This is a genomic window from Phenylobacterium koreense, assembly GCF_040545335.1.
In the GTDB taxonomy this organism is placed as follows: Bacteria; Pseudomonadota; Alphaproteobacteria; order Caulobacterales; family Caulobacteraceae; genus Phenylobacterium; species Phenylobacterium koreense.
In genome coordinates this window covers 1-110,732 of the sequence record NZ_JBEPLU010000002.1, presented here as the reverse complement: position 1 = coordinate 110,732, position 110,732 = coordinate 1, and the positions used below count along the sequence as shown (strand labels likewise).

Annotated in this window: 113 protein-coding genes, 1 tRNA gene and 1 pseudogene; 45 read left to right on the top strand and 70 right to left on the bottom strand. The window is 67.6% G+C overall.

All coding sequences use genetic code 11. The features are described from left to right. Window positions 1-106 precede the first annotated feature (106 nt). The 5 genes from mltG to fabD all read right to left on the bottom strand — a co-directional run bounded on the left by mltG (window position 107) and on the right by fabD (window position 4,635). Entirely contained in the window at window positions 107-1,132 is a 1,026-nt protein-coding gene (mltG, locus tag ABID41_RS12265; protein WP_354297788.1) for an endolytic transglycosylase MltG, read from the bottom strand. Between the two features lie 68 nt (window positions 1,133-1,200). Beyond that, window positions 1,201-2,484, bottom strand: coding sequence for a beta-ketoacyl-ACP synthase II (gene fabF, locus ABID41_RS12260; RefSeq protein WP_331931942.1), 1,284 nt, complete (start codon window positions 2,482-2,484; stop codon window positions 1,201-1,203). 83 nt (window positions 2,485-2,567) lie between these two features. Beyond that, a complete protein-coding gene (locus ABID41_RS12255; RefSeq protein WP_056019455.1) occupies window positions 2,568-2,807 on the bottom strand; it encodes an acyl carrier protein in 240 nt (79 codons plus the stop codon). A 141-nt stretch (window positions 2,808-2,948) separates the two neighbouring features. Further along, window positions 2,949-3,689 (bottom strand): 3-oxoacyl-[acyl-carrier-protein] reductase, encoded by a 741-nt coding sequence (gene fabG, locus ABID41_RS12250; RefSeq protein WP_331931941.1) that lies wholly within the window; start codon window positions 3,687-3,689, stop codon window positions 2,949-2,951. A 1-nt stretch (window position 3,690) separates the two neighbouring features. Next, window positions 3,691-4,635, bottom strand: a complete 945-nt coding sequence (gene fabD, locus ABID41_RS12245; protein WP_331931940.1) for an ACP S-malonyltransferase — start codon at window positions 4,633-4,635, stop codon at window positions 3,691-3,693. 91 nt (window positions 4,636-4,726) lie between these two features. Between fabD and ABID41_RS12240 the strand changes: the two genes are divergently transcribed. Next, window positions 4,727-5,803 carry a zinc-binding dehydrogenase gene (locus tag ABID41_RS12240; RefSeq protein WP_331931939.1) on the top strand — a complete coding sequence of 359 codons (1,077 nt, stop codon included), beginning with the start codon at window positions 4,727-4,729 and terminating at the stop codon, window positions 5,801-5,803. Here ABID41_RS12240 and ABID41_RS12235 read toward each other — a convergent pair. Genes ABID41_RS12235 through ABID41_RS12210 form a run of 6 tightly spaced genes read right to left on the bottom strand, consistent with a single transcriptional unit; the run spans window position 5,800 to window position 11,849 of the window. Beyond that, window positions 5,800-6,870, bottom strand: a complete 1,071-nt coding sequence (locus tag ABID41_RS12235) for a lipocalin-like domain-containing protein (protein WP_331931938.1) — start codon at window positions 6,868-6,870, stop codon at window positions 5,800-5,802. The two genes, ABID41_RS12240 and ABID41_RS12235, sit on opposite strands and share 4 nt — an antisense overlap. Next, window positions 6,870-9,416, bottom strand: a complete 2,547-nt coding sequence (locus ABID41_RS12230; RefSeq protein WP_354297787.1) for an FtsX-like permease family protein — start codon at window positions 9,414-9,416, stop codon at window positions 6,870-6,872. The genes ABID41_RS12235 and ABID41_RS12230 overlap by 1 nt, the downstream gene beginning before the upstream one ends. Beyond that, window positions 9,409-10,086, bottom strand: coding sequence for an ABC transporter ATP-binding protein (locus tag ABID41_RS12225; RefSeq protein ID WP_354297786.1), 678 nt, complete (start codon window positions 10,084-10,086; stop codon window positions 9,409-9,411). The genes ABID41_RS12230 and ABID41_RS12225 overlap by 8 nt, the downstream gene beginning before the upstream one ends. A 37-nt stretch (window positions 10,087-10,123) precedes the next feature. Beyond that, complete coding sequence (locus ABID41_RS12220) at window positions 10,124-10,915, bottom strand: thioesterase family protein (RefSeq protein ID WP_331932278.1); 792 nt, start codon at window positions 10,913-10,915, stop codon at window positions 10,124-10,126. A gap of 34 nt (window positions 10,916-10,949) precedes the next feature. Continuing rightward, window positions 10,950-11,357 (bottom strand): globin, encoded by a 408-nt coding sequence (locus ABID41_RS12215; protein WP_331932279.1) that lies wholly within the window; start codon window positions 11,355-11,357, stop codon window positions 10,950-10,952. Window positions 11,358-11,405: 48 nt separating this feature from the next. Further along, entirely contained in the window at window positions 11,406-11,849 is a 444-nt protein-coding gene (locus ABID41_RS12210; protein ID WP_331932280.1) for a winged helix-turn-helix transcriptional regulator, read from the bottom strand. 80 nt (window positions 11,850-11,929) lie between these two features. Here ABID41_RS12210 and ABID41_RS12205 point away from each other — a divergent pair, with 80 nt between their 5' ends. Together ABID41_RS12205 and ABID41_RS12200 are read left to right on the top strand one after the other, a co-directional pair. Next, window positions 11,930-12,655, top strand: a complete 726-nt coding sequence (locus ABID41_RS12205; RefSeq protein WP_331932281.1) for an SDR family NAD(P)-dependent oxidoreductase — start codon at window positions 11,930-11,932, stop codon at window positions 12,653-12,655. A gap of 9 nt (window positions 12,656-12,664) precedes the next feature. Further along, a complete protein-coding gene (locus tag ABID41_RS12200; RefSeq protein WP_331932282.1) occupies window positions 12,665-13,267 on the top strand; it encodes a 2-hydroxychromene-2-carboxylate isomerase in 603 nt (200 codons plus the stop codon). A gap of 4 nt (window positions 13,268-13,271) precedes the next feature. Here ABID41_RS12200 and ABID41_RS12195 read toward each other — a convergent pair whose 3' ends face one another. Beyond that, a complete protein-coding gene (locus tag ABID41_RS12195) occupies window positions 13,272-14,246 on the bottom strand; it encodes a phosphoribosylaminoimidazolesuccinocarboxamide synthase (RefSeq protein ID WP_331932283.1) in 975 nt (324 codons plus the stop codon). A gap of 102 nt (window positions 14,247-14,348) precedes the next feature. Between ABID41_RS12195 and ABID41_RS12190 the strand changes: the two genes are divergently transcribed. The 12 genes from ABID41_RS12190 to ABID41_RS12135 all read left to right on the top strand — a co-directional run bounded on the left by ABID41_RS12190 (window position 14,349) and on the right by ABID41_RS12135 (window position 27,216). Continuing rightward, a complete protein-coding gene (locus ABID41_RS12190) occupies window positions 14,349-14,894 on the top strand; it encodes a peroxiredoxin (RefSeq protein WP_331932284.1) in 546 nt (181 codons plus the stop codon). A gap of 398 nt (window positions 14,895-15,292) precedes the next feature. After that, window positions 15,293-15,655, top strand: coding sequence for a 30S ribosomal protein S6 (gene rpsF / locus ABID41_RS12185; protein ID WP_331932285.1), 363 nt, complete (start codon window positions 15,293-15,295; stop codon window positions 15,653-15,655). 17 nt (window positions 15,656-15,672) lie between these two features. Beyond that, window positions 15,673-15,936, top strand: a complete 264-nt coding sequence (gene rpsR / locus ABID41_RS12180; RefSeq protein ID WP_331932286.1) for a 30S ribosomal protein S18 — start codon at window positions 15,673-15,675, stop codon at window positions 15,934-15,936. A gap of 13 nt (window positions 15,937-15,949) precedes the next feature. Further along, on the top strand, window positions 15,950-16,534 hold the full coding sequence (gene rplI, locus ABID41_RS12175) for a 50S ribosomal protein L9 (RefSeq protein WP_331932287.1): 585 nt from the start codon (window positions 15,950-15,952) through the stop codon (window positions 16,532-16,534). A gap of 194 nt (window positions 16,535-16,728) precedes the next feature. Further along, window positions 16,729-19,134: a TonB-dependent receptor plug domain-containing protein gene (locus tag ABID41_RS12170; protein ID WP_331932288.1), complete on the top strand. Its 2,406-nt coding sequence runs from the start codon at window positions 16,729-16,731 to the stop codon at window positions 19,132-19,134. A gap of 151 nt (window positions 19,135-19,285) precedes the next feature. After that, complete coding sequence (locus tag ABID41_RS12165; protein WP_331932289.1) at window positions 19,286-20,773, top strand: replicative DNA helicase; 1,488 nt, start codon at window positions 19,286-19,288, stop codon at window positions 20,771-20,773. An 88-nt stretch (window positions 20,774-20,861) separates the two neighbouring features. Beyond that, entirely contained in the window at window positions 20,862-21,959 is a 1,098-nt protein-coding gene (gene alr / locus ABID41_RS12160; RefSeq protein ID WP_331932290.1) for an alanine racemase, read from the top strand. 36 nt (window positions 21,960-21,995) lie between these two features. Next, window positions 21,996-23,360, top strand: a complete 1,365-nt coding sequence (gene radA, locus ABID41_RS12155; protein WP_331932291.1) for a DNA repair protein RadA — start codon at window positions 21,996-21,998, stop codon at window positions 23,358-23,360. Window positions 23,361-23,365: 5 nt separating this feature from the next. After that, complete coding sequence (locus tag ABID41_RS12150; protein WP_354297785.1) at window positions 23,366-23,986, top strand: CvpA family protein; 621 nt, start codon at window positions 23,366-23,368, stop codon at window positions 23,984-23,986. Then, window positions 23,983-25,476, top strand: coding sequence for an amidophosphoribosyltransferase (gene purF / locus ABID41_RS12145; protein ID WP_331932293.1), 1,494 nt, complete (start codon window positions 23,983-23,985; stop codon window positions 25,474-25,476). Before ABID41_RS12150 ends, purF begins: the two co-directional genes overlap by 4 nt. Next, a complete protein-coding gene (locus ABID41_RS12140; protein ID WP_354297784.1) occupies window positions 25,473-26,474 on the top strand; it encodes a bile acid:sodium symporter family protein in 1,002 nt (333 codons plus the stop codon). Before purF ends, ABID41_RS12140 begins: the two co-directional genes overlap by 4 nt. Then, window positions 26,467-27,216, top strand: a complete 750-nt coding sequence (locus tag ABID41_RS12135) for an SDR family NAD(P)-dependent oxidoreductase (RefSeq protein WP_331932295.1) — start codon at window positions 26,467-26,469, stop codon at window positions 27,214-27,216. The genes ABID41_RS12140 and ABID41_RS12135 overlap by 8 nt, the downstream gene beginning before the upstream one ends. Here ABID41_RS12135 and der read toward each other — a convergent pair. From der to ABID41_RS12085, 10 genes are all read right to left on the bottom strand, one after another. After that, on the bottom strand, window positions 27,164-28,795 hold the full coding sequence (der, locus tag ABID41_RS12130) for a ribosome biogenesis GTPase Der (RefSeq protein ID WP_331932296.1): 1,632 nt from the start codon (window positions 28,793-28,795) through the stop codon (window positions 27,164-27,166). The genes ABID41_RS12135 and der overlap by 53 nt on opposite strands. 23 nt (window positions 28,796-28,818) lie before the next feature. Beyond that, window positions 28,819-30,210, bottom strand: a complete 1,392-nt coding sequence (locus tag ABID41_RS12125; protein ID WP_331932297.1) for a PQQ-like beta-propeller repeat protein — start codon at window positions 30,208-30,210, stop codon at window positions 28,819-28,821. After that, window positions 30,207-30,977, bottom strand: a complete 771-nt coding sequence (locus ABID41_RS12120) for a tetratricopeptide repeat protein (protein ID WP_354297783.1) — start codon at window positions 30,975-30,977, stop codon at window positions 30,207-30,209. The genes ABID41_RS12125 and ABID41_RS12120 overlap by 4 nt, the downstream gene beginning before the upstream one ends. Window positions 30,978-31,065: 88 nt before the next feature. After that, window positions 31,066-31,743, bottom strand: a complete 678-nt coding sequence (locus tag ABID41_RS12115) for a TetR/AcrR family transcriptional regulator (protein ID WP_331932299.1) — start codon at window positions 31,741-31,743, stop codon at window positions 31,066-31,068. Further along, a complete protein-coding gene (locus ABID41_RS12110; RefSeq protein WP_331932300.1) occupies window positions 31,740-33,002 on the bottom strand; it encodes a dicarboxylate/amino acid:cation symporter in 1,263 nt (420 codons plus the stop codon). Before ABID41_RS12110 ends, ABID41_RS12115 begins: the two co-directional genes overlap by 4 nt. Window positions 33,003-33,194: 192 nt before the next feature. After that, the gene (locus ABID41_RS12105) at window positions 33,195-33,557 is read right to left on the bottom strand and encodes a glycine zipper 2TM domain-containing protein (RefSeq protein ID WP_331932301.1); all 363 of its coding nucleotides are present in this window, start codon (window positions 33,555-33,557) and stop codon (window positions 33,195-33,197) included. 125 nt (window positions 33,558-33,682) lie between these two features. After that, complete coding sequence (gene panB / locus ABID41_RS12100) at window positions 33,683-34,510, bottom strand: 3-methyl-2-oxobutanoate hydroxymethyltransferase (RefSeq protein WP_331932302.1); 828 nt, start codon at window positions 34,508-34,510, stop codon at window positions 33,683-33,685. 2 nt (window positions 34,511-34,512) lie between these two features. Then, the gene (locus tag ABID41_RS12095; RefSeq protein ID WP_331932303.1) at window positions 34,513-34,893 is read right to left on the bottom strand and encodes a hypothetical protein; all 381 of its coding nucleotides are present in this window, start codon (window positions 34,891-34,893) and stop codon (window positions 34,513-34,515) included. Beyond that, complete coding sequence (locus ABID41_RS12090; protein ID WP_331932304.1) at window positions 34,886-35,467, bottom strand: RNA polymerase sigma factor; 582 nt, start codon at window positions 35,465-35,467, stop codon at window positions 34,886-34,888. The genes ABID41_RS12095 and ABID41_RS12090 overlap by 8 nt, the downstream gene beginning before the upstream one ends. A 27-nt stretch (window positions 35,468-35,494) precedes the next feature. Continuing rightward, window positions 35,495-35,869: a DUF6249 domain-containing protein gene (locus tag ABID41_RS12085; protein ID WP_331932305.1), complete on the bottom strand. Its 375-nt coding sequence runs from the start codon at window positions 35,867-35,869 to the stop codon at window positions 35,495-35,497. Between the two features lie 187 nt (window positions 35,870-36,056). On the opposite strand from ABID41_RS12085, the gene ABID41_RS12080 reads away from it, so the two are divergent. Continuing rightward, entirely contained in the window at window positions 36,057-38,042 is a 1,986-nt protein-coding gene (locus ABID41_RS12080; protein WP_331932306.1) for a protein-L-isoaspartate(D-aspartate) O-methyltransferase, read from the top strand. Window positions 38,043-38,101: 59 nt separating this feature from the next. On the opposite strand, the gene ABID41_RS12075 is transcribed toward ABID41_RS12080, so the two are convergent. From ABID41_RS12075 to ABID41_RS12060, 4 genes are all read right to left on the bottom strand, one after another. After that, window positions 38,102-38,446, bottom strand: a complete 345-nt coding sequence (locus ABID41_RS12075) for an ArsC family reductase (RefSeq protein WP_331932307.1) — start codon at window positions 38,444-38,446, stop codon at window positions 38,102-38,104. A 33-nt stretch (window positions 38,447-38,479) separates the two neighbouring features. Continuing rightward, window positions 38,480-39,082: a 2'-5' RNA ligase family protein gene (locus ABID41_RS12070; protein WP_331932308.1), complete on the bottom strand. Its 603-nt coding sequence runs from the start codon at window positions 39,080-39,082 to the stop codon at window positions 38,480-38,482. Between the two features lie 75 nt (window positions 39,083-39,157). Then, window positions 39,158-41,305 carry a malate synthase G gene (locus ABID41_RS12065; protein WP_354297782.1) on the bottom strand — a complete coding sequence of 716 codons (2,148 nt, stop codon included), beginning with the start codon at window positions 41,303-41,305 and terminating at the stop codon, window positions 39,158-39,160. 124 nt (window positions 41,306-41,429) lie between these two features. Then, a complete protein-coding gene (locus ABID41_RS12060) occupies window positions 41,430-42,848 on the bottom strand; it encodes a helix-turn-helix domain-containing protein (protein ID WP_331932310.1) in 1,419 nt (472 codons plus the stop codon). A 166-nt stretch (window positions 42,849-43,014) separates the two neighbouring features. Between ABID41_RS12060 and ABID41_RS12055 the strand changes: the two genes are divergently transcribed. Then, a complete protein-coding gene (locus ABID41_RS12055; protein ID WP_331932311.1) occupies window positions 43,015-44,607 on the top strand; it encodes an isocitrate lyase in 1,593 nt (530 codons plus the stop codon). Between the two features lie 407 nt (window positions 44,608-45,014). On the opposite strand, the gene guaA is transcribed toward ABID41_RS12055, so the two are convergent. From guaA to ABID41_RS12035, 4 genes are all read right to left on the bottom strand, one after another. Beyond that, window positions 45,015-46,574: a glutamine-hydrolyzing GMP synthase gene (gene guaA / locus ABID41_RS12050; RefSeq protein WP_331931874.1), complete on the bottom strand. Its 1,560-nt coding sequence runs from the start codon at window positions 46,572-46,574 to the stop codon at window positions 45,015-45,017. 11 nt (window positions 46,575-46,585) lie between these two features. After that, window positions 46,586-47,863 carry an RsmB/NOP family class I SAM-dependent RNA methyltransferase gene (locus ABID41_RS12045; protein WP_354297781.1) on the bottom strand — a complete coding sequence of 426 codons (1,278 nt, stop codon included), beginning with the start codon at window positions 47,861-47,863 and terminating at the stop codon, window positions 46,586-46,588. A 166-nt stretch (window positions 47,864-48,029) separates the two neighbouring features. Next, the gene (guaB, locus tag ABID41_RS12040) at window positions 48,030-49,490 is read right to left on the bottom strand and encodes an IMP dehydrogenase (RefSeq protein ID WP_331931872.1); all 1,461 of its coding nucleotides are present in this window, start codon (window positions 49,488-49,490) and stop codon (window positions 48,030-48,032) included. Window positions 49,491-49,561: 71 nt separating this feature from the next. Next, window positions 49,562-50,755, bottom strand: coding sequence for an MFS transporter (locus ABID41_RS12035; RefSeq protein WP_331931871.1), 1,194 nt, complete (start codon window positions 50,753-50,755; stop codon window positions 49,562-49,564). A gap of 75 nt (window positions 50,756-50,830) precedes the next feature. Between ABID41_RS12035 and ABID41_RS12030 the strand changes: the two genes are divergently transcribed. Continuing rightward, the gene (locus ABID41_RS12030) at window positions 50,831-51,697 is read left to right on the top strand and encodes a LysR family transcriptional regulator (RefSeq protein ID WP_331931870.1); all 867 of its coding nucleotides are present in this window, start codon (window positions 50,831-50,833) and stop codon (window positions 51,695-51,697) included. Between the two features lie 6 nt (window positions 51,698-51,703). Here ABID41_RS12030 and ABID41_RS12025 read toward each other — a convergent pair whose 3' ends face one another. Beyond that, on the bottom strand, window positions 51,704-52,405 hold the full coding sequence (locus ABID41_RS12025; protein ID WP_331931869.1) for an RlmE family RNA methyltransferase: 702 nt from the start codon (window positions 52,403-52,405) through the stop codon (window positions 51,704-51,706). Next, on the bottom strand, window positions 52,402-53,529 hold the full coding sequence (locus ABID41_RS12020) for a Ppx/GppA phosphatase family protein (RefSeq protein ID WP_414695979.1): 1,128 nt from the start codon (window positions 53,527-53,529) through the stop codon (window positions 52,402-52,404). Before ABID41_RS12020 ends, ABID41_RS12025 begins: the two co-directional genes overlap by 4 nt. A gap of 291 nt (window positions 53,530-53,820) precedes the next feature. Between ABID41_RS12020 and hspQ the strand changes: the two genes are divergently transcribed. Further along, window positions 53,821-54,153: a heat shock protein HspQ gene (gene hspQ / locus ABID41_RS12015; RefSeq protein ID WP_331931885.1), complete on the top strand. Its 333-nt coding sequence runs from the start codon at window positions 53,821-53,823 to the stop codon at window positions 54,151-54,153. Here the strand turns inward: hspQ and ABID41_RS12010 are convergent. The 3 genes from ABID41_RS12010 to ABID41_RS12000 are packed head-to-tail and all read right to left on the bottom strand — an operon-like array spanning window position 54,150 to window position 60,488. Further along, window positions 54,150-54,509, bottom strand: coding sequence for a DDRGK domain-containing protein (locus tag ABID41_RS12010; protein ID WP_331931868.1), 360 nt, complete (start codon window positions 54,507-54,509; stop codon window positions 54,150-54,152). The genes hspQ and ABID41_RS12010 overlap by 4 nt on opposite strands. A gap of 22 nt (window positions 54,510-54,531) precedes the next feature. Next, a complete protein-coding gene (locus ABID41_RS12005; protein ID WP_354297780.1) occupies window positions 54,532-58,668 on the bottom strand; it encodes a translocation/assembly module TamB domain-containing protein in 4,137 nt (1,378 codons plus the stop codon). Window positions 58,669-58,715: 47 nt separating this feature from the next. Next, the gene (locus ABID41_RS12000; RefSeq protein ID WP_331929617.1) at window positions 58,716-60,488 is read right to left on the bottom strand and encodes an autotransporter assembly complex protein TamA; all 1,773 of its coding nucleotides are present in this window, start codon (window positions 60,486-60,488) and stop codon (window positions 58,716-58,718) included. A gap of 279 nt (window positions 60,489-60,767) precedes the next feature. Between ABID41_RS12000 and ABID41_RS11995 the strand changes: the two genes are divergently transcribed. Genes ABID41_RS11995 through ABID41_RS11985 form a run of 3 tightly spaced genes read left to right on the top strand, consistent with a single transcriptional unit; the run spans window position 60,768 to window position 64,085 of the window. Beyond that, on the top strand, window positions 60,768-62,180 hold the full coding sequence (locus tag ABID41_RS11995) for a circularly permuted type 2 ATP-grasp protein (protein ID WP_331929619.1): 1,413 nt from the start codon (window positions 60,768-60,770) through the stop codon (window positions 62,178-62,180). Beyond that, window positions 62,177-63,109: an alpha-E domain-containing protein gene (locus tag ABID41_RS11990; protein WP_331929615.1), complete on the top strand. Its 933-nt coding sequence runs from the start codon at window positions 62,177-62,179 to the stop codon at window positions 63,107-63,109. Before ABID41_RS11995 ends, ABID41_RS11990 begins: the two co-directional genes overlap by 4 nt. A 10-nt stretch (window positions 63,110-63,119) precedes the next feature. Then, window positions 63,120-64,085, top strand: coding sequence for a transglutaminase family protein (locus ABID41_RS11985; RefSeq protein WP_331929613.1), 966 nt, complete (start codon window positions 63,120-63,122; stop codon window positions 64,083-64,085). A 3-nt stretch (window positions 64,086-64,088) separates the two neighbouring features. Here the strand turns inward: ABID41_RS11985 and ABID41_RS11980 are convergent, their stop codons facing one another. The 3 genes from ABID41_RS11980 to cysT are packed head-to-tail and all read right to left on the bottom strand — an operon-like array spanning window position 64,089 to window position 66,836. Next, on the bottom strand, window positions 64,089-65,117 hold the full coding sequence (locus ABID41_RS11980; protein WP_331929612.1) for a sulfate/molybdate ABC transporter ATP-binding protein: 1,029 nt from the start codon (window positions 65,115-65,117) through the stop codon (window positions 64,089-64,091). A gap of 16 nt (window positions 65,118-65,133) precedes the next feature. Next, window positions 65,134-65,976, bottom strand: coding sequence for a sulfate ABC transporter permease subunit CysW (gene cysW, locus ABID41_RS11975; RefSeq protein WP_331929610.1), 843 nt, complete (start codon window positions 65,974-65,976; stop codon window positions 65,134-65,136). Continuing rightward, complete coding sequence (gene cysT / locus ABID41_RS11970) at window positions 65,973-66,836, bottom strand: sulfate ABC transporter permease subunit CysT (RefSeq protein WP_331929608.1); 864 nt, start codon at window positions 66,834-66,836, stop codon at window positions 65,973-65,975. Before cysT ends, cysW begins: the two co-directional genes overlap by 4 nt. Window positions 66,837-67,059: 223 nt before the next feature. Here cysT and ABID41_RS11965 point away from each other — a divergent pair, with 223 nt between their 5' ends. The 4 genes from ABID41_RS11965 (at window position 67,060) to ABID41_RS11950 (ending at window position 68,505) form a co-directional block, all read left to right on the top strand. Continuing rightward, complete coding sequence (locus ABID41_RS11965; protein ID WP_331929606.1) at window positions 67,060-67,209, top strand: hypothetical protein; 150 nt, start codon at window positions 67,060-67,062, stop codon at window positions 67,207-67,209. A 219-nt stretch (window positions 67,210-67,428) separates the two neighbouring features. Then, window positions 67,429-67,503, top strand: a tRNA-Lys gene (locus ABID41_RS11960). A 431-nt stretch (window positions 67,504-67,934) separates the two neighbouring features. Beyond that, window positions 67,935-68,138, top strand: coding sequence for a hypothetical protein (locus ABID41_RS11955; RefSeq protein ID WP_354297779.1), 204 nt, complete (start codon window positions 67,935-67,937; stop codon window positions 68,136-68,138). A gap of 61 nt (window positions 68,139-68,199) precedes the next feature. Then, a complete protein-coding gene (locus ABID41_RS11950) occupies window positions 68,200-68,505 on the top strand; it encodes a hypothetical protein (protein WP_354297778.1) in 306 nt (101 codons plus the stop codon). Between the two features lie 235 nt (window positions 68,506-68,740). Here the strand turns inward: ABID41_RS11950 and ABID41_RS11945 are convergent, their stop codons facing one another. The 6 genes from ABID41_RS11945 to ABID41_RS11920 form a co-directional block, all read right to left on the bottom strand. After that, entirely contained in the window at window positions 68,741-68,977 is a 237-nt protein-coding gene (locus ABID41_RS11945) for a hypothetical protein (protein WP_354297777.1), read from the bottom strand. Window positions 68,978-69,136: 159 nt separating this feature from the next. Further along, window positions 69,137-69,421, bottom strand: a complete 285-nt coding sequence (locus ABID41_RS11940) for a hypothetical protein (RefSeq protein WP_354297776.1) — start codon at window positions 69,419-69,421, stop codon at window positions 69,137-69,139. Continuing rightward, entirely contained in the window at window positions 69,387-69,797 is a 411-nt protein-coding gene (locus tag ABID41_RS11935; protein WP_354297775.1) for a hypothetical protein, read from the bottom strand. The genes ABID41_RS11940 and ABID41_RS11935 overlap by 35 nt, the downstream gene beginning before the upstream one ends. Then, complete coding sequence (locus ABID41_RS11930; RefSeq protein ID WP_354297774.1) at window positions 69,794-70,474, bottom strand: hypothetical protein; 681 nt, start codon at window positions 70,472-70,474, stop codon at window positions 69,794-69,796. Before ABID41_RS11930 ends, ABID41_RS11935 begins: the two co-directional genes overlap by 4 nt. A gap of 143 nt (window positions 70,475-70,617) precedes the next feature. Continuing rightward, window positions 70,618-71,034 (bottom strand): hypothetical protein, encoded by a 417-nt coding sequence (locus tag ABID41_RS11925; protein WP_354297773.1) that lies wholly within the window; start codon window positions 71,032-71,034, stop codon window positions 70,618-70,620. After that, window positions 71,024-71,401, bottom strand: a complete 378-nt coding sequence (locus ABID41_RS11920; protein ID WP_354297772.1) for a hypothetical protein — start codon at window positions 71,399-71,401, stop codon at window positions 71,024-71,026. Before ABID41_RS11920 ends, ABID41_RS11925 begins: the two co-directional genes overlap by 11 nt. A 229-nt stretch (window positions 71,402-71,630) precedes the next feature. On the opposite strand from ABID41_RS11920, the gene ABID41_RS11915 reads away from it, so the two are divergent. Then, window positions 71,631-72,218, top strand: a complete 588-nt coding sequence (locus ABID41_RS11915; RefSeq protein ID WP_354297771.1) for a PEPxxWA-CTERM sorting domain-containing protein — start codon at window positions 71,631-71,633, stop codon at window positions 72,216-72,218. Here ABID41_RS11915 and ABID41_RS11910 read toward each other — a convergent pair. The 10 genes from ABID41_RS11910 to ABID41_RS11865 all read right to left on the bottom strand — a co-directional run bounded on the left by ABID41_RS11910 (window position 72,215) and on the right by ABID41_RS11865 (window position 83,060). Beyond that, on the bottom strand, window positions 72,215-75,001 hold the full coding sequence (locus tag ABID41_RS11910) for a SwmB domain-containing protein (RefSeq protein ID WP_354297770.1): 2,787 nt from the start codon (window positions 74,999-75,001) through the stop codon (window positions 72,215-72,217). The genes ABID41_RS11915 and ABID41_RS11910 overlap by 4 nt on opposite strands. Continuing rightward, entirely contained in the window at window positions 74,998-75,798 is an 801-nt protein-coding gene (locus ABID41_RS11905; protein ID WP_354297769.1) for a hypothetical protein, read from the bottom strand. The genes ABID41_RS11910 and ABID41_RS11905 overlap by 4 nt, the downstream gene beginning before the upstream one ends. A gap of 20 nt (window positions 75,799-75,818) precedes the next feature. Then, window positions 75,819-76,367 (bottom strand): hypothetical protein, encoded by a 549-nt coding sequence (locus ABID41_RS11900; RefSeq protein ID WP_354297768.1) that lies wholly within the window; start codon window positions 76,365-76,367, stop codon window positions 75,819-75,821. 74 nt (window positions 76,368-76,441) lie between these two features. Further along, window positions 76,442-76,819: a hypothetical protein gene (locus ABID41_RS11895; RefSeq protein ID WP_354297767.1), complete on the bottom strand. Its 378-nt coding sequence runs from the start codon at window positions 76,817-76,819 to the stop codon at window positions 76,442-76,444. Beyond that, a complete protein-coding gene (locus ABID41_RS11890) occupies window positions 76,816-77,478 on the bottom strand; it encodes a hypothetical protein (protein WP_354297766.1) in 663 nt (220 codons plus the stop codon). Before ABID41_RS11890 ends, ABID41_RS11895 begins: the two co-directional genes overlap by 4 nt. A gap of 1 nt (window position 77,479) precedes the next feature. Then, window positions 77,480-78,103 (bottom strand): hypothetical protein, encoded by a 624-nt coding sequence (locus tag ABID41_RS11885; RefSeq protein ID WP_354297765.1) that lies wholly within the window; start codon window positions 78,101-78,103, stop codon window positions 77,480-77,482. Next, entirely contained in the window at window positions 78,100-79,053 is a 954-nt protein-coding gene (locus ABID41_RS11880) for a hypothetical protein (protein ID WP_354297764.1), read from the bottom strand. The genes ABID41_RS11885 and ABID41_RS11880 overlap by 4 nt, the downstream gene beginning before the upstream one ends. After that, entirely contained in the window at window positions 79,054-79,980 is a 927-nt protein-coding gene (locus ABID41_RS11875) for a hypothetical protein (RefSeq protein ID WP_354297763.1), read from the bottom strand. It abuts the gene before it with no gap. A 3-nt stretch (window positions 79,981-79,983) separates the two neighbouring features. Then, window positions 79,984-81,513: a hypothetical protein gene (locus ABID41_RS11870; RefSeq protein WP_354297762.1), complete on the bottom strand. Its 1,530-nt coding sequence runs from the start codon at window positions 81,511-81,513 to the stop codon at window positions 79,984-79,986. Then, on the bottom strand, window positions 81,510-83,060 hold the full coding sequence (locus ABID41_RS11865; protein WP_354297761.1) for a hypothetical protein: 1,551 nt from the start codon (window positions 83,058-83,060) through the stop codon (window positions 81,510-81,512). The genes ABID41_RS11870 and ABID41_RS11865 overlap by 4 nt, the downstream gene beginning before the upstream one ends. Between ABID41_RS11865 and ABID41_RS11860 the strand changes: the two genes are divergently transcribed. The 15 genes from ABID41_RS11860 (at window position 83,043) to ABID41_RS11790 (ending at window position 92,400) form a co-directional block, all read left to right on the top strand. Then, window positions 83,043-83,222 carry a hypothetical protein gene (locus ABID41_RS11860; protein WP_354297760.1) on the top strand — a complete coding sequence of 60 codons (180 nt, stop codon included), beginning with the start codon at window positions 83,043-83,045 and terminating at the stop codon, window positions 83,220-83,222. The two genes, ABID41_RS11865 and ABID41_RS11860, sit on opposite strands and share 18 nt — an antisense overlap. After that, on the top strand, window positions 83,222-83,611 hold the full coding sequence (locus ABID41_RS11855; protein WP_354297759.1) for a hypothetical protein: 390 nt from the start codon (window positions 83,222-83,224) through the stop codon (window positions 83,609-83,611). The genes ABID41_RS11860 and ABID41_RS11855 overlap by 1 nt, the downstream gene beginning before the upstream one ends. 168 nt (window positions 83,612-83,779) lie before the next feature. Then, window positions 83,780-83,917 carry a hypothetical protein gene (locus ABID41_RS11850; protein ID WP_354297758.1) on the top strand — a complete coding sequence of 46 codons (138 nt, stop codon included), beginning with the start codon at window positions 83,780-83,782 and terminating at the stop codon, window positions 83,915-83,917. A 212-nt stretch (window positions 83,918-84,129) separates the two neighbouring features. Then, a complete protein-coding gene (locus ABID41_RS11845) occupies window positions 84,130-84,330 on the top strand; it encodes a KGG domain-containing protein (RefSeq protein WP_354298071.1) in 201 nt (66 codons plus the stop codon). Continuing rightward, on the top strand, window positions 84,330-84,614 hold the full coding sequence (locus ABID41_RS11840) for a hypothetical protein (RefSeq protein ID WP_354297757.1): 285 nt from the start codon (window positions 84,330-84,332) through the stop codon (window positions 84,612-84,614). Before ABID41_RS11845 ends, ABID41_RS11840 begins: the two co-directional genes overlap by 1 nt. Next, on the top strand, window positions 84,611-84,808 hold the full coding sequence (locus ABID41_RS11835; protein WP_354297756.1) for a hypothetical protein: 198 nt from the start codon (window positions 84,611-84,613) through the stop codon (window positions 84,806-84,808). Before ABID41_RS11840 ends, ABID41_RS11835 begins: the two co-directional genes overlap by 4 nt. Further along, the gene (locus ABID41_RS11830) at window positions 84,805-85,347 is read left to right on the top strand and encodes a hypothetical protein (RefSeq protein WP_354297755.1); all 543 of its coding nucleotides are present in this window, start codon (window positions 84,805-84,807) and stop codon (window positions 85,345-85,347) included. The genes ABID41_RS11835 and ABID41_RS11830 overlap by 4 nt, the downstream gene beginning before the upstream one ends. A 297-nt stretch (window positions 85,348-85,644) precedes the next feature. After that, window positions 85,645-86,616, top strand: coding sequence for a PD-(D/E)XK nuclease-like domain-containing protein (locus tag ABID41_RS11825; protein ID WP_354297754.1), 972 nt, complete (start codon window positions 85,645-85,647; stop codon window positions 86,614-86,616). Next, complete coding sequence (locus tag ABID41_RS11820; RefSeq protein ID WP_354297753.1) at window positions 86,613-87,623, top strand: hypothetical protein; 1,011 nt, start codon at window positions 86,613-86,615, stop codon at window positions 87,621-87,623. Before ABID41_RS11825 ends, ABID41_RS11820 begins: the two co-directional genes overlap by 4 nt. Beyond that, window positions 87,620-88,282: an NUMOD4 domain-containing protein gene (locus ABID41_RS11815; RefSeq protein WP_354297752.1), complete on the top strand. Its 663-nt coding sequence runs from the start codon at window positions 87,620-87,622 to the stop codon at window positions 88,280-88,282. The genes ABID41_RS11820 and ABID41_RS11815 overlap by 4 nt, the downstream gene beginning before the upstream one ends. Further along, window positions 88,279-88,725, top strand: a complete 447-nt coding sequence (locus ABID41_RS11810) for an HNH endonuclease signature motif containing protein (RefSeq protein ID WP_354297751.1) — start codon at window positions 88,279-88,281, stop codon at window positions 88,723-88,725. The genes ABID41_RS11815 and ABID41_RS11810 overlap by 4 nt, the downstream gene beginning before the upstream one ends. Window positions 88,726-88,830: 105 nt before the next feature. Next, window positions 88,831-89,133, top strand: a complete 303-nt coding sequence (locus ABID41_RS11805; protein ID WP_354297750.1) for a hypothetical protein — start codon at window positions 88,831-88,833, stop codon at window positions 89,131-89,133. Beyond that, window positions 89,130-89,420: a hypothetical protein gene (locus ABID41_RS11800; RefSeq protein ID WP_354297749.1), complete on the top strand. Its 291-nt coding sequence runs from the start codon at window positions 89,130-89,132 to the stop codon at window positions 89,418-89,420. Before ABID41_RS11805 ends, ABID41_RS11800 begins: the two co-directional genes overlap by 4 nt. Window positions 89,421-90,492: 1,072 nt before the next feature. Next, window positions 90,493-91,635, top strand: coding sequence for a tyrosine-type recombinase/integrase (locus ABID41_RS11795; RefSeq protein ID WP_354297748.1), 1,143 nt, complete (start codon window positions 90,493-90,495; stop codon window positions 91,633-91,635). Between the two features lie 180 nt (window positions 91,636-91,815). Continuing rightward, window positions 91,816-92,400 (top strand): hypothetical protein, encoded by a 585-nt coding sequence (locus tag ABID41_RS11790; RefSeq protein ID WP_331929604.1) that lies wholly within the window; start codon window positions 91,816-91,818, stop codon window positions 92,398-92,400. On the opposite strand, the gene tgt is transcribed toward ABID41_RS11790, so the two are convergent. Together tgt and queA are read right to left on the bottom strand one after the other, a co-directional pair. Continuing rightward, on the bottom strand, window positions 92,385-93,500 hold the full coding sequence (tgt, locus tag ABID41_RS11785; protein ID WP_331929602.1) for a tRNA guanosine(34) transglycosylase Tgt: 1,116 nt from the start codon (window positions 93,498-93,500) through the stop codon (window positions 92,385-92,387). The two genes, ABID41_RS11790 and tgt, sit on opposite strands and share 16 nt — an antisense overlap. Beyond that, window positions 93,500-94,576: a tRNA preQ1(34) S-adenosylmethionine ribosyltransferase-isomerase QueA gene (queA, locus tag ABID41_RS11780; RefSeq protein ID WP_331929600.1), complete on the bottom strand. Its 1,077-nt coding sequence runs from the start codon at window positions 94,574-94,576 to the stop codon at window positions 93,500-93,502. The genes tgt and queA overlap by 1 nt, the downstream gene beginning before the upstream one ends. A 21-nt stretch (window positions 94,577-94,597) precedes the next feature. Between queA and ABID41_RS11775 the strand changes: the two genes are divergently transcribed. Further along, window positions 94,598-95,575, top strand: coding sequence for an endonuclease/exonuclease/phosphatase family protein (locus ABID41_RS11775; protein ID WP_331929598.1), 978 nt, complete (start codon window positions 94,598-94,600; stop codon window positions 95,573-95,575). Between the two features lie 4 nt (window positions 95,576-95,579). Further along, on the top strand, window positions 95,580-96,536 hold the full coding sequence (locus ABID41_RS11770) for an endonuclease/exonuclease/phosphatase family protein (RefSeq protein WP_331929596.1): 957 nt from the start codon (window positions 95,580-95,582) through the stop codon (window positions 96,534-96,536). Here ABID41_RS11770 and ABID41_RS11765 read toward each other — a convergent pair. The 6 genes from ABID41_RS11765 to gyrA form a co-directional block, all read right to left on the bottom strand. Then, window positions 96,525-97,019 (bottom strand): hypothetical protein, encoded by a 495-nt coding sequence (locus ABID41_RS11765; protein ID WP_331929594.1) that lies wholly within the window; start codon window positions 97,017-97,019, stop codon window positions 96,525-96,527. The two genes, ABID41_RS11770 and ABID41_RS11765, sit on opposite strands and share 12 nt — an antisense overlap. 12 nt (window positions 97,020-97,031) lie before the next feature. Continuing rightward, the gene (locus ABID41_RS11760; RefSeq protein ID WP_331929592.1) at window positions 97,032-97,592 is read right to left on the bottom strand and encodes an HD domain-containing protein; all 561 of its coding nucleotides are present in this window, start codon (window positions 97,590-97,592) and stop codon (window positions 97,032-97,034) included. Next, the gene (locus ABID41_RS11755; RefSeq protein ID WP_331929590.1) at window positions 97,589-98,053 is read right to left on the bottom strand and encodes a peptidylprolyl isomerase; all 465 of its coding nucleotides are present in this window, start codon (window positions 98,051-98,053) and stop codon (window positions 97,589-97,591) included. Before ABID41_RS11755 ends, ABID41_RS11760 begins: the two co-directional genes overlap by 4 nt. Continuing rightward, a complete protein-coding gene (locus ABID41_RS11750) occupies window positions 98,053-98,910 on the bottom strand; it encodes a peptidylprolyl isomerase (RefSeq protein ID WP_331929588.1) in 858 nt (285 codons plus the stop codon). Before ABID41_RS11750 ends, ABID41_RS11755 begins: the two co-directional genes overlap by 1 nt. 117 nt (window positions 98,911-99,027) lie before the next feature. Continuing rightward, window positions 99,028-99,522, bottom strand: a complete 495-nt coding sequence (coaD, locus tag ABID41_RS11745) for a pantetheine-phosphate adenylyltransferase (RefSeq protein WP_331929586.1) — start codon at window positions 99,520-99,522, stop codon at window positions 99,028-99,030. A 125-nt stretch (window positions 99,523-99,647) separates the two neighbouring features. Then, complete coding sequence (gyrA, locus tag ABID41_RS11740) at window positions 99,648-102,287, bottom strand: DNA gyrase subunit A (RefSeq protein ID WP_414695920.1); 2,640 nt, start codon at window positions 102,285-102,287, stop codon at window positions 99,648-99,650. Window positions 102,288-102,497: 210 nt separating this feature from the next. On the opposite strand from gyrA, the gene ABID41_RS11735 reads away from it, so the two are divergent. Continuing rightward, on the top strand, window positions 102,498-103,025 hold the full coding sequence (locus ABID41_RS11735; RefSeq protein ID WP_354297747.1) for a superoxide dismutase family protein: 528 nt from the start codon (window positions 102,498-102,500) through the stop codon (window positions 103,023-103,025). A gap of 9 nt (window positions 103,026-103,034) precedes the next feature. Here ABID41_RS11735 and ABID41_RS11730 read toward each other — a convergent pair whose 3' ends face one another. The 8 genes and pseudogenes from ABID41_RS11730 to ABID41_RS11695 all read right to left on the bottom strand — a co-directional run. Then, window positions 103,035-104,354 (bottom strand): ATP-binding protein, encoded by a 1,320-nt coding sequence (locus ABID41_RS11730; protein WP_331932893.1) that lies wholly within the window; start codon window positions 104,352-104,354, stop codon window positions 103,035-103,037. Between the two features lie 154 nt (window positions 104,355-104,508). Beyond that, window positions 104,509-105,009 carry a single-stranded DNA-binding protein gene (locus ABID41_RS11725; protein WP_331932894.1) on the bottom strand — a complete coding sequence of 167 codons (501 nt, stop codon included), beginning with the start codon at window positions 105,007-105,009 and terminating at the stop codon, window positions 104,509-104,511. 138 nt (window positions 105,010-105,147) lie between these two features. Continuing rightward, window positions 105,148-105,543, bottom strand: a complete 396-nt coding sequence (locus ABID41_RS11720; RefSeq protein WP_331932895.1) for a hypothetical protein — start codon at window positions 105,541-105,543, stop codon at window positions 105,148-105,150. A 44-nt stretch (window positions 105,544-105,587) separates the two neighbouring features. Continuing rightward, on the bottom strand, window positions 105,588-106,274 hold the full coding sequence (locus ABID41_RS11715; RefSeq protein ID WP_354297746.1) for a hypothetical protein: 687 nt from the start codon (window positions 106,272-106,274) through the stop codon (window positions 105,588-105,590). A gap of 46 nt (window positions 106,275-106,320) precedes the next feature. Beyond that, entirely contained in the window at window positions 106,321-109,170 is a 2,850-nt protein-coding gene (locus tag ABID41_RS11710) for an NHL repeat-containing protein (RefSeq protein ID WP_331928097.1), read from the bottom strand. Between the two features lie 111 nt (window positions 109,171-109,281). Then, the gene (locus ABID41_RS11705; protein ID WP_331928095.1) at window positions 109,282-110,118 is read right to left on the bottom strand and encodes a flagellin; all 837 of its coding nucleotides are present in this window, start codon (window positions 110,116-110,118) and stop codon (window positions 109,282-109,284) included. 134 nt (window positions 110,119-110,252) lie between these two features. Continuing rightward, window positions 110,253-110,531 carry a hypothetical protein gene (locus ABID41_RS11700; protein WP_331928093.1) on the bottom strand — a complete coding sequence of 93 codons (279 nt, stop codon included), beginning with the start codon at window positions 110,529-110,531 and terminating at the stop codon, window positions 110,253-110,255. Window positions 110,532-110,645: 114 nt separating this feature from the next. Continuing rightward, window positions 110,646-110,732 (bottom strand): annotated as a pseudogene (locus ABID41_RS11695) (flagellin); the annotation flags it as partial.

Genomic DNA, 110,732 nt, shown 5'->3' with positions numbered 1-110,732 from the left:
ACGGCGTTCAACGCGTACCGCATCCCGTTCCTCCCCAGGCAGTCGCATATCGATGATACGCGACCCATGGAGATGTCAAGCTCGCCAGGCCAGGGCGGCGCCTCGCCTACTGCGCTTTCAGCTCCGCCGCCCTCTCCTGCAGGGCCGCAGCGGCCCGCTGGCGTTCCACGGCGCGCCATTTGGCGACATTCTTCAGGTGCTCCTCGTAGGTCGAGGCGAAGACATGTCCGCCGCCGCCGTCGGCGACGAAGAACAGGTAATCGGTCTTGGGCGGATCGAGCACGGCGGCCAGCGCTGCGCGCCCTGGATTTGCGATCGCGGTCGGGGGCAGGCCCGGAATCTGGTAGGTGTTGTAGGGGTTCGAGGCGGCCATTTCCGAAGCTTTCAGGCCCCGGCCGAGCGGCTTGCCGCCGTTCAGGCCGTAGATGATGGTCGGATCGCTCTCCAGCCGCATGTTCTGGCGCAGCCGATTGACGAAGACCGCCGCCACCTGCGGACGCTCGCTGGCGATACCGGTTTCCTTCTCGACGATCGAGGCCAGGATGACCGCTTCGTCCGGCGTCTTGAACGGCAGGCCCGGCTGGCGGTTGGCCCACAGCAGGGCCAGCAGCTCGTCGCGCGCATCCATCATCCGCTTCAGCACAGCGGCGCGGTCCTCGTTCCGCTCGTACTGGTAGGTCTCGGGAAGGATGGAGCCTTCGGGCGGGGCCGGGACGACGCCGGTCAGGTCGGGCCTGGCCGCCAGCAACGCCACCGCGACCTCGGAGGTCATCCCTTCGGGGATGGTGATCTGGCGGATGACGATCTTCCCGTCGCGGATGTCGCGCAGGATCGAGGCCATGGAGGCCCGGCTCTTGAACTCGTATTCGCCGGCCTTCAGCGACTTGGCCGCGCCGGTAATCTGGGCGGCCGCGGCGAAGAGCGACTTGGACCGAATCGCGCCGGACCGCTCGAGCGTGGAGGCTATCTCGGTCAGGCCCGCGCCCTTGCGCAGCAGGACGACGCGGGTCGCGCCGCCGTCAGTGGCCGGCCCCGGCCCCTGATAGGCCCACAGCCCCGCAGCCAGCGCCAGCGCCAGCACGACGCCCAAGGTCGCCGCGGCGCTGCCGAGGATGATGCGGAGGCGGCGCATGGGGGTCAGGCCGCCGCCGTTGCGCCGGCGGCCCTTTCGCTTCGCAGAGGTTTTGCGCGGTCGGCGGCTCACGAGACCTTCTTGAAGATCACCGAGGCGTTGGTGCCGCCGAATCCGAAGCTGTTGGAAAGAGCCACGTCGATCTTCATCGGCTTGGCCTTATGCGGAACCAGGTCGATCTCGGTCTGCACCGAGGGATTGTCCAGGTTGATGGTCGGCGGCGCGATCTGGTCGCGAATGGCCAGGACCGTGAAGGCCGATTCGATCGCGCCGGCGGCGCCCAGCAGGTGTCCCGTCGCCGACTTGGTCGAGGACATGGTCACGCCCTTGGCCGCATCGCCCAGCAGACGGGTGACCGCGTTCAGTTCGATCTCGTCGCCCAGCGGGGTCGAGGTGCCGTGCGCGTTCACATAGTCGATCTCGGCCGGGGTGACGCCCGCGTCCTTGATCGCCGCCTTCATGGCGCGGAACCCGCCGTCGCCGTCCTCGGCCGGAGCGGTGATGTGATAGGCGTCGCCGGCCAGGCCATAGCCCGCCACCTCGGCGTAGATCTTCGCGCCCCGCGCCTTGGCGTGCTCGTACTCTTCCAGCACCAGGACGCCCGCGCCCTCGCCCATCACAAAGCCGTCGCGGTCCTTGTCATACGGCCGGCTGGCCTTTTCCGGGGCGTCGTTGAAGTCGGTGGACATGGCGCGGCAGGCGATGAAGCCGGCGATGCCGACCGGGCAGATGGCCGCCTCGGCGCCGCCTGCGACCATCACGTCGGCGTCGCCGTACTTGATCAGCCGGGCCGCGTCGCCGATCGCATGGGCGCCGGTCGCGCAGGCCGTGACCACCGAGTGGTTCGGGCCCTTGAAACCATGGCGGATCGAGACCTGGCCCGAAGCCAGGTTGATCAGAGCCGAGGGGATGAAGAACGGGCTGACGCGGCGCGGACCCTTCTCGAACAGCTCGACGCTGGTCTTTTCGATGGTCGCCAGGCCGCCGATGCCGGAGCCGATGATGACCCCCGTGCGGTCCTTGTCTTCCTCGGTCTGCGGGACCCAGCCCGAATCCTTGACGGCCTCGTCGGCCGCGACGATCGCATAGAGGATGAAGTCGTCGACCCGGCGCTGTTCCTTCGGCGGCAGGGTGTCGTCCGGATTGAACGAGCCTGCGACGTCCGGGCCGCCGCCGCCGCGGCCGTCCACGCGCGGCACTTCGCACGCGACCTGGCAGGCATAGTCGGTCGGATCGAAGGTGGTGATCCGGCCGGCGCCGGACTTGCCTTCGAGCAGGGCTTTCCAGGTGACCTCGGTCCCTTGACCGAGCGGGGTGATCAGACCGATGCCGGTGACGACGACGCGACGCATGAGCGGGCCTCCAAACGCAGACCGCCGCGGGCTCCGGAGAGCTTCGCGGCGGTCAAATAGTCAATGAATTCCGTAGGTTCGCCTTAGGCGCCCAGGCGCTCACCGATGAACTTCACCGCATCGCCGACGGTCTGGATGTGCTCGGCGGCGTCGTCCGGAATCTCGATGTCGAACTCTTCCTCGAAGGCCATGACCAGTTCGACGTTGTCGAGGCTGTCGGCGCCCAGGTCGTCGATGAAGCTGGCCTTCTCGGTGACCTTCTCCGGATCGGCGTCCAGGTGTTCGATGACGATCTTGCGCACGCGCTCGAGGATGTCGGACATTCGCTTAAGTCCCTTGTGTTTCGCTAAATCCATCCGCGACGGCCGACTGGATGTCAACCGTTGCGGATATACGGGTAGAGACCTTCGCCTCGCCGGTTCGGGCGGCGACGTAGCATGTTCGCCACAGCCGCGCCAGCGGGCTCAGATCATGGCCATGCCGCCATTCACATGCAGCGTTTGGCCGGTCACGTAGGCAGCTTCCTCGCTCGCCAGATAGACGCAGGCGGCGGCCACTTCCGCGCCCGTGCCGAGCCGTGCGGCGGGGATTGTGCCCATGATCTGGGCCTTTTGCTGCTCGTTGAGGGCGTCGGTCATCGGGCTTTCGATGAAGCCGGGCGCCACGCAGTTCACGGTGATGCCGCGGGTCGCCACTTCCTGGGCCAAGGCCTTGGAAAAGCCGATCATGCCGGCCTTGGAGGCGGCGTAGTTCGCCTGGCCCGGATTACCCATAACCCCGACCACCGAGGTGATGCCGATGATTCGGCCCCAGCGGCGCTTCATCATGCCGCGCATGGCTGCGCGGCTCAGTCGGAAGTAGCTCTCGAGATTGACCTTGAGGACCGCTTCCCAGTCCTCGTCCTTCATCCGCATCAGCAGGCCGTCGCGGGTGATGCCGGCGTTGGCGACCAGGATGTCGATGGGCTTTCCAGCAACCTCTTCCGCACGGCCGATCAGGCTGTCGACCGACTCGGGGTCGGAGAGGTTGGCGGGCGCCGCCGAGGTCCGCTCGCCGAGGGTCTGGGCAAGGTCCTGCAACACCGCCTCGCGGGTGCCCGACAGCACAACGTGGGCGCCGGCCGCGTGCAGCGCCTTGGCGATCTCCCCGCCAATGCCGCCGGTCGCGCCGGTGACCAGGGCGGTCTTTCCCGTCAGGTCGAACATTTCAGAGTCCCTTCGCGAAGCCTTCGAGGTCCGCCGGCGTATTCAGCGGCGTCGCCTCGGCGTCGGGGGCGATGCGCTTGGCCATACCCGACAGCACCTTGCCGGCGCCGGCCTCGGCGAATCGGGTCGCCCCGCCCTCGCCGGCCAGCCAGATCATGCTCTCGCGCCAGCGAACCCGGCCGGTGACCTGCTCGACCAGCAGGCGGCGGATCTCTTCCGGATCGAGGGTCGGACGGGCGGTGACGTTGGCGACCACCGGCGCGCGCGGCGCGATGATCGTAGCGTCGGCCAGCGCCTGGGCCATCTCGTCGGCGGCCGGCTGCATCAGAGGGCAGTGGAAAGGCGCCGAGACGTTGAGCGGGATCGCCCGCGCGCCCAACTCCTTGGCCTTCTCGATGGCGAGGTCGACCGCGGCCTTGTCGCCGGAGATCACCACGTTGCCGTTGTTGTTGTCGTTGGCCACGACGCAGACGCCCACGGCCGAGCCGGCCAGGGCCGCAGCTTCCGCCAGCGCCACGTCGGTCTTGGGGCCGATCAGCGAGGCCATGGCGCCGGCGCCCACCGGCACCGCGCGCTGCATCGCCTGCCCGCGCAGCTTCAGGAGCCGGGCGGTGTCGGCAAGGCTGATCGCGCCCGCCGCCGCCAGGGCCGAGTATTCGCCGAGCGAGTGACCCGCCACGAAGGCCGCCTTCTCGATCCCGACGCCGAACTCCTTCTCCAGGGTCCGGGTCACGGCCAGGGACACGGCCATCAGCGCCGGCTGGGCGTTCTCGGTCAGGGTGAGGTCGCCCTCGGGCCCTTCGCGCATCAGCGCCGAGAGCTTCTGCCCCAGCGCGTCATCGACTTCCTGGAACACTTCACGCGCCGAGCCGAAGGCTTCGGCAAGGTCGGCGCCCATGCCGACGGCCTGGCTGCCCTGGCCAGGAAAGATGAAGGCGAGGCTCATTGGCGCGTCTCCGCACTTACGATTCAGAGGCGGGAGGGTTAGGGGATATGCCAAGCCCCGGCAAGGCGGCGATAAAAATGGGAGGAAGCCGATGCGCGCCGTCATCCGGCGAAACAGGCAGCTCGTCTGCGACCAGATCGAAGCTCTGAAGCCCGACACAGGCCAGGTGCTGGTCCGCACCCTGGCCTGCGGAATCTGCGGCTCGGACCTGCACGCGCTCCACCACATGGAGCACATGATCGACCTGACCCGCCGTGCCGGCGGCCTCACGGGCGACTTCGATCCCACCGCCGACACGGTGTTCGGCCACGAGTTCTGCGCCGAGATACTCGATCATGGCGCCGGCACAAGCGGCCAGCTCAAGGCCGGCGCGCGGGTGGTATCGATCCCCGCGACCATGACCCCGGCCGGCGGCGTCGAGATGCTCGGTTTCTCCAACCGCCTGCCCGGCGGCTTCGCCGAGCAGATGATCCTCTCCGAAGCCCTGCTGCTGCCGGTCCCCAATGGTTTGCCGACCGACAAGGCGGCGCTGACCGAGCCCTTCGCCGTCGGCGCCCACACCGTCGCCAAAGCGCGCCTCGATCCGGACAGCGTGGCCTTGGTGATCGGTTGCGGCCCCGTCGGTCTGGCGGTGATCGCCGGCCTCAAGGCCAGGGGCCATGGCCCCGTCATCGCCGCCGACTACTCGCCCAGGCGCCGCAAGGCCGCTGAGGCGCTGGGCGCCGATGCTGTGATCGATCCGGCGGTCGAAAGTCCGCACGCCCGCTGGGAAGGCTTCGGCGTCCCCACCGCCCGCGCCGCCCAGAACATGGCGCGCATGATGGGAAGGAACTTCGGGCGGCCGGTGGTGTTCGAATGCGTCGGATCGCCGGGGGTCCTCCAGAGCCTGATCGAGGCCTCTCCCGCCGGGGCGCAGATCGTGGTGGCGGGCGTCTGCATGGAGACCGACCGGATCGAGCCCGCGATCGCCATCACCAAGGAAATCGAGCTGACCTTCGTCTTCGGCTACACGCCCGAGGAGTTCGCTGCGACCCTGCACGACATCGCCGAAGGTCGTATCGACGTAGAGGGCGTCGTCACCGGCACGGTAGGCCTCGACGGCGTCGCCCAGGCCTTCAAGGACCTCGGCGATCCTGAGGCGCACGTGAAGATCTTGGTTACGCCCTAAAGCTTCATGGGCGTGGCATAGCCCGTCAGTTCCAGATAGCCGCGCCCGCCCGCCGTGGTCACCGCGCCCTCCCAGTAGATCGGGCCGCCGGAGGCGCGGCTGTCCAGTTCCTGGTCGTCGAACAGGGGCTTGAGCCGCCAGACGCGCTGGCCGGCGGGCAGCCGAACCGCCAGGTTCCGCTCGACCGGATAGGTCGCCCCGGTCCTGGGGGACTTCCAGCGACGCTCGGTCGAGAAGCGCACGTCACCCGGCTTGAAGGCCGTAAGCGCGCCGTCGGGGCCGCGATAGGAGCCGCCGGCCCAAAGCGCCCTCCCCGCCCCGTCACGCACCTGGAAAGCCATTAGCGCCGCCCCGTCGTCGAGGTTCAGCCCGACCCAGTCCCAGCCCACCGCGCGCGGATCGAGCAGGGTCGAGGACCACTCCCGATCCAGCCAGGCCGAGCCGGTGACCTTGCTCCGCTTGCCGCCGCGGACGATCTGGCCCGACACCTTCAGGTGCGGGACGCTGTAATAATAGCTCGCCTGCCCGGCCGCCGGTCCCTTGCGGCTATAGCCGCCCGCCCCCTGCAGGATCGCCGGCTGGGTCGGTTGGAAGCCGAGATCCAGCGCAAAGCCCTCGCCACGCACGGCGGTCACCATGCGCCCGTCAGGCCGTCGCCGAAGCGTCCAGTCGTCGATGACCAGGTCCATGTCCTTGGTCGAGGCTTCCGCTAGCCCGAATCCCTGGCGCGCAATCCTCTGGCCGTGGAGCAATTTTCCGTTGCGGGGGTCCGACAGCGCCGCGTGCGCGAACAGTATCTGCCGGGGTGCGAAGGCGCTCGGGTTGTCCTCGCCTGCGCCAGGTCGCGAACGGAAGAACGTCACCTGGAAGCCAAGCTGCTCGCCGCCGTCGGTGGTTAGCCAACCGGTGACGTACCACCACTCGGTCCGGAAATCGGGATGCGCGCCATGATCGCCTGGAAGCCGGATGGCCGCCCCGGGAACCACCGCGCGATAGGTCGGCGCCTGGGCTGTCGCCGGCGACAGAGCCGCAAGCCCGAGGATGAGCGCGAGCAAGGCCCGGAGCATCACCAGTCCTCTCTCACCGCCCGAACGGCGTCGGCGGAGACCGCCCTGCGCCCGGCCAGCAACGCCGTCCCCGCCGCCGAGGCGATCAGCGCCAGGATCACCCCGCTCAGCAAGGCGACAGGCAGGCGCGTCTCCATGGTCCAGTGGAAGGACTGCGGGTTCACTACATGGATCAGCACCTGGCCCATCACCAGGCCCAGGGTCAGGCCGGCGATGCCCCCGATGACGCCCAGCAACAGCCCCTCCACCGCCAGCATCGACAGGATCTGGCCCCGGGTCACGCCGAGGTGCCGAAGCATGCCGAACTCCTTGGTCCGGGCCAGGGTCTGGGCCGACACAGTGGCGGCGACGCCGGCCAGCCCGACGATGATGGCGATGGCCTCCAGGCCATAGGTGACCGCAAAGCTGCGATCGAAGATGCGCAGCGCCATTTCCCGCAACGCCCGTGGCTGGGCGATCGTCAGGTGCGCGCGAAGTTCCGGCCGCAGCGCCTCTCGGATCGTCGCCTCCGCCGCGTCGACGCTGACCCCCTGATCGAGCAGGACAGACGCCTCGCCGCGGGCTTGATCGCCGGTGAGCCGGCTGTAGTCGCGACTGTCCAGGGTCACCGCACCGTGCTGACGGGCATAGTCGCGCCAGACGCCGACGACGAAGAATCGTGGCGACGCCCCGGCCTCGCCGAGCGGCAGTTCGATGCTCTGGCCGACCCGCCAGCCGTAGAGCCAACTCGCAGGCTCGGAGACATAGACCGGTACTGCGCCCGCCGGCGCCGGCGCCACCCGCCCGATCATCGGCGGAGCTCCGGGCCCCAGCCCGCCCTCTGGCCGGGCGATCAGGGCGACGGGCGGCTGGTCCGCCGAGACCCGCAACGGGACGGTCCGCATGAAATAGATTCCCCGCACGCCGGGCGCCTGCGCCAGACGCTTCTGGTCGTCAGGGTCGAAGCCGCCGCCCAGGCCGGTCCCCTCGGTGCGAAGATAGAGGTCCGCTGGCAGGACCTGATCCAGCCACGCCTCGACCGAGCCGCGGAAGCTCCAGACCATCACCGCCATGGCGACCATCAAGCTCGTGCTGGCGACCACGCCGCATAGCGCCACCGCGGCCTGGGACGGCGCGCCCCATAGGCGCTTGATCGCCAAGTCCACTCCGACCACGCCGCTGGCGTGTCGTCGCGCCGGGGCAAGCAGCGTCCGCGCCAGCCAGGGTGTGGCGACAATACCGCCGGCGAGCAACAGCGCCATCGACAGGTATCCGAAGAGCGGTATCCCGCCGATCGCTGGCGCCAGGGCCGACACTCCGCCGGCCACGACCAGGGCGACCGCGGGCCATATCGGCGGCGTGCGCCGCGGGTCGATGGCGTCACCAAGGTTCTTGAGCGCGACCGCCGGCTGGGCCGAAGCCGCTTCCCTGGCCGGTACAAAGCTGCCGGCGACCGCCGTCACGATCCCCAGCAACAGGAAGAACGAGGCTGCTCCCAGCGAGACGACCAGTTCTGGCCGGCTGTCGCCGAAATAGCCGCCGCCGAGATCGCCGCCCATCACGCGCAGCGCCGCCGCCGCCAGCCCCACGCCAAGCAGCACCCCGGCGAACCCGCCGACCAGTCCGACGCAGAGGCCCTCGGCCAGCACCTGGCGCAACAGGCCCCGGCGGCGCACGCCCAGGACCCGCAGCAGCGCGAACTGCGGCCGCCGCCGCGCCACCGACAGGGACTGCGCCGAATAGACGAGGAAGCCGCCGGTCAGCAGCGCCATCATCGCCAGCATGTTCAGGTTGACCCGATAGGCCCGACTCAGGGCGTCGCTGCGGCGGGCCTCGGCCTCGGCGCTCACTACCTGGGCGTCGGCCGGAAGCTCTTTCGCCAGCCTCTCGGCGATCTGCTGGACGTCGGCTCCGGGCGCGGCCCGCAGGTCGAGGCGTTGCAGGCGCCCCAGTTGGCCGAGCCGCCATTGGGCCGCGGCGATGTCCAGCACCGCCACCCGCTTCCCCTCCGCGACGCCCGGCAGCACGCCGGCGATCCGGAACGAAGCGCGGCGCGGGCCGACCGCCAGTTCGATGCGCTCGCCGACCTTGCGCCCTGCCAGCGCCGCCGACGACAGGAAGACCGCATCCTCGTCGAAGACGGCGTCGGGCGTCGGTCCGCCCCGTGCGTCGGCCAGCGGCCGCCCGACCAGCGCCGGCGTCACCCGCGCCGCGCGCAGGACGTCCAGGCCCAGCACCGTGAGGCCTTCGTCGGGACGGTCGGTGACCGCGTCCAACTCGACCACGGGGCTGGCCATCGCAACGCCCTCGGCGCGCGCCGCGACCGGATAAAGGTTCTCTGCGAAGCCGAAGGGCGTGGTGGCCCGGATCTGCAGTTGCGCCTCGCCATTGACCGCGCTGACGGCCTTGGAAAACTCGCTAAGCGCCGAGGCGTTGACCAAGTGCACCGCCAGCCCCAGCGCGACGCCGATGGCGATCGCGATCGCTGCGGTCACCACGCGGCCCGGATGGGCGCGCCATTCGCCGAGCACCATCCAGCGTGCGGCCAGCGTGCTTTGCCTAGCCATGACGCGCGACCAGCCCGCCCCGTCCGAGGATGAAGGTCCGGTCCGCGGCCGAGGCGGCGATTTCCGAGTGGGTGACCAGGACAACGGCTGCGCCGGCCTCCCTGGCCTTGCCCGCGAACACCTCCAGCACCCGCGCGGCGGTGTCGGGATCGAGGTTGCCGGTCGGCTCGTCGGCGAGCAGCAGGGTCGGACGATGGATCAGCGCCCTGGCGATCGCCACGCGCTGCATCTCTCCGCCTGAGAGTTCCTTGGGATAGGCCTGGGCGCGCCCTTCGAGCCCGACCTCGGCCAGCAGGGCGGCGGCGCGCTCCAGAGCCTCCCCTTCACGCGCGCCCTGCAAGGCCAGCGGCAGAGCCACGTTCTGCGCCAGGTCCAGATGCGGAAGAATGTGGAAGGCCTGGAAGACGAAGCCGACCTTGTCGCGCCGCAGGCGCGTGCGGGCGTCCTCGTCCAGGCGAGCGATGTCGACGCCATCGATCGCCACCTGTCCCCGGTCGGGGGCGTCCAGCCCCGCGATGAGGTTCAGGAGCGTCGACTTCCCGACCCCCGATTCGCCCATGATCGCGATGAATTCGCCAGGGGCCAGTTCGAGGTTCAACCTCTCGAACAGCACCCGCCCACCGGGGACCGACTTGGCGAGATCTGAAAGCGAAAGCGCAGGGGGCGGCATGGCCGGAACCTAGCCCGTGACGCCCCCTGCGCGCACTCTATTTGGCCGGTTCTTTCGGCGGCATCTTGCGCTGGGCCAGGGCGGTGCAGGCCGCGACGCCCAGGGGACCATCTTCCCCATAGATGCGGCAGTCCCCAACGGCCACGCCGTCGTCGGCTCCGTGGTAGGCGGTTTCGAAGCCGATCCATTCGGTGGTCGGCAGGCGGTGCAGGTAGAGCGTCACGTCGGAGTTGATGTAGCCCAGCCCCTTGTCGCCCGCATGGGTCAGGGGACTGACGAAGTCGCAGGCGACCGCGACGCGCTGGAACGGGGTGAGAGCCTCGCCCTCGACGATCTCGCGGACCTCGCTCATCCAGGTGCGGCGTTGCTCGGCCGTGCCGAAGCCGCCGCTCAGCGAGCGCATCGCCCACATGCCGCCCATGCCGCGGCCATCGGCCGGCGGCTCGATCTCCGCGGGCAGCGGGACCTTCCAGGGCTCCGGCTTCCAGACCACGCCGTCGGCGTTCTCCGTGCGGCGGAGAAACTGGCACGAGGCGCGCGCCATGGAGACGCCGCCGGAGATGAACTCGGCGTCCACCACGCGGATGCGACCGCCTTCGCGCACGACCGTCGTCTTCACCTCGATAGGGTCGAAGCCGGGCAGCCGGTACATGTCGACGGTGAGCCGGGCCGGAAGGAATTCCGGATCTCCGTGCTTCTGCTCAAGAACAAAGCCGAGAAGGCCGATAATGACCCGTCCATGGAGCGATTGAGGATTCCAGGGACCACGGCTGGCGGGAGTCGGGACGTAATATTGACCGTCCCTTTTGAAAAAGGGTTCGTTTGCCATCGGGCGCGACCATGACGGATTCCCGGTTGCCGGCCTAGACCTTTGAGCGAACCTTCACCAGAGCGTCGAGTTCTCCCAGCAGCCTGTCCCACGCAGCCTGGGTTTCGGCCGTCCACGCATCCCCCAGCTTGTCGCGCACGGTCTCCATCACGACTGGAAAGAAGCTCGCGAACACCTTGGGCGGAACGCCGATGTTCTCGTGGTTCACCACCTCGGCGCGGATCATGTTCGGTGCGTAGTGGCCCGTGCTCTCCAGATCGAGCAAGGTCTCGAACACCACCGCCAGCATCTCGCCGCGGGCCGCGCCCCTGACGTCGTTGATGAACAGCGCCTCCATCTCCGGCGAGCGCGCGAAAAGGCGCTGATAGACGGTCGAGGTCGGATCGCCTTCACGCTCGGCCAATTCGGCGAGACTGGCGGCTACTGGGCGCGTTTCAATCATTTCTCGGGTTCCTCCCCCAGGGACGAACCTTACGCCTGACGCGGCGCGTTAAAAGCCCGGTCGTGCCTCGACCGCGCGCGCATGGACCGGCTCGCCGCACTCGGAGCAGGTCTGCACCGCATGAAAGTCGCATCCGCAGGCCTTGTGCCGCAGCAGCATGGGCGGCCCCTCCGCGCCCGCATAGTGCTGGTCGCCCCAATGGACGATGGCCAGGATCACCGGATAGAGGGCCAGCCCCTTCTCCGTCAGCCGATACTCGTGGCGCGGCGGCCGTTCCTGGTACTGCGAACGATAGAGGACGCCCTCGTCGGTCAGCAGCTTCAGCCGATCGGCGATGATCGTCCGCGAGATTCCCAGCCGCTCCTGAAAGCCCTCGAACCGGCGAACCCCCAGGAAGCAGTCACGCAGGATCATCAGCGTCCAGCGGTCGCCGATCACCGCCACCGACCGCGCCACCGAGCAGCGCTCGCCTGCCAGGTCGTCCCATTTCATCGGCCGGCCCTTTCGCCATTGACCAGGTCCAGTTTCGATACCATGGTCAATCCAGAAAATAAACTCACTGGAGAAACGCCATGGCGGCATGCCTGGTTGTCGGCGCTGGAGACGGTGTCGGCGGTGCTATCGCGCGCGCCTTCGCCGCCGAAGGGCTGGAGGTCTGCGTCACGCGCCGCGCGCGCAACATGGACCAGCTCGAAGAGCTTGCGGCCACCATCCGCGCCAAAGGCGGAAAGGCCCACCCCTACGGCGTCGACGCCCGCTCCGAAGAGGAAATGATCGCCCTCTTCGATCGCATCGAGGCCGAGGTCGGCCCCCTGGAGGTCGTGGTCTTCAACATCGGCGCGAACGTCCGCTTCGACCTGACCGAAACCACCTCACGGGTGTTCCACAAGGTCTGGGAGATGGCCTGCTTCGCCGGCTTCCTGACGGCCCGGGAGGCGGCGCGGGTCATGACGCCCCGCGGCAAGGGGACGATTCTTTTCACCGGCGCGACCGCATCGGTCCGCGGCCGCCAGGGCTATTCGGCCTTCGCTGCGGCCAAGCACGGCCTGCGCGCCGTCGCCCAGTCCGCCGCCCGCGAACTCGGGCCCCAGGGCGTCCACGTGGCGCACGTGGTGGTCGACGGGGCCATCGACGGTGTCTTCGCCCGCACCAACATCGCCGACCGCGAAGAGCGCCTCGCCCGCGACGCGATCCTCAAGCCCGAAGACATCGCCACCAACTACGTGTGGCTGCACAAGCAACAACGCTCGGCCTGGACGCATGAACTCGATCTGCGCCCCTGGTCGGAGGCCTGGTAAGGAGAGCCTATGCCCAAGACCGTCGAGTTCATCTTCGATTTCGGCAGCCCCAACGCCTATCTGGCCAGTCGCGTCCTGCCGGACATCGCTGCGCGCACAGGCGCCGAACTGCTCGTCACGCCCTGTCTGCTGGGCGGGATCTTCAAGATCACCGGCAACCAGTCGCCCGTCACCGCCTTCGCCGAAGTCCATGGCAAGCTGGCTTACGAAGCGCTGGAAACCCGGCGCTTCATCGAGAAGCACGGCCTGGCCGAATACCGCGCCAATCCGTACTTCCCGGTCAACACCCTGCTGATCATGCGCGGCCTGATCGCGGCCGGCCGGATGGGGGTGAAGGACGCCTATCTGGAGGCGGTCCTGTCGGGCATGTGGGAGCGCGGCCTGAAGATGGACGATCCCCAGGTCGTCGCACAGGCGCTCACCGAGGCCGGGCTGGACGCCAAGGCGATCCTCGAAGCCACCCAGGACCCCGAGGTGAAGGCCGAGCTGCTGGCCAACACCGAGCGCGCCGCAGCCCGCGGCGTCTTCGGCGTCCCGACCTTCTTCGTCGACGACGAGATGTTCTTCGGCAAGGAGCGCCTGGGCCAGGTCGAGGCCGAACTGGCCGCCTGATCGCTTAGGAGAAGAAAGGGCTCAGGTTGCGGCGGATCCGTTCCAGCACGGGTTCGTCGCTGTCCTCGATCTCGAAGACCTGACCGGTGATGGTCTCGAAGGCCTGGATGTAGACCGCCGCGGTCTCCACCAGCATCGCCTCCGGGATCTCCGGGATCGGGTCATTGTAGGGATCGCAGCGCTCGGCGACCCAGGCGCGCACGAAGTCCTTGTCGAAGCTCTCGGGGCGCAGGCCCTGCTCGAACCGTTCGCGATAGCTCTCGGCGAACCAGTAGCGGCTGGAGTCCGGCGTATGAATCTCGTCGGCCAGCACGATCTGGCCGTCGGCGTCGGTCCCGAACTCGTACTTGGTGTCGACCAGGATCAGCCCACGCTGCGCCGCGATCTCCTGGCCGCGCGTGAACAGCGCCAGCGCGTAGTTCGACAGCGTGTCCCACTGTTCCTGGGTCAGCAGCCCCTGTTCGACGATCTGCGCCGGGGTCAGCGGCTCGTCGTGCCCGCCGTCGAAGGCCTTGGAGGTCGGGGTGATGATCGGGTGCGGCAGCTTCTGATTGTCGCGCATCCCGTCCGGCAGGCGATGGCCGTACATCTCGCGCTCGCCCTTCTTGTAGAGCGTCAGGATCGAGGTGCCCGTCGTGCCGGCCAGGTAGTCCCGGACCACGATCTCCACCGGCAGGATGTCCAGTCGCCGCCCGACGACGACGTTGGGGTCCGGATAGGCCAGGACGTGGTTGGGACAGATGTCGCCGGTCCGTTCGAACCAGAAACGCGCCGTCTGGGTCAGCACCTGCCCCTTGAATGGAATCGCCGCCAGGATGCGGTCGAAGGCGCTGATCCGGTCGCTGGCGATGATGATCCGCCGCCCGTCCGGCAGGTCGTAGTTGTCCCGCACCTTGCCGAAATAGGGGTTCGGCAGTTCGGGGATGTGAGCCTCGCGCAGGACGCGATGGGCGTTGCGGGCCAGGGCCGCCTTGTCCATGGGATGATCCGTTCCGGAAGTCGTAGCGGCTTCTAGCCCGCAAGCGCGCGGAAGACAAAGGCCAGCGGCGCTCCTATAGTCGCGGCGCTCCGGAGGATCCCCATGCGTCGTCTCGCACTCGCCGCCGCCGTCGCGGCCCTCGCCGCCACCCCCGCGTTCGCCGCGCTGAAGGAAGGCGTCAAGGCCCCCGACTTCACCGCCCCGGGCTTCCAGGCCGGCAAGCCGATCAACTTCTCCCTGGCCCAGGCCCGTAAGGCCGGCCCGGTGGTGCTCTACTTCTTCCCGGCAGCCGAAACCGCCGGCTGCAATCTGGAAGCCCGCCTGTTCGCCGAATCCATCGACCAGTTCAAAGCCCAGGGCGCGACGGTGATCGGCGTCACCGCCGGCAACCTCGACAAGCTGGCCGCCTTCTCGGCCGATACCGAGAAGTGCTCCGGCAAGTTCCCGGTCGCCGCCGACCCCAGCGCCAAGATCGCCGCCCAGTACGACGCGACCCTGGCCGTGAAGCCGGGCTGGTCGAACCGCACCTCCTACGTCATCGCCCCGACCGGCGAGGTGATCCACGCCTATTCGGACCTGAAGGCCAACGACCACGTCGCCGAAACCCTCGGCGCGGTGAAGGCCTGGCGCGCCAGCCACCCGAAGTAAGCCCTTCCCCGCTGGCGAGGCTATTACTCGGTGTCATCCCGGTTTCGGTCGCAAGACCGAAGACCGGGACCCATGAACACCAGATCATGCAGGGCTTGGCGTCGATCTCCGCCAAGCTTTCCATCCTCGGCGCGTACGGGTCCCGGCCTTCCGCTTCGCTCCAGCCGGGATGACACTGAACGATGCGCCTCGGCCTTCCCGTGACAGGGCGGCCGTCCCCGCCCAAAAAACCTTGCCCTGAACTCGGTTTTCCCGTACTAGCCCGCCTCTTCACGGAAGGCGGTCTTGGGCCGGAACGCAATAGGATCGGGAAACTCCCGATCGCCGCGCCGCAAGAGCCATCGTTTCCGACGCGACCCGGCGTCGGACGCGCCGCCCTCCACAAGGGAAAAGGAACCATGGCGCTCTACGAGCACGTTGTTATTTCGCGGCAGGACATCTCGCCGCAACAGGCCGAAGCCCTCAACGACCAAATCAAGGCTCTGATCGAAGAAGGCGGCGGCTCCGTCGCCAAGATCGAGTACTGGGGTCTTCGCAACCTCACCTACCGCATCAAGAAGAACCGCAAGGGGCATTACTCCCTGCTCGCCATCGACGCCCCTCCGGCGGCGGTGAAGGAGATGGAGCGCCAACTGTCGCTGAACGAAGACGTTCTGCGCACCCTGACGGTCCGCGTCGATGAACTCGACCTGGAGCTCTCCCCCATCCTGGCTCGCCGCGATCGTGATCGCGAACCGCGCCGTGAAGAATTCCAGTCCTAAGAAAGGGAGGGTTCAATATGACTGATGAAACCTCCGCCGCCCCGGCGGCCGCGGCTCCCCGCCGTCCGTTCTTCCGTCGCCGCAAGGTTTGCCCGTTCTCGGGCGCCAACGCGCCGAAGATCGACTACAAGGACGTGAAGCTGCTGCAGCGCTACGTCTCCGAGCGCGGCAAGATCGTGCCCTCGCGTATCACCGCGGTGTCGGCCAAGAAGCAACGCGAACTGGCCAAGGCCATCAAGCGCGCCCGCTTCCTCGCCCTCCTGCCCTACGTCGTGAAGTAAGGGAGGACAGCACATGAAAGTTGTTCTGCTCGAACGCGTCGAAGGCCGTGGCGGCCTGGGCGATGTGGTCACCGTCAAGGACGGCTTCGCCCGCAACTACCTCCTGCCCCGTCAGAAGGCCCTGCGCGCCACCGCCGCCAACCTGAAGGTCTTCGAGGCGCAACGCGCCGAGATCGAAGCCCGCAACCAAAAGGCCAAGGAATCCGCCGGCAAGGCCGGGGAAGCCCTGGACGGCGCCTCGTACGTCATGATCCGTCAGGCGGGCGAGACCGGCCAACTCTACGGTTCGGTCACCGGCCGTGACGTGGCTGACGTCGTCAACGCCGAAGGCGGCAAGATCGACCGCTCGATGGTCGTCCTGGACAAGCCGCTGAAGACCCTCGGCCTGCATCCCGTGAAGGTTCGCCTGCACGCGGAAGTGGCGGTGACGATCAACGTCAACATCGCCCGCAGTCAGGACGAAGCCGACCGTCAAGCCCGCGGTGAGAACGTGATCGCCTCGCAATTCGAGGAAGACCGTCTCGCCGACGAGCAAGCCGCCCAGGACATGCTGGAAGGCGGCGCTGGTCAGCAAGAAGGCGACTTCGGCGAGCAATAAGCCCGTCGAAAGCTTCTGCAAGCGTTCAAGCGGCGCGGATCCTCTAAGGTCCGCGCCGCTTTTATTTTGCCTTCAAGCTGCGCTTTGAAGAACGGCGTTGCATTTATGTCATTTCGCTGACGCGCCCTAATTCCTACTGTCCCCGTAGGGCCAAAAACAACCTTCCCGATTCACGGGCACAACTGGGGAAATCAATGAAGTATCGCGCGTACCTGCTCGCCGCAGCGTCGGCGGCGAGCCTTGTCTCGGCCGAAGCATTCGCTCAAACCGCCACGAACAACGTCGAGGAACTGGTCGTCACCGGCACCCGCACGGTCGGCCGCTCCCGCCTCGAAACCCTGGCGCCGGTCGACGTCGTTTCCGCCCAGGCCCTCCAGCAACGCGGCACGACCGAACTGGCGACGGCGCTTGCGACCGCCGTTCCCTCCATCACCTTCCCGCGCCCGTCGAACACCGACGGCACCGACTCCATCCGCCCGGCCACCCTGCGTGGCCAGGGCCCGGACCAGACCCTCGTCCTGGTCAACGGCACGCGCCGGCACGCCACCGCCCTGGTGAACACCAACGGCTCGGTGGGCCGCGGTTCGGCCGCCGTCGACCTGAACGCGATCCCGTCCACCGCCATCGACCGCATTGAGGTTCTGCGCGACGGCGCCTCGGCCCAGTACGGCTCCGACGCCATCGCCGGCGTCGTCAACATGCGCCTGCGCGAAGCGGCCAGCGGCGGCGGGCTCTCCGTCACCTACGGCGCCTATGTCACCAGCTTCGACGGCTACTATGGCCGCGACGACGACATCACCGACGGCCGCACCACCACGGTCTCGGGCTGGCAGGGTCTCAGCCTCTTCGGCGACGGGTTCCTCACCGTGTCGGCCGAGTATCGCAGCCGCGAGCCGACCAACCGCAGCGATATCGACGTCCGGGTGACGCCGAACCGCATCACCTCCCGCTTCGGCGACGGCGAGACGGACGACCTCTCGCTCTACCTGAACGCCGGCAAGCCGCTGAACGACGTCTGGGAGCTCTACGGCTGGTACGGCTATCAGCATCGCGACGCCTCCGGCGCCGCCACCTTCCGCCTGCCCACCGACACCCAGCAGAACGTGCTGTCGGTCTATCCGAACGGCTACCTGCCCTATCTGACCACCGACACCGAGGACAATAGCGCGGGCCTGGGCATTCGCGGCGAGATCGCCGGCTTCAAGACCGACATCAACGTCGTCTACGGCAAGAACGACATCGATTTCGGCGTCCAGAACACGATCAACCCGTCCTTCGGCGCGGCGTCTCCGACCTCGTTCCAGGCCGGTGGCCTCACCTATGACCAGATCGTCGTCGGCGCCGACTTCAGCCGCGCCTTCGACGTCGGCTTCGCCGGTCCGCTGAACGTCGCCTTCGGCCTCGAGGCGCGCAAGGAGACCTACAAGATCAACCAGGGCGAGGAAGCCTCCTACGCCCGCGGCCCGATCGGCGGCGTGAGCTTCGGCTCCCGCGGCTTCACCGGCTTCACCCCGTCCAACGAGGTGGACGTCGATCGCGACAATGTCGGGGTCTATCTGGACCTGGAAGGCGAGGTCATCGACAACCTGACCCTGTCGGCCGCCGTCCGCTACGAGGACTATTCGGACTTCGGCGACACCACGACCGGCAAGTTCGCGGCGCGCTATGACTTCACGCCGGAATTCGCCATCCGCGGCGCGATCTCCAGCGGCTTCCGGGCGCCCGCCCTGCAGCAGCAGTACTTCACCTCGACCTCGATCCTCTACATCGACAACGTTCCCTACGAGACCGGCACCTATCCGGCGACCAGCCCGGTCGCCCGGGCTCTGGGGGCCGAGCCGCTGAAGGCCGAGACTTCGGACAACTACGCCCTCGGCTTCGTCTTCCGGCGTGGCGCCTTCGAACTCACCGTCGACGGCTACAAGATCGACGTGCAGGACCGGATCGTCCTCTCCGAAACCCTGACCGGCAGCCCGACCGCCGTGCCGGGCTCCAACGGCCGGGTGATCTACGACCTGCTCTCGCCGCTCGGCGCCACGGCCGCGCGCTTCTTCATCAACGGTGTGGACACCGAAACGGTCGGCGTCGACGTGGTCGCGCGCTACCGCATCGTGGACGATCAGGCCGGGACCTTCGACTTGACCGCGGCAGGCAACTACAACGACGTGGACGTGACCAAGACCCCGGTCACCAAGGAGAGCATTCTCCCCACGCCGACTTCGCTGTTCGCCCGCCAGGCTGTCCTGCGCTTCGAAGACGGCACGCCCAAGCACAAGCTGACCCTGCAGGGCGACTGGAACCGCGAAGCCTGGGGCGCGACCGTGCGGACCACCTTCTACGGCGACGTGCTCTCGCCGGGCGTTGCGGCTGACGGCAGCGCCGACAACAACACCGGCACGCGTGGCCTGGTGGACATCGAAGGCCGCTACACCTTCCCGATCGGGGTGACCGTCTCGCTGGGGGCGGACAACCTGTTCGACGTCTATCCCCGCCAGATCATCCCGTCGCAGAACACCACCTCCGCGGCGCCGTTCTCGTCGTTCTCGCCGTTCGGCTTCAACGGACGGTTCGTCTACGGACGTCTCGCCTACCGCTGGTAAGCCGGGCCACGACCGAAACTGACGCGGCGCGGGGGACAATCTCCCGCGCCGTTTTCGTTTTCCACGCTGTCCACAGCCCACCTCAAAGCTGTGAGCGGCTTGGCGGCGGCGGCAGACCGACCCTCGGTGGTTTCGCTATGATCATTCCCCCATGGCTATCGTCCCAGCCCTCGACCTCCGCCCGCCCCAGAACGACGCCGCGATCCCGCACGCGCCGGCCAATATCGAGGCCGAACAGGCGCTGCTCGGCGCCCTGCTCTACGACAATGCCGCCTTCGAGCGGATCGGCGACTACCTGCAGGCCCGGCACTTCTACGAGCCGTTCCACCAGCGGCTGTTCACCGCCATCGAGTCCGCGGTGCGCAAGGGCCAACTCGCCGAGCCGATCCTCCTGGCCGAGCAGTTCAGCCGCGATCCGGCCTTCGAGGAATTGGGCGGCATCCGCTATCTGGCAGATCTCGTCGACCGCGCCCCGCCCGCGGCCAACGCCGCGGACTACACGCGGGCGGTCTATGACCTCGCCCTGCGCCGCGACCTGATCCGCATCGGCGGTGAAATCGCCCTCCAGGCCCAGCAGGGCGACGCCGAGCGCTCGGCCCGCGACCAGATCGAGGCGGCCGAGGCGCAGCTCTTCACCCTCGCCGAGGCGGGCGGGAACAATCAGGGCTTCGTGACCTTCTCCGAAGCGGTCCACGGCGCCGTCACCCTGGCCGCCGAAGCCCACGCTCGCGACGGCGGTCTGGCCGGGATCTCCACCGGCCTCCTCGACCTCGACCGCAAGATCGGCGGCCTGCATCCGTCCGACCTTCTGATCCTCGCCGCGCGCCCCTCGATGGGTAAGACCTCGCTGGCCTGTAACATCGCCTTCGACGTCGCCCGCAACTACGCCTGGGAGCCGCAGCCGGACGGCACGAAGAAGACTGTCGCCGGCGGCGTGGTGGCGTTCTTCTCGCTCGAAATGTCCGCCGACCAGCTCGCCATGCGCCTGCTCGCCGAAGTGTCGGGCGTCTCCGGCGACCGGCTGCGCAAGGGCGAGATCGACGCGGTGGAGTTCGGTCGCATCCGCGACGCGGCATTGGAAATCCAGGACGCCCCGCTGTTCATCGACGCCACCGGCGGCATCACCATCGCCAAGCTGGCCGCCCGGGCGCGACGCCTGAAGCGGACTCACGGCCTCGACCTCATCGTCATCGACTACCTGCAGCTCGTCACCGGCGGCGATGGCCGCAACGACAACCGGGTGCAGGAAGTCTCGATGATCACCCAGTCCATGAAGGCCCTGGCCAAGGAACTTGCGGTTCCGGTCATCGCCCTCTCACAGCTCTCCCGCCAGGTGGAAAATCGCGAGGACAAGCGGCCGCAGCTCTCCGACCTGCGGGAATCCGGCTCGATCGAGCAGGACGCGGACATGGTCATGTTCATCTACCGCGAGAGCTACTATCTCGGCCGCTCCGAGCCGCGCGAAGGCACGCCCGAGCACCTGACCTGGCAGGAGGAGATGGACAAGGTCCGCGGCACCGCCGACGTGATCATCGCCAAGCAGCGTCACGGCCCCATCGGCACGGTGAAGCTCTCCTTCAACGAAGACATCACCAAGTTCGGCAACCTCGCCCGCGACGGCTACTACGACCCGCACTGAGTTGGGGTGATCGCCCCAGGTCGACGTCATGCAGAATGGAATAGGCCTGGGGGTCGCGTAGCCGGCCATGCTCGGCTATGGAGCGCCGATGCCGTTCCCCACCGCCGCCCGTCTCACCATCGACCTCGATGCGCTGGCCCGCAATCTCGCGGTCCTGCGGATCGCCGCCGGGGGCGCGCAGGCCGCGCCGGTGATCAAGGCCGACGGTTACGGCCTCGGCGCTGGCCCGATCGGCAGGCGACTGTGGGCCGAAGGCTGCAAGGCCTTCTTCGTCGCCCGCCTGTCGGAGGGCGAGAGCCTGCGGGCCGAGCTTGGCCCGAACCGGCCGGCGACCATCTACGTCCTCGATGGATTCATTCCGGGCGCTGGCTCTCGGCTGATCGCCGCCGACCTGACCCCGGTGCTGGCCAGCCTGCCGCAGATCGACGCGGCCTCGGCCTTCGCGGCCGCACAAGGGCGAGCCCTGCCCGTGGCCCTGCAGGTCGACACCGGCATGAACCGCCAAGGGCTCGCTCTCGATGAGGCCAAGGCCCTGGCCGCCTCGCCCGACCGCCTGCGCCATCTCGATGTACGCCTGCTGATGAGCCATCTCGGCTCGGCGACCGATCCGGCCGACGCCCGCAACGCGCTTCAACGCTCGCGCTTCGACGCCATCCGCCCGCTATTCCCGAAGGCCCAGGCCAGCTTCGCGGCTTCCGCCGGCATCATGCTCGGCCCCGACTATCGCGCCGAGCTGATCCGGCCGGGCATCAGCCTCTATGGCGGCGGCCCGGAAGAACGCCCGGACGACCGACTGGAAGCCGTCGCCACCTTCGAAGCGCCCATCCTCTACATTCGCAGCGTCGCTCCCGGCGAGATCATCGGCTACGGCTCTTCGGTCGTCGCCACGCGTCCCATGCGGCTCGCGATCATCGCCGCCGGTTATGCGGACGGCATCATCCGGTCGAGCGGCAAGGGCGGCGGTTACGCCTGGTTCGCCGGCGCGCGCCGGCCGCTGGTCATCGTCACCATGGACCTGATCGCCATCGACATCGGCGATGATCCGGCCGCCATCGGCCAGTATGTGGAGCTATTGGGAGAAAACGTGCCGATAGACGAGGCCGCCGAGGCCGCCGGCACGGTCGCCCACGAGTGTCTGGTCCGCCTCGGCGGCCGCGCCGAACGGGTCTATGTCGGCGCGGTCTGAGCTAGACTGACCGCTTCTTCGAATCACGGAGCGACCATGGCCCGCGACGGCGCCGTCTATGTCTGCCAGTCCTGCGGCGCGGTGCAGAGCAAGTGGGCTGGCCAATGCCCGGCCTGCAACGCCTGGAACACCCTGGTCGAGGAGGTCCAGAGCCGCCCACCGGGCGCGCTGGCCCCCAGCAAGGCCTCGCGCGCCAGAGGTTTGAGTTTTCAAGGACTTGAGGACGCCGTCGAGGCGCCGCCACGCCTCTCGACCGGGGTCGAAGAGTTCGACCGTGTGTGCGGCGGCGGCGTGGTTCCCGGCTCGGCCATCCTGTTGGGCGGCGACCCCGGCGTCGGCAAGTCCACCCTGCTGCTGCAGGTCGCGGCCAACGCGGCCCGCCGAGGCGTCCGCTGCGCCTACATCTCGGGCGAAGAGGCCATCGAGCAGGTGCGCGGTCGCGCCCAGCGCATGGGCCTGGGCGACGCCCCGGTGCGCCTGGCGGCCGAAACCTCCCTGCGCGAGGTCCTCGACGGCCTGAAGCGCGAGAAGTTCGATCTGGTGGTGATTGACTCGATCCAGACCATGTGGAGCGACGCCCACGAGGCCGCGCCCGGCTCGGTCACCCAGGTCCGCGCTGCGGCAGGCGAACTCGTGCGAATGGCGAAGAAGCAGTCCGTCGCCATGATCCTGGTCGGCCACGTCACCAAGGACGGCGCCATCGCCGGCCCGCGGGTCGTGGAGCACATGGTAGACGCCGTCCTGACCTTCGAGGGCGAGCGCGGCTATCCGTTCCGCATCCTGCGAGGCGCCAAGAACCGCTTCGGCGCGACCGACGAGATCGGGGTCTTCGAGATGGGCGACGCCGGCCTCGGCGAGGTCAGGAACCCGTCGGCTCTTTTTCTCGACACCTCGGGCGAGCGCGCCGCGGGCGCGGCGGTGTTCGCCGGGATCGAGGGCTCGCGGCCGGTTCTGGTGGAGTTCCAGGCCCTGGTCGCACCGTCCGCCTACGGCACGCCCCGGCGCGCCGTGGTGGGCTGGGATTCCGGACGCCTGGCCATGGTCCTGGCCGTGCTGGAAGCTCGCTGCGGGCTCTCCCTGGGCGACCGCGACGTCTATCTGAACGTAGCCGGCGGCCTGCGCGTCACCGAGCCGGCGGCCGACCTAGCCGCTGCCGCCGCCCTCGCCTCCTCGGCCCTGGACGAGGCCCTGCCTCAGGACTGCGTGGTCTTCGGCGAGATCAGCCTCTCGGGCGATATCCGCCCCGTCAGCCGGATGGACTCCCGCATGCGCGAGGCCGCCAAGCTCGGCTTCAAGCACGTGCTCGGCCCCCAGGACCTGGATGCGAACGGCATGAAAGTCACCGGCGTGACGCGCCTCGGAGACGCCATCCGCCGCATCGGCGACAACCAGTGGGAGTGAGCCCCTTGCCCTGGTTCGACATCGTCGTCCTTTCGATCCTCCTGGCCTCGGCGGCGCTGGGCTTCTTCAGCGGCGCGACCCGCGAGATGGTCCGCGCCCTCTCCTTCGTGCTGGCGGCCGTCATCGCGATCTACGGGCTACGCTGGACCGCCCCGCTGGCGAGGGAAAGCATCGATCCGGATTGGCTCGCCTCCGTGGTGGCCGGCCTCGTGGTCTTTGTCGTCGTGTATGCGACATTGCGTATCACCGGGGGCGCCATGGTGCGCGGGGTGCACAACACCCATGTGCTGGGCGTGCTGGACCGCACGATCGGCCTGGGATTTGGGGTTCTGCGCGCGCTTGTCGTGCTCGGCGCTCTCCACCTGGCCTTCGAAGCGGCCACACCGCCGGACCGGGTGCCGAAATGGATGACCGGTGCGGCGTTTTATCCGCTGACCAGCGCTTCGGCTCATATCCTAAAGGCCTTTGCGCCCAAGGGCTTAGACATGGCAGACAGGCTTGCGCCGTCCATAGGCGGCGCGGTTCTTGACGGTTCGGCGACGGACCAGCGTGACTCTGGCGACGCTGGGGGCTATGACCCGCGCGAACGACGCAGGCTCGACGATCTGGTGGAGAAATCCCGATGACTCAGGATCAAGATCGATACCGCCAGCCGAGCTTCCGGGACCCTGACGACGACACGCCGCGACTCGAGTGCGGCGTCTTCGGCGTTTACGACACCCGGGCTGCGGCGGCGATCGCGGCTCTTGGCCTACACGCCCTTCAACACCGCGGCCAGGAGGCTTGCGGCATCGCAGTCTTCGACGGCCAGCGCTTCCACACCGAGCGCCACATGGGGCACGTCGGGGATGCGTTTGCGGGGCCCGACCTCGTCGATCGCCTGCCCGGCCACTCGGCCATCGGCCACACCCGCTATTCCACCGCTGGCGGCAGCTTCATCCGCAACGTCCAGCCGATGTTCGCCGACCTCGAAGCCGGCGGCGTCGCCCTGGCCCACAACGGCAACCTCACCAATTTCCTGACCCTGCGCGATCAACTGGTCGCCGAAGGCGCCATCTTCCAGTCCACCTCGGACTCCGAAGTGATTCTCCACCTGCTGGCCCGCTCGCGCAAAGCCAAGTTCGTCGAGCGCTTCATCGACGCCCTTTCGAAGATCGAAGGCGGCTACGCCCTCGTCGCCCTCACCAACAAGAAGCTGATCGGCGCCCGCGACCCGCTCGGCATCCGTCCGCTGGTTCTTGGCGAACTCGACGGCAAGCCGGTGCTGGCCTCGGAAACCTGCGCCCTCGACATGATCGGTGCGAAGTTCGTGCGCGACGTCGAGCATGGCGAAATCGTCGTGATCGACCACAAGGGCATCCGCAGCCTGAAGCCCTTCCCGGCCGCCAGGGCGCGGCCCTGCGTCTTCGAATACGTCTACTTCGCCCGCCCGGACAGCGTCGTGAACGGCCGCTCGGTCTACGACGTCCGCAAGCGCATGGGGCAGCGCCTGGCCCAGGAATCCGGCGTCGAAGCCGACGTCGTGGTGCCGGTGCCGGACTCCGGCGTGCCGGCTGCGATCGGCTATTCGCAGGAAAGCGGCATCCCCTTCGAAATGGGGATCATCCGCAACCACTATGTCGGCCGAACCTTCATCCAGCCGACCCAGGGCGTGCGCGAGCTCGGCGTGCGCATGAAGCACAGCCCGAACCGCGCCGTGCTGGCCGGCAAACGCGTGGTGCTCATCGACGACTCGATCGTCCGGGGCACGACCTCTCTGAAGATCGTCCGCATGGTCCGTGAGGCCGGCGCGAAGGAAGTCCACCTGCGCTCGGCCTCGCCGCCGATCATGTGGCCCGACTACTACGGCATCGACATGCCCGACCGCGAGCACCTGCTGGCGGCCAACAAGTCGGTCGAGGAGATCGCCAAGATCCTCGAGGTGGACAGCATGGGCTACCTCTCGGTCGACGGCCTCTACGCCGCCATGCAGTCCGAACCGCGCGACCCGGCGAGCCCGCAGTTCACCGACCACTACTTCACGGGCGACTACCCGACCCGCCTGCTGGATCGTGAAATCGCCGAAGGCCGTAACGACGGGACCGACCGCCAGCTCTCGTTCCTGGTCGACGCGTGAGCGTCGGCCTACGGGCCCGGCTCAAGACCCTAGGCCTGGACGGATACATCGCTGCGATCGTCGGCATGGTCGTCCTTGCGTCGGTGCTTCCGGCGCGGGGGGAAACCGCCGACCTGGTGTCCTGGCTGACCAAGGCCGGGATCGCGCTGGTGTTCTTCCTGCATGGGGCCAGGCTCAGCCCTGACGCCGTGCTGAAGGGCCTGATGCACTGGCGTTTGCATGGCGTCGTGCTCGCCACCACCTTCCTGCTCTGGCCGGCGGTTGGCCTCGGCGCCTCGCACCTGCCCTCCTGGATCGTCCCGATGGCGCTCGCGCCCGGGCTCGTCTACCTGGCCTGCCTGCCGTCCACGATCCAATCGGCGATCGGCTTCACCATCATCGGCCGAGGCAATGTAGCGGCGGCGGTCTGCGGCGCGTCGGTCTCGAACCTGCTGGGCATGTTCGTCACCCCGCTGCTGGTCGGCCTGCTGATAGGGAACTCGCAAGGCGGCGGCCTCTCCTTCGGGTCGTTCGAGGCGATCCTGCTGCAACTCCTGGCGCCCTTCGTCGCCGGCCAACTGCTGCGGCGCTGGATCAGCGGATGGATGCTGAAGCACAGCAAGCGTCTGGCCCTGGCGGACCGAGGCTCGATCCTGCTGGTCGTCTGCAACGCGTTTTCAGGAGCCGTGGTCGCCGGGATCTGGTCGAAGGTCTCCGCCGTCGACCTGGCGCGCATTATCGTCTGCTGCCTGATCCTGCTGGCGCTTTCGCTGAGTTTCATGATCGCCCTGGCCCGGACCCGCGGCTTTTCGAAAGACGACGAGATCGCCATGGCCTTCGCTGGTTGCAACAAGAGCCTTGCGGCCGGCGTCCCGATGGCGGGCGTCCTGTTTCCCGCCGCCACCGTAGGGTTCGTGCTTTTGCCGGTGATGCTCTATCACCAGTTCCAACTGATGGCCTGCGCGGTGCTCGCGCAGCGCTACGCCAACCGCCCGCTTCAAGAGCCCAGTCATGACTGAATCCCTTCCCCTCGACGGCCGCATCGCCCTGGTCACGGGCGCTACGCGCGGTATCGGCCGCGAATGCGCCCTGGCCCTCGCCAAGGCCGGCGCCCAGGTCATCGCCACGGGGCGCAACCAGGGCGCGCTCGAGGAACTCGACGACGAGATCAAGGCGGTCACCCGCAAATCGGCCACGCTCGTGCCGCTGGACCTGACCAAGGGCGATGACATCGACGCCTTGGGCCTGGCGATCCACCAGCGCTTCGGCCGCCTGGACGTCCTGGTTCATGCCGCCGCCATCCTTGGGGCGCTGACCCCCGTCGGCCATATCGACCCGCCCCTGTGGGACAAGGTCGTGGCGGCCAACCTGACGGCGACCTATCGACTGATCCGCTCGACCGAGCGCCTGCTGCGCGCTGCGCCTTCCGGCCGCGGGCTCTTTTTCACCAGCGGTCGGGTCGAACGGCCGAAGGCGTTCTGGGGGCCCTACGGCGCGACCAAGGCGGCCGTCGAGCATCTGGTCCGGACCTGGGCCGACGAACTCGAAAACACCACGGTCCGCGCGGCCCTGATCGACCCGGGCGCCATGCGCACCAAGATGCGCGCGGAGGCGATGCCGGGCGAGGATCCCATGACCCTGCCCCATCCGTCGGAAATCGGTCCGCTGATCGTCGAGCTGGCGCAGGCCGATCTCGGCCTGCCGAAGGTCAACGTCCGCTTCGCCGACTGGAAGTCGGCCGGGAAGCTCGCTTCGGCTTGACGCCGGGGCGGGCCAGCTTGGCGGCGCGGCCCTTGGGCGTGGGGCCTGCGCCGACCTTCGGCTTTCCCGGCGCGACCTGCTTGGTCTTCGGCTTGGCCTTGGGTTTCGGCTTCTCCACGACTTCGACCGCAGCGCCGGCGCCCTTGGCGCGCACGGCGGCCACGCCCTTGGGCTGAGCCACCTTCTTGGCGATCTTCGGCGCGAAGGTCGGCGCGGACGATTTCGGCGCCGGCCCACCCTTCTCCTCGCCCTCGGCATAGGGGTTGCGGTTCGACTTCACCGTCACCCGGATCGGAACGCCGGGCAGGTCGAAGCTCTCGCGCAGCGAGTTGATCAGGTAGCGGCGATAGTGGTCCGGCAACTGATCCGCGCGGGTCGCGAACAGCACGAAGGTCGGGGGCCGCGACTTGGTCTGGGCCATGTATTTCGGCTTCACCCGGCGGCCATTGACGGCGGGCGGCGGATGCCGCTCGAGCGCCATCTGAAGCCAGTCGTTCAGGTCCCGGGTCTTCACCTTGGTGGACCAATCGCCATGCACCTTGAACACCGCCGGCATCAGGCGGTCCAGGTGGCGGCCGGTCTCCGCGGACAGGGCCACCACAGGCGAGCCGCGCAGTTGCGGCAGCAAGCGCCCAGCTTCCTCGATGATCTCCTTGAGCCGAGCGCCCTGGTTCTCCACCAGGTCCCACTTGGTCAGGCAGAAGACCAGGCCCCGGCCTTCCCGCTCCACGAGGTCGGCGATCTGCAGGTCCTGGATCTCGAACGGATGGGTCGCGTCCATGACCAGGATCACCACCTCGGCGAAGGTGATTGCGCGAATGGTGTCGCTGGTGGACAGCTTTTCGAGCTTTTCCTGGACCTTGGCCTTGCGTCGCAGGCCCGCGGTATCGACCAGCCGTACAGGCCGGCCCTCCCAGGTCCAGTCGACGGGAATGGCGTCCCGGGTGATGCCGGCCTCGGGACCGGTCAGCAGACGGTCTTCGCCGATCAGCTTGTTCACCAGGGTCGACTTGCCCGCGTTGGGGCGTCCGACGATCGCGATGCGGACCGGTTTGTCGGCGTCCTCGTCCTCTTCCTCGTCCACCTCCGGCCAGACCGCCAGCAGCGCCTGATAGAGGTCGGCCATGCCCTCGCCGTGCTCGGCCGAGATGGCGATGGGCTCGCCAAGGCCCAGCCCGAATGCCTCGTTCACCCCCGCGTCGGACGCCTTCCCCTCGGCCTTGTTGGCGGCCAGGATCACCGGCTTGTCGTGCTTGCGCAGCAGTTCGGCGAACACCTTGTCTATGGGGGTCACGCCCTCGCGCGCGTCCACCACGAAAAGGGCGACGTCCGCCTCCTCGATCGCGGTTTCGGTCTGCTGGCGCATCCGGGCTTCGAGGCTGTCGTCGCTGACATTCTCGAAGCCGGCCGTGTCGATCAGTTCAAGGTCGATGTCGCCGATGCGCCCAACGCCGAAGCGCCGGTCACGGGTGACGCCGGGCTGGTCGTCGACGATCGCAAGCTTCTTCCCGGCCAGCCGGTTGAAAAGCGTCGATTTCCCGACGTTGGGTCGTCCGACGATGGCAAGCCGCATAGGCATTGTTCAGTCCTGCACCCAGTCTTTTAGCGCAGGGCGATGAGTTGAGCCTCATCGGTCACGACATAGACGGTTCCGTTGACGGCGATCGGACCGATCATGGCCGGCCCTCCGATCTTCATGGTCTTCTCGACCGCACCGGTCTTGGCGTTCAGCGCGACAAGCTCGCCGCTGGTTCCCACCAGGATCAGGCGGTTCGACGCCAGCAGCGGGCTGGACCAGACCGGCCGGACCGTGAATTTCTTGCGGCCGATGCCCAGGAAGCCACTGGCGCGCTTCTCACGCGGCGCGCCCAGGTCCTGGATCCAGTAGATCTGGCCGCTTTCGCGGGCGACGCAGATCACCTCGCCGGCCTTGGAGACGACATAGACCACGTCGCCCGCGGGCCACGGCGTGGTGATGCCGGTGACCGGAAGGCTCCAGCGCGCCTGGCCGGTGCGCAGGTCGGTCGCCGCAAAGACGCCCGAGTGGCTCACGGCGAACACGTCGCCTTGGTAGATGACCGGGCGGCCGGCGATGTCGCGGATCTCGGAGAGAGCGTTGTTGCGGTTGGCGCGGCTGAGCGCCTCGTTCCACAGGTCGTTGCCGTTGGCGGCCCGCAGGGCGACCAGTTCGCCTGAACCGAACGATGCGACGACGGTGTCGCCCGAGACCGCCGGGCTCGACGCCGCCAGGACGCGGGCCGGCTCGGTGAGCGCCTGATAGTTCCAGCCCGCAGCGCCGGTGGCGGTGTCGAAGGTCAGCAAGGTGTTGTCGACCGCGACCACGAAGATGCGGCCGCCGGAGACGGTCGGCGCGGCGTGGAGGGGCTGCTCGGTGTTGGTGCGCCAGCCCACGGCGCCGGTTTCGGCGTCCAACTGGGCGACGAAGCGGTAGCCGGAGCTCACGTAGAGCTTGCCGTCGGCGATCGCCAAACCGCCGCCGAACGCTTCCTTGTCTCGGCGAGAATCCGGCCGCACGTTGGTGCGCCAGACCTGCGAACCCGATTGCGCATCGAACGCGGTGATCGTGGCGCCGCCGTCCATGACGTAGATCTTGCCGTTGGCCGCGACGGGCGGGGCGGTCACATGATGACCGCGATCGGAGCCTTCGCCGAAGCCGCGCTTCCAGGCGATCGACAGACTACCGCCGGCTTCCGGATGGCCGACCGCCTGTTCCGGCGTTCCGCCGGGCAGCGGCCAGCTCGTGATCGCCTCGGGCGTCGGCAGGAAGAAATCGGCCCCCTTCAGGGCCTCGGCGACTTCCAGCTTTTCGTCGGCGGCGACGATGGCGATGCGTTGCCCCTCGGCGGCCGTTTCCTGCGGCGCCTCGTCATCCCGATTGAAGGGATTGAGCCGGTTGACGGTCGAGCAGCCGCTCACGGCGACGCTCGCCGCCAGGAACAGAACGAGGAGGCTGGGACGGCGCATGGAGGTCATTGGGCTCCGGGAGCGGGCGTTTGGGGAGCAGCCTGGGCCGGAGCGGGGGCTCCGGCCGGCGGGGCTTGAGGCAGGGGCGGAAGCGCCAGCGCGGCCTTCACCGTCGCCGGCAGCGCCTTGACGGTTCCGGAGTCGATCATCGCCTGCGCGGCCTGGGCGCGTTGACGCGCGGCCTCGCCGGCGTCGGCCATCAGGCCGATGACGACGAAATCGTTGCGCGCGCCAGCCAGATCGCCAGCCATGAGCTTGGCGAAGGCAAGCGCTTCGCGCGCCTCGGCGCGGTACGGACGACCTTCTTCGGTAAGCGGCGTCAGACGCGCCTCCATATCCTTGTAGGGAGCGGTGTCCAGCAGGGCGAAGGCGGATTTGAGGCGCGCCACGTCGCCAATGATGGCGTTCGGCGCGGCGTCGGCGGCCTGATCGAACAGCTTGACCGCCTCGGCCGGCTTGTTGTCGGCCAGCTTCATCCCGCCCAGGTGCTGCAGGGCCAGCGACTTGTAGGCCTTGGACGATCCTTCGCCGACCTCGCCCCATAGGCGGATGGCTTCGTCGCGGCGGCCCGCGTTGAAGGCGTCGATGGCCTGAGCGTATTTCTCGGATGCTTCGGCCGCGGCCTGGTTCCGGAAATGCTGGTAGCCCCAGATCGCCAAGGCGGCCACGAGGGCGACGGCCAGAACTCCGCCCAGGATAGGAAGCACCTTCAGCGCGAGCGACTTGTAACGCTCAGAGCGAAGCTGCTCCTCGACTTCATCAAAGATATCGACCACGTCGGGGGGACTCCGGGCGAACAAACGGTAGGTTCAGAGCGGCGGAACCTATAGCGGGCGACGCGTCGCTGCAACGCTCGCCGTGGGCTCAGCGATTCCGGCCTACGATGGCCTCAAAACCCGCCGCGCCATAGTCGAAAAGCCTCGCCCGCACGGCGGCCAGGTCGGTGGACCGGCAAAGGCCGTCGGAAAGCTGGTCGATGCGGCCGGTCTCCGAGAGGGCCAGCATCATCGAGCCGGTAAGGAACTGATAGCCCCAGTAGAGATCGCGCAGCTCGGCCTCGGGCAGGGCTCGCTGCAGGGCGCCTATGAACTCGTGGACCATGGGATCGAAGAACCGATGCATGGTCTCCCCGCCCCAGGCCGGCGTGTTGTTCACCAAGGCGACGAGGCGGAAATAGTTCTTCCAGCCCGGCTCGCCGGTCAGCGACATCTCGATCATAGGCGCGATGAAGGCTTCCACGACGCCCACGGCGGTGAGATTGCCCGCGTGTTCGGCCTCATAAGCGTGCAGAGCGGCCAGGCGCACGGAGTTCAGCACCTCTGCCCTGCGGGCGAACACCGCATCGAACAGGTCGCGCTTGGTCCCGAAGTAGTAGTGGATAAGCGCCGCATCGACGCCTGCCTCGGCAGCCACCTGCCGGGTGGTGACGCCATAGAAGCCATGGGCGGAAAAGAGCTGCTCGGCGGCGTCGAGGATGGCGCCCCGCAGGTCGGCCCCCTCCCCCTTGCGACGACGTCCTCGGGCAGGCGCGGCCTTCGTCATGGCTCGTCCCCCGCCGTCCGGCCCGACAGGCAGGTGACCGCCAGGTCAGCGGTGACGTTGCCGACGGTTCGGAAGATGTCGGGGATGGTCTCCACCGCCAGCAGGATCGGCAGCAGTTCGAGTGGCGCGCCGAGCACCAGGCACAGGGGCCCGGTCGTGGTGAAGAAGGTGATCTGTCCGGGCAGTCCGACCGAGGCCAGGCTGATCACAGCCGCAACGCCGATGGCGACGATCACCAGGGCCGGGTTCAGCGGAACGCCGTAGACGTGCGCGCTGTAAACGGCCACGCCAATGTTGGCGGCCGGGCTGGTGATCCGGAACAGGGAGACTGCCAGCGGCAGCACCATCCCAATCGAGGTTTCCGAGGCTCCAAGCTGACGGGCGCCTGCGACCATCGCCGGAAGCGACGCGATCGAAGACTGGGTCGAGAACGCCACCACCTGCGCAGGGGCGACCGCGCGAGCGAATGCGCCGAGCGAAACTCCGGCCAGCAGAGCCAGCAGGTAGCACAGCAGCCCGACGGAAATGCAGACCCCCGAGAGGATCAGGATGTAGTGGCCCAGCGCGCCGGCCGCGCCCACCCCGGCCTTGGCGCCGACGATCAGCGCTAGGGCGAAGACCCCGATCGGCGCGACGTAGAGCACCCACTGAACAAGCACCAGCATGGTGTCCATGACGCCTTGGAAGACGCCGACAAGGACGTTCCTGAGCTCGTCGCGGATACGCGTCACCGCCAGGCCGAACAGCAGGGCGAAAACCACCAGGGGGACCATGTTGGTCTCGACCGCGGCCTGTAGCGGGTTGGTCGGGATGAAGGCTCGCAGCCAGGCGGCGACGCCGGGGAACTCCGGCAGCTTCGTCGTCGAATGCCCAGCCGCCTCGCGCAGGCCGGCGACGGCGGCGGACGGCGCGGGCCACAGGCTGAGGACCCCGCCCACGACCAGGGCCCCGAAGGTAGCGCTGGCGATCAGCAGGACCGCGAACATTGCAAGCGCCCGCGCCGCGGTCCCACCAGCCGCCACGGTCCCGGCGGCGGAGGAGACGCCTACCACCAGCAGCGAGAAGACCAGCGGCACGATGGTCATCCGCAGGGCGTCGAGCCACATGCCGCCGATCGGATCGGCGATCGCGATGAGGCGCTCGATATAGGGTTGTCCCGCGAGCAGCGCGCCGACGACGAGGCCTGCCACGAGGGCGATCAGGATGCGGACCGTGGTTTTCGAACCGGCCGCGCGGACGACGTTGAGAAGCTGCCCCATCGGCCGGAAACTAGAGCGCGTTCAGCCACGAACGAAACCGGTTTTCACAGCTCCGCGGGCCGCGGCCGCCATTTCGACATCGTGCAGGCGCCGAACTCCCGCCAGACGATAAACCCGCGGAACCTTCAAACAGGGCCGCAGCAGATTGTTATCATGAATGAAAATGAGCGCCGCTTTCGCGGCGCTCACATTCTAGCGGCGATAGCCGTAGTCGTAGCGAGTGTAGCGGCTCGGCCCGTAGTAGCCACGATCGCTGACCCGGTAGCCCCTGTCGCCGTAATAGGACTGCGGCTGACGATAGCTGTAGCCGCTGCGGTACTTGCTGCGGTCGTTGCTCTTGTCCACGGCGACACCCAGGGCGGCGCCCGCGACGGCGCCGATGGCCACTGCGCCGGTCTTGCCATCGCCGACAGCGGCACCGGCGACACCGCCGAGCAGAGCGCCGATGAGCGCGCTTTCCGTCTTCGAGGTCCCCGCGGCGGCCTGGCTCGCCGGAAGGGCGACAGCGCCGGCGATCGTCAGGGCCATCGCAGCCCGCATCATCTTATTCGTCATGGCTCTAGCTCCTTTGCCCGCGCCGCCGCCGGCCCCGAAGGACCGGTTGGCGACCTTGGGAAGAAGCTAACAGTGGCGGTCTGAACCAGACCGGAGCCGTTCGTTCATCCTTTCGACAGGAAGGCTCAACCCGCCTTGGCGTAGTAAATCTCGGCCGGGCCGGGGAAACGGCGGGCGCGGACATCGTCGGCATAGGCAGCGACCGCCTTGCTGATCTCACCGCGGAGGTCGCCGTAGCGGCGCACGAACTTCGGCGTCCAGTCGAACAGGCCCAGCATGTCGTCGACCACCAGGACTTGACCATCGCAGCCGGCCGAGGCGCCGATGCCGATGGTCGGGACGGTCACGGCCTGGGTGATCTCCCGGGCCAGGCCCTCGGCCACCCCTTCGACCACGATCGAGAAGGCGCCGGCCGCAGCGGTGGCCTTGGCTTCCTCCAGAATGCGAGCCCGCTCCTCGGCCGACTTGCCCTTGGCCTTGAAGCCGCCGTCGATCAGGGTCGCCTGCGGCCGCAGGCCCACGTGGCCCATCACCGGGATGCCGCGCTTGACCAGGTACTCGATAGTCGCCGCAACGGTGGGGCCGCTCTCGACCTTCACCGCCTGGGCGCCGGTCTCCTTCATAAGCCGCGCGGCGTTGGCGTAGGCCTCTTCCGGCGCGCCTTCGTACGATCCGAACGGCATGTCGATCGCCACCATGGCGCGCTTGGCCGCGCGCATGACCGCCTGGCCGTGGAGAATCATCATTTCCATGGTGACGCCCACGGTGTTGGGCAGGCCGTGGACCACCATGCCGACGGAGTCGCCGACCAGCATGATGTCGCAGTGCTCGTCGAGGATCTCCGCCACCGGCGCGGTGTAGGCGGTCAGGCAGACGATCGGCGTCGCCCCCTTACGCGCGGTGATATCGGGCGCGCTCACCCGACGGATCGTTTCCTGACGTTGGGCCGACATGGCTAGAACTCCTCAAACACACGGGTCACCACGAAGCCGATGGCAAGCACCGCCATTCCGCTGGCGATCCATACCACGGATGAACCGGCAGGCAGCATGGATAGGAGTTCGGCGCGCGGGGCCAATTGCTGCACTCCCGCCTGCAGGAGCTGGGTCGAGCCCTCCGAGGCGGTTTCGACCTGCCGCATGAAGTTCGACATCAGGAGCTGGCTGGCCCCGATCACCCCGCCCGCCAGGCCGGCGACGCCGATCGTCCAGCGGCGCAGGTTCCAGCCGCGGGTCAGCTTCTGCTCAACGCGCGAGGCGAAGGCCTCGGCGTCCGGGAAAGCCGGAGGTTCTGCGAAGAGGCGTTCCAGACGCCGCTCGAAGTCGAGCTCAGCCATTCTCGCGCCTCCCTTCCGATTGTCCGCTCGGCGGCGCCAGTCGCGCCCTGAGCCTATCCAGACCACGTTTGACATGGGACTTGACCGTTCCCAGCGGCAGATTCAAGGCGTCGGCGGCCTCCGCATGAGAGAGCCCCGCGCCGTAGCACATGGACACGCAGATGCGCTCGGCCGGGGCCAGGGCGCGTAAAGCTTCGTCCAGGTCGATCCTGCCCGCGCCGTCCGCCGCGCGGGGCTCTTCCACCAGGTCCTGCGCTTCGGCGGCCAGGCTGGCGATGCGCTTGTCGCGCTGAAGGCGGCGCAGGTACTGGCGGGCCGCGATCTTCCTGACCCAGCCGACGAACGTCCCCTGGCCGCGAAACTCGCCGATCCGCTCGAACGCGGCGAGGAACGCATCCTGCGCGACATCGTCCGCCTCGCTCGCGGGCGCGCCCATCCGGCGCAGCAGACCGCGAACCGACGAGCCGTGTCGGCGTACAAGCTCACCGAAGGCCGCACGATCGCCCGCGGCGGACAGGGCCGCGAGTTCGACGTCATGCAGACTGGTGAGCCTTGATGTTTGAGCGCCCTTCATCTGGGCATTCCCCTCCCCCTTTGAGGGTCAGTGCTTGCGACGGCCGAAGGCGGCCAGGATAATCAGCGCAAGGCCGATGAAGCCCGGGAAGGCGGCGACGCCCAGCATCGGGTAGAGGGCGTCCGGCTCCTCGAAGGAGATCGCAAAGCCCATCGCGGCGAGGCCGACCGCCAGGCCGAGCCAGATCACGCCGGAACGAAGATCCCGATACGGCGAAGGCGGGGCCTTCACGTCGCTGGTCAGCGCCTGAACGACCTCGGGCGGCAGTTCGGCGCCCTTCTCGATCGAAGCCCGCAGCGTCTCCTGCAGCTTCTGGCGTTCGAGGCTCTTCAGATACCGCGGCACGATCACGATCGCGGCGATCATCGCGAAGAACCCTAGTGGGACCAGGACTTCTTCCATTGTCGTTTCTCCTTCTCTCGACACGGGCCGTTGGCCCCGTTTCTGCGAGGAAAGAGGCGCCGCCCTGCCCCTTTGGATGCAGGGACCGGAATGAAATCTTCTTCATGTTCGTGATCGAGAGCAAACTCTCTCATCGCACGCGGAACGGGTCGCCCTTGTCCGAGTTCGGAGCCGGGAGGAGATCGCCATGATCGACATGCCTCATGCCCGTGCATTGATGGTCGAACGGCAGCTTTTGCGCCGAAACGTCCACGATCCTGCCGTTCTGAAGGCCATGGGCGAGGTTCCGCGCGAAGCCTTCGTACCGGAGGCGCTACAGGACTTCGCCTATGACGATGCGCCGCTTCCGATCGACGCCGGGCAGACCATCTCCCAGCCCTACATCGTCGCGGCCATGGTCGAGGCGGCGGCGTTGAAGCCGAAGGACACGGTGCTCGAGGTCGGGGCGGGATCGGGCTATGCCGCGGCCGTGATGGGCGCCATCGCCCGGCGGGTCGACGCCATCGAGCGGCACGAGAACCTGGCGCAAGCCGCGACCGAGCGGCTGAAGCGCCTGGGAATCGACAATGTCGAGATCCATTGCGGCGACGGCAGCCTGGGCCTGCCGCAGGCCGCGCCCTTCGACGCCATTCTTGTCGCCGCAGCCGGGCCGCGCCCGCCCGAGAGCCTGAAGGCCCAACTCAAGCCGGGCGGCCGACTGGTCATGCCGGTCGGCGAGCCGGGCGGCGAGCAGCGGCTGGTCAGGCTGACCCGCACATCCGCCGGCGATTTCGAACAGGAAGACCTCGGCGGGGTCGGCTTCGTCCCACTGATCGGTCAGGAAGGCTGGGGCGAGGAACGAGCCTCAGCCCAGCGGCAGCCAGCCGAGCCACCGAAAGGCGAGCCTCATGGGCTTGCCTTGCTGATCCGGGAAGCGGCTGAGCCGCTGCCGGCGCCTGAGGACGCGGCGTTCGGCGCGGCCTTCGACCGCTTCGCGCAGGCCAGGGTCGTGCTGCTCGGCGAAGCGAGCCATGGGACGTCGGAGTTCTATCGCGCGCGCGCCGCGATCAGCCGCCGGCTGATCGGGGAACATGGGTTTCGTGTCGTCGCCCTGGAGGCCGACTGGCCGGATGCGGCGACGCTGGACCGCTATGTCCGTGGCCAGCCCCAGTCGGCGGAAAGCGAGGCGCCTTTCCTGCGCTTTCCTACCTGGATGTGGCGGAACCGGGAGTTCGCCGAGTTCGTCCGATGGCTCCGCGACTGGAACGAAGGACGGCCGGCCGATGACCAGGTCAGCCTGCACGGCCTGGATCTCTACAGCCTGTCGGCGTCGATCCGCGCGGTGCTGGACTACCTGGACCGCACCGATCCGCCGGCGGCCCAGGTGGCGCGGGAGCGGTACGGTTGCCTGACCCCCTGGGCCAAGGAGCCACAGGCCTATGGGCGAATGGCGCTGAGCGAAGGCTATGCCCGTTGCGAGGCAGCGGTCATGGCGGTGCTGCGCGACCTGCTGGAACGGCGCCTGGCGGACGGCAGCGACGCGCTGGACGCCGCGGCCAACGCGCGACTGGTGAAAAACGCCGAGGCCTATTATCGCGCGATCTACTATGGCGCGGCCGAGAGCTGGAATCTCCGCGACACGCACATGTTCGAGACGCTGGAGCAGGTGCTCGCCGCCCGCGGCGCCGGCGCCAAGGCGGTCGTCTGGGCGCACAACTCGCACATCGGCGACGCCTCCAAGACGGAGATGGGCCGCAACCGCGGCGAGCTGAATATCGGCCAACTCTGTCGCGAGCGGTTCGGTCCGCAGGCCGCCCTGGTCGGCATGGGGACCCATGCAGGGACAGTCGCCTGCGCCACCGACTGGGACGGGCCGCTGGAGATCAAGCAGATTCGTCCCTCGCTGGCGGGCAGCTACGAGCGGCTGGCGCATGAGGCCGGGCTGCCGCGCTTCCTGCTGGACCTCCGATCAGGCGTGCATGAGACGCTTCGCGAGGCGCTGGCCGAACCACGGCTCGAACGGTTCATCGGGGTGATCTATCGGCAGGACACCGAACGACTCAGCCACTATTCCGCCGCTTCGCTGGCGGGGCAGTTCGACGCCTATGTCTGGTTCGACGAGACCGGACCGGTGGACGCCCTGCCCGCCCCGCCGCCGACAGGCCCCGACGAGACCTATCCGTTCGGGCTCTAGCATCAACGGTTTGAGCGCATTCTGATCGCAAAACCGGATTCCGCTTTGCGGAACGCGCTCTAGGCGAAGGCCGCCTCGTACTGATCGGGCTTGAATCCGACCAGCAGCTTGCCGCCGCTCTCCAGCACCGGGCGCTTGATCATCGACGGCTGCGCCAGCATCAGGTCGATGGCCTTGGCTGCGTCGATGCCGGTCTTGTCGGCGTCGGGCAGCTTGCGGAAGGTCGTGCCCGAGCGGTTCAGCAGCACTTCCCAACCGACCCGGCGCGTCCAATCCTCGAGATGCGCGCGGTCGATGCCGACCGCCTTGTAGTCGTGGAAGTCGTAAGCCACGCCATGAGCCTCGAGCCAGGCGCGGGCCTTCTTCATCGTGTCGCAGGCCTTGATCCCGTAGATCGTGGTCATCCGCCGAATCCCTCAAATTCACGTCCGCTTGGACTAGCCTTGTGAAGGCATGGCTCGGAAGGGCCAACGTCCGAGTTCGGTGTGGCGGCCCCTGCCCCGCTCGCTGCGGATAAGCATCAGCTCGCTGGCCCTCCAGCGGATCGGCGCGCGCAACAGACGCTCGGCTATGGCCGACTGCGAATAGGCCAGGGTGAGATGCGGCTCGAAGGCCGCGCGACCGCGCAAGCCGACACCGCACAAAGCGGCGGTTTCCAGCAGCCGATCATGCAGCCCGGTGAGCGCCCAGGCGGCTCCCGGCGAACAGCCGAGCACGAGCGGGCGAGATCCCGAACGGCCGAAACTCATCGCAGCGCTCAGAACGACATCGAAGGCCGGCCAGACGATCCGACGGCCGATCTCGCGTGCGACATCGACGCCGGCGGCGCTGTCGGGCCGCCAGCCCACCAGCGAGATATGCAGACGCTGGGCGGCGACGGCGGTGGCCTTCAGGCTGCTAGCCCGAACCAGCCGCCGGCCAAGATCGGCGAGAGCCGCGACCTCGTCCGGCGGCGGTCGGATCGCGAAAAACAGGACGTCGGCCACTCGACCGCCGCCTGAAGTCGAGCCGAAATCGAAGCTGTCTTGAGAGCCGCGCATGTTCCACCCCCTTCGCCCGGAAGAGGGTGGAACATTTGCAGAACATCAAGCCGCACCGCAAGCGCGGCGTGGGGTTCAGCCCTTGGCCAGCTCGGCCTTCCGCTCGCGGCGGCGGCGGGTGAGGACGTGCTCGGTGTAACCGTTCGGCTGAACTCGGCCCTCGAACACCAGCTCCAGCGCTGCCTGGTAGGCAATGCTGGCGTCAGGGTTGGCGGCCATCGGCTGGTAGGCCGCATCGTCGGCGTTCTGGCCGTCCACGACCTTGGCCATGCGGCCGAAGGTTTCGCGAACCTGCGCCTCGGTGCAGACCCCGTGGTGCAGCCAGTTGGCGATGTGCTGGCTGGAGATCCGCAGGGTGGCGCGGTCTTCCATCAGGCCGACGTCATGGATGTCCGGCACCTTGGAGCAGCCGACGCCCTGGTCGATCCAGCGCACCACGTAGCCGAGGATGCCCTGGGCGTTGTTGTCCAGCTCCTGCTGGATGTCGGCGGCGTTCCAGTTCGAGCGGGCCAGCGGCGGGGTCAGCAGTTCGTCCGTGCCGGTCTTGCCCGCGGCCCCCATCGAGGCCTGGAGGGCCGCGACGTCCACCTCGTGATAGTGCAGCGCGTGCAGCGCCGCGGCCGTCGGCGACGGAACCCAGGCGGTGTTGGCGCCGGCCTTCGGGTGGCCGATCTTCGCCGCCAGCATGGCCTGCATCTGGTCCGGCGCGGCCCACATGCCCTTGCCAATCTGGGCGCGGCCGGGGAAGCCGGTAGCCAGACCAATCTCGACGTTGCGCTTCTCGTAGACGGCGAGCCAGGGCTCGGACTTCATGGCGTCCTTGCGGACCACCGGGCCAGCCTCCATGGCGGTGTGAATCTCGTCGCCGGTGCGGTCGAGGAAGCCGGTGTTGATGAAGACGATCCGCTCGCGCGCGGCCTGGATGCAGGCCTTGAGGTTGGCGCTGGTGCGGCGCTCCTCGTCCATGACGCCGATCTTCACGGTGTTGCGCGGCAGGCCCAGGGCGTCTTCGACCAGGTCGAACAGACGAACGGCGAGCGCGACCTCGTCGGGGCCGTGCATCTTCGGCTTCACGACATAGACCGAGCCGGCCTTGCTGTTGCGGCGGGCCTTCAGGTCGTGGATCGCCGCAGCGACGGTGATCAGGGCGTCGATGGCGGTTTCGAAGACCGGCTCGCCGCCGAGGCGGACCATGTCGGTCACCATGTGGTGGCCGACGTTGCGGACCAGCAGCAGGCTGCGGCCCGGCAGGACGACTTCCGAACCATCGAGGCCGACATAGCGGCGGTCGTCGTCGAGGCGGCGGGTCTCGGTGCGGCCGCCCTTGGCGAAGGTAGCCGAGAGGTCGCCGCGCATCAGGCCGAGCCAGTTGCGGTAGACGTTGGTCTTGTCCTCGGCGTCGACAGCGGCGACGGAGTCTTCGCAGTCCTGAATGGCGGTCAGGGCCGCCTCGACGATGACGTCGGCGACGCCGGCCGGATCGTCCTTGCCGATCGAGTGGCTGCGGTCGATCAGGATCTCGAGGTGCAGGCCGTTGTGGCGCAGCAGCACCGCCCCCGGCGCCTCGGCCGAACCGCGGCGGCCAACGTACTGCGCGGGGGTCGCAAGCGCGACTTCCTTGCCGTCCTTCAGGCGAACGACCAGGCCCTGCGCGCCGACGACGTAAGCCACAGCGTCGGCGTGCGAGCCGCGAGCGAGCGGCGCGGCACGGTCGAGGAAGGCGCGGGCATAGGCGATGACCTTGCCGCCGCGCACCGGGTCATAGCCCTTGCCGCCGGTCGGCGGCTCGATGGCGTCTGTCCCGTAGAGAGCGTCGTAGAGGCTGCCCCAGCGGGCGTTGGCGGCGTTCAGGGCGTAACGGCCGTTGGAGACCGGCACGACGAGCTGCGGTCCGGCGAGCTTGGCGATCTCCGGATCGACGTTCTGGGTGGCGATCTCGAAATCGTCCGGCTCCGGCAGCAGGTAGCCGATCTCACGCAGGAAGGCGGTTTCCTCGGCGACGTCGAAGGGCTTGCCCTTGCGCTCCCGCCACCAGGCGTCGATCTGCGCCTGCAGTTCGTCGCGGCGCTGCAACAGCGCCGCGTTGCGCGGGGTGAAGTCCGCAAGGATCTTTTCCAGCGCGGCCCAGAAGGCGTCGGCTCCTACGCCAGTCTCCGGCAACAGCTCCTTCTCAACGAAGCTGTGCAACAGATCATCGACCCAAAGACTCTTGCTGATATCCATTCCCGTCCCGTGCTCTCGGCTAGGCGCTTGTTTCTCTGGGGGCGCTTTACTGCACGGAAGCGCGCGCGTTTGAAGCCCTTATCTCGCGGCGCAGCGTTCACAACCGCTTCTGCCGACAGTGCGATCAACTGTCGGAGAAGCCGAAAGGCGCGCTGGTGCGGCGAATGTCGTCCGGCAGAATCTGACGGCCGATCGGCGGCGCCGAACGGGCCGTGCACTCCGTGCGGTGGCAGATCCGGCAGGTGACCCCGATGGGCGTCGCATCGTCCGGTCCCTGCCCCGCGCGATTCTGCGTGTAGATCAGCCGGTCGGCGTGTTCGGCGGCGCAACCAAGCGCGATGGCCCGCTCGATCCGCGGCGCGCCATAGGCCCCGCCGCCGGCGGTGACGGTGCGGGCGATCGAGAAGAAGCGCTGGCCGTCTGGCAGTTCCAGCCATTGGGTGACGATCTGACGGGGCGTGCGGAAGGCGTGGTGCACCGACCAGAGCGGACACCCGCCCCCATGCCTGGCGAACGGGAAGCCCGCGCCGTCGAGGCGCTTGGAGACGTTGCCGGCCTCGTCCACGCGGATGAAGAAGAACGGCACCCGTTCCTGCCCCGGCTTCTGCAAGGTGGTGAGTCGGTGAGCGGTCTGCTCGAAGCTGGCCCCGAACTGCCGGGCCAGGGCCTCAATGTCATAGCGCCGGGTCTCCGCGGCCTTGGCGAAAGCCGTGTAGGGCATCATCAGGGCCGCGCCCGCATAGCTGGCCAGGGCCCGGCGGGTCAGACGTTCGCCGCTCTCGGTGGTGAAGCTGCCCTCCGCGGCCACGCTTTCGATCTCGCCGCGCATGTCCAGATAGGCGATCTGCAGACCAAGCTGGAAAGTCTGGCTGGCGGCGTCGAGGCCATCATCCAGCAGCACCTCCTTGCGGTGGCGGTCCAGCCGCCGGATCGAGCCGACCATGACGTTCGACGGCAGGCGCCGGACCCGCAGATTGTGCTGGGCCTTCAGATACCCGACCATGCCGTCATGGCTGGCGATGACCTGAGCCAGCCGCTCGGCGGCGTCATCGAGGATAGGGAAACTGTTGCGGCGGGCCGCAAGGAACCGGCGCGACTCGGCCACCGGATCGGAGTCCTCGGCGCCCCGCGCACCGCTGGAGGCCGGAACCTCCGCGCCGCGATCGGCCAGGGCGAGCTGCTCCTCCTGATACGCGGTGTAGAGCCGCAGAAGAGCCTCGGTGATCCCTGGGAAGTTGGTGGTGACGTCGGCCGTTTCCAGCGACGGAAGGTCGATGTCGGCGAACATCGGGTCCTTGAGCACGCCCTGCAGTCGCGCCAGCTCGTCCGACCCGCCGTCGCCGGCCAGGACCGCCATGTCCATCTTGTAGGTCTGGGAAAGGCGCAGCAGCATTTCGGCGCTGAGCGGCCTGTGGTTGCGCTCCAGAAGCGCGATATAGGAGGGCGAAACCTCGAGGTCGGCGGCCATGTCCGCCTGGGTCAGGCCGTGATCGCGCCGCAGCCGCCGAAGGCTTGGCCCCACATAGAGGCGACGCTCGGCCATGAACTAGACTCCACCGTAATGCACACACATTACAACATTACACGATGGTTCTGTAAAGTTTGACATCCGCACCTCGGATCGACTCCACAGAGCGGAGTTCGCGCCGTAGGTGGCTGCCTCAGGACGCCGGGAAAGAGTTCGCCCGGACAGATCGTGGAAGAGGCATATGTCGTATCAAGACCACATCATCGAGATGGGCCAGCTCATCAAGAGCAAGGGCGGCACCTGGGACGGGATCAACCCGGAATCGGTGGCCCGCATGCGCCTGCAGAACCGGTTCAAGACCGGTCTCGAAATCGCCAAGTACACCGCCGGCATCATGCGCGCGGACATGGCGGCCTACGACGCCGACCCCGCCAACTACACCCAGTCGCTGGGCTGCTGGCACGGCTTCATCGCCCAGCAGAAGCTGATCTCGATCAAGAAGCACTTCGGCACCACGAAGCGCCGCTACATCTACCTGTCGGGCTGGATGGTCGCCGCGCTGCGTTCGGAATTCGGCCCGCTGCCGGACCAGTCGATGCACGAGAAGACCTCGGTCCCGGCGCTGATCGAAGAGATCTACACCTTCCTGAAGCAAGCTGACGCCCGTGAGCTCGGCATGCTGTTCCGCGACCTGGACGCCGCGCGCGCCGCGGGCGACACCAAGAAGGCCCAGGAAATCCAGGACAAGGTCGACAACTACGAAACCCACGTCGTTCCGATCATCGCCGACATCGACGCCGGCTTCGGTAACGCCGAGGCGACCTACCTGCTGGCCAAGAAGATGATCGAAGCCGGCGCCTGCGCCCTGCAGATCGAGAACCAGGTCTCGGACGAAAAGCAGTGCGGCCACCAGGACGGCAAGGTCACCGTGCCGCATGAAGACTTCCTCGCGAAGGTCCGCGCCTGCCGCTACGCCTTCCTCGAAATGGGCGTCGACAACGGCATCATCGTCACCCGCACCGACAGCCTCGGCGCCGGCCTGACCAAGCAGATCGCGGTCAGCCACACCCCGGGCGACATCGGCGACCAGTACAACGCCTTCCTCGACTGCGAAGAGATCGCGCCGGCCGACATGAAGAACGGCGATGTGGTCATCAACCGCGGCGGCAAGCTGCTGCGTCCGAAGCGCCTGCCCTCGAACCTGTTCCAGTTCCGCGAAGGCACCGGCGCCGACCGCTGCGTCCTCGACTGCATCACCTCGCTGCAGAACGGCGCGGACCTGCTGTGGATCGAAACCGAAAAGCCGCACATCGAGCAGATCGCCTCGATGGTGGACCGCATCCGTGAGGTCATCCCGAACGCGAAGCTGGCCTACAACAACAGCCCGTCGTTCAACTGGACCCTGAACTTCCGTCAGCAAGTCTACGACGCCTGGCAATCGGCCGGTAAGGACGTCTCGGCCTATGACCGCGCCGGCCTGATGAGCGCCGAATACGACGCCACCGAACTGGCCGCCGAAGCCGACGAGCGCATCCGCACCTTCCAACGCGATGCGGCCAAGCGTTCGGGCATCTTCCACCACCTGATCACGCTGCCGACCTACCACACGGCCGCGCTCAGCACCGACAACCTGGCCAAGGAATACTTCGGCGACCAGGGCATGCTGGGCTACGTCGCTGGCGTCCAGCGCAAGGAAATCCGCGAAGGCATCGCCTCCGTGAAGCACCAGAACATGTCGGGTTCGGACATCGGCGACGACCACAAGGAATACTTCGCGGGCGAAGCGGCCCTGAAGGCCGGTGGCGTCCACAACACGATGAACCAGTTCGCCTAATCGAACCGGCCATCACCTGAAGACGCGGCCCGGAGCACCTGCTCCGGGCCGTTTTCTTTTTGCGCGCCGCTAAGGCTGGCGTTCGCCGGTCGCGGCGACGTCGGGCGCGAGGGGTCACCAGGATCGCCAAGGTGAACCGGGTTCCCGCATAGGCGATGATCTGGAGGCGCTGCTCGAATCCAAGGCCGGCCCCGGAAAGTTCCTGATTACCGGACACTCGATGGGGGGGGCGAAGCCACTATCCCGGGAACACTCCTGGCAGGTTGAGGCGTCCAACTGGAGGAAGAGTAACGTTCACCGGGCGCCCATTCGCGCTCGTTGGCGTTCGAAGACCATCGGAGGCGAACGACTGGCTCCGCCTCATAACTCTATCCTGGGCTATCCCCAACCCGCCGTTTCCAGCCTGCTTACTCCCACTCGATGGTGCCAGGCGGCTTGGAGGTGACGTCGTAGACGACGCGGTTCACGCCGCGGACCTCGTTGATGATCCGTGTCGCGCAGCGACCGAGGACCTCCCAGGGGAACTCGAAGAAGTCGGCGGTCATGCCGTCGGTGGAGGTCACGGCGCGCAGGGCCAGGACGTCCTCGTAGGTGCGCGCGTCGCCCATCACGCCGACGGTCTTCACCGGCAGCAGGACGGCGAAGGCCTGCCAGATCGAGTCGTAGAGGCCGGCCTTGCGGATCTCGTCCAGATAGATAGCGTCGGCGTCCTGCAGGACGCGCACCTTCTCCTTGGTGATCTCGCCGGGGATGCGGATGGCCAGGCCAGGTCCCGGGAAGGGATGGCGGCCGACGAACTGCGGCGGCAGGCCGAGCTCGACGCCCAGGGCGCGGACCTCGTCCTTGAAGAGCTCGCGCAGCGGCTCGACCAGCTTGAGCTTCATGTAGTCCGGCAGGCCGCCAACATTGTGGTGGCTCTTGATGACGGCCGAGGGGCCGCCGCGAGCCGACACGCTCTCGATCACGTCGGGATAGAGGGTGCCCTGGGCCAGAAAGTTCGCGCCTTCGATCTTGGCCGCCTCACGGTCGAAGACGTCGATGAACAGGCGGCCGATGGTCTTGCGCTTGGTTTCCGGGTCGGAGACGCCGGCCAGTTCGCCGAGGAACAGGTCGCCGGCGTCCACGTGCACCAGCGGGATGTTGTAGTGGTCGCGGAACATGGTGACGACCTGGGTCGCCTCGTCCTTGCGCAGCAGGCCGGTGTCGACGAAGACGCAGGTGAGCTGGTCGCCGATCGCCTCGTGGATCAGGACCGCGGCCACCGAGGAGTCAACGCCGCCGGAAAGGCCGCAGATCACCCTTCCCTCGCCCACTTGGTCGCGGATCTTCTGGACCATCTCCTGACGGAATGCCGCCATGGTCCAGTCGCCCTTCAGGCCGGCGATCTTGTGGGTGAAGTTGCGCAGCATCAGCGCGCCGCGCGGGGTGTGGGCCACTTCCGGGTGGAACTGGATGCCGTAATAGCGGCGGCCCTCGTCGGCGATGACCGCGAAGGGCGAACCTTCCGACACGGCCACGGCCTCGAAGCCCATCGGCAGGGCGGTGACCTTGTCGCCGTGGCTCATCCAGACGGTCTCGCGATGGCCCACGCCGCCGAAGCCGTCCAGCAGCAGGCTTTCCTTGACGATCTCGATCTCGGCGCGGCCGAACTCGCGCGTCGTGCCGGGCTCGACCTTTCCGCCCAGTTCGGCGCACATGGTCTGCTCGCCATAGCAGATGCCCAGGACCGGGACGTCGAGCTCGAAGATCTTGTGGCTGACCGCCGGGCTCTCGTCCTCATGGACGCTGGCCGGGCCGCCGGAGAGGATCACCGCCTTGGGCGTGAAGGTCTCCAGCACCTGGTCGATCTTGTCGAAAGGGTGGATCTCGCAATAGACGCCGCTCTCGCGCACCCGGCGGGCGATGAGCTGGGTCACCTGGCTGCCGAAGTCGACGATCAGGACTTTCTCGTGGGCGGGCTGGGTCATGCGTGTCCTGCTCAGTTGGCGCGTTGCAGCACGGAGACGAAGAAACCGTCCGTACCGGAGCTGTAGGGGGAGAGGCGGAGATAGCCCTCGTCCGTCAAGTGCTGGACGAGGCGGGGATTGTCGGTCGCGGGCGTAATGTGGAAGCCGGCGTGGCGATCGAGGAAGGCGGCGACGCGATCCTCGTCCTCTTCCGGCAGGATCGAGCATGTCACGTAGACGATACGGCCCCCGGGCTTGAGGAAGCCCACCGCGTGGTCGAGCACCGCGTCCTGATCGGCCATCCGCTGCTTCAGCGTGCCGGGCTTCAGGCGCCACTTGGTGTCGGGATGGCGACGCCAGGCGCCCGTGCCGGTGCAGGGCGCATCGATGAAGACGAGGTCCATGGCGCGGTCGAGGCCCTTCAGGGCGTCGGGATAGATCGGCGAGCGGACCTGCAGGTTGGTCACCCCTGCCCGCTCGGACCGGCGCACCGTGTCGGCCAGGCGCCGGCCGTCGCTGTCATAGGCATAGATCTGACCGGTGTTCCCCATGGCCGCAGCCAGCGCCAGGGTCTTGCCGCCACCTCCGGCGCAGAGGTCGAGCACCTGAGTGTCCCGGATGTCGCCGGCCGCCGCGGCCGCGATCTGCGAAGCCAGGTCCTGCACCTCGAACCAGCCCATGGAGAAGGCGGGCACGGCCTCAAGCGACTGGCTGCGCTGGCTGGGATCGGGCGCGGCGATACGCAGGGCGGTGGGGAGGACGTCGGTGGGCTCGGCGTTCAGCGGCGCGAGGGCCTGGAGCGCCTGATCGGGGCTGGCCTTGAGCGTGTTGACTCGCAGGTCGATCGGCGCGCGTTCGGCCAGCATCTCGCCTTCCAACGCGGCCTTGTCGCCGAAGGCGCGGGCGAAGGAGGCTTCCAGCCAGTCGGGATAGTCGCCGCGGACCGGGGCTGGCGCATCGGCCATGTCGCGCGGCTGGGTGAGCGCGTTGCGCTCGGCCGCCCTCAGGGCTCCGGGACCGTGAGGCTTGTCGCCGGCCGCCTCGGCGATCCGCTCCACCGGCCAGTTCCAGAGCACATGCAGAGCGCAGAGCACGGCGGCGCGAGGGCTGTCGTCGCCCATCCGCCAGGCGAGCGAGCGACGGCGGCGCAGAACGTCGAGCACGAGACCAGAAACCCAGGCGCGGTCCTTGGCCCCGGCGAAGCGCGAGGCGTCGCCCCACGCCTTGAGCGCCAACTTCACCGGACGGTGGCGCGTCTCGACATCGGCGAGAATCTCGATCGCTGCAGAAAGGCGGCCGCCGTCACGCAAGAGGATGGCTCCAGGTTGGTCGTTGCGACTTCCCTCCCCCATTTACGGGGGAGGGGGACCGGCGAAGCCGGTGGAAGGGGCTGGTTCAAGCTCCGTGCCTGGCGCTCGCCCCCTCCGCCATCCTTCGGATGGTCCCCCTCCCCCGCTACGCAGGGGAGGAAAAGGATTAGACCGGGCTCGTGTAGTTCGGAGACTCGCGGGTCATCATCACGTCGTGGACGTGGCTCTCGCGAAGCCCCGCGCCGGTGATCCGGATGAACCGGGCCTTCTGGCGGAACTGCTCGAGGTCCGGCGCGCCCACATAGCCCATGGCCGCGCGGAGACCGCCGACCATCTGATGCAGGATCGCCCCGATCGGCCCCTTGTAGGCCACCTGGCCCTCGATGCCCTCGGGCACCAGCTTCAGCGCCGAGACTTCCTTCTGGAAGTAACGATCGGCCGAGCCGCTGGCCATGGCGCCCAGCGAGCCCATGCCGCGATAGGCCTTGTAGGAGCGGCCCTGGTAGAGGAACACTTCGCCAGGCGCCTCGTCGGTGCCGGCGAAGGCCGAGCCCATCATCGCCACGTGCGCGCCCATGGCGAGCGCCTTGGCCAGATCGCCCGAATACTTGATGCCGCCGTCGGCGATGACCGGGACGTCCGTATTCTTGGCGGCGCGCACCGCGTCGGCGATGGCGGTGAGCTGCGGCACCCCGACGCCGGCGACGATGCGGGTCGTACAGATCGAACCCGGGCCGATGCCGACCTTCACCGCGTCGGCGCCGGCGTCGATCAGGGCGCGGGCGCCGTCATAGGTGGCGATATTGCCGGCGACGATCTGGACGCGGTTGGTCTCGCGCTTGATGCGGCCGACCGCCTTGGCGACGTCGGCGTTGTGGCCGTGGGCGGTGTCGATCACCACCACGTCCACGCCGGCGTCCACCAACGCCATGGAGCGCTCGTAGCCGCTGTCGCCCACCGTGGAGGCCGCGCCGACCAGCAGGCGGCCCTGGGCGTCCTTGGCGGCGGCCGGATAGGCCTGGGCCTTCTCCATGTCCTTGACCGTGATCAGGCCAACGGCGTGGTACTCCTCGTCGACGACGATCAGGCGCTCGATCTTGTGCTTGCGAAGCAGCTCGCGGGCTTCTTCCTGGCTGACGCCCTGGCGGACGACGATCAGGTTGTCCTTGGTCATCAACTCCTTGGCCGGGATGTCGTCACGGCCTTCGAAGCGCATGTCCCGGTTGGTGAGGATGCCCACCAGCTTGCCGGTGCCCGGCTCGACCACCGGAAAGCCGGAGATCTTGCGGCGCGCCTTGATCTCGCGGACCTCGCGAAGGGTGGTGTCCGGGTGGATGGTCAGCGGGTTGATGACCATGCCGCTTTCGTAGCGCTTCACCTCGCGGACCTGGTCGGCCTGCTCCTCGACGGTGAGGTTCCGGTGCAGCACGCCCAGACCGCCGGCCTGGGCCATGGCGATGGCCAGGCGGCTTTCGGTGACCGTGTCCATGGCGGAGGACACGAGGGGGATGTTGAGACTAATTTCGCGGGTGAACCTGGTGGCGGTGTCCACCTGGGTTGGCATCACGTCCGATGCGCCCGGTTCCAGCAAAACGTCGTCGAAGGTGAGACCTTCGCGAATGTCCATGTAAGGCTCCATTTTGCGAGCCGCGTATAAGCCCATGAGGGTGTTTCCGGCAAGGGTCGGGTCGAGGGGAATCATGCCGCAGCCTGCTCCTTTTTTGATTGAGAGGCGGCCTGGAGCCCAAAAGTCATGGCGAACATGACCAGGCAGAGGCCGGAAGAGAGGGTCAGGGCGACCTTCGGCGACTCAGCCAGGGCCAGCGCGTAGAGCGCAGGGCCGCCGATCTGGAGCACTTGGGCCGGCTGGCTGAGCAGGGCCGAGCGATAGGCGTAGTTCTCGGGTCCATAGAGACTGAGCGGCAGGACGCCCTTGGCGACGGTCAGCATGCCGTTCCCCGCCCCCTGCCCCAGGGCCAGGAGCGACGCCGCGCCCGGTCCCAGCACCGCCACGGCTGTCGCGCCGAGCGGATGCATCAGGGTCGCGATGCGCGTGGAAATCAGCGGCGGCGCCTTTCGCAGGACCGTGAACTCGGCGAAGCGCACCGACACCGCGGCCACGCCGACCAGCCCGGCCACGGCGGCCGCCTTGGCGACAGGAAGGCCGATCGCAGCGAGCAGCCTTGGAAGATGGTTGGCCATGGCGCTGGAGATGAACCATGCGCAGGCGAAGAGGATGGCGAGCTGCACCATGCGCCGGTCCCAGGCGACGGCCCCGTGTGGGCTCTTCCCCTGGGCCGGACGGGGCGCCGGCCGAGGCGTCACCAAGGCGACGATAGGGAAGCAGACCGCGAGGTGGACCAGCGCCCAGGCCAGGCAGGCGCCTCGCCAGCCGTAGGTCTCGATCAGGTGGCCGGTCAGCGGCCATCCCAGGGCCGAACCCAGGCCGCCCAGGAGCGCGACCGCGGTGATCGGTCGGCGCGCGCCTTCGCCGTAGAGGGACACCAGGATCGCGAACGGGGTTCCGTACATGCCGATGGTCATGCCGATCCCGAGCGCCAGCATGGCCAGGCACAGAACAATCAGGTTCGGAGACGCGGCCAAGAGGCCAAGAGCGAGCGCGAAGACCAGGTTCGAGGCCAGCAGGACCGGCTTGCCGCCGCGCGCGTCGATCCATCGGCCGGTGGCTGGAGACAACAGCGGCGAGATCGCCAGCGCGCCGGACATCAGCCCAAACACCACGGCCGGCGACAGGCCCAGGTCGGCCGCCAGCGGGTCGGCCATGACGCCCATCAGGTAGTAGCTGGAGGCGAAGGCGACCGTCTGGCCGAGCCCCAGGACGAGGGTGATCGTCGCCTGCCGTGCGCGGCTGTGGGTGGGCTCTCCTGACATGGAGAGCTTGTGCGCCGGTTGGAGAAGTGAGGAAACCGATATATTTGAAGTACAATGTTCGAAAATCTCACATCGATGCCGTCGCTGAACGCGTTGCGAGCCTTCGAGGCGATGGCGCGGACCGGACGGGCGACCCTCGCGGCCGAGGAGCTGCACGTCACCCACAGCGCCGTCAGCCGGCAGGTCAAGGCGTTGGAAGATATCCTCGGGACCAAGCTGTTCGCCGGCCCCAAGCACCGGCTGGAACTGACCGAGGCCGGGCGGGAGCTGCTGCCGGCCCTGACCGGCGCCTTCGACCAGATCGCCTCGGCGGTGCGGCGCGTGAGGACCAGCGGCGAGGACCTGCACGTCGCGGTGAACGCCAGCGTCTCGGTGAAATGGCTGATCCCTCGCCTTTCCGGCTTCGCCCAGGCGCATCCGAACGTGAGGCTGCAACTGGCCGAGTTGCCGTCGCACGCCACCTCATATCGCGGCGCCCACGCGGTCGTGCGCATTGTGCCCACTAGCCGACTGGCCGAGCCGGGCGCCACGGGCTTCATCCAGAATCACCTGGGGCCGGTCATGTCGCCTGAGCTCGCCAAGCGCTGGGCCGACGCGCCCCTGCGCGGCCCGCGGCTGGCCGCACAGACCCATCCACAAGGTTGGCCGATCTGGGCGGCCCTCGCGGGCGAGGAACTTCCCCCTGCGCCGGAGCAGCCGTTCGCGCACCTCCACTTCGCCCTGGACGCGGCGATCGCGGGCCTGGGCGTGGCGGTGATGTCATGGCCCCTGGTCGCCGACTATGTGCGGAACGGGCGGCTGGTCGCCCCCTATGGCTTCCGCAAGGCCGAGAGCGCGTTTGCGCTGTTGGCGGCGCCGGGCGCCGGCGGGCGGGCGCTGGAGCAGTTCAAGGCCTGGCTGGTGGCCGAGGGGACCAAGACCCCGCCGCCGCCGCGGGGATAGCGGACCTCAGCCCTTGAAACCGGTGGCGACCAGGTAGAGCTCCGAGCTGTCGGCGCGGCTGGCCTTGGGCTTGAGGTTCTTCACGTCGGTGAAATGACGCTTGAGCTGAGCGATGACTTCGGAGGTCTCGCCACCCTGGAACGCCTTGGCGACGAACGCGCCGCCGGGCTTGAGGACCTCGATCGCGAAGTCGGCCGCCGCCTCGATCAGGCCCATGATCCGCAGGTGATCGGTACGCTTGTGCCCTACGGTGTTGGGCGCCATGTCCGACAGCACGACGTCAGGCCGGCCGCCCAGCAGCTCGATCAGCTTCGGCCCGCAGGCCGGATCGGTGAAGTCCATCTGCAGGATGTGCGCGGGCGGCAGCGGATCGACCGGCAGGAGGTCGACGCCGACGATGTCCTTCACGCCGCGCTCAATGGCGACCTGAGTCCAGCCGCCCGGCGCCAGGCCAAGGTCCACAACGCGGGCGCCCGGCTTGAGCAGCCGGAGCCGATCGTCGATCTCCGTCAGCTTGTAGGCCGCACGGCTGCGATAGCCGTGAGCCCGCGCCTTGGCTGCGAAGGGATCGTTGATCTGGCGCTCGAGCCAGGCCTGGGAGGACGCGGTCCGGTCCTTGGCCGTCCTGAGGCGGGCAGGCTTGCCCCTGCCCTCTTCCAGCCCGCCGGTCGGCGGCCGGACCATGCGTTTGCGCGGCGGTTCGCTCATTCGGCGGCATTTACCGCGGATACGGCGCGCGATCCACGTCCGCGACGGCGCCGCCGGCGCTTGCGCTTGCCCAACCCGGACATCAGCGACATGAGGATGCCCTCGCGAAGCCCGCGATCGGCCACCCGCACCCGGACGCAGGGCCAGAGCTCCTGCACGGCCTGGAGGATGGCCGCGCCCGCCAGGACGAGGTCGGCGCGGTCGGGACCGATGCAGGGCTGGTCGGCGCGCTCCTGCGGGCTGAGCGCCAGCAGCTTGCGAGCGGCGTCGTCACATTCGCCGCGGGTCATCCAGATGCCGTCCACCTGGCTGCGGTCGTAGCGCGCAAGTCCGAGATGCATCCCAGCCAGGCTGGTGATCGCCCCGGACGTGCCGATCATGTGGGCCTGGCCGGCGTCGAAGATCGGCCGCATCGGGTCGGCGTGACGAAACTCGGCCAGTTCGTCCTTCACCGACTCGACCATGGCCCGATACCAGCCATCGGTCGCCCGCGCGCCCTCGGGGAAGCGTTCGGCGAGGGTCACGACCCCAATTGGAATGGAGAGCCATGCGCGGATCGGCAATTGCGACGCCGTGAACTTCGAGAGCTCGGTTTCCAGCCCCTCGCCGTTCAGGTCCACCCACGACAGCTCGGTGGAGCCGCCGCCGACGTCCACTACCAGGGCGGCGTCGACGCTGCGGTCCAGGAGGTTCAGGCAGCCGGCGACGGAGAGCTGGGCCTCCTCCCTGGGCGTGACGATCTGCAGGTTGATCCCGGTCTCGGACGCCACACGGGCGACGAATTCCCGGCCATTCTCGGCGGCCCGGCAGGCCTGGGTGGCGATCGCCTTCAACCGCACGACCTTGCGACGGCGCACCTTTTCGGCGCTCACCTTCAAGGCGGCCAGCGCCCGTTCCATGGCCTGTTCGGAAAGCCGGCCGGTCTGCGAAAGGCCTTCACCGAGGCGGACGATGCGCGAATAGGCCTCGACCACCCGGAAACTGCGGCCGGCGGGCGTGGCGATCAGCAGGCGGCAATTGTTCGTGCCCAGATCGAGCGCGCCGTAGCACGGCGAATCCTGCGTCGGAGCGCCGGCGCTGCGCTTTGCCGCAGCACGCCTTGGGCGTTCGATTGTCGCGTTCACCGCCCGCAAGACCCGAGCGCAGCGAATTCAACGGCTTGGAGTACGCTCAACTCGAACGCGCTCAACAGCGCCAATGTCATGGACCGTCTTCCGTCCCTGGGAAGCGCGAACAGACGCACCTCGTTTCGGGCGGACTGTAGCAAGGCCGTTCGCCTGCCGAAAGGCGCGCTCTTGCACCGCAGAAGATGAGCAGTACGTTCACTTTCCAGTCAGGCGGAGAGAACTAGAGTCGTTTCCATGGACGCTCGAATCGAAAAAAGCGGAAATGGTCTGGCGGCGCCGCCCATCGTGATGGCCGAGCCGCGTCTGGCCAAATATGCGATCGGACAGATCGTGCGGCACCGGCACTATTCGTTCCGGGGCGTGATTTTCGACGTGGATCCGACCTTCGCCAACACTGAGCAGTGGTGGCAGTCGATCCCCGAGGAGATCCGGCCGCGCAAGGACCAGCCCTTCTATCACCTGCTCGCCGAGAACCAGGACAACGCCTACGTGGCCTATGTCTCCGAGCAGAATCTGGTGCCCGACGAAAGCGGCGAGCCGGTCGGCCACCCGCAGGCCTCGCTGATCTTCGAGGCGTTCCGCGAGGGCCACTACGTCCTGCGCCCGCGGATCAGCCACTAGCCAGCCGCACCCTTCTCCCGCGCCATGAGCGTGCGGACGCCGTCCTGGATCTTCACCCTCTGGTCGGGGGTGAAGACACGGTAGCGCTGAGCCTTGGGCCCGGCCGCCGCGGTGATCTCCTGGTCGGTGACGTAGATGAAGCGTCCCTGGAAGGCCCCGGTCACCGGTCGCCCATGCGCCATCCTCAGCGCTTCGAGGCGGCTTGCGCAGTCCTCCAGCGTCTCGACATTGGGCGCCACCACGCGGAAGTCGGGCTTGCCGTTCAGGCCATCGACCTGACGCCAGCAGACGCCGCGATTGGCGGGCGCGCTCACCGCTCGCTCGCAGCCGGTGAGCGTCAAACCGGCGATGATCATAAGCAGCCCCCGCGCGATCAAATCAGTAATCCTTGCGCCATCGGACGGCCAAACGCCCGTCCCCTTCCCCTGCGAACCGGGAAATGATCGAGAGATTCCGCCCGACCCGCCACTCGACCTGAGCCGACGGCCCTTCGCGACCGCCGCCCGCGATCTCCAGATAGACGTTCTCCGTAAGATACTTGCCGCCGGCGACCGTCACCCCGGACTCGTCCCCACCGGCCAGGGCCAGCCGGTCCAGCCCGGCGAAGGTCCGCAGGTTGCCGACCACGTCGAAGCCGCCGCCGCCCGCCAGGGACGAGATGGCCGAGGCGAGTTGGGCCGCTTCCAGCGGCGAGAGTTGCGAGGCCGAGCGACCGAACAGCACCTGCGACAGCACTTCGTCATTGGGCAGGACCGGGCTCGAGGTCAGGGTGATCTCGGGCCTCGCGGCCGTGCCCCGGATTCGGACCACCGCCGTCAGCGAAGGATCCTCGCGCGTGGCCGAGAGGTCCAGGCGGATCGCCTGCGGGGAAGTCGCCAGATAGACGACGCCGCGCTCGTCGAAATCGAAGCGCTTGCCGGCGAAATCGTACTCGCCGCGCACCACGCGGGCCGTGCCCGACAGGGTCGGCCGGGCCGTCGTGCCGCCGACGCTGGCGTCGAGGGACATCTCGACGTCGAGGCCCATCCCGCGGATGAAGACCCGCCGAGGCGCGCGCAACCTGACATCCAGCGCCACCGACGGGCCGCCCGTGCGCGTCACTGGCTGAAGGGTCCGCCTCAGGTCGGCCGGCTTGTTGATCTCGATGACGTCCATATTGACCACGCCGGAGCCGCTGGAGAGTCTGGCGGTGACGTCGGCCCGATCGATGGTCAGGCCGCCGGCCAGCCGCATCTTTCCGTCCGCGCCGCGGTCCAGGGTCGCCTGGCCGGTGGCCGAGGCGGTGGCCAGGTCGTTGTCGATAAGGCGGAAGCCCTTGAGGTCGAGGCGCAGGGTCGACGCGCCGTCGCGTAGCAGGCTGAGCCGTCCGGCTCCAGACAGCGTCCCGCCATTCCCATCGGCGCCGGTGGCCTGGACGATGTCGATCGCGTTGTTCGCCAGGGTGGCCCTCAGCGCCACGTCGGTCAGGACAAGGCCCGTGGCCCCGTCGGAGAACCGGCCGCCGTCCACCTGGGCCTCGCCGGTCGCCCGGGGATCGGCCAGGGTTCCGGCGAGGCTCCCCTGCATCCGGACATGGCCCGCCAGTTCGCGCTCGCCGCCGACCAGCAGGTCCCACAGCGGCTTTACCTCGCCATCGGCGAAGAAGGTCCCGCTCATCGGCCGGGTGCGGTTGATGGCGATACGGAACGGGCCGGCGCTGGTCTCGGCCGGCAGCGTCAGCTTGGCGTTGGCGCGCAGGCCCTGTGCGTTGGTGACGTCGGCGTCGATCAGCATCGACTGGTCGGCCAGCCGCACGTTGAAGGCGCCGTCCACGCCGAGGTCGGCGGGAGAGCCGCGGCTGCGCGCATCATCGAGCTTGGCGTCGAGCACGCCTTCGAGCCGTTCGCCCCGGCCCGTGAGCCGCAGGGTGGCGTCGGCGCGGCCCGTGAGGTCGGCGTTCAGCAGGCTGAGGCCGAGCCGGCGCACCTGGGCCTGGATGTCGGCGTCGTCCTTCCCTAAGCGGGCGTCCAGGTCTATGCCGCCGCCATCCGATGAGGCGAGGCGAAGCCGGGCCGAACGTTCGCCCCCGCCCATGCGCAGGACCGCCGGCTCCATGGTCTTCAGCTCCCGGCGACCGTACCGCCCCGAACCGTCGAAGGTGAGCTGATAACCGCCATCGCCTGAGCTGAGGGCGCCGCCGCCCGCCAGATTCCAGCGGTCCGACGCCGAGACGCCCTGCAGGTCCGCGCGGTAGGGAAGCTGGGAAAGCGAACCGTTGGCGGTGATCCGCCCGCTGCGCACCGCGATCCTGGATCCGGGAAGCACGGCCTGGTCCGCCGTCAGGTCGAGCGTGGCGCGGGGACCGCCCGCGGCGTCGACGACTTTCACCGCGCCGGCGATCTCACCGCCCTCGAGGAAGGCGCCCTTGGCCACTCGCACCTGCAGGTCGGCGGCCGACGGCGTGGCGCGGCGGAGCGAGACCGAGCCGTTGGCCGAGAGGCCGGCGGCCTGCACAGAAAGGTCCGACAGATCCACGCCGCCACGCGGGAAGCGGAAGGCCGAGCGGGCCGCCGCGGGGCCGTAGGTGCTGGCGGCGTTGAGCGTCACGACGCCGCTCGATCCATCGGCCAAACGCATGAAGCTCAGAGTCAGCTTGGCGTCGCGCAGCGGCAGGCGCGGGAGGTCGATGGCCTCGATATCGGCCAGAAGGTCGGCCCGCGGCTCGCCGATCGTACCAGTGAGCGCGCCCGTGCCGCTGGCCTTACCGGTGATCTCCACCGGGCCCGCGCGGAAGGGGCCGTTGGCCGACCAGTCGAGCTTGAAGCGCATGGCGCCGTCCTCGGCCAAGACCCCGGCGGTCGAGGCGTTCAGCGCCGCGCCATTCAGCGTCCCCCGGGAGATGGACACGCGGCGACCGGCGACCTCGGCGCTGGCCTGCAGCCGGGGCGAGGCGCCGAGCAGGCGGTCCAGTTCCGAGAAGCCGGAGGCGAAGCGCGCGCCGCGGGCGTTGAGGGTCAGCACCCAGGGCTTGCCCGCGCCGCCCTGGTTCGCCGACCACTCGGCGGTCAGGCCGCCCGAGGCGCCGGCGCGAGCCGCAGCGAGGTTCGAGAACGTGGCGTTTCCCTTGAAATTAAGGCCCCCCAGCAGGCTCCGGCCGCCACTGGCGGTGACCTTGAGCCCCGCCCCGATCGCATCGACTTCCCTGAGCAGCAGACGCCCGTCGGCCAGCCGAGAGGCGTCGAACGCCACGGCCGGCCTCGCACCCAGCAAGGCGGCCGGCAGGCCGGTCCCGCGCCCCCCCTGCCCTGCGACCTTCCCGTTGACCGCCAGCACCTTCGCCTTGCGGGTGACGACGAACGGACCGGAGACACGGTCGAGGCCATAGGTTCCAAGGTCGAGGCGGGCGACGTCCGCGGTCCCCGCGAAACGCAGGTCGTCCAGCGTGCCGCTCAGCACGCCGTCCACGCGCCCCAGGCCCATGGACGGACCGCCGGTGACCTTCGAGAGCTCCTTGGCCGCGGCGGTGATCTTCACCCCATTCGGCCCGGTCCGACGCTGGCCCGGATTGGCCTTGCCGGCGGCGTTGATCGTCAGGTTTTCTGCCGAAAGCTCCATATTCATGTCGAAGAGCGAAGCTTCGGCGGCCTTCCGACCGACGACGTCGAAGCGGACTTCGGGGCCGAGCCGCTGGACGAGGCCGGTGGTCAGGGTCGAGGCCGAGAGCTGGATCCGGCCCCGGGCCGAACCGCCTTGCGCGTTCCACGAGCCGACCGCGTCGATCGGCCGGGTCGCGCCCGAGATGGCCACGACGCTGAACCGCCCCTGCGGACTGCCGCCGTTGATGTTGACCTTCAGGTCGAAGGCCTGGTCAGCCGGCAGGCCCAGCGCACCGGCCAGCGCCCCGCCCTTGGCCTCGACCGCGTCGGCCGTGGCGATCAACGGCCTACCGCCCCCGAAGTCGAACTTGGCGTTCAGATGGTCGCCCGGGTGCAACACGCTGGCGGCGGCGATCGTACCGCGCTGCCCCCCGTTGCGGCGGCGCAGGTTCACCGCGGCGGTGACGTCGTAGACGCCGCGGCGGAAACTGAACTCGGGCATCATCTCGACCCGAGCCTGCGCCCGCTGGATGTCTATGGTGATCGGCAGGCCCGGAGACTCGGTCTTCGGCTCCATGGTCGGCCGGCGGTAGACGATCACCTTCTCGGCGGTGATCGTGTCGGCCTGGAAGCGCCGCTGGAACAGCGCGGCGTAGCTCCAGGCCATGTCGATGTTGCGGGCTTCCAGCCAGATGCCCTTCTCGTCGCTGACGGTCAGCCGACGAACCGAGAAGTCGCGCCAGATGTCCCCACCGAGCCCCTCGATATGCAGGCGGCCGAAGCGGCCGAGCTTGAGCCCGCTGGCCCGGGCCTCGATCAGCAGTCGTCCCTCGGGAAACAGAACCCCATATCGCGCGGTCAGCACCAGCCCGCCGAGCAGGACGGCCAGCACCGCGCAGACGATGAGGACGATCTTCGGCAGGGCCGAGCTCTTCGCCACCTTGGCGACCTCCTTAGCCGCCGTTTCGCCCGGGGTCGGTGTCTCGCTCAAAAGCTTTGCCCGATGCTGAGATAGATCTGGAACGACGGATCGCCTTCGCGCTGGTCGAGCGGGAACGCGATGTCGGCGCGGATCGGCCCGAAGCCAAGGTCGTAGCGGACGCCCACGCCGACGCCGACGCTGAAGTCGTCGCCGGTCGGGAACTTGTCGGTCCCGACGGCGCCGGCGTCGACGAAGCCGACGACGCCCCAGCGCTCGCCTACCTTCTGGCGCAGTTCAAGCGAGGTCTCGAGCAGGGAGACGCCCCCTTGCGGCGTGTTGTCCTCGAGCCGCGGCCCGATCGCCTGGAAGGCGTAGCCGCGCACAGAGCCGCCGCCGCCGGCGTAGAAGCGCCGGGGAGCAGGAACCTGCGAAATGGTAGCGCCGAACATGGCCCCGGCTCTGACCCGGCCGGCGATGACGGTCCGCGCCTGGGGCCCGAAGGGGATGTAGGTGGAGGCCTGAGTCTGGGCCTTCAGGTATGGAAGGCTCTCGCTGCCGAACAGATAGGTCGGCTCGGCGCGCACCTCGAGCCGCCAGCCGCGTTTCGGATCGAGGGGGTCGTCCGAGCGGTCCAGATAGGCGAGCGCCAGGCCCGCGACCGTATAGAGGCTGCCTCCCAGGGAGCTGACCAGGACGGTCTGCTTCTCATCGACCTGGCTGTAGTCCACTGACCCGCCAAGCGTGATGTAGGAGGTCTTGCCGTACCGGCGCTGGACGTCCGCGCGGACGCCGAAGCCGGTTTCGTCGTAGGCGTCGGTGTTTCTTCGGTAGAGGCTGCCGCCGGTCTTGAAGGTCTGCTGCGGGCGCCGCCAATGCGGCAAGGTGAGCTCGACGCCGAGGTGACTGTCGATCTGCGCCACCTGGCCGACGACCGCCAGGGTGTCGGCCCGGCCCAGCACGTTATAGCGGGTCCAGCGCGCCCCGGCGCCGACACCCTCGGTCGTCGAGTAGCTGCCCGAAAGTTCGATCGTCCGCGGCTTGCGGTCGGAGAGGCTGACCAAGACCGGCCGCAGCCCTTCGGCGGTGGTGTCTTCTATGGGGGCCAGGCCGACGGTGACGGAATCGTAGACGCCGGTGTCCAGCAGCCGCCGCTCGAGTTCGCCGACGTCCTCCGGATCGTAGACGTCGCCAGGCTTCCAGGGTGCAAGCCCCACGATCCAGGGGATACGGCTGCGGCCATCGGTGGTGACCTTCAGGCCGTCGAGGAGCACCAACTTGCCGGCGATGATCTTGTAGGTCGGGCGGACCGTCTGGTCGGCATGGTCGACGATAACCTCCCTAGGAGCGGGGGCGGCGTCGGCGTAGCCGCGCTTCTGGACGGCGGCGATGATGCGCCCCTCGGCGCTCACGACGTCCAGCGCCCGGCCGGGCGCCCCGATCGCCAGGCCCATGACAGCCTCGCCGGCCTGCCGCACGGCCTCATACGGCGCCGGATCGATCCATTCGATCGAGGGATCGGAAATGGTGAAGCGCGGACCCGGCGTGATGCGCACGATCGCGGTCGGCGGGTCGGTGTCGCCGACGTCCGCCTCGACCTCGTTGCCGTAATAGCCCTCGGAGCGAAGCACCGCGATGGCGTCCTCGCCGGCGGTGCGAGCCCGGCGACGCGCTTCGAACCGGTTCGAGATCGGCCTGTCGGTCTCGCCCACGGCGCGTTGGATCGCTTCGCGCAGGGCGGAGTCCATCTCGCCCTCGATCTTCGCTCGCGGGGCTTCGGCGTGCGCAGCACCCGAACATATGACCGCCGAGGCGGCGACCGCGACGACTAAACGTGCCACGCCAATCCTTCCCATCGCGCCCCATGGACGGGTGTAGCTTGCGTCGGCTGGACCTGTCACCCACCGGCGTTCCTCGAAACCGCACGCCATACGGCACAATTTGCAGGAGTTTACACAACGAGCGCGCGCGACACCGGCCGCCCCCGTTGCCCACGGGGTTTCCTGAGCTCAGAGTGGGCGCCGCAGGGTAATCCGGTGGAGAAGCACGGCGTGACGATAGCGCATGAGCACGACGCGCAGGACATCCCGGCCGCCACCTGGCCGACACCCTATGACGAGATGCTCACCGCCCTGGGCGAGACGCGCGGCCACTATGCTGGGCTGCACCAGCGGATCTCTGCCCTGAGCCAGGCCGAGATGTCGGAGCGGCAGAAGACCCTCGAGCGCTTTTTCCTGCTGCAGGGCATAACCTTCACGGTCTATGGCGGCGAGAGCTCGACCGAGCGGATCATCCCCACCGACGTGCTGCCGCGGATCATTCCCGGCGCCGAATGGGGGCGGATCGAGGCGGGCCTGACCCAGCGCTTGCGGGCGCTGAACATGTTCCTCGCCGACATCTACGGACCCCAGCAGATCCTGATGGACGGGATCGTACCGCGCGAACTCGTGCTGGGCGCGCCGTCCTATCGCCGCGAGATGCAGAACCTCTATGTCCCGCATCAGGCCTACGCCAATGTCTGCGGCTCGGACCTCATCCGCCAGCCGGACGGCGAGTTCGCAGTGCTGGAGGACAATCTGCGGGTCCCCTCCGGGGTCTCCTACATGCTGGCCAACCGGGAGGCCTCGCGGCGCACCTTCCCTAGTTCGTTCCGGGAGGCCAGGGTCCGGCCGATCGACCGCTATCCGGACCTGCTGCTGGCCACCCTCAAGAGCATGGCCGCCGACTGGCGCCCGAACCCGCAGATCGTGGTGCTGACGCCGGGCGTCTACAACTCGGCCTATTATGAGCACGCCTATCTGGCGCGGCTGATGGGGTGCCCGCTGGTCGAGGGCCGCGACCTCGTGGTCCACGACAACCTCGTCTACATGCGCACCACCACCGGCCTGCGGCGCATCGACGTGATCTATCGGCGGGTGGACGACGACTTCATCGATCCCCTCACCTTCCGGCGGGATTCGGGGCTCGGGGCCGCGGGGCTCTTCAACGCCTACCGGGCGGGCAATGTGGTGATCTGCAACGCCCCCGGCACCGGCGTGGCCGACGACAAGGCGATCTACGCCTATGTCCCGGAGATCGTCCGCTACTACCTGGGCGAAGACACGATCCTGCCCAATGTCGAGACCTATCTCTGCCGCGAGCCGAGCCAGCTCTCCCATGTTCTCGCCAATCTCGACAAGCTGGTGGTCAAGGCGGTCGGCGCCTCGGGGGGCTATGGGATGCTGGTCGGACCGCATGCCAGCCGCGCCGAGCGCGAGGCGTTCGCCCTGGCCCTGCAGGCCGATCCCGCCAATTACGTCGCCCAGCCGACAATCCAACTCTCGACCGCGCCATGTCTCGTGGACGGCCGGATCGAGCCGCGGCACGTCGACCTGCGGCCCTTCATCCTGTCCGGCGAGAAGATCGTCGTCACGCCGGGCGCCCTGACGCGAGTGGCGCTGCGCAAGGGCTCGCTGGTGGTCAATTCAAGCCAAGGCGGCGGCTCCAAGGACACCTGGGTGCTCGACGACGGAGCCGCGGAGGTCGCGCCATGATGCTCGCCCGAGTCGCAGACGCCCTTTACTGGATCGGCCGCTACGTCGAACGGGCCGAGCACATGTGCCGCTTATCCGACGTGATGCTCGACGCCAGCCTCGATCGTACCGACGGCGCCGGCCAGGTCACCCGCATCGTGCTCTCGGCGGTGGGCGACCAGGACAGCGTTCCTGCCGCCGATCCCTATCGCCTGGCCCTGGCGCTGGCGCTTGATCGGCAGGATCCGGGCTCGATCGCCTCGTCGGTCGCTCAGGCGCGCGAGAACGCCAGACAGGTCCGCGAACAGATCACCACCGAAACCTGGGAGCGCCTCAACCTCATCTATCTTCGCGTGACGGCGCCGGACGCGGCGAGGACGTTCAACGACGACGCCGGAGCGTTCCTGCACGAGGTCATCGCCGACCTGCACCTCTTCAAGGGCGCGGCCGATGCGACCATGAGCCATGGCGAGGGCTGGGGCTTCCTGATGCTGGGCGTCTACCTCGAACGGGCGCAACTGATCGGGCGGCTGCTCAAGGTGTGCTTCAGCGCCCAGGGTCCGCTGGACGACCATATCGCCCTGGTCGGCGCGTTGCGCATGAGCTGCGCCCTGGAACCCTATCTGCGCCGGTTCACCGCCGACGTGCAGCCAGGGAAGGTGCTGGACTTCCTGCTGCTGGACGAGGAATTCCCCCGCTCGATGCGGTTCTGCACCGCGCGGATCGAAGAATATCTTGGCATCGCGGCAAGGCACGCCGGCGTCGCCTCGAACGCCTTGCCCGTCCGGCTGGCCGGCCGTCTGCGCGCGCGGCTGCAGTACGCGGACATGACCGAGCTGCACGGCGCCGGAGGCCTCATCGACGCCGTGCTGGACGACTGCGCGGCCCTGCACCAGTCGATCTACGACACCTTCGTCGCCTACCCGCTCGAAACCCGCCTCTCGGCCTAGGACCAAGCCCTTGCTGCTCGAAGTCCGTCACGTCACCCAATACCACTACGCCGAACCGGTCCGCGAAAGCGTGATGGAGGTCTGGATGCAGCCTCAGAAGGCTGCGGGCCAACGGTTGGTCTCGTTCGACCTCGACGTCGAACCGGCCGCGCAGCTCTTCTCCTACGCCGACCCGTTCGGCAACGCGGTCTATCATTTCGACGTGCCCCAGCCGCACGACGGCCTGCGGATCGTGGCGACCTCGGCTGTGGAGACCCAAGCGCGGCCGCCGATGCCGGACGCCCTGGACCAGGGGGAATGGGACCGGCTGCGCAGCGACTTCGTGCGCGGCGAGAACTTCGACTTCCTGACCCACCACGGCTTCGCGCTCGAGACCGAGGCGCTGAAGGCCTACGAAGCGCGCCACGAGCTGCATGAACTCCGTCGGCGTGACCCGCTGACGGCCATGCGGCTGCTGGCCGAGACGATCTACTCGTCCTTCGAATACCAGACGGGCGTCACCCACGCCGACAGCCCGATCGACCTGGCGCTCGCGGCGGGCCGGGGGGTGTGCCAGGACTTCGCGCACATCATGATCGCGATCTGCAGGAGCTGGGGCGTGCCGGCGCGCTATGTCTCCGGCTATCTGTTCACCGATCGCCAGGCCGGGGACCGCTCGGACCCGGACGCCACCCACGCCTGGGTCGAGGTGTTCCTGCCCTCGCTGCGCTGGGTCGGCGTCGACCCGACCAACAACATGTTCGCCGGCGAGCGTCACATCGCAGCGGCCATCGGACGCGACTACAACGACGTGCCGCCCTCGCGGGGCGTCTACAAGGGCGAGGCCGAGAGCCAGCTTGCGGTCGGGGTTTCGGTGCGCCAGGCACGGGCCGCCGTGACCGAACCGGAGTTCATCCGCATCGCCCAGCCTTCCTTCTCAAGGGCCGGACGGCGCCGGCAGGTCGGCGCTCTGGCCTACGACCAGCAGCAGCAATAGGCTTCAGGCCGGGAAGACATAGGCCCGTACGACATCGAGGCCAAGCTGGGCGCCGGGGCGGATGTCGCCCGCGCCCTGCCGGGCGAAGGCGGCTTCGACGCGCTGGCCATCGGCGGTCGCCGCGTCGATGCGGAGGATCGCCCCTTGCGCGGAGATGTGTTTGGCGACGACGGCGAGACCGGCTTGCGGCGCGAGCTTGAATTCATGCGGCCGGATGAACGCGACCGCCTTGCCGTCGCGCACCCCGGCGGCGTCCAGCTCCACGACGCCGCTCCTGAACCGGCCGGCCTGCACCTTCCCTTCCAGGCGGTTGGACTCGCCCACGAACCCGGCCACGAACGGCCCGGCCGGATTGTCATGCACCTCGGAAGGCGGCCCCACCTGCTCGATCGCCCCCTGGTTCAGAATCGCCACCCGGTCGGCGAGCTCCAGCGCCTCTTCCTGGTCGTGGGTGACGAAGATGGTGGTCACGCCGGTGGCGTCGTGGATGCGCCGAAGCTCCTTGCGCAGCGACTTGCGGACAGTGGCGTCCAGGGCCCCGAATGGCTCGTCGAGCAGCAGGACGCTCGGGCTGACCGCCAAGGCGCGGGCCAGGGCGACCCGCTGACGCTGGCCGCCGGAGAGCTGGGTCGGATAGCGCTTGCCCAGTCCGTCCAACTCGACCAGCCGCAGAAGTTCATCGATGCGGCCCGCGATCTGCTGCTTGGAGGGCTTGGCCGCGCCCTTCCTGACGTCCAGTCCGAAGGCGATGTTCTTGGCCACCGTCATATGCCGGAAGAGCGCGTACTGCTGGAAGACGAAACCCACCCGCCGCGCGGCGGCGCTGGTGAAGGTCATGTCCTGGTCGCCGTAGAGCACCTGCCCCTTCTCGGGGAACTCCAGTCCGGCGATCACCCGCAGCAGGGTGGTCTTGCCCGAACCCGAGGGACCGAGCAGCGCCAGCAGCTCGCCATCGGCGATCTCCAGGCTGACGCCGTTCAGGGCCGGGTAGCGGCCGAAGGTCTTCTCCACCGAGCGGATGGAAATCGTCATGCAGGGCGTCTCTTGATCAATGGCCGCCGGGCCGCGTCTGCGGCTGGATGAACTCGAGCACGGTCTTCAGGACCAGGGTGACGACCGCCAGGAAGCAGAGCAATGCCGCCACGGCGAAGGCGCCTACGAAATCGTACTCGTTGTAAAGGATCTCGACGTGCAGCGGCATGGTGTTGGTCAAGCCGCGGATATGGCCCGACACCACCGACACGGCCCCGAACTCGCCCATGGCGCGGGCGTTGCAGAGCAGGACGCCGTACAGCAGGCCCCAGCGGATGTTCGGCGCGGTGACGGCCCAGAAGGTGCGCAGGCCCGAGGCGCCCATGGAGACGGCCGCCTCCTCCTCGTCGGCGCCCTGCTCCTGCATGAGCGGGATGAGCTCCCGGGCGACGAACGGGAAGGTCACGAAGATCGTCGCCAGGACGATGCCCGGAACGGCGAAGATGATCTTGATGTCGTGATCCAGCAGCCAGGGGCCAAACCAGCCCTGAGCCCCGAAGACCAGCACGTAGATCAGGCCGGCGACCACCGGCGACACCGAGAACGGCAGGTCGATCAGGGTGATCAGGAACGGCTTGAAGGGGAACTCGTATTTGGCCACGGCCCAGGAGGCGCAGATCCCGAACACCACGTTGAACGGCACGGTGATCGCCGCGGTGAGCAGGGTCAGCCGGATCGCCGCCCTGGCGTCCTCTGAGGCGATCGCCTCCAGCGCGGCGGGCAAGCCCTTCCGCAGCGCTTCGAAGAACACCGAGACCAGCGGCAGGACCAGCACGCCGGCCAGGAACGCTGCGACCAGCGCCAGGACCAGGGCCTTGGCCCATCGCGGATCGTCGGTGGGATGGCGCGCGCCGCTCACGAGAACCTCCGCGACCAGGCCTGGACGGCGTTGATGACGAACAGCATCAGGAACGAGACCGCCAGCATGACGACCGCGATCGTGGCGGCGCCGGCGTAGTCGTACTGCTCGAGCTCGATGATGATCAGCAGGGGCGCGATCTCGGACTTGTAGGGCATGTTGCCGGCGATGAAGATCACCGAGCCGTACTCGCCGACCGCTCGGGCGAAGGCCAGGGCGAAGCCGGTGAGCCAGGCGGGCGCGAGGGCGGGAAGGATCACCCGGACGATGGTGTCGAGACGGGTGGCGCCCAGGCTGGCGGCGGCCTCCTCGACGTCCGAGGAGAGGTCGCGCATCACCGGCTCCAGGGTGCGGACCACGAACGGCAGGCCGATGAAGGTCAGGGCCACGATCACCCCGAGCGGCGTATAGGCGATCTTGATCCCGGCCGGGGCGAAGAGCGCGCCGATCCAGCCGTTGGGCGCATAGAGCGTCGCCAGGGCGATGCCGGCCACCGCCGTCGGCAGGGCGAACGGCAGGTCGATGATCCCGTTGACCAGGCTCTTGAGCGGGAACCGGTAGCGGACCAGGGCCCAGGCGGTCAGCGCCCCGAACACGGCGTTGACGATCCCGGCGATCAGGGCCGCCCCGAACGACAGCCGATAGGCCGTCAGCGCCCGCTCGTTGAACGCGGCTTTCAGGAACTCTGCGAACGACTGGTCCGCCGCCTTCACCGCCACCGCGCTGAGCGGGATGAGGACGATCAGCGACAGGATCGCCAGCGTGATCCCCATGGTCAGCGAGAAGCCGGGAATCGCCGAGCGGCGACGGATCAAGGGCCGGCGCGCCGCGACTTTGTCGATCGGTAAGGTCGCGCTCATGTCCACGGCCCCGGTTGCAGACGCATAAACGCCGAGACGAGCGGATCGCTGCGTCTCGGCGAATGGGTTCAGCTAATCCCCATTGACCCTATGGCCAATATAGTTTTTCTGAAGCCGCGATCCCCTAAGCTGGCCCTGGACGAGGGACGCCTCCTGGGATCATGCTGTCAGGCGCAAAAGCGGCCAATCACACAGAGCCGCGGGCAAAGAGACGGGAAGAAACATGGCCACCCACACCACAGAGCATGAGACCAGGCGAAGCGATCGCCGCGGCGCCGGCTACTATTTCCTGTTGTTTGCGTTGCTTGCTTTCACGGGCCTCTACTTCGGAGTCGCGATCCCGACCTTCCTGGGAATCATCGGCGCCGGCTGACGACCAAAGGCGATCTGGCCTCACCCGGCTTCCGCGGGCCGGGCGAGGCCTTCGCAACACCGACCGGGGATTTGGCCGGGCTGACTGCCGGCCTAGAACGACGTCGAAGATGAGCGGTTCCAGCCTGTTGAAAGCTTCGGCGGCGCTCTTGCTCCGGGAAGGTCGCCCGCATATGGTCCGCGCCTCTTCGTCCGGCGCGGCTTGCGCGTACGGCGTCGAGGGCCGGTAGCTCAGTGGTAGAGCATTCGACTTTTAATCGAATGGTCCTGGGTTCGAGTCCCAGCCGGCCTACCAACTATCCACCTGTGATCGTTGGGTTTTTCCGCATCATCCAGCGCAAATATGCCAGACCGTCAGACTATGGGTCCGACGACCGTCAGACTTTCGGACTTCGCCCGTTCTCTCTTCAACCGCCATATCGGCCGATTCCCTTGACGTGAAGTTCTCGCGGCGTTCTCGTTCGCCATGGCCCTCCACGACCCCGGCGTCCCGCTATCCCACCTCCTCGCGCACGTCGCTGATGGGAGCTGCGCCGGCGTCCTCTTCATCTGCGCCTGCGGAAAGTGGTGGACGACCGACGTAGGCGTGGTGATAGCCGATCTGGAGCGCCGCGGGGTCGGCGGGTCGGGGACCGGCGTCCGTGACGTGTTCCGGTTCTCGCGGCGCCCATGCGGGCATTGTGGGGGCCTCGCGATTGAGACCAGGCCAGATTGGGGCGGGCCTCCATGATCGACTATCGGGCAGTCCAGATCACCCACCTCGGCCAGCGCTACAGCGCCCGCTATTCGGTCGAGGCCGGATACCTCTGCGTTGACAGTGCCCATGGAAGCCGTCGATGCGTGCTGGTCGACGTGGACGCCGACGTGAAAGGCCAGGCCGCAAGCCTCCTACAGCAGATCGTGAGCGAGCGGCGAAGGGCGAAGACCTGAAGCCAATCGGCCGGCCCCAACGCTCGCGAATCGAGGAGCTTCGCGGCTATCACCCCAGGCCATGAAGCAGCACACCGGCGACGAAATTCGGTCGATCATGACGGACATGCCGGCCGAGGCCATTGAGAGCCTGCAGGCGACGTATGCCGAGCACCAGATCACCGAGTACGAAGCGCGCTGGTGGGGCTATCTGATGTTCGCGCGCACCGGCTCCTACGAGGGGACCGCCTACTCGATCAAGGTCATGGGCGACGGCGGCGAGGTCACGCAGGATTTCCTCAGCTATGTGCTGGCCGAACGTGAGGGCAACAGGCGCCATGAGCTCGTTCGGAAGCCCTGGCCTGACGGCGGCTTGGATCGGGCATGAAAAAGCCCGCCCCCGGTGAAGGGAGCGGGCCGATTTCCAGTCGCAGAGAACACCAGCCAAAACCGTTGCTGGCTAAGGGTTTGGGGGCGATTTCCTTCGATTTGGGCACCAGCCAAATTCCTTGCCAGATAAGGGGTTGAGACCGATTTCATTTGATTTCGGCGCCAACAAAAAAGCCCCGCCAGCCGAAGCCAGCGGGGCAACTCGTGCATAATTTGCACCTGTTCAGCGGAGTTTATTCGACAGGCGTAAAGTCCAGATAGTAGGACTTGCCAAGCTCGAACTGCGCGATGGCTGCCGGATTGGTCACCGTCATCTCCAGCTTCCCATTCGGGGTCCACTTCGACCACGCCGCGTTATCGCTGCCATCGCCGTAAACTGGCGACAGAATGATGTTGGCGCAGTCGCCCGACGTCGGGCCGGTGTAAACGTGCTCGATCTTCTGGACGTAGAATTTAGCTCGGACGCTCATGCGTCTTCTCCTTTGTGTGGGGCCGGGAAGAGCCGCCCGGCACGGCATCAATCTCCATGCTTATGGAGAATGTTTTTCAGCGCCGGATCATCCTATCGGCGATCAACAGCGCAACGGCGGCCAGGATCGAGACCGCCGACATGTAGAAGCCGAACACCGTCAGCTATCCGGACGGGGAAGGAAGGGCCGTCTCCACCAGGGAGCCTCGATCCGCTTCACCGCCGCGGCGTCTCGCTTCTCGCAGCGCTCGATCACGCCGATCGCCTCGCGCATCCGGCCGTTGGCGATCTCCAGGCGGTCGGTCTGGGAGACGCCGAAGACCTGCCAGTCGGTGCGCTCCTCGATCGCCTGGGCGAGTTGGGCCTCAAGCATTGGCGCCGGCGTGGGCCGCTCGGCCGGCAGGCGCGCGCTATCGACTCCTTGCAGCCACTCCGGCGGCGTCATAGTCGAACACCCTTCCTGCGCACTGTGGATCATGACGGGCCGACTTGCGCATGCAGAGCTCGTCAAGAGCAACGCCAGTGCGCTGGCTCGCAGGAGCATTGCGGATCGCATTTTCAGAAGCCTCCGTGTTGCGGTGGATTTGGTCTTCGGCGAGGGCTTGCCGGCCGGCGCTTTCGACGGCGTCGGCGGCCGATGAGGTGCGGGCCTGGGACATCTGGGCCTCGGCGCGGGCTTCGGCTGCCCTGGCGCGCTCTCTGCCCGGCGCCGTCGCGAACCAGATCAGGGCGGCGATAACGGCCAGGCAGGCGACGAGGCCAGCGGCGACAAGCGCCCAATGTGCCGGGCTGAACAGGCGGCGGAACTCGGAAGGCGTCATCGCCAATCTCCTGCTTGGAGCGCGGCGAAGAACACGAGCGCGGCGTCCGCGACCTTCCCGCCGTTGTTGTCGGGGTTGATGATCCGGCGAGCGTTCGCGAACTGCTCGCGCGTCGGCTTGGCCGCGATGAAGTCGTTCAGCTTCTTGCCGGTGAAGAGGCCCTTCAGCGATCCGGCGACAAGGATCTGCGCGGAGACGTCAGGACGGAGCGCGAGGTCTGGTGAGGCGATCAGATCGCCACCGAGGCCAAGCTCGGCGTCCAGCTTGGCGTACATCTCGCGGCCGGTGATGTGGGCCTGTCCGCGCCCGCGATGCTGCCAGCCGTCGTCCGTGCCGGGGCGGTTGCCCATGCGGCCGTTGTAGACGTGGTTCGCCAGGCCCTTAGCGTTGCGCACAAAGGGCTGAGCACTGGCAATCGTCGGAAACCGGCTGGGCCAGACGGCGCGAATCCGCTCGGCGCTCGTGTAGTTCAGGTTCTCCACGTTCGGCGCCATCGAGCCGCCGGTTTCATGGAAGGCCGTGGCCAAGCAGTAAGCGACCCACGACATCGGCAGCTTTCCTGCTGCCGCGATCAGTATCGCCTCGCAACCGGCGAACTCCTCAGACGAGATCGTATCGCCCAGCAGCCGCGAGGCGCGGAGGTGGTCGTAGAAGGCTGCGGGCTCCTGGAGCCCCACGACGCCCGGCGGCGGCTCAGGCGGCGCCACTGGCGGCGCTGGGGCCGGCGCTGGCACGATCCACGGGCCAGATGCAGCGAGGGCCTCAAGCGCGTCCGCCGAGGCCCTTAGTTTCGCGACTTCCGCCAGGAGTATCTCGCGGCTCATGGCTGCACCCGCTGTTCGGGCGGCAACTCGCCGTCGTCTGCTGGAGCCAGAGACGCCGGCTTCACAGTCGTCGCCACTGTCGTCTTCACCTCGAGCGGCTGGGCTTCGTCCTGATCGATCGAGGCGTGGATGCCGTCTCGGCCGCCGTGAACGTTCACCGACAGGCCCGTGATCGCTGCAAGGGCGACCATCATCAGCAGCTCGACGCCGACGAGCAGATAGAACAGCGCATCGAGCTGCTTGCCCTGGTAGACCGCCGCCCACGGTCCCTTCCAGATCACCCAGGCCCCAGCGACGAGCACCATCGTCAATGCGACGGCCGCGCCGATCTGCGCCCATATCTTCACGGGCGCCGCGGCCAGGACCGCGCGCCACGCCCTGACGATGAGGCCGGGCTCTTTCTCAGTCGCCATGGTCGCTTCCTTCAATGACGGTGAACGGCTCCGGCTCCTGGTGCGCGAGCGGGACCGGAATCCCATGCCGAATGAGCAGGTGCTTCAGGCTCTCGATCGACTGTGTGAGGTTCAGGATTTTCCCGTTCGCTTCAGCCCGTTCGGCCGCCCAGGCGATCCGCTCCTCCGCAAGCTGATTGCGGAAGAAGTCGCGCTCCTCGCGGAGCTGCTTGGTCAGCTCGGAAAAGCCGCTGTTGATCGCCTGTTGGAACGCCGCCTTGCCCATGAGGCGGTTAGCGAGCCAGAGGCTCACGCCGCCAAATGCGGCGCCGATAGCGCCGGCCAGCGCCGTCCATAGTCCAGGCGCGTCTGGCAGGCCGTCGCTCATGGCGGCTGTCCTCATGTCAGGGTTCTCGCTGTGGTGAGCGGGGGATCTACGTTCAGGGGCCGCGTCGACCGCCGAGCTGCAGGTGATGGAGGACGCGCGGCCGAGGGCCTTCCCGAGCGGGTGGACTTTTCGCCGTCGATTCCAGGTGACGCCGCTCGCGTATTGGGCGAACGCTGGTTGACATGCCCGATGCTTAGGCGTTCGTTAACGCCACTCTGGGGAGAGCGACATGATCAGGATCATCGGAGCCGCCATCGCGGCGCTAACCCTTGCGGCAGCCGCGAGCCCGGCCGCCGCGCTGGAGAACACGATCTCTTTCGGCGACCAGTTCGCCGGGCGGCCCACCGGTTACGCTGACGGGAATCTTTGGCGCGAAGGCCGTGTCGTCGTTCGTACCGAGTTTAATGAACTTCCAGTCGATAACGTCCTTATCTCAACGGGCTATGTGACGTTCTACTGTTGCTTTGGCCCGCAATTTGGCGGGCCGTTTTCCCCTTACGCGGGCCGGGGCGTCGTCACCGGGTTCTATCTCGACGGAAACACCGACGTGGAGTTGATCACGGGGTCCGGCGAAAGCAGGATCTTCAATCTCGATGGCCAAGACGGCTTCCAGTGGTTCGCGCCGTACGTCGATTATGCCAGCGCCTGGTTCACTTTCCGCCCGCTCAGCAGTTCCCCTGACGCCTTCTTCAGGCTCGATTACGTCGGCTTCTCCGCCGTTCCTGAGCCGGCAACCTGGGCGATGCTGATCACAGGCTTTGGTTTGGCGGGGTCGGTGCTCAGAAGGCGCCGCGCCCTTCTTGCGATCCAGGCCTAGGCCGCCACGAAGCTCCCGCCAGCCATAACCATCGGCAGGTCGAGGATGCTCCCCAGGTTCGGCACGCCATCGGCCGAGTTCGCCTCGGTCAGCGATCTCGGCATCCAGAGAACCTTCGGCGTGTCGCCGGTCGGCCCCTTCCGGTTGGTCCTGAGCGCTTCCGTCGTTATGAGATCTCGGAAGCCCGCGGCCTGGATGTTCGGAAGGTCTGCAGGATCGGTGAACCAGTCCATGAACACGTACTCGTAGGCGACATCCGAGCGGTTCAGGCCGTCTTCCGAACCGCCGAGGCCCATGGGTGAGGTGAACACCTCGGCCGCCAGGGTCGATCCGGGATCGACCGGGTTTGGCCGCGGCCCAAGCCTCAGTGCTCGGGCGCCGGAGTTCGAATTGAAGGCCGACGTCGTGAGCGCAACATCGGTCTCGTTCAGGATCGCCCGCATGCCCCCGCTGGCGATGTCCAGCTTCGAGAAATCGATCGACCACCAGAGGGTCATCCATGTCCCGACGGTCGGAGCGGTCACCATGCGCGCGACGCTGTTGGAGTTCAGCACCCATTGCATGGATGTCCCGCTGGCCAGGGCCAGGCGGAAGCGGTTGGTCTCGTGCGACCCAAGAAGGGTCTGAGGGAAGGTTCCGAGGACGTTGTTGATCCTCATCTTGACCCCGAACAGCAGGGCGCGGACGCCTTCGTCCTGCGAGATCGGGTAAGGCGCCACCGCATAGCTGCTGGCGTTGTTGTCCACCCCGACGACCGCCGCGGGATTGTCGCCATAGAAGTCCGTCAGGTTGGCCGCCGAGGTGGCTCCGAACGCCGCTGCCGCGATCCCGCTGAGGTTCTTGAGCGCATTCGCCCCCGGTACAGCATAGGCCAACGTCACGCTCTCGCCGCCGGTGAGCGGAGTCGCCAGAACACAGTTCACTGTGTCGCCATAGATCTCGACCGACGAGATCGTCTGCGTCACCCCGCCGACCTTGGCGGTGAACGCGCTCGTGGCTGGGAGCGACGTCATGGTGATGAGCTGATCGAACTTCGCCCAGAGGTTCGCGCCATCGGCGCTGATGCTCACCAGCGCCGGAGCCTCGTCGTAGATCGCTCCCCGGTAGGCATCGTACATGGCCTTGTACCAGGTCGGCAGGGGGTTTGATCCCTCGGCCTCGACCTCGATCCAGTCGCGGAAGCGGTCGTAATAGGTCGTCACCTCGTCGGCTCCCAGCAGCGGGAGAAGCCCCATCAGCCGGGCGGCGAGGAAGGCCGCGAGGACATAGCTCGCGATGATCGCCCGGTACGCGGTGTCGAAGTTGCATCCGGCGTCGAGCGGATCATAGGCGCTCTGCCGCCAGTCCGGCACGCCAGTCATGAAGCGCTTGTATTGGGTCAGCACCCGGTCGCCGAACGGTGTCGGGATGATGCGGGTATAGCGGTCGCGGACCACGAAGATCTGATCGAACTCCGACCAGCGATGACGGTTCGTGGCTTCATCAAGATAGGTCGCCATGTCGTCGGCGAACGGCGCCCCCTGGAGCGCTCTGGCGGTGAAGGCGAGCAGCATCAGCGGCCAGGAGTTGCCACCGCCGAGCCGATACCACTCCCCCAGGTTTCCCGCGCTCAGGCGGCCATAGAGGTCGATGCCCTGTTGGATGACCGCATAGGCCATCTGCTGCTTTTCGCTGGTCGTCAGGGCGTCGGTGCAGAGCAGCAGGAGGGCGTTGGAGCAGACGAAACCGATGTCCTGCCCGTAGTTCGGCTGGTTGCTCAGCGCATTGATTGTCCGCCCGCCGCCGGTGTTGTCGGTGCAGGCGTAGTTCCACGGCTTGGCGAGGTAGGCCATCACGGCGGCGAAGGTCGGGGCGCCGGCAGGAGCCGTGAGGTTGGGCAGGAACGAGAGATCGACGTCCGACGTGTTCCAGTAGTGGGTCTTGTCGGCCCAGGACGGCGGTGGGCGGAAGTCTCCTTCAGCCGGCGGGGTGTCCGTAATCGTCAAGGTCGAGACCACCTGATTAACCGCTTGGTCGGGCCTCGACATGGGCTCTGCGGTGATGCTGATGGATTTCGCCACCGTGAGATTGTTGAGGTCGGTCAGTGGACCTAGGGTGCGGTCCAGCTCAGGCCGATAAACCAGCGCCTCGGCCCCGGGGTGGTTGGCGATGCTGTCGAAGCCGTGGCCGACCGTGCGGCCATAGGTGTTGTCCGAGGCTGGGAGGCCGAGCGCGATGGCGTCAGCGATGTTGCCGGGGTTGAACTGCATCCCATTGATCCGCCGGCCCGTATAGGACTGCGTTCCGCCATTGGCGATGATCACCGTGCCGTCCTTCGACTCCGCAGGCGGGGACGGTTGCTGCGCCATGTCGAGCGGGCCTTGCGCCCACAGCCCGTTGACCACGTAGGCCGACGTCGCGACGGTCCCGGCGAGGTGGTAGGTGACGCCAAATTCGGTGATGTCGGTCTGCTCGCCGGCGGCGGCGACCGTGAGGTCGAAGGCTGGAATATCCGCTGTTGTACCAAGCGCGTCCGTTACCCTGATGACGATGTTCTCGAAGCTGCCAGCCTCGGTCGGTGTGCCGGAAAAGAGGCGTGAAGGCCCAGCCCCGGATAGCCCCACTCCGGCCGGCGGCTGGCCTTCAGGCAGGCTGAAGGCGTAGGGAGGACGTCCGCCAAAGGCCGTGACGGTGAAGCCGTCATAGACAGCGTCCTCGGTTGCCGAGGTGTCTGGGGTGCCGGAGATCTGGAGCGGCGGGGGTTTGATGCGCGCCTTCAGCAGCAGGATCTTTGCGCGGCTCATGCGTATTGCGCCCCCAATGCCGTCATGAAGGCGTGCAGCGCCGTGTCCATGTCCGCTTGCTCCGTGTCGGTCAGGGCTGCTCCGCTCCAACAGGCCGCAAAGCGGTCATCGCAATAGGCCGAACCGTTGCGACCGAGGGTGGCGATGAAGGTGTCTGGGTCTGCGTCGGTGATCACGAAGGCCGAAGCAAAGGTGCCATTGTAGAAATAGCGGGTGTTGTTGTCGTCGATACGTGACCCCGTCCGGTGGCCCGTCCGAGTAGTCGAGGGGTTGCGGACATTCGTACTATTGGCCGATTGGTTGATCCGCGCGGTTTCGGACCCGGCAGAGTTCGCCAGACAGTTCGTTCGGGCCGAGCTCGTGCCGCCCAGGTGCGGGACCTGCGTCCCCGTCGGACCCTGGAGGTTGCAGTAGACACCGAAGGATGCGCTGCTACGGGCGTATTGGTTGCCCGTAGCGCCCAGCGCCTCGGGGAACCCAATATAGCCCGTCGCCCCGTCACCAGCGATCCCACGGCTGGCGGTGAACGTGGTGGTTCCACCCACCGAGAACACCGCCGCGGCATCCCGCACGTCCAGCAATCTGTCAGCCTGCAGCGGTGTGGCGAACATGCCGATGTGGTCGAGCTTCGCCCACACGCCAGCGGCCTTGAGCGCCAGCACGAAAGTGTTGGCGGCGTCCTTGAACGTACTGCCGGGATCGACGCTGAACCGCTCGAAATAGGCGATCGCGTCGGCGTCATACTCTCCAGGCGGCGCGCCGCTGTCGGCGAACGCCAAGGCGAGCACTGCAGCCATTCTGCTTCGCGAGAGGCGCATCAGGTGAAGCGCCCGAAAGCAATGACGCGAGCGCCGGCGCCAGTCGTTATCTCCCATCCCCCGCTCTCGCTCGCGATGCCGAAGAGCGGGATTGGAAACGGCTTGAGGTCGGCGCTGACAGTGCCGCCAGCGTAAACCACAGTGTTCGTGCTGCCGTCCTCGATGGAGATGGCGCCGACGGTCGTGCTTGTCGGGATCACCAGCAGGGCTTCGAGCTTGTCGCCGATAGCGCCGGTCGTGCCGAGCATCTGATCTGTCTGGCTCGCCTCGACGACTTCATATTCCGACGAGACCACCTCGACGTCCGCCGGGATGTCATCCTGGAATTCGGCCAGGATAGCGCCGAGAGCAGTCACCGCCGGATCGTCCGAGGCCAGCGTCGCCCGCAGCGTACCTGCGGTGACAGCGCCAGCGCCCGCCGCAATCAGCGCCAGAACGCCCTCATCGCCGACCGCCAGCTTCAGGACTTGGACCAGCCGGCTTGCGCCGATGCGATCGACGGCGACCTTGGAACCGGCCCCCGGAAGGGTGACGTCTTCAATGGCCATGGCGGCTCATCTCCCATGCAAAGGGGGCGGCGCAGGCCTTGGCCTGGCGCGAGGTGGTAGGTTGTCGTGTGGTCTCAGACCGCGCCGATGCGGCTGCGGTTGAATAGGACGCCGAGGAACGCGACCCACATCAGAGGCCAGGGGGTGCGGCTGGCGCGCATCGCGGTCAGGAACAGGCAGTCGCCGTCGAACTTGGAGTAGCGCAGGTCCTCGCGCAGGAGGTCATGCACAGCCGCCGGCAGCAGCAGGCAGCGAGCCCAGCCCGGGGGCAGGATCCGCAGGAGCCAAGCCGAGAAGCTGATGTCGAAGACTGCGCCGTCGGGGACCTCGACCCACTGGGAGGAGCCGACGAAGCCGATATAGAAGCGGAAGCCTCCGTCGGCCCGGTAGGAACGGACGCCCTTACGCCTCGGATCGACCTCGGTGTATCGAGCCTCGGTGAAGCTGCTCACGGCCAGCCGATGTTGATGTTGATGGCGTCGAGCACTGTCGCGTTCGCGGCATTGCGGACCTGGGTCTTGAGCTGACCGCCGAAGAAAAGGATGGCGGCGTTGCGCGCCACCATGGCGGCCGTGGCGCCGAGCACCTGCAGCGCCGTGGTCTGGACGTTGAAGTTGTCCTCGGCCCGCATTGGCATGACCAACTCGCCCTGCCCCGAGAACACCGCAGCCAAGGCCTGGGATTGCAGCCCGAGCCAGTTGCGCTGATCGGGTTCGAACTTCATCTGCAGGGCCTTCTGGCCGGCGGGCGCTTCGTTGCCGGCGTCGTCGACCGCGACGATCTCGCCGAAGTCGTAGACGAGATCGAGCTGCTGGCGACGGTCGCGCTCGGCGTCGATGGCGATGAGCAGCGCGGCCTTGCGCTCCTCCAGCGGGATCGGCTCAAGCTGATAGCGCTCGACCACGACGCCGCCCTGGGTGATGAGGTAGGTTCCGAGCACGCGCTGGCCGGCCGGGACCGGTCCTGCGGGTTGGTACTCGACGACGCCAAGCGCGGCTTGCTCGGCGGGGATCATGGCCTCGATGGCCGCGGCCGCATAGACAAACTCGCCAATACGGACGGCGCCGGCGACCTTGGTGGGCACGCCATTGAGGAAGTATGCGAGGCCCATGTCAGAGCCTCATCTCGTAGAGCATACCGACACAATAGTCGGTCAGCGGGTTCCACGTTACATTGGCGCCGTCGACATAGTCGTCGCGGGCGAGAGCGTCGCCGAACGCCTGGGTGAACAGGTCGGGAGAATCAATACCTCGGCGGACAAAATCGCCAGATGGAACCGCAGTTGACTGTCCAGCCAGCCGGCTCTGGGCCATGGACACCACGCCAACGCAGTCGGTGTTTCGCGTGAACCCTGGGATCGTCAAGACCGGGTTGGCGATAGCATTGTCGTTGACGACAGAGCGGCGCGCGGCACGCGAAGCGCCGCGATATACTCCGATCATGGCCCCGCCGCCGAAAGGGTGCGCGATCGTTACGTCAAGGCTGGTGATGCGTCGATGGAAGACCGAGCTGTAGTAGCCGGCGCCGAAGGTGAAATTGTCGACGTTCCAGCCCGACGATATCGCCGAGAAGTAACCTGAGGTGTTCGTCACGCAAGAGACGAAGGCATAGTCACCGACCTGAGCGCCTGCCGCAGCCAGGTTGATCGTCGACGATGGACCGATCGCCTGAAAGAGGCTCCCGACATATTGGGCCGATCCGAGACTTCCGCCCATGAACATCGAGGGGCGCATCATGGCGCATCCATGTTTGCGGCGCAGCGGAAGCGCGGGTTCGTCGCGTCGTCGTCGATGCAGCGCATCGTGATCAGCGTCATCTTGTTCGCGCCAGAGCTGACGATTGGCACACCCTGGGCGCCGAACTCGTAGCAGGCGTGGAAGGCCAGCGTCCGGCCTCCGGTCGCGTCTTGCCAGACCTCGATGTCGTAGGTGACGCCGCGCTTGTAGTTGGTCGGCTTGTTGAGGGTTCGGTTGCCGCCGAGGGTGACCATGGCGCTCTGACGCTGGCTCATGTCCCACTGGATCGTGGCCTGATCGGTCAGGACCTGGGGAGCCATGCTGTCGGTGAGACCCTTGGAGGTGATGGCCTTGAGATCATCCAGCCCGGCCGCGATCTCAGCGGCGGTGGCCTTCCCCAGCGTGATCACGATGTCGGCCGCCAGGGTGCCGGCAGCGATCAGCGAGGCGCCGAAGTTGAAGGTGATCGATCGCGTAGCCGGAATGCCCCCGGACGCCGTCCTGAACACGTTCCAGCCGCTGTATGGGCCGCCGGTCGTGGTAGAGCTGACGATGGTCCCCTGCCCCACGCCAGTCGCTGGGGTGAAGGCCGTCAGCAACACGATCATCTGCTCGTCAGGATTGGATGTGCGCGCAAACCCGACCGTCATCCCGGCCATGAACGCCTTGTCCATCTGGTCGAGCGTGAAGTTGAGCGTGCCGCTGCCGGCCAGCGTCAGCGAGGACGAGGAGGTCGCGCTCGTAGCCGGGGCGTTCAGGATGTTCAGCGCTAGCGAGGCGACTTCCTGGGCCTTGGCGACGACCCATTGGGCGACAGCAACGACTTGCCCGAGCGCCGGCACGAACCGCGTGCGGTGGCCGCCGTTGCCAAGGCCAGTCGTCGGGTTTGAATCGTCCGAGACGGTCGAGCCGTCACCGCCGACTTCGGGCGGGAAGGTGGCGGAGGTCATCTAGAACAGCTCCCCGAGGTTGAAGGCGGCGGATCGGTGGATTGGATACGGATGCTGGACCGGGTTGAGCCGGCGCATCCGGCCCATGAACTGGCGCTGCATGGCGCGCTCGGTATCGGCGCCAGACCAGATGAACAGGACTTCGCCGGCGACACCGGCCTGGCGCATCATTTCGAAGGCCTTGCCGTAGGCTTCACGGTCCTCCAGCGGCGCGATCTCGATATCGACCACCCGCCGCCGCCGCTTGACGTCGAAGACCTCCGCGCCGCCCCAGGCTTCCTGTACGCCGGTTCCGTCATCAAGGCCGAACTGGGCGCCGACAAGGATGCCCGACGAAGGGCTCCAGCCGTTGGCGATGAAGAGGCGTCCGATCTGGACAAAGGAGTCGACGTTGAAGGGGTCGTCGATCTCGATCAGGGCGTAACGCTCGGCCCGTAGGTTGGGCGAGCGATGGATCAGCGTCGGATTGAGGCCCCGGCGCTCCTCTTCGGAGTATTGCCCGGTCCAGAAGTTGTCGCTCTCCCACTCAAGGTCGAGGCTGTCGTAGACGCTGGGCCAGGCCGCCAGCCATCCGCTGTCGTAGGTGGGCGACGCCACCGCTGCGTCGGCGCCGGCCGTCACCCTCCAGCGCCCGCCGATGCTGATGTTGTGGGCGACCAGAGCCAGCGCCCGCCAAATCCTTGCCCCACTGCCGAGGTCGATCACGAACCGCGTCGCCGATGTATCCAGCGACGTCGAACGCGCCACCCTCGCCTGCTTGCGGTTCTTCAGGTTGTTCAGCGGCAGGCCATCGGTCCATGACCCGCCGCTCAAGATGGCCGTGTCGGCCATGTTCCCCCAGGCGAAGAACGGCCGGCTGGTGATCTCGCTCGGGGTCGTGACGACGGGCCCGGCGTCTCCGCCGTTGAAGAGCAGGAGCAGGCTCAATGGTCACCCCCACATCTTCAGTCGGATCGAGTCGCGGCCGAGTTCGAGACGGCGCCCGAGGACGCGGAGATTGCGGCCACCAGAGAGCCCGAAGCGGCTATGGGTCAGCCGTCCGGTGCTCATGACCTGCATCGCATCCTGATCGAGCGCCTCGGCGTTGAGCGGGACTTCGCATAGGTCGCGGCGAACCTTGTGCAGCGCCAGGAGCCGGTTGGCCACCGCCTGAGCATCGACAGCCGAGGTCAGATAGGTGTCGACCACCAACTCGCCAGCCTGCCGGAACTGATGCTTGACGGTCTCGTCCTCCGCGGTGACCGACCGGAATTCCTCGGCCAGCGCGGCCCGGCGCTCGGTGGAGACGCTTCCGGCCAGGTCAGTCGTCTGGGTCTCCCAGTGCTTGCGATAGCGCACCGTGACCCGCCAGACCGGCACGCCATCGCGGTCCGCGACGCCATGCTCGAACCCGTTCATGACCTCGGCCTCGATGATATCGAAGTCGGGTGTGGCCGCAGGTTCCTTAAGCTGCTCGCACTGGAACACGCCCGCAGTGTCGAAGCCATGCCAGGCGCCCACTGAGCCGGCGACCATGTCGAAGGCCTCGCGGAACGTGGTCTGATCGCTGAGCCAGAGGCCTGCCACATAGGGCGCATCGGCGTTGAGTTCGGCGAAGACCTGATCGTCGAGGTCAGCATCGGTCAACGCGAGGTCGCCGCACATCCTCTGAAGGATGGGCGCGACCATCATCTCCTCGTCGGTCGACTTCTCGTCGACGTCGGCGGTGATGATCCCGTCAGGATCGTCGGACAGGCGGAATAAGCCTTCGGCCAGGCAGGTCACGAAGGTCGCGGATCCTGGCGTGAGCGACGCCGCTGTCATGAGCGCGCTCGTCGCATAGTCGGCGCCCGGAGTTAGCTCGACGCCGCGATCATAGACCTTCGGGATCGCTGCCACCGCCCGATCAGAGACCTGGAACGTCCGCTTTGATGAATTGGCAGGTCGCGGCGCTATGTTTAAGACTCGACCATAAACCCTCGGCTTCACTTGCCCTTTCAGGTCGTCGCTCGTGCCTTCCAGGCCTACAGGCCCGACGTTGGTTCCGGCATAGGTCGTCGTCAGGACCGGGACATCCATGATCGCGGACTTCTCGCGGATCGAGACCACCACCTTGTCGAGAGTGACGGTCACCGACGCGACGGTGCCGGCGAAGACGTCCTCGAAGTCCGTGGGATAGGCGCCGCCCTGCCCGCGTCTGATCCGCAGCGGCCGGCCGTCGAAGGAATAGGTTGCCCAGATATCGAAGTCGCCGTCGCCGTTGAGGATGACGATCTCGCCCACCTCAAGGGAGGACGCGCCCTCCGTCTTGCCATCCGAGAACGCGGACTGGCCGATATAGCCGGGGTCCGCGATCGCATTGTCGAAGGCCACATTCGGAGGGCTGTCGGTCGGGCCGCTCTGATACCCCTCGGTCGCGAAATAGAACTTCTGCTCGGTCCCGTCGCTGTCGATGGCCGCAGTCAACTCGATCAGGATCATGCCGCGCGCTGGGTCCGCGACTGCTTGGCAAGCTCGTCCTCCATGCGCTTGGACTGCTTGGCCTGCTCCTCAGCCATCGCGGCGCGTTGGGTCTTATCGGCCTGGAGCTCCGCGATGATCGCGTCCTGCTTTGCGATGAGCGTGCGGAGCAGCGCCTTCTCCTCCTCGTCCCCGCCGTGAACAGCATGGACGCCCATCTTCCCGCCGACGTTGGCGAGCGGAAGGATGCCCTCGGGCCCCGCCTCCCCGCCGATGCCGCTTTCGCCGAGGGTGATCGGGCGGTCCATGATCCCGCCGGCGGCATAAGGGGTGCGCCCTTCCGCCCTGCCGTAGTTCTCCCAGTGCCACTTGCCGAAGCCGGTGACGTCGGAGATCCCGAGGCTTTGCAGATAGTCCCGGCCCTTCGCGCTCCCTTGGTTGCGCAAGTATTCCGCGGCCACGTCGCTGTTGCGAGCGATGTACGAGGCCCAGCCCGGGCTCTGCGAGGAGCCGGCGCCGGCCGCGTTGTCGTTGGCCGCATCCTGCGCCGCCTTGGCAGCGGCGAGTTGCTGGACCGCCGCCTGATAGGCTGCCAGGGCGTCGCGCACCGAAAGCACCGATTGGTTCACCGTCAGGATGCCAGCGACCGAAGCGTTCAATGCCGTCAATTGGGCCTGGCCGACGTCGACCTGGCTGGCCGCATAGGCTTGGGTCGCGGAAACCGCCGCTCGGACACGCTCCAAGTCGTCGAAGTAAGCCTTTGATGACGCGTAATAATCCTTCGAGGCGTCAAGGTAGGCCTGCGACACGTCCTGCAGATCGCGGATGGCGTTCTCGTCGCCGCCAGCCGCGGCGGCAGACACCCGGTCGAACTCGGCGCGCGCAGCCCGATACTGCTCCTCAGGCGACAACATCGCAGCCGGGCCTGAGTACAGCGACTTCAGGAACTTCGACAGGCTGTCCGACCAAGCCTGGAAGCGGTCGATGTAGTCCTTCAACGCGCCGGCTTCGCGGTCGTAGGCCTCGCTCAGGGCCGAATGGGCGTCATCAACCAGGGTCTGCGCGGCGTCCACTTCCTTCTGGCGGGCCTCGGCGAGATCCTGGGCGGCCCAGACGGATTCCTGCAGGGCGCGGTTGGAGGCATCCATGGCGCGCAGCTCATCCTGGCGACGCGCAGCCAGGGCGCCGGCTGCATTGCCCTGCGCCTCCATCAACTGGATTTCGAGGTCGCGCTTCTGCGCAGCGACCTCCCGGACCGCGGCGAGTTGCTCCTCGGCGGCCTTCAGGGCCGCGGCATTGCGCTGTGCTTCCTTGGCCTTGTTGGACCCAAAGAAACTGGTGATCCCGCCGAGCACCGCACCGATGCCGGCGCCGACGACGGTCCCAATGCCTGGGATGAGGCTGCCAAGCGCAGCACCAGAGGCGGCGCCTGACCCGATGCCGCTGATGACCGATCCGGCCGTGCCGCCGATCATGTTGCCGACGCCGACAGCGACACCGCCGACGGCGCCAATCTTGGTCGCCAGGGACGCGTTGGACTGTAGGACCGCATGGAGCTGCGCCAGCACCCGGAAGAGGCCAGCGAAGGCGCCGAGCCAGTCGTGGTTGCGGATCGAGTAGTAGATGTCGTCTACGGCGTATCGGACATGCGCGACCTGATCGCGATGGAAGACAGCTCGCTCGCGATCTTGGCTGACGCTCTCGCCTCCCTCTCGTCGGGGGATCGGTGATGGCTGACTTCGATACGTCGGGCTACGTCTGGCAACCGCCTGGCGCGAAGTCGATCTACAAGGTCCGCTGGGAAGACCTATCGCCATTCGAGCAAGGCTACGTGCAGGCGCTGCTGCGGGGCGTCGATCTAGTCGGGCAATGGCTCGATACGGTCGATCCGTACCGCGCTCCCGGCTTCTCCGACCTCGCCCCCGAAGCCCTCGCGATGATCCTGCGGGATTGCGAGGCGCGCGCGCCCGCCTACGCCGCAAGCATGAGGTATCCACCGAGCGCAGGCCGCAGCTTCTGGCGGGTGCGTCAGCACGGCCACGTTCCGACCTTCCCACCCCTCCGCGTCTTCCTGAACGACGCCGGCAAGGTCTGTCTCGCCTCGTCGGGGGATCGGTGATGGTGGGCCAATACGCCTTCCACTCGCTCTCGGTTTGCGCCGGATGCGGCTGCACGGGCGATGACTTCGGATCGGTCAACGTCGAGGCCTTCGAGGTCACAGGCGAGCTGTACTGCGAAGACTGCGCCGAAGAAGCCATTGTCCGCGCCAGTTCTGAGGACCCCAGAGATGCGTGGTAGGCCCTCCCCCCTCGCCCGCGCCGCCTATGAAGGCGTCACGCTGATCATCATCGCGGCGGGACTTTACCAAGTCGTGCAGTTGCTGGCGCTCGGCTCCTCAGCCCTCGGCATCGGTGAGCTGCCATGACCGGCGCCTACTACACCGCCGGCTACGGCCACGTGCTCCACCATTCCGGCGCGAAGCTCACTGCGAGCATGGCGATGGAGTCGCTCAGCCGACACCTCGCCACCACCCTCAATCCCCTGGCCTCGCCGACCGAACTCGATGTCGCGAGGACGTGCGTCGAGCAGATCATTGCGGCGGCCAAGGTCTCTTTCACCGACAATCCGGAGGCTCCGATGGAGAGCACCAAGCAACGGCGCGGGTTCGCCTGCATGACGCCCGAACGTCGCCGCGAGATCGCGCGCAAGGGCGGCGGTTCCGTCCCGCCTGAAAAGCGCTCGTTCGCCAAGGACCGTGACCTCGCGGCTCGCGCCGGCGCCGACGGTGGCCGGTCCTCCCGCGGAGGCGGCCGCCGGGCTGCTGGGGGTGCGGGTTGATGGCTCGCCCCAATGCACCCCGCCTGGCCGTCGTCCAATCCACGGCCAACGCCAGCACTGTCTCTGAACGGGTCCGCCAACTCCAGGCCCAGGCGAAGGTTCTCGCCCGCGAGCACGTCGAGGAGCTGCTGGACGCCATGAAGCGCGTCGAGCGTCTGGCCGCGGAGATCGGCGAAGGCGGTGACGCCTACCCGGCCGGCATCCGCGATCTCGCCCGCCGTGTGGCCGAGGACGCCGAGGTCAAGGCGCAGGCGATCGAGGCGATCGGAGGCCGCGCGCAATGATGACGCCCCTCCAAGCGCTGGAAGCGATCGCCGCCCTACTGGAGCGCGGCATGGCCTCCGCCGATCCACTGGACCGGTACTCGGCCATGGTCGGTGCCCACACGCACGCGATCATCCAGGCATCAAGCCTGCGCAAGCGAGAGGCCTATGCCGAGCGCGTGGCCGCGGACATTCGTGGGGAGGCGGTGCATTGAGCCTCAACCACCAAGCAACGAGCGCCGTCGGCTTCATGGTCTGGTGTCCCGAACGCGGGATGCCGAGCTACGTGCACGACACCTTTGCTGCTGCGCTCGCCGAGGCGGAGCGCCTCAAGCGCGCGAACCGCGGCCATCGCTTCTTCGTCATGGCGCCTGTGACCAACGCCGGTTCAGTCGCCTACGCGTCAGCTGTGTCGATCGGCCTGACTGCGGGCCGCGAGGAAGCCCATGCGGACGTCGTTAACGCCGACGCCCGGGCCGACCGCGCCCGTGACGAGGCCCACGAGCTGCGCATCGCCCTCGATCGACTCCAGCCCTTCGCGGACAACGCCGAGGACTTCCAGGCCATCGTCGCGGACTGCCAGTGCTGGTTCGACGGCTTCGCTGGAGCTCAGTCTGGCCGCGAGAGCTACGAGCGCTCGCACCTCCCCAGCCGCGACAAGCTCACCGCCCTGAACGCCGCATTCCAAGCCGTGCTGCGCGCGCGGCCGGTGCGCACGGGACGCGACGAGTTCGACGACCACATCCCCTTTTAGGAGCCGCCATGAACGCCCACGCCAAAGCCATTGAGCCGACGAGGCCGAGGCGGCGCGCAAGGCCGAAGCCGACCGGATCGCCGCTGAGAAGGCCGCTGCCGACCGCGAGGCGGAGGCTAAGCGCAAGGCCGACGAGAAACGCGCCGCTGACCGCGAGCACCGCGGCAAGGTCATGGCCGCCGCCAAGCAGGCGATCATGGGCCACGGCGTGGGCGAAACTGCCGCCAGGGCCATCGTTCTCGCCATCGCCGCCGGGGAAGTCCCGGCCGTCTCCATCCAGTTCTGAGGAGCGGGCCGATGGACGTGATCACCTGGGACGGCAAGCCCATCTCCAAGCCGGGCGTCTACCGCGGCGTCGGCATCGAGGCCTATCACGGCGCCGACCTCTGCGCTGGTCCGTCCATCAGCTCGTCAGGTCTGCGGACGATCTTCGCCGATAGCCCGATGGCCTATTGGATCTACAGCCCCCTGAACCCCAGCCGGATCGAGGAACCGGAGAAGGAGGCCTTCATCCTGGGTCGCGCGGCCCACCACCTCGTTCTCGGCGAAGAAGCATTCAGCCGGTATTTCGTGAAGCGCCCGGAGACGCTGAACGGCAAGGCCTGGAACGGCAACCGGACCGACTGCATCGAATGGCTGGAGATGATGGCCGATGCTGGCCTCACCGTCCTGACGCCCGGCCAGGTCGAGAGCATTCAAGGCATGGCGGGCGTGCTCCCCTGGCAGAAAGGACTTGAGGACAGCGGCCTAGCCAACACCGCCATGGTGCGGGCCGGCGCGCTCCAGGGCCTCATCGAACACACCATCATCGCGCGCGACGAGGAGACGGGCGTCTACCTCAAGTCTCGGCCCGACGTGATCCCGACCGACTCCCTGATCTTCAACGACTTCAAGACAACGCTGGACGTCTCCGACGATAAGATCCGCCGGACGCTCGAGGACCGTCGCTACGACATGCAGGCGGACCTCGCCTCGACCTGCCTGGAGCAGGCGGCGGGCACGCGGTTCGAGGCCTTCGGCTTCACCTTCGCAGCCAAGAAGCCGCCCCACGCCACCAACGTGATCGAACTCGACCCCGACGACCTGCAGGAGGCCGCGCAAGACAACCGCGTGGCTGTCCGCCTCTTCGCCCGCTGCCTGGAGACCGGCCGCTGGCCTGGACCTGCCGGCCGCCGCGGCGACGCCGTCACCATCCGGCGCTCCGAGTGGAGTCGCCTTCGCGCCTCAGACCATCGCGCCCGCCTTGAACAGGAGCTCGCCGCAGCATGAACGCCAACGTCCCCGCCCCTCGCCCGCCTATCGCCGCTGGCGGCCAGGTCGGCGCGCTCATTCCCCAGTCCATGGACGAGGCCTTCCGGGTCGCCAATGCCATCGCCCTGTCTGGCTTGGCGCCGAAGGGCGTGGAAAAGCCGGAACAGGTGCTGGTCGCCATCATGGCGGGCGCCGAGCTCGGCTTCGCGCCCTTCCAATCCATCCAGTCCTTCGCCGTGATCAATGGCAAGCCCAACATCTGGGGCGACGCGCTGCCGGCGCTGCTGTGGTCGCGCGGCTTCAAGATCAAGGAGCGGTTCGACAACGACGACGAACCCACCAAGGCCTTCTGCCGGATCACCCGCCCCGACGGTGAGGAGATCGAGCGCACGTTCTCTGTGGCAGACGCCAAGAAGGCCGGCCTGCTGGGGAAGCAAGGGCCCTGGCAGCAGTACCAGAAGCGCATGCTGCAGATGCGGGCCCGAGCCTTCGCTGCGCGCGACGGCGCCGCCGACGTGCTCCGCGGCATGCAGGTTGCTGAAGAGGTTCAGGACTACGGCCACGTCCGCGAGGTGCGCGCCGCGCCGGTCGGGACGGGCATGCTCGCCAAGTTGGAGGCCAGAAGCGCGGCCTCGACGGGCTTTGATCCTGACCACGTCGCGCGGGAAACCGGCGCAGCCCAGGCCGACCACGATCCCAGCACCGGCGAAGTAATCGACGCCGAGGTTGAGGAGACGACGGCGCAAGTCGGCGAAGACGACTTCCCGGGTGACCGGCAGACCGACCAGGCCGCCACGCAGCCCCACTCGGGCGATAAGACCATCTCTGAGCGCATCGACGACTTCAAAGGCCGGCTGGCCGCAGCGCCCAACACGACCAAGGCCAAGGCGATCTGGAGCGCCGCCGAGAGGCTGCGCGCCGACGTCGACGCCAAGGATCCGGAGCGACTGCCGGAAATGGAGAACGCCTTCAACGCTCGCTACGCCGAGCTTGAGGACGCCGAGCGGGAGGCGAGCGGACAATGACCCCGCACCCCGAACAATGGCGGCCGGTAGTCGGCCAAGAGGGCAAGTATGAGGTCAGCGACCTCGGCCGTGTCCGCAGCTTGGATCGCGTGATCATCAGATCCGATGGACGCTCCTACCGGGCAACGGGGCGGCTCCTGAAGCTGCAAACTCGCGATGCTCGCTATTTCTCCGTCACCATCGGAGGGCGGTCTATTCGGGTGCACGAGTTGGTTGCCGCCGCCTTCCTGGGCCCGCGACCCGCTGGGAAACAGGTCCTGCATAGTGACGACGACGGCCATCACAACTACCTCGACAATCTTAGGTATGGGGCGGCCAGCGAGAACCGCAGTGACGCTTGCCTGAATGCGGTCGCGGAAGATTGCCTTGTCCGCAAAGACGGCCGTCTCCGTCCGAGCGACGTGGCCGCGATTAAAGCGCTCCTACCGGAGATGGGCTCCCGGGCTCTCGCTCGAGCTTGGGGCGTGAGCAGGGGCGCCATCGACGGCATCAGGAGAGGGAGAAACTGGCGGGCTATCGCCGCTCTGGACGTCCATTTCGTGCCAGCGCAGCTCGACCTTCTGAGGCGAGAGCTCGTCTACGGGCCAATCCCGCCGGATGACCCCGACCAGTTTTGGAACGCCAACCGCGAGCTCACTCGCCGGCTGGAATCCGCATGATGCGCGCTCCCATCGCCCAAAAGCTGGCCGAGCTGCGCGAGAAGATCGGCCGCATCCCGGCGCACAAGACGCCGGTGAAGAAGTTCACCAAGGCCGAGCGCAAGGCGGTGTTCGACGCCTACGACGGCCTCTGCGCGGGCTGCGACGAGCCTCTGCTGAAGGGCTGGGAAGTCGACCACATCAAGGAGCGAGCAGACGGCGGCACGCATGATCCGTCCAACCTTCAGCCCTTGTGCGGACCCGAGCAGAACGGATGCCACCAGGGCAAAACCTCGGCCTTCAACCGCGGCAAGGCCAAGCCGAACCGCATCGCCAAGCGCGAACTGAACGGCCCCAAGCCCTCGACCTTCCGCCCCGGCCGCAAACTCCAGTCCCCCGGCTTTCGAACCGACATCCGCAAGACCATGAGCGGCGAGATCGTCCGCAGAAAGGCGAGCGCCTGATGCCCTTCTACAAACGCGGCGGCACCAGCCACGACAGATCGCCTCCTTCGGCTGGTCGATGAGTGGCCGCGCGTCTGCATCGGCTCTACGGCCGAGTTCGCCGCCGTGAAGTCGCCGGCTTGGATCGAGCGCATGGATGAGGTCTGGAACGAACTGGGCGCGCGGCGTCGCTTCACGCCCTGGCTTCACATGCTCCGCGGCATGCAGCTTCTCAACCCGGACTGCCCCTGGCCCTTCGCCAGCGTGGACAGCACCGACCTCGCCCGCAACCACAACCGTCTCAACCGCTACAGCGAGCGGAAGGTCTGGGCGCTTAAGCAGAAGGCCGACCGCTGGGACCAGCGGCAGTGTCCGCCAGCTTGGCGCTCGGCCGTTCCCGCGCCGAGCATCTTCGGAGAAGCAGCATGACCCACCCCATAGAAGGCGGGCTCTCTGAGCTGATCTCCAGCCGTGAGAAGGCAAAACCGGATTGGGCGTCCGACCCCGACCGCGCGCCATGGGTCACGAACAGCCTGAAGGTGAGGATTGCGGATCTGCGCAAAGCTGAGCGGAGCTGCCGGCGGGCCTTCACCAAACCGTACTTCGGCGAAATGGCCGAATACCTGGCGGATTGCTACGCCGAGGCGGCCGAGGTGCTGGAGCGGCATCAAGCCGCCCTCCTCAAAGCCCTCCAAGACCAACAGGTGACGTCATGACCATAGAAGGAGGGCCTCGCTACGCCGAAGAGATTATCGCTAGGCACGTTCAGCGCGCAGTCGATGGCTACTGCTCAGCCGAGACCGCAGCAGCGCGCATACTTCACGACGATCACTTGTCTCTGGCTAGGCTGGATGATTCTTACATCGAAGCGATCTGCCGCGCCCATGATCGTGAAGACGCGGCCCAGCGTGGCGAGCCGTCACCCTGGTTCCACTACGATTGCGACGGCGACTGCGCCGACTGCCAGGAGTTCAGGGCCGAGCGGATCGCCGCGATGCGGGCGGGCCTGAAAGCCCTCTCTTCATCACATGGGGGTGGGAATGGGTGAGCTGAAACTCCTTCGCGGCCCAACTCTAGAGCGCATCCGCTGCCCTATGTGCTGCGGCGCCGGCGTCGTAAGACTGACGCTAACGCGCCACCCGCGAACCTGTCCGCACTGCATGGGCCTGGGCTCTAGCGTGGATGATAGCCGACGCCACGGCCTCGACTTGAGGGCCTACGAACTAGGCCTACATCCACGCACCAGCACCCTCCAGGGAGACGCAGATGTCTGAGCGTCGGGACGCGCTGATCGAGGCTGCGGACTACGCAGAGTTCTACGCGGAGGAGCGCATGCGTCTCTGCCAGGATAGCATCCTGCATGACCCCGTGCTGCGCGGGACCGCAAGGACCAGAGCCGATTTCGCAAAGTCAAAAGACCTGCAGATCGACGGCACTATAAACTCGGCGGCCTATCACGCCGCCTTGGACATAGCGCGGCATCTTCGCGGCTTGGCCGACGCAGATGTCAGCCGAGGGGGTGGAGGGTGAGCGCCGCGCCTTCTCTCGACCCCAACCATCTGCCGCTGCGCATGACGAGCGCGGAAGTCTGCATGCTTGGCCGGTTCTCGATCTCGACCCTCAACCGGAAGAGGTTGGCTGACCCCGCCTGGCTCCCAGCGTCCACCGTTCAAGGGGGGCGGTCCACAGTTTTCGATCGAGCTGAGGTCCTTCGGGCGCTTGGCCTTTCCACCGATGGAGCATCAGATGTGCCCGACCAGGGCGACAACGATTGGACCTTTGACGCTGATGCCTTCCATAAAGCTCGATCTCGGCCGGTACGTAACCGTGCGGCCCCGCCTGGACGGAACGGCGCGCGTGCTGTTCGAGGTCCCAAAGCGCCTGCGTCCCTCCGACTGGTCGGCGGCGATACCGCTCCCCGTCAACGGTGAGCGCCGGGGAGACCTGACGGACGCCGAAGAGGTCGCCCGCATTCAGGCCGACGCAAAGCGGCTGCTGGACCGGCTCAGGGCCGCCAGGATGGGCCGAGAGGCTCCCGCGCCGGCGCGGTCCATGCCAGAGCTCATCCGGTCCTGGCAGAGCACCCAGCGGTTCAAGGACAAGAAGCCGAAGACCCAGAAGGGCTACATCTACCACGCCGGCCTGATCAAGGCGTGGTCGGCCGCCAACGGCCACAAGCCGGTCGATCGCATCAAGCTCGAGGCGATCGAGGCGTTCCTGGCCCACTACGACGACCGGCCGACGACGAGGCGTCACCTCAAGATCGTCATGTCGATGCTGCTGGACCGGGCCATTCAGCTCGAATGGCGCACGACCAATCCGCTCGACACCGTGAAAATGGGAGCTCCCAAGTCCAAGGTGACCATCTGGGAAGCCGACGACGTGGCGTTCTACATCAAGGCCTGCAAGGATCAGGGCCAGCCCTCAATCGCCGCCATGATCTCGACGCTCTGGGAGATCGGCCAGCGGGTCACCGACGCCCGGCTCTTCCGATCCGGCGCCGAGTATGTCGATGGCGCCTTCCGCTTCTGGCAGTCGAAGACGGATTCCTGGGTGACCGTCCGCGTGAGCAAGCGGACGCGCGATTTGATCGCCGAAGTTGCCGATCCTGACAGCCTCTACCTCTTCACCGACAAGGCCACTGGCAAGCCTTGGGATGAGGCTCGCCTGGGCCACGTCTTCGCGGACATCCGCAGCGAGGCCAAGGGCCGCCACCTCGTCCTCCGGGCCCTGCGCCATAGCTGTGTCGTCCAGATGGCCCGGGCGGGCTCTGACGTGCCGGAAATCGCCTCGGTGACCGGCCACGCGCCGGGGACCGCCGCCCAGATCCTGGCGAAGTATCTGCCGCGCGACAACGCCCTGGCCGCGAAGGCCCAAAAACGCCGCGGAATTGCCGCGCCAAAGGCTGGTAGAACCGTCAGACTCGCGTGAAAAGCACAGCGTTTTCAAGACGTGAACTGAACGGGAACAGTCTGACGGTCGGCAATAAAACCAATGCGCACCAAGCGACTTTTAATCGAATGGTCCTGGGTTCGAGTCCCAGCCGGCCTACCATTCCCGTCCAACGTGGTTTCACTCGACCGGCCGCGCTTGCCGGCGCTATTTTCAGTCATGCGTAGAGCCCTCCTCGTCCTGCCGCTGCTGCTGCCCCTCGCCGGCTGCCTGACCACCCCTGCGGACGGATCGAGCAAGATCCAGACGACGTCGGAGGCCAAGCGCGAGAACATCCAGGGGGCGATGGCCGCGCCGCTGCGTGACGTGAACGTTCTGCGCACCAAGATCCCGCCGGTCCTGCTCGAGGCCATGGCCGATCCCTACAAGCGCCCAAGCGCCAACACCTGCGCGGGAATCACCGCCGCCGTCCGGCCGCTCGACGGCGCGCTGGGCGCGGACCTCGACGAGCCGGCGGTGGACGAGGACGACGTCATGGAGCGCGGCCAGAAGACGGCGCTGGGGGCGATGGCCTCGCTGAGCTCGAGCGTGATCCCGTTCCGCGGCTGGATCCGGCAACTGTCGGGGGCCGAGCGGCACGACAGCCTGGTGCAGGCCGCGATCCTCGCTGGCGCGGTGCGCCGGGCCTACTTGAAGGGCCTGGGCGAATCGAAGGGCTGCTCGCCGCCGGCCACGCCTTCGCACATGCTGACCGGCTCGCCCGTGCCGAGCCAGGGCCTGCGGCCACGCTATCCGGTCCGCTGACGGGCCTTGAAGTCGCGACGGAACTGCTCGAACCGGCCCTCGGCGATCGCCGCGCGCATCGCCGCCGTCAGAGCCTGGAAATGGGCGATATTGTGCCAGGAGAGCAGCACCTGGCCGAGGATTTCCTCAGCCTTCACAAGGTGATGCAGGTAGGCCTTCGAGTAGTGTGACGACGCCGGGCAGTCGCTGGTTTCGTCCAGGGGCGTGTCGTCCTCGGCGAAGCGGGCGTTCTTCAGGTTGATCGAGCCTTCCCAGGTCCAGGCCTGGCCGTGGCGGCCGGAACGGGTCGGCAGCACGCAATCGAACATGTCGACGCCGCGGGCCACCGCCTCCACGAGATCGATGGGCTTACCCACGCCCATGAGATAGCGCGGCCGGTCGGCGGGCAGCATGGCCGGGGCGTAGTCGAGGACCTCGCACATCGCCTCGTGCCCCTCCCCAACCGCCAGCCCGCCGAGGGCGTAGCCGTCGAAGCCGGTCTCGACGAGCCGCTCGGCCGACTCGCGGCGCAGGTGCTCGAAGGTCGAACCCTGCTGGATGCCGAACAGCGCCTGGCCGGCGCGCTCGCCGAAGGCGGCCTTGGAGCGCTTGCCCCAGCGAGCCGAGAGCCGCATCGCCTCGGCGGCCCTGCGCTCCTCGGCCGGCCAGGACACGCACTCGTCGAGCTGCATGACGATGTCCGAGCCCAGCAGGTCGGCCTGGATCTCGATGGAACGTTCCGGGGTCAGGACGTGCCTGGAACCGTCGATGTGGCTCTGGAAGGACACGGCCTCCTCGGTGACCTTGGCGATCTTCGAGAGCGACATGACCTGGAAGCCGCCGGAATCGGTGAGGATCGGGCGATCCCAGCGCATGAACCGATGCAGGCCGCCCAGGCGTGCGACGCGCTCGGCGGTGGGACGGAGCATCAGGTGATAGGTGTTGCCGAGGATGATGTCGGCGCCGGCGGCGCGCACCTGGTCCACGGTCAGCGCTTTGACGGTGGCCGCGGTCCCGACGGGCATGAAGGCGGGCGTGCGGATCTCGCCGCGCGGCGTGCGCAGGACACCGGTCCGAGCCGCGCCGTCCACGGCGTTGATCTCAAAGGGGAACGCGGCCACTAGTTGGCTCTCCAGAGCAGGCTGGTGTCGCCATAGGAATAGAAGCGGTAGCCGCTCTCAATGGCGTGGGCGTAGGCGCCGCGCATGGTCTCCAGCCCGGCGAAGGCGCTGACCAGCATGAAAAGGGTCGACTTCGGGAGGTGGAAATTGGTCATCAGGCCATCGGCCACGCGGAAGCGGTAGCCGGGGGTGATGAAGATCGAGGTCTCGGCGGCGAAGGGACGGACGACGCCGTCTTCGCCCGCGGCGCTCTCCACGAGACGGAGCGAAGTCGTGCCGACGCAGACGATGCGGCCGCCGGCAGCCTTGGCGGCGTTGATGCTGGCGGCGGCGGCGGCGTCAACTTCCCCGTACTCGGCGTGCATACGGTGTTCCGTCAGGTTTTCGACCTTTACCGGCAGGAACGTGCCGGCGCCGACGTGAAGGGTGACGAAGGTCGCGCCGACGCCCATGGCCTCCAGGCGCGCCAGAAGCTCGGGCGTGAAGTGCAGGCCGGCGGTCGGCGCGGCCACCGAGCCCTCTTCGTCGGCGTAGACCGTCTGGTAGTCGGTGCGGTCCTGGGCGTCCTCGCCGCGCTTGGCCGCGATATAGGGCGGCAGCGGCATGGCGCCCCGCTCGGCGATGGCCAGGTCGAGGTCGGGCCCGGAAAGATCGAAGGACAGGGTGACTTCACCGCCCTCGCCCTTCTCGACCACGGTGGCGTCGAGGCTGGTGAGCAGGCAGGCGCGATCTTCCATGGCGCCGAAGCGGATGCGGTCGCCGGGCGCGAGCTTCTTGCCCGGACGCATGAAGGCGGTCCACTGCCAGGGGGACAGGCGTCGATGGAGGGTCGCCTCCACGGCGACGTCCGAGCCCTCCCGCAGGCGGCGGCCCTTGAGCCGCGCCGGGATGACCCGGGTGTCGTTGAGGACAAGCATGTCTCCGGCCCGGAGCAGGCCCGGCAGGTCGGAGACGGTCAGATCGGCCAGGGGCTGGCCCGGCTGGACCAGGAGCAGTCGCGCGGAGTCGCGCGGACTGACCGGCCGCAGGGCGATACGGTCCTCTGGAAGTTCGAAGTCGAAGTCGGCAAGCTGCATGGGCGCGCTTGAAGCGCACGGGTGGGCCCACCCGTCAAGCGTGGCGATGTGCAGGTCGGGGACATGGGGCTGCTGAGATTCCTCTATTCGGCCGTGATCCTGCCGCTCGGCTGGGCCTGCGCGATCGCTGCGGTGCTGGCGCAGGGCGGCCGGTTCAGCGGGCATCTGGACGTGCTGACGCACTTCGCGCCGCTCTATGTCGCGGGCGGCGTGATCACCGTGGCTGCGAGCCTTTTCGTCGCGGAGCGGCGTCTTCCCCTCGCGCTTGCCGCGATCGCCGTGCTGGCGAGCGGGGCGCTGATCGCGCCGGAGTTGCTGCGGCGGCAAAGTCCGGCCGCGCCGGCGGACGCAGGCGGCCAGCTCAAGCTCGTCCAGTTCAACGCCGCCCTGGACGCGAAGGGCCTGGAGGAACGGCTGGCCTGGCTGGCCAAGGAGGACCCGGACATCCTGGTGGTCGAGGATTCGCGCGAAGTGTTCCAGACCGCGGTCGCTCAACGGCTGGGCCGCTATATGGCCTGCGGGCGCACCTGCGGCGTGGCGATCTTCACGCGGACGCCGCCCCTGAAGATCGAAAGCCCGCGGCGCGGTCGCTATGGCCTGGGGCCGTCGATCGCCGCCGTCCATATGGCTGACGCACGCGGCGAGTTCATCGTCGCTGGGATTCACTACCAGTGGCCCACGAAGGTCCGCACCCATCGCGAGAACGGCCTCCGGATGCTTCAGGTGCTCAAGCCGCTGCCGAAGGCGCGGATGATCGTCGTCGGCGATTTCAACTCCACGCCGTGGTCATTCGATCGCAGACGGGACGACGCGGCGATCGGCCTGGAGCGCCGGACACGCGCCCTGCCTACTTGGCCGGCGAACGGCCCGTTCGGCCTGGCGTTCCTGCCCATCGATCACGTCTATGCCGGGGAAGACTGGCGCACGGTCGAAATACGCCGCGGGCCGAGGCTCGGTTCGGACCACTATCCGCTCCTCGTCTTGCTGGCCCCGAAGTGATTGCATGGAACATGTCCGCTCCGTCCTCGCCGCATTCATGACCCTGGTGGCGCTCTGCTGCCTGGCCTGGGCCGCGGCGGCGCACGGGGGGCGCTGGAGCATGCGGCTGGACGCCCTGACGCACTTCGCACCGCTGGTGCTGGGCGCGGCGATCCTGCCGGCGGCCTACGCCTTCCTGGTGAGAGGCTGGCCGCGGATCGCCATGCTGGTCATGGCGGGCACGGCGATCCTGCTGTGCGCCGGCCTCATCCTCCCCGAATACCTGCGCCCGAAGAGCGCGCCGGCGCCGGCCGCCGCGCCGGGCAGGATCAAGGTCATCCAGCTCAACTTCTGGGACCGCAACCGGACGCCAGCCAAGGCGATCGCCTGGCTGAAGGCGCAGGACCCCGACATCATCGTGCTGCAGGAGGTCTGCCGGGTCCGCAAGATGCTGCCCGTAGAGTTGGCCGACTACCACGTCACGACCTTCGACTGCCGAGTGATGATCCTCTCCAAGGCCGAGCCGATCCGGCGGATGGTCACGCCGCTGGACGCCGACAAATATCTGAGGCCGCCGGTCGCGGCCGCCACCTTCCGCGACCAGCACGGCGAGTACACCGTGGCGGGCACCCATTACGGCTGGCCGGTGCCGGCGGGACGCCAACAGGCGCAGGGGCGGCTCATCGCCGGCTTCCTCGGGCGCTTTCCGAAGGAACGGCTGATCTTCACCGGCGACCTCAACTCCACGCCCTGGTCGTTCGCCCGGCGGCGCGAGGATGCGATGTTCGCGATCGAGCGGCGGACGCGGGCGCTGTTCTCGTGGCCGGTCGGCCGATTCACCGGCGGACGATTGGAGGCGCCCTTCCCTTTCCTGCCGATCGACCAGGTCTATGCCGGACCAGGGTGGCGGACGGTGAGCGTCACGCGCGGACCGGCCGTGGGCTCCGACCACTATCCGATCGTGACCATCCTAGCGCCGTAGGGCCTCGCGGGCCTTGCGGAGCGCTTCGCGCAGCCGCTCGCGCTTAGCGAGATAGTCGGTTTCCAGAGCCTCGCGGCGAGCGTCGAGCGCGGCGCGCTGGGCGGCGATCTCATCGAGCGCCTCACCGTGTGCGGCGGCCATGTCGACGAGCCGGGCCTCGAGGTCCTTGACCTTCCTGACCGCGGCCGGCGACGGCGCCTTGGGCCGAGCGGGTCTCGGCGGCTCGGGCTTCGCCGCGGGCTTGGACTTCGGCTTTGCAGCCGCCTTCGGCGGCGTCGCGCCGGTCGGACGTCGGAGCACGGTTCCGGGCGAGGCGCAGGCGGCCTCGACCAGCTCAGGATCCTCGGTCTGGCGTGCGCCGCCGGTCTGGAAGAGATCCTGGTGAGCGCCCCAGGCCTCCAGCGCCTTGGCCCGCGAGCTGACCGCGACGACATAGTCGGTGAGGCCATCGGAGGTGACGAAGACCTTCAACCGCGGCGCCACGGTGACCTCCCCTCAGCTTAGGGACGCGAGCTCCCGAGTGAGGTTTTCTCGCGCCTGGGCGTCCAGCCATTCGGCGAACGCGGGATCGGGGAAGATAACCTGCGCGTCCAGAAAGCGTTGCAGCACCGCAACCCGACCCTTGCGCCAAGCCTCGTCGGGGACGTGGGCGTATTCCTCGCGGACAGCGTGCGCGTAGGCGTCGTAGCGCGGCGCCGGCGCGCCGAGGATCGCAAGGTCGATCGAGACCATGATCTCCCCCAGGCGATCCTCCTCCTCGACCTCATGGCCGGCGGTGAGGCGGATCAGCCGGGCGACCTCTTCGCGCGCGTGAATCGAGATGTCGTCAAATTCGCGCAGATCGGCTTTGGCCATCTCGGCGCTCCTGACCTCGTTGTCGGAGGCGGTCGGGTCGTAGACGGCGTCATGCCACCAGATCGCGAGCTCCAGGATCCGGCGCTCGCTATCTTGCAGGTCGGGAACCTTACCGAGCAGCGCCAGGCACTGCTCGATATGTTCGCGCGTATGGTAGCGCCGATGCGGCTCGGCATAAGCCGCTTCGAGCTTTGGCGTCACGCGACGTCGGCGGCCACGCGGGCCGAGACGATCTTGCCGGGGCTGCGCGGCGGCTCGCCCTTCGGCAGGGCGTCGACGGCGTCCATGCCTTCGACCACTTCGCCCCAAACGGTGTACTGGCCGTCGAGGAAGGTCGCATCGTCCAGGCAGATGAAGAACTGGCTGTTGGCCGAGTGCGGGGCCGAGGTGCGGGCCATGGAGCAGACGCCGCGCACGTGCGGTTCACGGGAGAACTCGGCCTTCAGGTTCGGCTTGTCCGAGCCCGAGGTGCCGGTGCCGGTCGGGTCGCCGCCCTGGGCCATGAAGCCGTCGATGACGCGGTGGAAGACCACGCCGTCATAGAAGCCTTCACGCGACAGCTCCTTGATGCGCTCCACGTGGCCGGGGGCCAGGTCGGGGCGGAGCTTGATCGTCACCGGACCGGTGTCCAGGGTCAGGATGAGGGTGTTTTCCGGGTCCATCACTTCACCTCCGATGGAATGTTGATATCGCAGACGGAGAAATTGGTTCCCGCCTGCGTCTTTGCAGCGTCGATCTTGGCCTTGAACCAGGGGCTGGCCGTATCGACGACGCGAACCTTGGGTCGTTCGGAAGCCGGGATATCGGCCAGGATGCGGACCTTGTCCATCTTGTCTTGCGGCGGGGTGACCGGCTCGCCGACCTTGATCGCCCGCACCACCTCGAGCCCGGAGATCACCCGGCCCCAGCCGGTGTAGCGCTTCTCCAGGGTGGGATAGGTCTGGCGCATTAGGAAGAACTGGCTGTTGGCGCTGTCCTCTCCCTGCCCGCGGGCCATGGCGGCCACGCCGGGGCAGTAGAGCGGCCACGCCGAAATCTTGCCGTCGGCGGTCATGGCCGCGAGCATCGGGCTCTGGCTGCGGACCGGCAGGGTCTTGATGAAGCCGGTCTGGCTGACGTTCTCGTCGGCGACCTGCACGAACCCGCTGTCGCCGCCCAGGCGGAACAGGAACTCCTGGGTGAGGTCGGGCTTGTCGCTGCCGCCTGTGCCCTGATCCTCAGGATCGCCGGTCTGGGCCATGAACTGGTCGATCACCCGGAAGAAGCTGCGGCCGTCGTAGAAGCCGGCGCGAGTCAGTTCCTTGACACGCTGGACGTGGGCGGGCGCGACTTCGGGGACCAACTCGACGATGATGCGGCCCTTGTTGGTGTCGATCACCATGACGTCGTCGGGATTGGGCGTGCGCCAGTCCGATGCGGCCGGCGGCGGCGCGGGGGACGCCTTGGCCGCGGGAGCCTGGGCGGCGGCGGGCGCCGCAAGCGCCATGACGGCGGCGGCGAGAAATACGGTGCGGAACATCGGGTCACTCGTAATTTGCACGTGCGCCGGTTCCGAGCGGGACGGAAGACGCCGCGCCGCTCTGGAACATGCCGAGCTTGGCGAAATCAAGGTCAAGCTGACCGGACGCTGGGCTTCCTAGGCGCGGCCGACCTTGGCCAGCAGGGCGTGCATGATCTGCGGGCTGACGAACTTGCTGATGTCGCCGCCGAGAACGGCGATTTCCTTCACCAGCTTGGAGGAGATCGCCTGGTGCCGCGGATCGGCCATGAGGAACAGGGTCTCCACCTCGCGGTCGAGCTGCTGGTTCATCGCCGTCATCTGGAATTCGTATTCGAAGTCGGCCACGGCGCGCAGGCCACGGACGATGACCCCAGCCCCGATTTCGCGGGCGAAGTGCATCAGCAGGCCTTCGAAAGGCTGCACGATGATCTCGGCGCGATGGGTCAGGTGCTCGGTTTCAGCGCGGAGAATCGCCACGCGCTCCTCCAGCTCGAACAGGGGCCCCTTGCCGGCGTTGATGGCCACGCCGATGACCAGCTTGTCCACGAGCTTCACGGCCCGCCCGATGATGTCGGTGTGGCCGTTGTGGATTGGGTCGAAGGTCCCCGGATAGAGCCCAACGCGCGTCATTCGACGTCTCCCCCGTTACTTGCGCCGCGATTTCACCGGCGCACGCCCTGAAAGCAAGTCCTAATTGGCGGACCGCAATCCCTTAGCGCACTTGAGGTTGCGCAATCCCGGATCACGCGGCGGCCTTAGTCCGCCGCATCCCCCTCGTCCTCCGCCTCGTCGCCCTGGTCGGCCAGGCGTTCGACCGACACGACATGCTCGTCCTTGCTGGTCCGGAAGATGGTGACCCCGGACGTGTTGCGGCCGACCATGCGGATCTGGTTGACCGGCGTACGGATGAGCTGACCCTGGTCGGTGACGAGCAGGATTTCGTCGAACTCCTCGACTGGGAAGGAGGCCGCCAGGCGGCCGCCCTTCTTGGTCAGGTCCTGGGCGAGCAGGCCCTGACCGCCGCGCCCGGTGCGACGGAATTCGTAGGCCGAAGAGCGCTTGCCGAAGCCCTCGGTCGAGACGGTGAGGATGACCTCCTCGGCCGCGCCGAGTTCGGCGATGCGTTCGACGCTGAGCGTGACCTCGCCCTCGCTTTCCTCGTCGTCCGGAGCGGCGACCTCGTCCACCTCGTCGCCGGTGGCCCGGCGCATGGCGTTGGCGTGTTTCACATAGGCGCTGCGCTCGGCGGGCGTCGCTTCGACCGACCGCAGGATGGCCATCGAGATGACGCTGTCGCCCTCGGCCAGGCGGATGCCGCGCACGCCGGTGGAGTCGCGACCGGCGAAGACCCGGACCTCTTCTGTGGCGAAGCGGATGCAGCGGCCGAGCGCCGTGGTCAGCAGGATGTCGTTCTGAGCGGCGTTGCAGAGGCCGACGCCGATGATCGAGTCACCGTCGTCCAGCTTCATGGCGATCTTGCCGTTGCGCTTGATGCCCTGGAAGTCCGACAGCTTGTTGCGCCGGACATTGCCCGAACGGGTGGCGAACATGACGTCGTATTGATCCCAGGCGCCCTCGTCCTCCGGCAACGGCAGGATGGAGGTGATGCTTTCGCCCGGCTCGATCGGCAGCAGGTTCACGAACGCCTTGCCGCGCGAGTTCGGATTGCCGACCGGCAGGCGCCAGACCTTGAGCTGATAGACCTTGCCGCCCGACGAGAAGAACAGCATCGGCGTGTGGGTCGAGGCGGAGAAGACGCGGGTGACCGCATCCTCGTCCTTGGTCGCCATGCCCGAACGGCCCTTCCCGCCCCGATGCTGGGTCCGGTAGGTGGCCAGCGGCGTGCGCTTCACATAGCCGCCGTGGGTCACGGTGATGACCATGTCCTCGCGGGCGATCAGGTCCTCGTCCTCGACCTCGGCGTCGCCGTCGACGATGGCGGTCCGGCGCGGCACGGCGAAGGCGGTGCGCACCTCCACCAGTTCCTCGCGCACGATGGCCATGACGTTTTCGCGCGAGGACAGGATCGTCAGGTGGCCCTGGATGGTTCCGGCCAGTTCGCTGGCCTCGCCGAAGATCTCGTCGCGGCCGAGACCGGTCAGGCGAGACAGGGTCAGGGCCAGGATGGCGCGGGCCTGTTCCTCGGTCAGCCGGATCTTGTCGTCGTCGATCACCACCGTGCGCGGGTCGGCGATCAATTCCACCAGAGGCATCATGTCGCCGGTCGGCCAGTTGCGGGCGACCAGGCGCTCGCGCGCCTCGGCCGGGTCCTTCGACGAGCGGATGATGTGGATGAACTCGTCGATGTTAGCGACGGCGATGGCGAGGCCGACCAGGACGTGGCCGCGGTCGCGCGCCTTGCCCAGCTCGAACTTGACGCGCCGGACCACGACCTCTTCGCGGAAGTCCACGAAGGCGGCGACCAGCTCGCGCAGGTTCATCTCGCGCGGGCGGCCGCGGTCGAGGGCCAGCATGTTGACCGCGAAGGACGACTGCAGCGGGGTGTAGCGATAGAGCTGGTTGAGCACGACGTCCGGAGACGCCTCGCGTTTCATCTCGATGACGACCCGCATGCCGTCGCGGTCGCTCTCGTCCCGCAGGTCGGCGACGCCTTCGATCTTCTTGTCGCGCACCAGTTCGGCGATGCGCTCGACCATCGCGGCCTTGTTCACCTGATACGGGATCTCGGTGATGACGATGGCTTCGCGATCCTTGCGGATCTCCTGGATGTCCGCCTTGCCGCGCATGATCACCGAGCCGCGGCCGGTGGCCAGGGCGGTGCGCGAGGCCGAGCGGCCGATGATCTCGCCGCCGGTCGGGAAGTCGGGGCCCGGCACGATGTCCAGCAGGGCGTCGAGGCCGATCTCGGGATCGTCCACATAGGCCAGGCAGGCGTCGACCACCTCGCCCAGATTGTGCGGCGGGATGTTGGTGGCCATACCGACGGCGATGCCGCCGGCACCGTTGACCAGCAGATTCGGGATCCGCGACGGCAGGACCACCGGCTCCTGCTCGGTGCCGTCGTAGTTCTCCTTGAAGTCGACGGTGTCCTTGTCGAGGTCGGCCACGATGGACATCGCGGCCTTGGTCATGCGGCTTTCGGTATAGCGCATGGCCGCCGGCGGGTCGTTGTCCACCGAGCCGAAGTTGCCCTGGCCGTCGATCAGCAGCAGGCCCATCGAGAAGGGCTGCGCCATGCGGACCATGGTGAAGTAGATCGAGGCGTCGCCGTGCGGGTGATACTTACCCATCACGTCCCCGACGACCCGCGCGGACTTCACATACGAACGGTCGGGCGTGTGGCCCTGCTCGTTCATCGAAAACAGGATGCGGCGGTGAACGGGCTTGAGGCCGTCGCGCGCGTCCGGCAGGGCGCGGCTGACGATCACGCTCATGGCGTAATCGAGATACGAACGCTTCAGCTCGTCTTCGATGGCGATAGGGGCGATGCCCCCGCGCCGGCCGTCATCGGGCGGGGTTTGGGTTTCTTCGGTCAAGGGACGGTTTAGCCGTTAGAATCGGACACAAAGCTAGGTTCGTTTGTTACCATCCCGGAGGCCGCAAGGCCAATCTCCGTGCAGATTCAAACGTCAGGTGCTGAACCCATGAGATATGCTCTCGTCGCCCTCGCCGCCACTCTGATCGCCGGTTCGGCGACTGCGGCGGATGCGCCCGCCAGCCAGCGGGCGGACCTGAAGAACGCCAGCGGCGCCGTGATCGGCTCGGCGCAACTCACCGATGCGCCCAAGGGCCTGCTGATGAAGATCGAGCTGAAGGGCGCGACGCCGGGCTGGCATGGCCTGCACTTCCACGAGAAGGGCGATTGCTCGAAGTCGGACTTCACCTCGGCCGGCGGACACGTCCACGGCGGGTCGACCATGGTCCACGGCCTCCTGAACCCCGACGCCAACGAGGCGGGCGACCTGCCGAACATCTATGTGGCCGCCGACGGGACGGCCAGCGCCGAGTTCTTCTCCAGCTTCGTGTCGCTCAGCGGCGCCGGCGGCCGCCAGGCCCTGGCCGACGCCGACGGCTCGGCGATCATGATCCACGCCAACGCCGACGACCATAAGACCCAGCCGATCGGCGGCGCGGGCGCCCGGATCGCTTGCGGCGTGATCGCCGGCGGCTAGGCTGGCCGCCTACCAGGCCCCGGCGGGCTCGGCGGCGACCGGGGCGCGGATGATCACGTGCAGGCCGCCATCGGGTCCGTTGCCGATCACCAGGTCGCCGCCGAACCGCCGCAGCAACCGCTGCGCCGTGGGAATGCCGAGGCCGAGGCCGCCCGTGTCGCGGCTGCGGGCGGTATCGACCCGGAAGAACGGCTCGTAGATGCGCTCCAGGGCATCCTGGGGAATGCCGGGTCCCTTGTCTCGGATGTGGATCGCGACGCCGGCCGGCTCCTCGACAACCTCGACATCGGCCTCCTCGCCGTAGCGGACGGCGTTGTCGACCAGTTGCACGATCGCCTTCTCGAGCGGTCCCCGATAGGTCGAGACCACCAGGCTGTCCGGTCCGCGATAGGCCGCCTTGCCGTTCCAGCGGACAAGCAGGTCGGCCAGCAGCCGGCCAAGGTCGACCTTCTCCGAGGCCGCGGCCTGGTGCTGGGCGCGCAGGTAGCCGCGCAGGGACTCCAGCATCGCGTTCAGCTCATCGACGTTATCGACGACGATGGTCCGGGTGTCGGTGCAGTCAATGAAATCGGCGGCGATCTTCAATCGGCTGAGCGGCGTGCCGAGGTCGTGGCTGATCGCCTCCATGGCCCGCGCCTGATCCTCGATCAGCCCGCCGATGCGGGTCTGCATGTTGTTGAAGGCGCGGCCCAGGTCGCGCAGGTCGGCCGGCCCCTGGATCGCCACAGGCGCACGACGCCCCTCCCCGAACTCATGGGCCGCGACGGCCAGCCGCCTCAGCGGCCTGCCCAGGGCGCCGAGCGCGTAGATCGCCAGCCCCAGGGAGAGAAGCGCCACGAGAAGCGTGATCACCGTGGCGCGCAGGGCGATCGGCCAGCTACGCGGGACGTCACGGGAGCGGAAGGTCAGCCACTGGCCGTCGGCAAGCCGCATGGCCCCGACCAGATCATCGCCGCCGCCGGGGTTGCGCTCGGTCCAGAGGCGCAGGGAGCGGCCGTCGAGGGACGGCTCCCACTGGATGACCTGGCGTGCAATGGCCTCGGCCGTGGCGTCTTGGATGGTCGGCCAGTCGGGCCGCGCCGGACTGACGGCGGCCTCCAGATGGCGCGTGGTCATGACGGCGTCGGTCGCAGCGTTCAGCCCGCCGCCCGCCGCCTGCGCCCGGCCGCCGACGACCAGCAGCTCGGCGATGCGCCGCGCATGGTCCTCGCGCTGGTCCTGACGGTCGATCGCCGCATAGAATCCGATGCTCACGATCGCCTGCACGATCGCCACGGCGGCCACGATCAGCGTCGTGCGACCGATCAGATTCTTGGCTGAAAACCCCACGACCCTCTCCGACGCGCCAGGCTGCGCCCAAGAGGCCGTCCGCGGCGCGGTTGTCAAATGCCTGCGGTGGCTTTGGGGATGTCGGCCAGCCGAAAACGAACATGGCCGGCCTCAGGAGGGCCGGCCATGCATCGGAGCAGGATGGGGTTCCGATTTAGAACGGGATCTCGTCGTCGAGGTCGGCGGAGAAGTCCTCGCGGGGGCCTGAGCCCTGGTTGCGCGGGCCGCCGCCGAAGCCGCCGCCACCGCCGCCATATCCACCGCTTCCACCGCCGTAGTCACCGCCGCCGCCAGCGCCCTCGCTGCGACCGTCGAGCATGGTCAGTTCGCCCCGGAACTTCTGGAGCACGATCTCGGTGGAGAACTTCTCCTGGCCCGACTGGTCGGTCCACTTCCGGGTCTGCAGCGAGCCCTCGATATAAACCTTCGAGCCCTTGCGCAGATATTGCTCGGCCACCTTCACCAGGTTGTCGTTGAAGATCACGACCCGGTGCCATTCGGTCTTTTCCTTGCGTTCGCCGGTGGCGCGATCGCGCCAGGTTTCCGACGTCGCGATCCGCAGGTTGGCGACCCGGTCGCCAGAATTGAGGCTGCGGATTTCCGGATCGGCGCCGAGATTGCCGACCAGGATCACCTTGTTGACGCTGCCCGCCATGAGTTCGTCCCTTGCTTTCCGTGCTTGCGGCCCAGCGGCCTAAAGGCGGACGCTAGACGAGGCCCGGCGGGCGATCAAGTTAATGTTCCGCATTTGTTCGCGCCAAATCGCGCTTCGTCCACAGAGGATTTGCGCCGCTTAGTTGGCGGGCGGCGCAGCCTCCCGCGGCATGGCGCCGGGGACGGCCAGGCGGCCATCGCCCGTCCGCACCATGGCGAGGTAGGGATGCTCCTCCAGCGACGGGGCGGTGAAGATTCCGCGCTTGTCGACGAAGATGAAGTTGCCCTTGTAGGCGCCGGTCACCTCGGTGGTGGTCCCGCCCATCCGCAGGAAGCGGACCCGCATGCCTTCGAGCTCGGCGGCGCAGTGCTCCAGGTCAGGAACATTGGTGGCGAGCTTGTGGTACTTCAGCTCACCGTCCTGCTTGGTCACGTGCCAGCAGATCCCCTCCCCGCCCGGCGGCAGGGTCTTTTGGGAGCAGGCGCCGAGGGAAAGAACGGCGAGGCCGGTGACGATGGCGGTTCGAAACAGCATGGCTGAAGCCTATAGGCGCGATTGAGGCGGGGCCAAGGCGACGCTTAGCCGATCGGAGCGATGGAGCAGTTCGAGGCCTGTTCCGCCAGCAGGCGGAAACTGCGGTTGTCGCCGGACACTTCAACCTTTCCGGGCACCAGGCGCAAGGTCTGCGACATCCAGCGGCCATAGGTGGCGCCGCCGGGGCGCTCGCACCGTCCGGCGAACAGGGTCTGAACGCAGGCGTGCAGGGTCTGTTCGCTTGGCAACTTGCGCCAGCCGCCATCGACGTAGCGCCAGCAGCTTCCAGCCGGGGCGTTGGCCGGCGCAGCCGTCGGGGCCGGAACCACGGCGCCGGGAGGCGCGACGCCGGCGGTCACCGGCTCGGGCGTCGGCGGCAGGGGCGTCAGCATGGTGCCGGCCTGGTCGGCGGCGGCGAGATTGCCCGCCTCATCGACGCCGACATCGAGGGCGCCGGTGGCGACGCCGTTCCGCTTGGCGCAGTCGGCCAGGGTCATCTCGCCCACATACTGTCCGGCGACGAAACAACGCAGCGGCTTGGCCGGGTCCAGCTTGCCGTCGTCGCGGGCGCCGGTCTCGACCACCAGTCCGCCTTGAGAGGCCGGCGGCGGCGCGGCCTTTTCGCCACGGCCCTTGCTCACCATCGCGTTCGCGATGAGGAGCCCCGCGATCAGGGCGGCCGCGCCGCCGCCGAGCGCCAGAAGCGTGCGTCGATCCTTCAGGAAATCCATGCGCCCTCGCTAGACCGTGCGTGTGACGGTTTCAAGCGTAGGCGGGTCAGGCGCCGCCCAGGAGACGGTTCAGGCCCGCCTGATAGTTGGCGAGCTGGTTCTTCAGATAGGCGGGGACCTCTCCCTCGACCTTCTTCTTTTCGGCGGCCGGCTTCATTCCCGCTTCCAGGTCGCGATAGGCGGTGCGCAGGACCGACATGGCCATCGTCAGCCGGTCGAGGGTCTTCTTGATGTTCTCTTCGCTGGAGAGGTTCAGGTCCCGCGGCATCTTCAGGCCGTACATGGCCGCCCCGCCGTCGCCGGGCTTGGAGACGCCGTCGTCGGTCACCATGGAGCGAACGAAGCCCTCCTGCAGGCCCAGGGCCTCCAGCACATCCAGACCGCCCTTCCCGCCCAGGATCTCCAGGCTGGACCGACTGTTCCTGGGCATGATCTGCAGCTTGCGCACGTCGCCGTCGGAAACGACGTCGGCCTTCACCGAATAGGCGGTGGCCCGGAGAATCTTGGTGGCGAGGGTCTGCAGGGTGTCATTGGCCTCGATGGTGATCGTCACCGCCGAGCCGCCGATCCGCCGGCGAATCTGGAACTGGTCGCCGGGACGCGCGGAGGTCGCAGCGGTGACCAGTTGGGAATCCGAATAGGCGATCTTGCCGGTGGGCAGGCCAAGCCGGTCAAGGGCGCTCGCCCCGCCCGGATCGACGGCGATCGAGGTCGGATTGACAATGCCGTCCTTGCCGCTGAACCGCTGGGACCAGGCCACCGCGCCGGAGGCGATATCCAGGCCAACCGCAAAGCCGTCGGTCTTCCCAAGCGTGGCGTCCATGCCTGGAAGCGCGGTCTTGGTCGTGCCGGTGATCCAGACCTTGCCATCGGCGACGGTCATGGCCGAGGCCCGATCATCGCCCGCCCCGCCGTAATAGGCGATGGCGTCGCCGCCGGAGCTGAGATCGAAGGCGATCCGGGCGGCGAAGGTGTCGATACTGCCCGACGAGGCCCGGGTGGTGTTGCCGATGCCCAGGGTCGCGCCCGTCGAGCCGGCGATGATGATCGAGCCGCCATCCATGGTGACGCCGGCGATGGTCCCGCCGCCGATCGAGCCGAGGTTGCGGGTCGCGGTGACGACCGGGGCCTTCGGATCGGTGAGGTCGAAATTGCGGAGCTTCACCTCCCCGCCTTCGATGGTCGTGACGACGACATTGGTCCCGTTGACCACCAGGCCCGCGGGCTTGTCTTCACCGGCCGCGCCGAACTGGGTGGTCGACTTCAGACGTCCATCGGCGTCGAAGGCGCGCAGATAGCTGTCCCAGCTTCCGCTCGAAACCTGGCCGGTCATGGCCCCCTTCGTGCGGCCGAGAACATAGACCGAGCCGTCGGCGCCGAACGCCACTTCGGTGGCCTCGTCGTCGTCGCGCGCGCCAAGCCGCTGCGACCACATCTCCTCGCCCGCATCGTTGTACACGGCGACGAAGCTGTCGGGCTTGGTGGGGTCGGCCCCTTCGTCGGCGGCCAGGACCTTGGGGATCGTGTTGGTGTCGCCGATCGGCACGCCCGAGGCGGCGAACCCACCGGTCACCGACCCCGCGACGGCGATCTGGCCGTCCGGACCGACGCTGAGCGCCAGGCCGCTGGCCGCCTCGGAGGCGCCGAGCGTGCGCGTGTAGACGACGTTTCCGGCCGAATCGAACTTCATCAGCGCCACGTCGCCGGAGCCCTTGATGGTCTGGCCGTCGACCTCGCCGTCGACGTCGGCGAGCATGTAGAGCGAGCCGTCAGGGCCGGTGACGGTCGTCCGCACCTGAGAGACGCCCTCGGGCAGTTCGACGTTGAAGACCCGGCCGTCCACCCAGTTCACGTCGCCGGGCCGACGAACCGCATCGGAGGTGGCGCCGGTCTCGAACTTCAGGAGTTGCTCGACGGTAGGCTTTTCTTCCGCCTCCGCGGGCGTCTCGCTGGCCTCGGAGGTCGTGCTGGCGGCCGGCTTGGCAGCGGTCGTGGTTTCTTTCGGGTCGGGATCCCCGGCGGTCTGGGTGATATAGACCGCAGGCGAGGTCGCCGGCGCGGAAAAGGTAAGAATTTCCGTCGTGTCGCCCTGGATCTTGATGGCGAACTGATCGGGCGCCTTGCCCAGGCTGACGGTGCGTCCGTTCACCTCGACGGTCTTCTCCTCGCCCGGAATCTTCTCGACCGCGAAGCGGGTCCAATAGCCGGTGGTCGTGGCGATCTTGTCGTTGAGGTACTTGACCACATTGTTCATCGAGCGGGGCAGCGAGCCCATCTCGGAGAGGTCGAAGTCGATCGTCTTCTGGGTCTTGTTGGGCAGGGCCACGTTCATGCTGAACCGCACGTCGCCCTGGAAGGCCTCGACCGCCTCGGTGGCCGTGCCCTGGTGGATCGGATCGGTCAAGTAGCGCGGCGTCGTCTTGGGCACGCCGACGGTGGCCTTGGCCTTGTCGGCGGCGTCGCCATAGGTCAGCCGCAGATGCTCGAAGTCGGTCGAGTCGACGTAGTTGGAGACCTCGGCCATGCCACGGGAGAATGCGGCCTGGATCCGCGTCAGCTCCGCGGGGCTGACCTTGTCGTCGTCGGCCCGCTTGGCCAGGCTCTCCAGGAGCGCCAGCCCCTGGTACATCGTGAAGAGCTGGCGGTAGTCGTCGCTGGCGCCTTTGACATCGAGCTGGGTCTGCGCCTCATCGATGAACTTGCGCCCGATGAGGACGCTCTTGAGCAGGTCGTCGGGCTTGGGGGCCTTCGAAAGGCTGCTCCAAGGCGCCGTCGGCGCAGCCGTGCCGCCGACGCCGGTCTTCGAACCGGGCGCCGCTACGCCGCCGCTCGCCACCACCGAGCCGCTCTTGGCTTGGTAGTAGCTGAGCAGGATGCTGGTATCGAGGCCAATCACCTAGGTCACCGACTCTGCACGCTTGCCCGACCCTACTCTGCCCCAGGTAGAGCTGACGATAGGTTAAGCTGCGCCTTAATATTTCAGCGCGCCGCCGAGCCGGCCTCGACCTTAGCCGCCGCGGAAGAGCTGAAGGATGACCTGCGGCTGGGAATTGGCGATCGACAGGGCCTGGGCGCCGAGCTGCTGTTGCACCTGCAGGGACTGCAATCGGGCGCTCTCCTTGGCGATATCGGCGTCCACCAGGTTGCCGATGCCGGTCTCCAGGGTGTCCTGCAGCTTGGCCACGAAGGTCACGTGCTTTTCGATCTGCTTGGCCTGGGCGCCCATTTCGGCGAGGGCCGCCGTCACGTTCGAAATGGCGGAGTCGAGCGAGGCCAGCACCGACTTCACGTTGGTGGTCGTCCCGTTCAGGTCGGTGCCGTCGAGGCCGATGATCGAGCCGGTGACCGTGAAGTCCTGCGGGGTCAGCGAGATGTAGCTGTCGCCATCGGCGTTGGCCAGGAAGTTAAGGTCCGCCGTCAGGCTGCCGTTCAGGACGGAAACGCCGTCGAACTCCGCCGAACTGGCGAACTGGCTGATGGCCTGCAGCAGGGTCTGGTATTCGTCGTCGAAGGCCTTCTTCGTCTGGGGCGACGCGGAGTCTTCGGCCGCGCCCACCACCTTTTCGCGCATCTGCACGAGGATGTCGGAGATCTGCTGCCCGGCCGTCAGGGCGACGTCGGTGATCGAGGTCGCCCGGTCGAGGCTCATCTTCACCGCGCCGAGGGAGCTGAAGTCGGCGCGCTGCTTCTGGGCGATGGCGTAGACAGCGGCGTTGTCCTTGGCGCTGGAGACGCGCAGGCCGGTGTTGATCTTGTTCTGAACCTGCTCGAGCTTTTCGTTCGTGCTGTTGAGGTTTTGGAGCGCGATCAGCGCCGACTTGTTCGTGTTGACGCTCATCGCCATGGCGCAAATCTCCTTCAGAGAACCCATGAGTGCGCGCGACTCGCGCGCCGTTAGTATGGTTAACGCTGAGAGATCGTGGTTTCTGAAAGATTAACGCCGTAAATTCGGCGGCGGGCGCTGGCGAAGCGGCCCGATCAGGCGCTGGTGTCGATCACCGCGCCGGCTTCGTACCCGGCCGCCTCGCGCAGGCGAAGCACCTCTTCCCGGGGAAGCTGCAATACGACCTCGCCCGTGCGCCGGTCTATGGTCTTGTAGACGAAACCGCCGTGCGGACCGCGGTCTTCGATGACCAGCCGCAGGTCCGGCGTCGGAGCCTCTTCCTGCACGGCGACCTGAGCCGGCGCGGGTTTCGGCGACGCCACGCCGTCCATCTCGGTCGAGACGACGGCGATGCTGGAAAGCTTACTCTCCATGGTTTCCTCCGCGGCTCGCTTGCGCGGGCCCCTATGGGCGAAAGCGGCGGGAAGGACAGTCCTTCCCGCCGCCGACGCCAAAGCGTGGCCGCGAGCGGCCACGCCTCCTTTGTCTTATCGGAAGAGTCCGAGCAGAACGCTGGAGGACTGGTTGGCGATGCCAAGCGCCTGAACACCAAGCTGCTGCTTGGTCTGCAGGGC

Excerpts from the sequence above, each read along its gene's own strand:
- mltG (WP_354297788.1), bottom strand. The coding sequence starts at position 1,132 with ATGCGCCGCCTCCGCATCATCCTCGGCAGCGCCGCGGCGACCTTGGGC.
- fabF (WP_331931942.1), bottom strand. The coding sequence starts at position 2,484 with ATGCGTCGCGTCGTCGTCACCGGCATCGGTCTGATCACCCCGCTCGGT.
- ABID41_RS12255 (WP_056019455.1), bottom strand. The coding sequence starts at position 2,807 with ATGTCCGACATCCTCGAGCGCGTGCGCAAGATCGTCATCGAACACCTG.
- fabG (WP_331931941.1), bottom strand. The coding sequence starts at position 3,689 with ATGTTCGACCTGACGGGAAAGACCGCCCTGGTCACCGGCGCGACCGGC.
- fabD (WP_331931940.1), bottom strand. The coding sequence starts at position 4,635 with ATGAGCCTCGCCTTCATCTTTCCTGGCCAGGGCAGCCAGGCCGTCGGC.
- ABID41_RS12240 (WP_331931939.1), top strand. The coding sequence starts at position 4,727 with ATGCGCGCCGTCATCCGGCGAAACAGGCAGCTCGTCTGCGACCAGATC.
- ABID41_RS12235 (WP_331931938.1), bottom strand. The coding sequence starts at position 6,870 with ATGCTCCGGGCCTTGCTCGCGCTCATCCTCGGGCTTGCGGCTCTGTCG.
- ABID41_RS12230 (WP_354297787.1), bottom strand. The coding sequence starts at position 9,416 with ATGGCTAGGCAAAGCACGCTGGCCGCACGCTGGATGGTGCTCGGCGAA.
- ABID41_RS12225 (WP_354297786.1), bottom strand. The coding sequence starts at position 10,086 with ATGCCGCCCCCTGCGCTTTCGCTTTCAGATCTCGCCAAGTCGGTCCCC.
- ABID41_RS12220 (WP_331932278.1), bottom strand. The coding sequence starts at position 10,915 with ATGGCAAACGAACCCTTTTTCAAAAGGGACGGTCAATATTACGTCCCG.
- ABID41_RS12215 (WP_331932279.1), bottom strand. The coding sequence starts at position 11,357 with ATGATTGAAACGCGCCCAGTAGCCGCCAGTCTCGCCGAATTGGCCGAG.
- ABID41_RS12210 (WP_331932280.1), bottom strand. The coding sequence starts at position 11,849 with ATGAAATGGGACGACCTGGCAGGCGAGCGCTGCTCGGTGGCGCGGTCG.
- ABID41_RS12205 (WP_331932281.1), top strand. The coding sequence starts at position 11,930 with ATGGCGGCATGCCTGGTTGTCGGCGCTGGAGACGGTGTCGGCGGTGCT.
- ABID41_RS12200 (WP_331932282.1), top strand. The coding sequence starts at position 12,665 with ATGCCCAAGACCGTCGAGTTCATCTTCGATTTCGGCAGCCCCAACGCC.
- ABID41_RS12195 (WP_331932283.1), bottom strand. The coding sequence starts at position 14,246 with ATGGACAAGGCGGCCCTGGCCCGCAACGCCCATCGCGTCCTGCGCGAG.
- ABID41_RS12190 (WP_331932284.1), top strand. The coding sequence starts at position 14,349 with ATGCGTCGTCTCGCACTCGCCGCCGCCGTCGCGGCCCTCGCCGCCACC.
- rpsF (WP_331932285.1), top strand. The coding sequence starts at position 15,293 with ATGGCGCTCTACGAGCACGTTGTTATTTCGCGGCAGGACATCTCGCCG.
- rpsR (WP_331932286.1), top strand. The coding sequence starts at position 15,673 with ATGACTGATGAAACCTCCGCCGCCCCGGCGGCCGCGGCTCCCCGCCGT.
- rplI (WP_331932287.1), top strand. The coding sequence starts at position 15,950 with ATGAAAGTTGTTCTGCTCGAACGCGTCGAAGGCCGTGGCGGCCTGGGC.
- ABID41_RS12170 (WP_331932288.1), top strand. The coding sequence starts at position 16,729 with ATGAAGTATCGCGCGTACCTGCTCGCCGCAGCGTCGGCGGCGAGCCTT.
- ABID41_RS12165 (WP_331932289.1), top strand. The coding sequence starts at position 19,286 with ATGGCTATCGTCCCAGCCCTCGACCTCCGCCCGCCCCAGAACGACGCC.
- alr (WP_331932290.1), top strand. The coding sequence starts at position 20,862 with ATGCCGTTCCCCACCGCCGCCCGTCTCACCATCGACCTCGATGCGCTG.
- radA (WP_331932291.1), top strand. The coding sequence starts at position 21,996 with ATGGCCCGCGACGGCGCCGTCTATGTCTGCCAGTCCTGCGGCGCGGTG.
- purF (WP_331932293.1), top strand. The coding sequence starts at position 23,983 with ATGACTCAGGATCAAGATCGATACCGCCAGCCGAGCTTCCGGGACCCT.
- ABID41_RS12135 (WP_331932295.1), top strand. The coding sequence starts at position 26,467 with ATGACTGAATCCCTTCCCCTCGACGGCCGCATCGCCCTGGTCACGGGC.
- der (WP_331932296.1), bottom strand. The coding sequence starts at position 28,795 with ATGCCTATGCGGCTTGCCATCGTCGGACGACCCAACGTCGGGAAATCG.
- ABID41_RS12125 (WP_331932297.1), bottom strand. The coding sequence starts at position 30,210 with ATGACCTCCATGCGCCGTCCCAGCCTCCTCGTTCTGTTCCTGGCGGCG.
- ABID41_RS12115 (WP_331932299.1), bottom strand. The coding sequence starts at position 31,743 with ATGACGAAGGCCGCGCCTGCCCGAGGACGTCGTCGCAAGGGGGAGGGG.
- ABID41_RS12110 (WP_331932300.1), bottom strand. The coding sequence starts at position 33,002 with ATGGGGCAGCTTCTCAACGTCGTCCGCGCGGCCGGTTCGAAAACCACG.
- ABID41_RS12105 (WP_331932301.1), bottom strand. The coding sequence starts at position 33,557 with ATGACGAATAAGATGATGCGGGCTGCGATGGCCCTGACGATCGCCGGC.
- panB (WP_331932302.1), bottom strand. The coding sequence starts at position 34,510 with ATGTCGGCCCAACGTCAGGAAACGATCCGTCGGGTGAGCGCGCCCGAT.
- ABID41_RS12095 (WP_331932303.1), bottom strand. The coding sequence starts at position 34,893 with ATGGCTGAGCTCGACTTCGAGCGGCGTCTGGAACGCCTCTTCGCAGAA.
- ABID41_RS12090 (WP_331932304.1), bottom strand. The coding sequence starts at position 35,467 with ATGAAGGGCGCTCAAACATCAAGGCTCACCAGTCTGCATGACGTCGAA.
- ABID41_RS12085 (WP_331932305.1), bottom strand. The coding sequence starts at position 35,869 with ATGGAAGAAGTCCTGGTCCCACTAGGGTTCTTCGCGATGATCGCCGCG.
- ABID41_RS12080 (WP_331932306.1), top strand. The coding sequence starts at position 36,057 with ATGATCGACATGCCTCATGCCCGTGCATTGATGGTCGAACGGCAGCTT.
- ABID41_RS12075 (WP_331932307.1), bottom strand. The coding sequence starts at position 38,446 with ATGACCACGATCTACGGGATCAAGGCCTGCGACACGATGAAGAAGGCC.
- ABID41_RS12070 (WP_331932308.1), bottom strand. The coding sequence starts at position 39,082 with ATGCGCGGCTCTCAAGACAGCTTCGATTTCGGCTCGACTTCAGGCGGC.
- ABID41_RS12065 (WP_354297782.1), bottom strand. The coding sequence starts at position 41,305 with ATGGATATCAGCAAGAGTCTTTGGGTCGATGATCTGTTGCACAGCTTC.
- ABID41_RS12060 (WP_331932310.1), bottom strand. The coding sequence starts at position 42,848 with ATGGCCGAGCGTCGCCTCTATGTGGGGCCAAGCCTTCGGCGGCTGCGG.
- ABID41_RS12055 (WP_331932311.1), top strand. The coding sequence starts at position 43,015 with ATGTCGTATCAAGACCACATCATCGAGATGGGCCAGCTCATCAAGAGC.
- guaA (WP_331931874.1), bottom strand. The coding sequence starts at position 46,574 with ATGACCCAGCCCGCCCACGAGAAAGTCCTGATCGTCGACTTCGGCAGC.
- guaB (WP_331931872.1), bottom strand. The coding sequence starts at position 49,490 with ATGGACATTCGCGAAGGTCTCACCTTCGACGACGTTTTGCTGGAACCG.
- ABID41_RS12035 (WP_331931871.1), bottom strand. The coding sequence starts at position 50,755 with ATGTCAGGAGAGCCCACCCACAGCCGCGCACGGCAGGCGACGATCACC.
- ABID41_RS12030 (WP_331931870.1), top strand. The coding sequence starts at position 50,831 with ATGCCGTCGCTGAACGCGTTGCGAGCCTTCGAGGCGATGGCGCGGACC.
- ABID41_RS12025 (WP_331931869.1), bottom strand. The coding sequence starts at position 52,405 with ATGAGCGAACCGCCGCGCAAACGCATGGTCCGGCCGCCGACCGGCGGG.
- hspQ (WP_331931885.1), top strand. The coding sequence starts at position 53,821 with ATGGCCGAGCCGCGTCTGGCCAAATATGCGATCGGACAGATCGTGCGG.
- ABID41_RS12010 (WP_331931868.1), bottom strand. The coding sequence starts at position 54,509 with ATGATCATCGCCGGTTTGACGCTCACCGGCTGCGAGCGAGCGGTGAGC.
- ABID41_RS11995 (WP_331929619.1), top strand. The coding sequence starts at position 60,768 with ATGCTCACCGCCCTGGGCGAGACGCGCGGCCACTATGCTGGGCTGCAC.
- ABID41_RS11990 (WP_331929615.1), top strand. The coding sequence starts at position 62,177 with ATGATGCTCGCCCGAGTCGCAGACGCCCTTTACTGGATCGGCCGCTAC.
- ABID41_RS11980 (WP_331929612.1), bottom strand. The coding sequence starts at position 65,117 with ATGACGATTTCCATCCGCTCGGTGGAGAAGACCTTCGGCCGCTACCCG.
- cysT (WP_331929608.1), bottom strand. The coding sequence starts at position 66,836 with ATGAGCGCGACCTTACCGATCGACAAAGTCGCGGCGCGCCGGCCCTTG.
- ABID41_RS11965 (WP_331929606.1), top strand. The coding sequence starts at position 67,060 with ATGGCCACCCACACCACAGAGCATGAGACCAGGCGAAGCGATCGCCGC.
- ABID41_RS11955 (WP_354297779.1), top strand. The coding sequence starts at position 67,935 with ATGATCGACTATCGGGCAGTCCAGATCACCCACCTCGGCCAGCGCTAC.
- ABID41_RS11950 (WP_354297778.1), top strand. The coding sequence starts at position 68,200 with ATGAAGCAGCACACCGGCGACGAAATTCGGTCGATCATGACGGACATG.
- ABID41_RS11945 (WP_354297777.1), bottom strand. The coding sequence starts at position 68,977 with ATGAGCGTCCGAGCTAAATTCTACGTCCAGAAGATCGAGCACGTTTAC.
- ABID41_RS11940 (WP_354297776.1), bottom strand. The coding sequence starts at position 69,421 with ATGACGCCGCCGGAGTGGCTGCAAGGAGTCGATAGCGCGCGCCTGCCG.
- ABID41_RS11935 (WP_354297775.1), bottom strand. The coding sequence starts at position 69,797 with ATGACGCCTTCCGAGTTCCGCCGCCTGTTCAGCCCGGCACATTGGGCG.
- ABID41_RS11925 (WP_354297773.1), bottom strand. The coding sequence starts at position 71,034 with ATGGCGACTGAGAAAGAGCCCGGCCTCATCGTCAGGGCGTGGCGCGCG.
- ABID41_RS11920 (WP_354297772.1), bottom strand. The coding sequence starts at position 71,401 with ATGAGCGACGGCCTGCCAGACGCGCCTGGACTATGGACGGCGCTGGCC.
- ABID41_RS11915 (WP_354297771.1), top strand. The coding sequence starts at position 71,631 with ATGATCAGGATCATCGGAGCCGCCATCGCGGCGCTAACCCTTGCGGCA.
- ABID41_RS11910 (WP_354297770.1), bottom strand. The coding sequence starts at position 75,001 with ATGAGCCGCGCAAAGATCCTGCTGCTGAAGGCGCGCATCAAACCCCCG.
- ABID41_RS11905 (WP_354297769.1), bottom strand. The coding sequence starts at position 75,798 with ATGGCTGCAGTGCTCGCCTTGGCGTTCGCCGACAGCGGCGCGCCGCCT.
- ABID41_RS11900 (WP_354297768.1), bottom strand. The coding sequence starts at position 76,367 with ATGGCCATTGAAGACGTCACCCTTCCGGGGGCCGGTTCCAAGGTCGCC.
- ABID41_RS11890 (WP_354297766.1), bottom strand. The coding sequence starts at position 77,478 with ATGGGCCTCGCATACTTCCTCAATGGCGTGCCCACCAAGGTCGCCGGC.
- ABID41_RS11885 (WP_354297765.1), bottom strand. The coding sequence starts at position 78,103 with ATGATGCGCCCCTCGATGTTCATGGGCGGAAGTCTCGGATCGGCCCAA.
- ABID41_RS11880 (WP_354297764.1), bottom strand. The coding sequence starts at position 79,053 with ATGACCTCCGCCACCTTCCCGCCCGAAGTCGGCGGTGACGGCTCGACC.
- ABID41_RS11870 (WP_354297762.1), bottom strand. The coding sequence starts at position 81,513 with ATGATCCTGATCGAGTTGACTGCGGCCATCGACAGCGACGGGACCGAG.
- ABID41_RS11860 (WP_354297760.1), top strand. The coding sequence starts at position 83,043 with ATGGAGCTGCGCCAGCACCCGGAAGAGGCCAGCGAAGGCGCCGAGCCA.
- ABID41_RS11855 (WP_354297759.1), top strand. The coding sequence starts at position 83,222 with ATGGCTGACTTCGATACGTCGGGCTACGTCTGGCAACCGCCTGGCGCG.
- ABID41_RS11850 (WP_354297758.1), top strand. The coding sequence starts at position 83,780 with ATGCGTGGTAGGCCCTCCCCCCTCGCCCGCGCCGCCTATGAAGGCGTC.
- ABID41_RS11845 (WP_354298071.1), top strand. The coding sequence starts at position 84,130 with ATGGAGAGCACCAAGCAACGGCGCGGGTTCGCCTGCATGACGCCCGAA.
- ABID41_RS11840 (WP_354297757.1), top strand. The coding sequence starts at position 84,330 with ATGGCTCGCCCCAATGCACCCCGCCTGGCCGTCGTCCAATCCACGGCC.
- ABID41_RS11835 (WP_354297756.1), top strand. The coding sequence starts at position 84,611 with ATGATGACGCCCCTCCAAGCGCTGGAAGCGATCGCCGCCCTACTGGAG.
- ABID41_RS11825 (WP_354297754.1), top strand. The coding sequence starts at position 85,645 with ATGGACGTGATCACCTGGGACGGCAAGCCCATCTCCAAGCCGGGCGTC.
- ABID41_RS11820 (WP_354297753.1), top strand. The coding sequence starts at position 86,613 with ATGAACGCCAACGTCCCCGCCCCTCGCCCGCCTATCGCCGCTGGCGGC.
- ABID41_RS11815 (WP_354297752.1), top strand. The coding sequence starts at position 87,620 with ATGACCCCGCACCCCGAACAATGGCGGCCGGTAGTCGGCCAAGAGGGC.
- ABID41_RS11810 (WP_354297751.1), top strand. The coding sequence starts at position 88,279 with ATGATGCGCGCTCCCATCGCCCAAAAGCTGGCCGAGCTGCGCGAGAAG.
- ABID41_RS11800 (WP_354297749.1), top strand. The coding sequence starts at position 89,130 with ATGACCCACCCCATAGAAGGCGGGCTCTCTGAGCTGATCTCCAGCCGT.
- ABID41_RS11795 (WP_354297748.1), top strand. The coding sequence starts at position 90,493 with ATGCCTTCCATAAAGCTCGATCTCGGCCGGTACGTAACCGTGCGGCCC.
- ABID41_RS11790 (WP_331929604.1), top strand. The coding sequence starts at position 91,816 with ATGCGTAGAGCCCTCCTCGTCCTGCCGCTGCTGCTGCCCCTCGCCGGC.
- queA (WP_331929600.1), bottom strand. The coding sequence starts at position 94,576 with ATGCAGCTTGCCGACTTCGACTTCGAACTTCCAGAGGACCGTATCGCC.
- ABID41_RS11770 (WP_331929596.1), top strand. The coding sequence starts at position 95,580 with ATGGAACATGTCCGCTCCGTCCTCGCCGCATTCATGACCCTGGTGGCG.
- ABID41_RS11755 (WP_331929590.1), bottom strand. The coding sequence starts at position 98,053 with ATGGACCCGGAAAACACCCTCATCCTGACCCTGGACACCGGTCCGGTG.
- ABID41_RS11750 (WP_331929588.1), bottom strand. The coding sequence starts at position 98,910 with ATGTTCCGCACCGTATTTCTCGCCGCCGCCGTCATGGCGCTTGCGGCG.
- coaD (WP_331929586.1), bottom strand. The coding sequence starts at position 99,522 with ATGACGCGCGTTGGGCTCTATCCGGGGACCTTCGACCCAATCCACAAC.
- gyrA (WP_414695920.1), bottom strand. The coding sequence starts at position 102,287 with ATGAGCGTGATCGTCAGCCGCGCCCTGCCGGACGCGCGCGACGGCCTC.
- ABID41_RS11735 (WP_354297747.1), top strand. The coding sequence starts at position 102,498 with ATGAGATATGCTCTCGTCGCCCTCGCCGCCACTCTGATCGCCGGTTCG.
- ABID41_RS11725 (WP_331932894.1), bottom strand. The coding sequence starts at position 105,009 with ATGGCGGGCAGCGTCAACAAGGTGATCCTGGTCGGCAATCTCGGCGCC.
- ABID41_RS11720 (WP_331932895.1), bottom strand. The coding sequence starts at position 105,543 with ATGCTGTTTCGAACCGCCATCGTCACCGGCCTCGCCGTTCTTTCCCTC.
- ABID41_RS11715 (WP_354297746.1), bottom strand. The coding sequence starts at position 106,274 with ATGGATTTCCTGAAGGATCGACGCACGCTTCTGGCGCTCGGCGGCGGC.
- ABID41_RS11705 (WP_331928095.1), bottom strand. The coding sequence starts at position 110,118 with ATGGCGATGAGCGTCAACACGAACAAGTCGGCGCTGATCGCGCTCCAA.
- ABID41_RS11700 (WP_331928093.1), bottom strand. The coding sequence starts at position 110,531 with ATGGAGAGTAAGCTTTCCAGCATCGCCGTCGTCTCGACCGAGATGGAC.